The 115,343-nt window shown below is 28.4% G+C and carries 88 protein-coding genes, 1 pseudogene and 3 riboswitches (2 of these 92 running past the window's edge); of the genes and pseudogenes, 78 read left to right on the top strand and 11 right to left on the bottom strand.

Going from position 1 to position 115,343, the window contains the following annotated elements:
- From ACTG47_RS15495 to ACTG47_RS15455, 9 genes and pseudogenes are all read left to right on the top strand, one after another.
- Positions 1-909, top strand: partial view of a tetratricopeptide repeat-containing diguanylate cyclase gene (locus ACTG47_RS15495; RefSeq protein ID WP_479925206.1) — the 3' portion only. Its footprint begins 666 nt before the window's first position; the window shows 909 of its 1,575 coding nt (coding positions 667-1,575); its start codon lies off the left edge, out of view; it ends in the stop codon at positions 907-909.
- 14 nt (positions 910-923) lie between these two features.
- Positions 924-2,192, top strand: coding sequence for an EAL domain-containing protein (locus ACTG47_RS15490; protein ID WP_479925205.1), 1,269 nt, complete (start codon positions 924-926; stop codon positions 2,190-2,192).
- Between the two features lie 49 nt (positions 2,193-2,241).
- Positions 2,242-3,888: a peptide ABC transporter substrate-binding protein gene (locus ACTG47_RS15485; protein ID WP_479925204.1), complete on the top strand. Its 1,647-nt coding sequence runs from the start codon at positions 2,242-2,244 to the stop codon at positions 3,886-3,888.
- A gap of 23 nt (positions 3,889-3,911) precedes the next feature.
- Positions 3,912-4,199, top strand: a pseudogene (locus ACTG47_RS15480) (ABC transporter permease); the annotation flags it as partial.
- 30 nt (positions 4,200-4,229) lie between these two features.
- On the top strand, positions 4,230-4,868 hold the full coding sequence (locus tag ACTG47_RS15475; RefSeq protein WP_479927091.1) for an ABC transporter permease: 639 nt from the start codon (positions 4,230-4,232) through the stop codon (positions 4,866-4,868).
- Entirely contained in the window at positions 4,852-5,847 is a 996-nt protein-coding gene (locus tag ACTG47_RS15470; RefSeq protein WP_479925203.1) for an ABC transporter permease, read from the top strand. The genes ACTG47_RS15475 and ACTG47_RS15470 overlap by 17 nt, the downstream gene beginning before the upstream one ends.
- A complete protein-coding gene (locus tag ACTG47_RS15465; protein ID WP_479925202.1) occupies positions 5,825-6,829 on the top strand; it encodes an ABC transporter ATP-binding protein in 1,005 nt (334 codons plus the stop codon). The genes ACTG47_RS15470 and ACTG47_RS15465 overlap by 23 nt, the downstream gene beginning before the upstream one ends.
- Positions 6,810-7,772: an ABC transporter ATP-binding protein gene (locus tag ACTG47_RS15460; RefSeq protein WP_479925201.1), complete on the top strand. Its 963-nt coding sequence runs from the start codon at positions 6,810-6,812 to the stop codon at positions 7,770-7,772. The genes ACTG47_RS15465 and ACTG47_RS15460 overlap by 20 nt, the downstream gene beginning before the upstream one ends.
- A 180-nt stretch (positions 7,773-7,952) precedes the next feature.
- Entirely contained in the window at positions 7,953-10,727 is a 2,775-nt protein-coding gene (locus tag ACTG47_RS15455) for a calcium-translocating P-type ATPase, PMCA-type (protein WP_479925200.1), read from the top strand.
- Positions 10,728-10,838: 111 nt separating this feature from the next.
- Here ACTG47_RS15455 and ACTG47_RS15450 read toward each other — a convergent pair whose 3' ends face one another.
- Positions 10,839-11,378, bottom strand: a complete 540-nt coding sequence (locus tag ACTG47_RS15450; RefSeq protein WP_479925199.1) for a prolyl-tRNA synthetase associated domain-containing protein — start codon at positions 11,376-11,378, stop codon at positions 10,839-10,841.
- Between the two features lie 126 nt (positions 11,379-11,504).
- Here ACTG47_RS15450 and ACTG47_RS15445 point away from each other — a divergent pair, with 126 nt between their 5' ends.
- From ACTG47_RS15445 to ACTG47_RS15420, 6 genes are all read left to right on the top strand, one after another.
- Positions 11,505-12,371, top strand: coding sequence for a LysR family transcriptional regulator (locus tag ACTG47_RS15445; protein WP_479925198.1), 867 nt, complete (start codon positions 11,505-11,507; stop codon positions 12,369-12,371).
- A 363-nt stretch (positions 12,372-12,734) separates the two neighbouring features.
- Complete coding sequence (locus tag ACTG47_RS15440; RefSeq protein ID WP_479925197.1) at positions 12,735-13,817, top strand: polysaccharide deacetylase family protein; 1,083 nt, start codon at positions 12,735-12,737, stop codon at positions 13,815-13,817.
- A gap of 76 nt (positions 13,818-13,893) precedes the next feature.
- A complete protein-coding gene (locus ACTG47_RS15435) occupies positions 13,894-15,513 on the top strand; it encodes an alpha/beta hydrolase family protein (RefSeq protein WP_479925196.1) in 1,620 nt (539 codons plus the stop codon).
- Between the two features lie 208 nt (positions 15,514-15,721).
- Complete coding sequence (locus ACTG47_RS15430) at positions 15,722-16,900, top strand: cation diffusion facilitator family transporter (RefSeq protein ID WP_479925195.1); 1,179 nt, start codon at positions 15,722-15,724, stop codon at positions 16,898-16,900.
- A 125-nt stretch (positions 16,901-17,025) separates the two neighbouring features.
- A riboswitch (cyclic di-GMP riboswitch) is annotated at positions 17,026-17,111 on the top strand.
- Positions 17,112-17,222: 111 nt separating this feature from the next.
- Positions 17,223-20,153, top strand: a complete 2,931-nt coding sequence (locus ACTG47_RS15425; RefSeq protein ID WP_479925194.1) for an SrtB-anchored collagen-binding adhesin — start codon at positions 17,223-17,225, stop codon at positions 20,151-20,153.
- A gap of 184 nt (positions 20,154-20,337) precedes the next feature.
- A riboswitch (cyclic di-GMP riboswitch) is annotated at positions 20,338-20,423 on the top strand.
- A 99-nt stretch (positions 20,424-20,522) separates the two neighbouring features.
- Positions 20,523-21,185, top strand: coding sequence for an anthrax toxin lethal factor-related metalloendopeptidase (locus ACTG47_RS15420; protein WP_169465035.1), 663 nt, complete (start codon positions 20,523-20,525; stop codon positions 21,183-21,185).
- 118 nt (positions 21,186-21,303) lie between these two features.
- Here the strand turns inward: ACTG47_RS15420 and ACTG47_RS15415 are convergent, their stop codons facing one another.
- Positions 21,304-22,266, bottom strand: coding sequence for a DMT family transporter (locus ACTG47_RS15415; protein ID WP_479925193.1), 963 nt, complete (start codon positions 22,264-22,266; stop codon positions 21,304-21,306).
- A 165-nt stretch (positions 22,267-22,431) separates the two neighbouring features.
- The gene (locus ACTG47_RS15410; RefSeq protein WP_479925192.1) at positions 22,432-23,622 is read right to left on the bottom strand and encodes a pyridoxal phosphate-dependent aminotransferase; all 1,191 of its coding nucleotides are present in this window, start codon (positions 23,620-23,622) and stop codon (positions 22,432-22,434) included.
- A gap of 298 nt (positions 23,623-23,920) precedes the next feature.
- Here ACTG47_RS15410 and bilQ point away from each other — a divergent pair, with 298 nt between their 5' ends.
- The 4 genes from bilQ to ACTG47_RS15390 all read left to right on the top strand — a co-directional run bounded on the left by bilQ (position 23,921) and on the right by ACTG47_RS15390 (position 27,238).
- The gene (gene bilQ, locus ACTG47_RS15405) at positions 23,921-24,367 is read left to right on the top strand and encodes a bilirubin utilization transcriptional regulator BilQ (protein ID WP_479925191.1); all 447 of its coding nucleotides are present in this window, start codon (positions 23,921-23,923) and stop codon (positions 24,365-24,367) included.
- A 1-nt stretch (position 24,368) separates the two neighbouring features.
- A complete protein-coding gene (gene bilR / locus ACTG47_RS15400; protein ID WP_479925190.1) occupies positions 24,369-25,463 on the top strand; it encodes a bilirubin reductase in 1,095 nt (364 codons plus the stop codon).
- Between the two features lie 89 nt (positions 25,464-25,552).
- Positions 25,553-26,083 carry a flavodoxin family protein BilS gene (bilS, locus tag ACTG47_RS15395; protein ID WP_479925189.1) on the top strand — a complete coding sequence of 177 codons (531 nt, stop codon included), beginning with the start codon at positions 25,553-25,555 and terminating at the stop codon, positions 26,081-26,083.
- 315 nt (positions 26,084-26,398) lie between these two features.
- A complete protein-coding gene (locus ACTG47_RS15390) occupies positions 26,399-27,238 on the top strand; it encodes a MerR family transcriptional regulator (RefSeq protein WP_479925188.1) in 840 nt (279 codons plus the stop codon).
- A gap of 249 nt (positions 27,239-27,487) precedes the next feature.
- Here the strand turns inward: ACTG47_RS15390 and ACTG47_RS15385 are convergent, their stop codons facing one another.
- Positions 27,488-28,849, bottom strand: coding sequence for a hypothetical protein (locus tag ACTG47_RS15385; protein ID WP_479925187.1), 1,362 nt, complete (start codon positions 28,847-28,849; stop codon positions 27,488-27,490).
- 263 nt (positions 28,850-29,112) lie between these two features.
- Here ACTG47_RS15385 and ACTG47_RS15380 point away from each other — a divergent pair, with 263 nt between their 5' ends.
- From ACTG47_RS15380 to ACTG47_RS15370, 3 genes are read left to right on the top strand one after another with little or no spacing between them, the layout of a single operon-like run.
- Complete coding sequence (locus tag ACTG47_RS15380) at positions 29,113-30,285, top strand: M20 family metallopeptidase (RefSeq protein ID WP_479925186.1); 1,173 nt, start codon at positions 29,113-29,115, stop codon at positions 30,283-30,285.
- A 13-nt stretch (positions 30,286-30,298) separates the two neighbouring features.
- Positions 30,299-30,946, top strand: coding sequence for a nucleoside recognition domain-containing protein (locus tag ACTG47_RS15375; RefSeq protein WP_479925185.1), 648 nt, complete (start codon positions 30,299-30,301; stop codon positions 30,944-30,946).
- A gap of 1 nt (position 30,947) precedes the next feature.
- Positions 30,948-31,457: a nucleoside recognition domain-containing protein gene (locus tag ACTG47_RS15370; RefSeq protein WP_479925184.1), complete on the top strand. Its 510-nt coding sequence runs from the start codon at positions 30,948-30,950 to the stop codon at positions 31,455-31,457.
- A 234-nt stretch (positions 31,458-31,691) separates the two neighbouring features.
- Here the strand turns inward: ACTG47_RS15370 and ACTG47_RS15365 are convergent, their stop codons facing one another.
- Entirely contained in the window at positions 31,692-32,804 is a 1,113-nt protein-coding gene (locus ACTG47_RS15365) for an alanine racemase (RefSeq protein ID WP_479925183.1), read from the bottom strand.
- Positions 32,805-33,119: 315 nt separating this feature from the next.
- Here ACTG47_RS15365 and ACTG47_RS15360 point away from each other — a divergent pair, with 315 nt between their 5' ends.
- The 3 genes from ACTG47_RS15360 to ACTG47_RS15350 all read left to right on the top strand — a co-directional run bounded on the left by ACTG47_RS15360 (position 33,120) and on the right by ACTG47_RS15350 (position 37,421).
- Complete coding sequence (locus ACTG47_RS15360; RefSeq protein WP_479925182.1) at positions 33,120-33,653, top strand: dihydrofolate reductase family protein; 534 nt, start codon at positions 33,120-33,122, stop codon at positions 33,651-33,653.
- 250 nt (positions 33,654-33,903) lie between these two features.
- Complete coding sequence (locus tag ACTG47_RS15355) at positions 33,904-35,631, top strand: ABC transporter ATP-binding protein (protein WP_169465012.1); 1,728 nt, start codon at positions 33,904-33,906, stop codon at positions 35,629-35,631.
- Positions 35,631-37,421, top strand: a complete 1,791-nt coding sequence (locus tag ACTG47_RS15350) for an ABC transporter ATP-binding protein (protein ID WP_479925181.1) — start codon at positions 35,631-35,633, stop codon at positions 37,419-37,421. The genes ACTG47_RS15355 and ACTG47_RS15350 overlap by 1 nt, the downstream gene beginning before the upstream one ends.
- Positions 37,422-37,568: 147 nt before the next feature.
- On the opposite strand, the gene ACTG47_RS15345 is transcribed toward ACTG47_RS15350, so the two are convergent.
- The 3 genes from ACTG47_RS15345 to ACTG47_RS15335 form a co-directional block, all read right to left on the bottom strand.
- Entirely contained in the window at positions 37,569-37,877 is a 309-nt protein-coding gene (locus ACTG47_RS15345) for a hypothetical protein (RefSeq protein WP_021385744.1), read from the bottom strand.
- Positions 37,878-38,138: 261 nt separating this feature from the next.
- The gene (locus ACTG47_RS15340) at positions 38,139-38,687 is read right to left on the bottom strand and encodes a hypothetical protein (protein ID WP_169465008.1); all 549 of its coding nucleotides are present in this window, start codon (positions 38,685-38,687) and stop codon (positions 38,139-38,141) included.
- A gap of 94 nt (positions 38,688-38,781) precedes the next feature.
- Positions 38,782-39,453: a GntR family transcriptional regulator gene (locus tag ACTG47_RS15335; protein ID WP_479925180.1), complete on the bottom strand. Its 672-nt coding sequence runs from the start codon at positions 39,451-39,453 to the stop codon at positions 38,782-38,784.
- A gap of 391 nt (positions 39,454-39,844) precedes the next feature.
- On the opposite strand from ACTG47_RS15335, the gene garR reads away from it, so the two are divergent.
- From garR to ACTG47_RS15320, 3 genes are all read left to right on the top strand, one after another.
- Positions 39,845-40,735: a 2-hydroxy-3-oxopropionate reductase gene (gene garR, locus ACTG47_RS15330; protein WP_169465004.1), complete on the top strand. Its 891-nt coding sequence runs from the start codon at positions 39,845-39,847 to the stop codon at positions 40,733-40,735.
- A 77-nt stretch (positions 40,736-40,812) separates the two neighbouring features.
- On the top strand, positions 40,813-42,195 hold the full coding sequence (locus ACTG47_RS15325) for a GntP family permease (RefSeq protein WP_479925179.1): 1,383 nt from the start codon (positions 40,813-40,815) through the stop codon (positions 42,193-42,195).
- Positions 42,196-42,266: 71 nt separating this feature from the next.
- On the top strand, positions 42,267-43,703 hold the full coding sequence (locus ACTG47_RS15320) for a four-carbon acid sugar kinase family protein (RefSeq protein WP_479925178.1): 1,437 nt from the start codon (positions 42,267-42,269) through the stop codon (positions 43,701-43,703).
- Positions 43,704-43,799: 96 nt separating this feature from the next.
- On the opposite strand, the gene ACTG47_RS15315 is transcribed toward ACTG47_RS15320, so the two are convergent.
- Both ACTG47_RS15315 and ACTG47_RS15310 read right to left on the bottom strand, forming a co-directional pair.
- Positions 43,800-44,654, bottom strand: coding sequence for a putative ABC transporter permease (locus ACTG47_RS15315; RefSeq protein WP_479925177.1), 855 nt, complete (start codon positions 44,652-44,654; stop codon positions 43,800-43,802).
- Between the two features lie 271 nt (positions 44,655-44,925).
- Positions 44,926-45,249 (bottom strand): DUF1540 domain-containing protein, encoded by a 324-nt coding sequence (locus ACTG47_RS15310; protein ID WP_169464996.1) that lies wholly within the window; start codon positions 45,247-45,249, stop codon positions 44,926-44,928.
- 202 nt (positions 45,250-45,451) lie between these two features.
- Between ACTG47_RS15310 and ACTG47_RS15305 the strand changes: the two genes are divergently transcribed.
- The 34 genes from ACTG47_RS15305 to ACTG47_RS15140 all read left to right on the top strand — a co-directional run bounded on the left by ACTG47_RS15305 (position 45,452) and on the right by ACTG47_RS15140 (position 94,121).
- Positions 45,452-46,081, top strand: a complete 630-nt coding sequence (locus ACTG47_RS15305; protein ID WP_169464994.1) for a hypothetical protein — start codon at positions 45,452-45,454, stop codon at positions 46,079-46,081.
- Positions 46,082-46,333: 252 nt separating this feature from the next.
- Complete coding sequence (gene ruvC, locus ACTG47_RS15300; protein WP_021385741.1) at positions 46,334-46,843, top strand: crossover junction endodeoxyribonuclease RuvC; 510 nt, start codon at positions 46,334-46,336, stop codon at positions 46,841-46,843.
- Positions 46,836-47,438, top strand: coding sequence for a Holliday junction branch migration protein RuvA (gene ruvA, locus ACTG47_RS15295; RefSeq protein ID WP_479925176.1), 603 nt, complete (start codon positions 46,836-46,838; stop codon positions 47,436-47,438). The genes ruvC and ruvA overlap by 8 nt, the downstream gene beginning before the upstream one ends.
- Before the next feature lie 89 nt (positions 47,439-47,527).
- Entirely contained in the window at positions 47,528-48,547 is a 1,020-nt protein-coding gene (gene ruvB / locus ACTG47_RS15290; protein WP_169464992.1) for a Holliday junction branch migration DNA helicase RuvB, read from the top strand.
- A gap of 317 nt (positions 48,548-48,864) precedes the next feature.
- A complete protein-coding gene (gene queA / locus ACTG47_RS15285; RefSeq protein ID WP_479925175.1) occupies positions 48,865-49,890 on the top strand; it encodes a tRNA preQ1(34) S-adenosylmethionine ribosyltransferase-isomerase QueA in 1,026 nt (341 codons plus the stop codon).
- An 11-nt stretch (positions 49,891-49,901) separates the two neighbouring features.
- Positions 49,902-50,387: a phosphate-starvation-inducible PsiE family protein gene (locus ACTG47_RS15280; RefSeq protein ID WP_479925174.1), complete on the top strand. Its 486-nt coding sequence runs from the start codon at positions 49,902-49,904 to the stop codon at positions 50,385-50,387.
- Between the two features lie 78 nt (positions 50,388-50,465).
- The gene (gene tgt, locus ACTG47_RS15275; RefSeq protein ID WP_479925173.1) at positions 50,466-51,587 is read left to right on the top strand and encodes a tRNA guanosine(34) transglycosylase Tgt; all 1,122 of its coding nucleotides are present in this window, start codon (positions 50,466-50,468) and stop codon (positions 51,585-51,587) included.
- Between the two features lie 132 nt (positions 51,588-51,719).
- Positions 51,720-52,013 carry a preprotein translocase subunit YajC gene (gene yajC / locus ACTG47_RS15270; RefSeq protein WP_169464986.1) on the top strand — a complete coding sequence of 98 codons (294 nt, stop codon included), beginning with the start codon at positions 51,720-51,722 and terminating at the stop codon, positions 52,011-52,013.
- A 58-nt stretch (positions 52,014-52,071) separates the two neighbouring features.
- Complete coding sequence (locus ACTG47_RS15265; protein ID WP_054271374.1) at positions 52,072-52,434, top strand: TIGR04086 family membrane protein; 363 nt, start codon at positions 52,072-52,074, stop codon at positions 52,432-52,434.
- 65 nt (positions 52,435-52,499) lie between these two features.
- Positions 52,500-52,643, top strand: a complete 144-nt coding sequence (gene scfA / locus ACTG47_RS15260) for a six-cysteine ranthipeptide SCIFF (protein WP_009891067.1) — start codon at positions 52,500-52,502, stop codon at positions 52,641-52,643.
- 354 nt (positions 52,644-52,997) lie between these two features.
- Entirely contained in the window at positions 52,998-54,893 is a 1,896-nt protein-coding gene (locus ACTG47_RS15255; protein ID WP_479925172.1) for a cell wall-binding repeat-containing protein, read from the top strand.
- A gap of 483 nt (positions 54,894-55,376) precedes the next feature.
- A complete protein-coding gene (locus tag ACTG47_RS15250) occupies positions 55,377-56,780 on the top strand; it encodes a cell wall-binding repeat-containing protein (RefSeq protein ID WP_169464982.1) in 1,404 nt (467 codons plus the stop codon).
- A 221-nt stretch (positions 56,781-57,001) separates the two neighbouring features.
- Positions 57,002-57,087: riboswitch (cyclic di-GMP riboswitch) on the top strand.
- Positions 57,088-57,208: 121 nt separating this feature from the next.
- Entirely contained in the window at positions 57,209-63,136 is a 5,928-nt protein-coding gene (locus ACTG47_RS15245; RefSeq protein WP_479925171.1) for a M60 family metallopeptidase, read from the top strand.
- A gap of 211 nt (positions 63,137-63,347) precedes the next feature.
- A complete protein-coding gene (locus ACTG47_RS15240; protein WP_479925170.1) occupies positions 63,348-65,231 on the top strand; it encodes a cell wall-binding repeat-containing protein in 1,884 nt (627 codons plus the stop codon).
- 368 nt (positions 65,232-65,599) lie between these two features.
- A complete protein-coding gene (locus tag ACTG47_RS15235; RefSeq protein ID WP_479925169.1) occupies positions 65,600-67,201 on the top strand; it encodes a cell wall-binding repeat-containing protein in 1,602 nt (533 codons plus the stop codon).
- A 217-nt stretch (positions 67,202-67,418) separates the two neighbouring features.
- On the top strand, positions 67,419-69,017 hold the full coding sequence (locus ACTG47_RS15230) for a cell wall-binding repeat-containing protein (protein ID WP_479925168.1): 1,599 nt from the start codon (positions 67,419-67,421) through the stop codon (positions 69,015-69,017).
- A gap of 235 nt (positions 69,018-69,252) precedes the next feature.
- Complete coding sequence (gene slpA, locus ACTG47_RS15225) at positions 69,253-71,100, top strand: S-layer protein SlpA (protein ID WP_479925167.1); 1,848 nt, start codon at positions 69,253-69,255, stop codon at positions 71,098-71,100.
- A 247-nt stretch (positions 71,101-71,347) separates the two neighbouring features.
- Positions 71,348-73,690 carry a preprotein translocase subunit SecA gene (gene secA, locus ACTG47_RS15220; protein ID WP_479925166.1) on the top strand — a complete coding sequence of 781 codons (2,343 nt, stop codon included), beginning with the start codon at positions 71,348-71,350 and terminating at the stop codon, positions 73,688-73,690.
- Between the two features lie 610 nt (positions 73,691-74,300).
- A complete protein-coding gene (locus tag ACTG47_RS15215; protein ID WP_243193972.1) occupies positions 74,301-76,166 on the top strand; it encodes a cell wall-binding repeat-containing protein in 1,866 nt (621 codons plus the stop codon).
- Positions 76,167-76,487: 321 nt separating this feature from the next.
- A complete protein-coding gene (locus ACTG47_RS15210) occupies positions 76,488-76,946 on the top strand; it encodes a hypothetical protein (protein ID WP_243193971.1) in 459 nt (152 codons plus the stop codon).
- A 12-nt stretch (positions 76,947-76,958) separates the two neighbouring features.
- Positions 76,959-78,566 carry an O-antigen ligase family protein gene (locus ACTG47_RS15205; RefSeq protein ID WP_243193970.1) on the top strand — a complete coding sequence of 536 codons (1,608 nt, stop codon included), beginning with the start codon at positions 76,959-76,961 and terminating at the stop codon, positions 78,564-78,566.
- 163 nt (positions 78,567-78,729) lie between these two features.
- The gene (locus ACTG47_RS15200) at positions 78,730-79,653 is read left to right on the top strand and encodes a glycosyltransferase family 2 protein (RefSeq protein ID WP_243193969.1); all 924 of its coding nucleotides are present in this window, start codon (positions 78,730-78,732) and stop codon (positions 79,651-79,653) included.
- Positions 79,654-79,755: 102 nt separating this feature from the next.
- On the top strand, positions 79,756-80,925 hold the full coding sequence (locus ACTG47_RS15195) for a CDP-glycerol glycerophosphotransferase family protein (protein WP_479925165.1): 1,170 nt from the start codon (positions 79,756-79,758) through the stop codon (positions 80,923-80,925).
- A 21-nt stretch (positions 80,926-80,946) separates the two neighbouring features.
- Positions 80,947-81,732: an ABC transporter permease gene (locus ACTG47_RS15190; RefSeq protein WP_243193967.1), complete on the top strand. Its 786-nt coding sequence runs from the start codon at positions 80,947-80,949 to the stop codon at positions 81,730-81,732.
- A gap of 10 nt (positions 81,733-81,742) precedes the next feature.
- The gene (locus ACTG47_RS15185; RefSeq protein WP_243193966.1) at positions 81,743-82,483 is read left to right on the top strand and encodes an ABC transporter ATP-binding protein; all 741 of its coding nucleotides are present in this window, start codon (positions 81,743-81,745) and stop codon (positions 82,481-82,483) included.
- Between the two features lie 10 nt (positions 82,484-82,493).
- On the top strand, positions 82,494-83,507 hold the full coding sequence (locus ACTG47_RS15180; protein ID WP_243193965.1) for a glycosyltransferase family 2 protein: 1,014 nt from the start codon (positions 82,494-82,496) through the stop codon (positions 83,505-83,507).
- A 40-nt stretch (positions 83,508-83,547) separates the two neighbouring features.
- The gene (locus ACTG47_RS15175) at positions 83,548-84,390 is read left to right on the top strand and encodes a glycosyltransferase family 2 protein (protein ID WP_243193964.1); all 843 of its coding nucleotides are present in this window, start codon (positions 83,548-83,550) and stop codon (positions 84,388-84,390) included.
- An 85-nt stretch (positions 84,391-84,475) separates the two neighbouring features.
- The gene (locus ACTG47_RS15170; RefSeq protein WP_243193963.1) at positions 84,476-85,618 is read left to right on the top strand and encodes a CDP-glycerol glycerophosphotransferase family protein; all 1,143 of its coding nucleotides are present in this window, start codon (positions 84,476-84,478) and stop codon (positions 85,616-85,618) included.
- 16 nt (positions 85,619-85,634) lie between these two features.
- Positions 85,635-86,360 carry an IspD/TarI family cytidylyltransferase gene (locus tag ACTG47_RS15165; RefSeq protein WP_243193962.1) on the top strand — a complete coding sequence of 242 codons (726 nt, stop codon included), beginning with the start codon at positions 85,635-85,637 and terminating at the stop codon, positions 86,358-86,360.
- A complete protein-coding gene (locus ACTG47_RS15160; RefSeq protein WP_479925164.1) occupies positions 86,350-87,369 on the top strand; it encodes a zinc-binding dehydrogenase in 1,020 nt (339 codons plus the stop codon). Before ACTG47_RS15165 ends, ACTG47_RS15160 begins: the two co-directional genes overlap by 11 nt.
- Positions 87,370-87,511: 142 nt before the next feature.
- Positions 87,512-90,631: an HAD-IA family hydrolase gene (locus ACTG47_RS15155; protein ID WP_479925163.1), complete on the top strand. Its 3,120-nt coding sequence runs from the start codon at positions 87,512-87,514 to the stop codon at positions 90,629-90,631.
- Between the two features lie 65 nt (positions 90,632-90,696).
- On the top strand, positions 90,697-91,656 hold the full coding sequence (locus tag ACTG47_RS15150) for a glycosyltransferase family 2 protein (RefSeq protein ID WP_479925162.1): 960 nt from the start codon (positions 90,697-90,699) through the stop codon (positions 91,654-91,656).
- Between the two features lie 170 nt (positions 91,657-91,826).
- Positions 91,827-93,221: an undecaprenyl-phosphate glucose phosphotransferase gene (locus tag ACTG47_RS15145; RefSeq protein ID WP_479925161.1), complete on the top strand. Its 1,395-nt coding sequence runs from the start codon at positions 91,827-91,829 to the stop codon at positions 93,219-93,221.
- Between the two features lie 192 nt (positions 93,222-93,413).
- Positions 93,414-94,121: a PIG-L family deacetylase gene (locus ACTG47_RS15140; protein WP_243193958.1), complete on the top strand. Its 708-nt coding sequence runs from the start codon at positions 93,414-93,416 to the stop codon at positions 94,119-94,121.
- Positions 94,122-94,183: 62 nt separating this feature from the next.
- Here the strand turns inward: ACTG47_RS15140 and ACTG47_RS15135 are convergent, their stop codons facing one another.
- Complete coding sequence (locus ACTG47_RS15135) at positions 94,184-94,585, bottom strand: GtrA family protein (RefSeq protein ID WP_243193957.1); 402 nt, start codon at positions 94,583-94,585, stop codon at positions 94,184-94,186.
- A 227-nt stretch (positions 94,586-94,812) separates the two neighbouring features.
- Here ACTG47_RS15135 and ACTG47_RS15130 point away from each other — a divergent pair, with 227 nt between their 5' ends.
- From ACTG47_RS15130 to ACTG47_RS15055, 16 genes are all read left to right on the top strand, one after another.
- On the top strand, positions 94,813-97,224 hold the full coding sequence (locus ACTG47_RS15130) for a cell wall-binding cysteine protease Cwp84 (RefSeq protein WP_243193956.1): 2,412 nt from the start codon (positions 94,813-94,815) through the stop codon (positions 97,222-97,224).
- A gap of 208 nt (positions 97,225-97,432) precedes the next feature.
- Positions 97,433-99,010 (top strand): cell wall-binding repeat-containing protein, encoded by a 1,578-nt coding sequence (locus ACTG47_RS15125; RefSeq protein WP_479925160.1) that lies wholly within the window; start codon positions 97,433-97,435, stop codon positions 99,008-99,010.
- A 109-nt stretch (positions 99,011-99,119) separates the two neighbouring features.
- Positions 99,120-100,271, top strand: coding sequence for an acyltransferase family protein (locus ACTG47_RS15120; protein ID WP_479925159.1), 1,152 nt, complete (start codon positions 99,120-99,122; stop codon positions 100,269-100,271).
- A 249-nt stretch (positions 100,272-100,520) separates the two neighbouring features.
- Positions 100,521-102,545 (top strand): N-acetylmuramoyl-L-alanine amidase, encoded by a 2,025-nt coding sequence (locus ACTG47_RS15115; protein WP_479925158.1) that lies wholly within the window; start codon positions 100,521-100,523, stop codon positions 102,543-102,545.
- Between the two features lie 219 nt (positions 102,546-102,764).
- Positions 102,765-103,451, top strand: a complete 687-nt coding sequence (locus tag ACTG47_RS15110; RefSeq protein ID WP_021385677.1) for a sugar transferase — start codon at positions 102,765-102,767, stop codon at positions 103,449-103,451.
- 96 nt (positions 103,452-103,547) lie between these two features.
- The gene (locus tag ACTG47_RS15105; RefSeq protein WP_169464954.1) at positions 103,548-104,603 is read left to right on the top strand and encodes a cell wall-binding repeat-containing protein; all 1,056 of its coding nucleotides are present in this window, start codon (positions 103,548-103,550) and stop codon (positions 104,601-104,603) included.
- Between the two features lie 113 nt (positions 104,604-104,716).
- On the top strand, positions 104,717-106,273 hold the full coding sequence (gene murJ, locus ACTG47_RS15100; protein WP_479925157.1) for a murein biosynthesis integral membrane protein MurJ: 1,557 nt from the start codon (positions 104,717-104,719) through the stop codon (positions 106,271-106,273).
- Between the two features lie 45 nt (positions 106,274-106,318).
- Positions 106,319-108,025 (top strand): phospho-sugar mutase, encoded by a 1,707-nt coding sequence (locus ACTG47_RS15095; protein ID WP_479925156.1) that lies wholly within the window; start codon positions 106,319-106,321, stop codon positions 108,023-108,025.
- Between the two features lie 21 nt (positions 108,026-108,046).
- Positions 108,047-109,120 (top strand): mannose-1-phosphate guanylyltransferase, encoded by a 1,074-nt coding sequence (locus ACTG47_RS15090; RefSeq protein WP_479925155.1) that lies wholly within the window; start codon positions 108,047-108,049, stop codon positions 109,118-109,120.
- A gap of 11 nt (positions 109,121-109,131) precedes the next feature.
- The gene (locus ACTG47_RS15085) at positions 109,132-109,854 is read left to right on the top strand and encodes a glycosyltransferase (RefSeq protein WP_054271355.1); all 723 of its coding nucleotides are present in this window, start codon (positions 109,132-109,134) and stop codon (positions 109,852-109,854) included.
- A gap of 15 nt (positions 109,855-109,869) precedes the next feature.
- Positions 109,870-111,027: a polysaccharide polymerase gene (locus ACTG47_RS15080; RefSeq protein WP_479925154.1), complete on the top strand. Its 1,158-nt coding sequence runs from the start codon at positions 109,870-109,872 to the stop codon at positions 111,025-111,027.
- Positions 111,028-111,029: 2 nt separating this feature from the next.
- Entirely contained in the window at positions 111,030-111,869 is an 840-nt protein-coding gene (locus ACTG47_RS15075) for a glycosyltransferase family 2 protein (protein WP_479925153.1), read from the top strand.
- A 14-nt stretch (positions 111,870-111,883) separates the two neighbouring features.
- Positions 111,884-113,059: a CDP-glycerol glycerophosphotransferase family protein gene (locus tag ACTG47_RS15070; RefSeq protein WP_479925152.1), complete on the top strand. Its 1,176-nt coding sequence runs from the start codon at positions 111,884-111,886 to the stop codon at positions 113,057-113,059.
- A gap of 28 nt (positions 113,060-113,087) precedes the next feature.
- Positions 113,088-113,837 carry a glycosyltransferase family 2 protein gene (locus tag ACTG47_RS15065; RefSeq protein WP_054271351.1) on the top strand — a complete coding sequence of 250 codons (750 nt, stop codon included), beginning with the start codon at positions 113,088-113,090 and terminating at the stop codon, positions 113,835-113,837.
- A 21-nt stretch (positions 113,838-113,858) separates the two neighbouring features.
- Complete coding sequence (locus tag ACTG47_RS15060) at positions 113,859-114,767, top strand: glycosyltransferase family A protein (RefSeq protein ID WP_479925151.1); 909 nt, start codon at positions 113,859-113,861, stop codon at positions 114,765-114,767.
- A 47-nt stretch (positions 114,768-114,814) separates the two neighbouring features.
- Positions 114,815-115,343 carry the 5' portion of a glycosyltransferase family 2 protein gene (locus tag ACTG47_RS15055; protein ID WP_054271349.1) on the top strand. Its footprint extends 224 nt past the window's final position, so only the first 529 of its 753 coding nucleotides appear in the window; it begins with the start codon at positions 114,815-114,817; the stop codon falls past the right edge of the window.

The raw sequence follows: 115,343 nt of genomic DNA, 5'->3' as shown, positions 1-115,343 counted from the left end.
TTAGAAAATAAGGAGATAGAAGCAGTACATAAAATAGATGATTTGATGAAAAGGTTGATAGAAAGTAAAGAGGATGCGTTTTTGCTGAAATCTATTTATCTGAATTTGATGGAATTTTTACTTTTATTAAAAAAGGAAAAAAATGCAGTATGGTGTTTAAAACAACTAGATATACTGTATAAAAATACAGACCAGAATATAATGATAAAGATTCAAGAATTACATGTTCAATATGCAATTTTATTTGGACATGCAACTGATGAACTTTATGAAACTTTTTATGAGACTATATTAAAAAGAGAAATGGCAAGCAAAATATTGATGCGTGAAAGCTTTAAAAGTCTTATTTCTCTATATGAAACAGAAAAAGAACAGAATCTTATGTTGGAAAAGCAAGCCAGTTTACAAACAGTAGCAGATATAGATGAACTTACAAAAATCTATAATCGAAGATACAGCAGTAAACTGATTAGTAAATTAATTCAAGATGAGGATACTTTATCCATTGGATACGTGATGGTTGATATCGATTTCTTCAAAGAATATAATGACTACTATGGTCATTCAAAAGGTGATGAGGTAATAAAAGAAGTTGCTACTTTATTAAAAAAAAATTTGCCAGATAATGCTTTTGCTACACGATATGGAGGAGATGAGTTCACATGCATACTTGTCGATAGAAGTGATGATGAAATTATTACATTTGTTAATTCAGTTCAAAAAGAGTTGAAAGATAAAAATATTGTACATTTAAAAAGTAAAAATTCTAAACAACTTACTTTGTCTTTTGGAATATATAATGAGATGCATGTGCATGGCTGTGATGAGTTAACTCTTATTAAAAAGTCTGATTTAGCTTTATATCAATCCAAAAATAAGGGAAGAAATGTATATACAATTTATAAATAAAGGAGCCAATCGTGATGGAAATGGGAAATAATATCACCTCAAAATATGATACTTCATATATTTTGGAAAAATATTGTGATATAAAAAATAGCAAAGAAAAATATGTTTTAATACAGTTAAACATTAAAAATTTTCGCTATTTTAATACAAAGTATGGAAGTAAAGCAGGAGATGAAATCCTGACATTGGTCTTTCAAAAAATAATGATGTTTTTAGAAGAAAAAGAATATGCTGGATACTTATATGCAGATAACTTTGCTCTTTTGTTAAAGTGTGATGACTCTAATTATCTTATATATGAACGATTGATACCATTAATAGACATATTGTATCGCATAGATGATGAGCGAATTTATAGAAACCTTTTTATGTCTATGGGTATTTATGTGATTATTAATCAAAAAGTCGCATTTTATGATGCATTAAATTATGCGAACCTGTGTAGGAAAGAAAGTGAAACTTTATTTAATAGAAGTTCTTGTATAGAACTGTATGATGATTCTTTTTATAAGAGTTATATGAATCGTATGAAACTGGAAATAGAGACAGCTGATGCATATAAAGATTATGAATTTGTTACATATCTACAACCCAAAGTTAGCCTAATAAGTGGAGAAGTTATAGGTGCAGAGGCACTACTTCGTTGGTTTGATAAGGATGGAAATAGTATTCCATTATATAAATTTCTTCCTATTTTAAACCAAAATGGCTATATTGTATTAATTGATATAGATACTTTTGAACAGATGTGTCAGTATCTGGACACAAGAATAAAAAACAATAAAAAGGTTGTACCAATCAGTTTTAATATTTCAAAGTCACACTTTTATGATCCAAAGATTGTTCAAGACTATATTGATGTGTTTGAAAAATACAATATTCCAAAGCATTATATTGAAATTGAATTTATGGAATCAATTTCTTTAAATGATACTGAACGTCTGAAAAAAATAGTATCAGATTTTAAGGAATATGGGTTTACATGCTCACTAGATGATTTTGGTGATGGATATTCTTCCTTTAATGTATTACTTAATGCCCGTTTTGATATTATCAAGATGGACCGTCAGTTTTTTTTAAACAACTTAAATGGTAATAGTAGTTTAGTAATAAAGACCATTATAGATTTAATTCATTCTTTAAATATGAAAGTGATTGCTGAAGGTGTAGAGTATAAAGAGCACATAGAGTGTTTGAAAGAATATGGGTGTGATATGGTTCAAGGCTATTACTACTATAAACCTATGTCAATTGATTCGTTTAATACGATATTGGATTCATAGGGTGACTTTAAGGAATTATAAAAATTAATTATTTGTGAGGGGGAGAAATATGAGATTTAAAAAGATTATAACTCTATTAGTAGTAGCTATGCTTGCACTTAATTTGGTTGCATGTGCTACATCTAAGTCAGGAGATACCACACAAGGTTCAGTATTTCAGGGTACTCAAGAAAAGGACATGGTAACATTAAATATTACGTCAGAGCCTTCAGAATTGAATCCAATGACGATGATTGATACTATTTCTCAAAGTATTCTATATCATTGTATGTCTGGGTTTACAAAGTTGAATGAGAAGGATGAACCAGTAGCTGATTTAGCAGAAAGTTGGGATATAAATGATACTGACACAACTTACACAATGCACTTGAAAAAAGATGCAAAATGGTCAAATGGAGACTTAGTAACTGCAAACGATTTTTACTATTCTTGGGTTACGCAGATGAAACCTTCTACTGGAAGCATATTTGCTGCATATCTATATAAGAATATTAAAAATGGAGAAGCATTCTATAAAGGAGAAGTTGACGAATCTCAGCTTGGCTTAAAGGTATTAGACGATTACACATTAGAAATCCAATGGTCTCATCCAATGACTAATGGTTTGTTTTATTTGTCACAGCCATACTTCTTGCCGATAAATCAGAAGGCTTATGAGGAAATTGGTGATAAACAGTATGCTAAGGATGCTAATAAAATGGTGACAAATGGAGCATATAAAATAACAGAATGGGTTCATGATGACCATATTACGATGGAGAAATCTGAGGAATATTATAATGCATCAAAAATTAATATTCCTAAAGTGAAGCTGGTTATGATAGGAGATGCAAATACTAGTTTGAATGCATTTACTGCTGGAGAAATTGACCTTTGTAACTTATATAATGAGCAAATTAAACTTGTGAAAGAAAAAAGTAAAGATGCTGTTCAATCATATATAGATGGAGGGTCTTGGTATTTAAGCTTTAATACACAAGATAAGTATCTTTCTAATATAAACTTGAGAAAAGCGCTTGCTTATTCTATTGATGTGCAGAGTCTGCTTGATAATGTAATTAATGATGGTTCTATAGCAGCCGATGGTTTTGTACCAGATGTTATAAAAGGTATTGATGGTAAAAGTTATGCAGAAAAACGTGGTAGCCTATTTAAGCATGACAAAGGTAAAGCAAAGGAATATCTCGATAAGGCATTACAAGAACTTGGCATAGACAAAAAAGATATTAAACTTGTATTTTGGGCATCAGATACAACATATAATCAGAATCAGGCTGCCTATCTGCAACAACAATGGAAGGAAAATCTTGGACTGGATGTAGAACTTAAATTTACAGCAGTGAAAGCTTTGTCTGAAGCAATGACAAATGGTGATTATAGTTTTGCAATGGATGGTTGGGGACCTTCTGAAAATGATGCAATTACATTTTTGGAGAACTATACAACAGAAAATATGAATAATCATGTAAAGTATTCCAATCCAAAGTATGATAAGTTGATTGAGGATTCTATTAATGAGAGTGACCCTAAAAAACGTCAAGAGATACTTATACAGGCAGAAAAAATTCTAATAGATGATATGGTTATAGGGCCAATGTATTTTACATGTACTACTTATGCTATTTCTGATAAATTGGTTGGTTTAGTACGTACACCATTTCAGTTCTTTAACATTTTAAATGCACATATTAAATAAAAAACAGGACAGGAGTAGAGAATATGTCTTTACAAATGAGATATATCGGTAAGCGACTTCTTTATGCAGTACTTACTGTTTGGGTTTTGATTTCTATTACATTTTTACTGATGCAGATGCTTCCAGGAGACCCTTTCTCTGGTGTCAAGGTACTTAATCCTGATGTAAAGGCTGCTTTAGACACAAAGTATGGTCTGGATAAGCCTGTATTGGAGCAGTATGGAATATATGTGAACAACTTGATACATGGAGACCTTGGTTCCTCAATTGTCTCTGGTCGCCAAGTAACAGATATCATAGCCCAGGCATTCCCTGTTTCTCTAGAACTGGGAATACGGGCGTTGATTTTTACAATTATTTTAGGTGTTTTGTCAGGGATAGCAGCAGCTTTGAAGCATAGGACAAAGTGGGATACATTGACGATGATTTTGGTACTTCTTGGAGTATCTGTTCCATCATTTATTATGGGAGCATTGTTACAATATTTTTTTGGAATCATGTTATTTCAATTTACTGGTATTCATTTTTTTGCAATTATAGGATGGGGAAGTGAAAATAGTAAGATTTTACCTGCATTCGCGCTTGCTTTTGGCTCTATGGCAAGTCTCGGAAGGTTAATGCGCTCTAGTATGCTTGATGTACTTAGTCAAGATTATATTCGTACAGCAAAGGTGAAAGGAATTAAGAAAAAAGACATTATCCTTCATCATTGTCTACGTAATGCATTAATGCCAGTAATAACAGTTCTTGGTCCTATGACAGCAGTACTGTTGACTGGGACGTTTGCTGTGGAATATGTATTTTCTATACCAGGTCTTGGAAAATACTTTGTAAATTCAGTACAGGCCAATGACTATCCAGTAATTATAGGAACAACATTGTTCTTTGGTGTGTTTCTTGTGTTATGTAACTTAATTGTAGATATTTTGAACAGTTATATAGACCCCCGTGTAAGATTAGGAGGTGAGGAAAATAGATAGTAGTAAAAAAATACTTGTTAATGAAGACTTTGCTTTTGTTGATGGTGGTAATTCAGAGGTGGATAATAATAAGCTAGTATGCCCATCGATGAGTTTTGCGAGAGAGACTATATCCATATTGTATCATAATAAAATTGCAGTAGTATCGTTTATAATGATGCTTATTCTGATTATAGGTTCAGTGTGTATCCCAATATCTTGTAATTTTGATTTTGCATCTCAGAATGTGGCATATGCAAATAAACCCTTTCTTAGCAAAGACCCAAGTAGTGGCATTACTCATATATTTGGTACAGATAATCTTGGGCGTGATGTTTTTGTACGTATTTGGTATGGGACACGAGTATCACTCCTAGTAGCAGGAGTGGTTGTTATTATAGATGGTATAGTAGGAGTAGTATATGGTAGTATTTCTGGATATATAGGTGGAATGGTTGATAATGTAATGATGCGTGTATTGGAAATTATTGGTGGCATTCCATATCTTGTTGTTGTTCTTTTACTTATGGCAGTTCTTCCACAGGGAATTGGAACACTGATTATAGCTTATACTCTTGTGGGATGGACTAGCATGGCACGATTGGTGAGGGTTCAGGTAGTTTCTCTCATGGAGAAAGAATTTATAATTGCTGCAAAAATTACTGGAGCAAGTATGGGACGAATTATTTTCTGCCATCTAATTCCGAATATGTTAGGTATAATAATTGTACATATGACATTGAGTGTTCCAGAAATTATATTTACAGAAGCATTCTTATCAATGTTGGGAATGGGGGTTCCACCACCATATCCGTCACTTGGAATCATGGCAAATGAAGGTATTGCTGTTTTTCAAACTTATCCAATAAGGTTTGCAGTGCCAGGACTATTCATTTGCATGATAATGCTTTCTTTCAATCTCTTAGGAGACCAACTTCAAGATGCTCTAAATCCTAGATTAAGGAGATTTGCTGATTATGGAAGATATTCTAAGAATTAAGAATTTAAATGTATCTTTTGATATATATGATGGAACAGTAAATGCAGTTCGAGGTGTTTCACTCACTATGAACAGTGGGGAGATTCTTGCATTAGTGGGTGAAAGTGGTTGTGGTAAAAGTGTAATGGCACAGTCAATTTTGAAGTTGAATCCTTCACCACCAGCTAAAATTATGGGTGACGAATTGAAACTTATGGATTTTGATATTTTGAATGCATCAGAAAAAGAGATGGAGCAAATAAGAGGTAATTTAGCTAGTATGGTTTTTCAAGACCCTTTAACTTGTTTGAATCCCACAATGAAAGTAGGTAAACAGATTACAGAATCACTATATCGAAAAGAAAAAATGTCATTATCTGATTGTAAGCAAGAGGCAGTTAGATTACTTGAAATGGTACAAATACCAAATGCTGTGCTACAAGCAGAACAGTACCCTCATCAATTTTCAGGAGGGATGCGACAACGTGTAATGATTGCTATGGCTTTGGCATGTAATCCTAAATTACTTATTGCAGATGAACCTACAACAGCCCTCGATGTTACTACACAACTGAAAATCTTGAAACTTATTGCAAAAATTAGAAAAGATATGGGTACAACTGTCCTGTTGATTACTCATGATTTTGGTGTTGTGGCAAATTTAGCAGACCGTGTAGCAGTGATGTATGCTGGAAAAATTGTGGAAGAAAGTAATGTAAAAGAACTTTTCAATAGAGCAGTACATCCATATACACAGGCATTATCAAGAACACTTCCTACCTCAGGTGACATAGGTAAACGGATATCTATATTGGGAAGTCCACCAAATTTATCTAATTTGCCAGTAGGTTGTTCTTTTTCGAAGAGATGTCCATATTGTATGCAGATTTGTTTAAGAGAAGACCCACCTTTGTTTGAGGTGTCAAATAGTCATAGTGCTTCTTGTTGGCGCCTACATGAAAGTTTTCCAAAGGAGGAATTGAATGATGGAAAAATTACTTGAATTAAATGATGTATCCAAAAGCTTCTCTTTAGGAAGAAAACATAAGAATATTGCTGTTAATCATGTGGACTTAACTATTTATAAAGGTGAGACTTTAGGTCTTGTTGGAGAATCTGGTTGTGGAAAATCAACTCTTGCAAGAGTAATTATGGGTGTATATCCATCAAGTGAAGGTGAAATATTATTTCAAGGTAAAAAGCTAGAACTACATAGACAGAGTGCAAGAAAGGCATTTGCACAACATACACAAATGATATTTCAGGACCCATACATGTCTTTAGACCCATATATGACAGTAGAATCTATTATTGTGGAGAATTTGAAAGTCCATAATATGTTGGATAAAGATGCAAGGACACAAAAAGTATATGAATTGCTAGAAATGACTGGTCTCTCACGAGAACATGCAGGACGTTTTCCACATGAATTTTCAGGAGGACAAAGGCAAAGGATTAATATTGCACGTGCACTTGTAGTTCAGCCAAACTTCATTATATGTGATGAGCCAGTGTCAGCACTTGATAATTCTATTCAAAGTCAGATTATAAATCTTTTATATAAATTAAAGATGGAACTTGGTCTTACTTATCTATTCATTTCACATGACTTGAGCATGGTACGTTATATTTCTGATAGGATTGCTGTAATGTATGCTGGTAGAATCGTGGAAATTGGAAATGCTGAGGAGGTTTACAAGACACCTTTACATCCATATACACAGATGCTTTTGTGTGCAGTTTTGACTCCAAATCCTAAGGATGGAAATATACTGGAGGAAGAAATAGATGTACAAGACGAAAGTGAAAATATTTTAAATTGTGAAAAAGGATGTCCTTTCGTGAAGCGTTGTAAAGTTTCAACAGAACGTTGTGTAAAAGAAATGCCTAAATTATTTGAATACAAGCAGAATCATTTAGTTGCTTGTTATATGACAAGTGAATGACTTAGTTATTATAAAAAAGTAATAAAAAATAACATATACAAATTCAAAATAGGAGTTGAACTTAAAATTTGATTTGAAAAAATCAATTTTGAGACAACTCCTTATTTTTTTTCAAAAGTAATATACAAGCTATCATGAGCATATAATTCTCTATAGATAATTAACAAGGGGGATAAAGTTATGAGGTATTATAATAAACCTACCAAAGAAGTATTAAAATACTTAAAAACAAATCCAGAAGTTGGACTTGATGATAATGAGGTAGAAGAGAGAAAGCTTAGATATGGATTAAATGAATTTACCATAAAAGAAGGTCGAACATTTTGGGACGAGTTGGGGGAAAGTTTGACAGAACCTATGATATTAATTCTTATAGGGGCAGCAGTAATAAGCTCATTTGTGGGAGAATTACATGATGCATTAGGTATTTTAGGAGCTATTTTTATTGGTATTTCTATAGGTATAATAACTGAAGGAAAATCTAAAAAAGCTGCTCATGCTCTATCAAAATTAACCGAGAATATAGAAGTAAAAACACTTAGAGATGGAAATATAGTTAAAATATCAAAAAATGACTTAGTACCAGGAGATATTGTATATATAGAAACAGGAGATATGATACCAGCTGATGGAAGGCTTATACAATCTATAAATTTGAAGCTTAGAGAAGATATGCTAACAGGAGAATCTGATGATGTAGCTAAAAATGCTGATGCTATATTGGATATGGAGGTAGTTTATTCTAAAACAGAAATAATCGAACAGGATACAATACCTGCAAAACAAATTAACATGGTATTTGGGGGAACTCTAGTAGCATATGGTAGGGGAATAATGGTTGTTACTCACATTGGTGATAAAACAGAGATGGGTAAGATAGCACAGAACTTATCAAATGATGACCAGCAAACTCCACTTCAAATTAAATTAGGTAAGTTAGGAGCTAAAATAGCAGGAATATCAGGTGTAATAGCCACTTTATTGTGTATGTTTATGATTATACAAATGCAGAGAAAAGGACTATTGATTTTGGATACAAGCAGTATCTTGTCTTTTTTACAATCATTAGAACCTGCTAAGAATGCATATATGGTTTGTATTGCTTTAATAGTTGCCACTGTTCCAGAAGGTCTGCCAACTATGATAAATATTACCTTAGCCATAACGATGCAAAAGATGGCAAAGATAAATGCTTTAGTAACAAAGAAAGAGGCTTGTGAAACTATAGGTTCTGTTTCTGTAATATGTTCTGATAAGACAGGTACTTTAACACAAAATAAGATGATGGTAGAAGTAGCATATGTTGATGGTAAGTATATAAGTAGTGGAGAATATCAAAGTAATAGTTATTTTGAACAAAACTGTATAGTGAATTCAACTGCCGATATAGAAAAGGAAGAAAATTCATTTAAGTATATTGGAAGTGCAACAGAGTGTGCATTACTTTTATATCATAATGATAAAAACTATAATGAAATGAGAAAACAAACTTATTTAATATCACAAATACCTTTTAGTTCAGAAGAAAAGAAAATGTCAACATTAATTCGTCAAGAGGACTCAGATGTACTGCTTTCAAAAGGTGCACCAGAAGTATTATTAAAGAAATGTTCTTATGTGCAACAAGGAAAAAGTATTGTTCCAATAACACCAAAAATAGAAAAAGGTATTTTGGATGAAATTAAAAAGTTACAAATTAAATCTATGAGAACCTTAGGATTTGCTTATAAAAAGATGACTAAATCTAGAACAGAAGTTGCAATAACTTCAGAAGGAGAATTAAATTTAATAGGAAATCCAAGAGGTTATGAGAAGGAAGAAAATTTAGTATTTAGTGGATTTGTAGGAATAGTAGACCCATTGAGAGAAGGGGTTAAAGAGTCTATTGATAAGGCATTTAATGCAGGTGTAGATGTAAAAATGCTTACAGGTGATAATATTAATACAGCAACTGCTATTGGAGATGAATTAGGATTATTGAGTGATGGGAAAAAGGCAGTTGAAGCAACTTATATAGATGTACTGACTGATGAAGAGTTAAGAGAAGAAATAAAAGGAATATCTATTGTAGCAAGAAGTAAACCAGATACAAAGATGAGAATAGTTTCTGCACTTCAAAAAAGCGGTGAGGTTGTAGCTGTAACAGGTGATGGTATAAATGATGCTCCAGCTCTCAGTCAAGCAGATGTTGGTATTGCTATGGGAATCTCAGGTACAGAAGTATCTAAAAACGCAGCAGATATAATATTGACTGATGATAGTTTTAGTACCATAGTCGAGGGAATAAAATGGGGAAGAGGTATTTATGAAAACTTCCAAAGATTTATACAGTTCCAGCTTACTGTAAATATAGTAGCATTTATAATTGCTATAATATCTCAACTTACTGGTAAAGATATGCCATTTACTACCATACAATTATTATGGGTAAATATAATAATGGATGGTCCTCCAGCTCTTGCATTGGGATTGGAACCTGTTAGAGATTATGTATTGAAAAGAAAACCAATAAATAGACATTCTGGAATAATAGCTAGGTCTATGTCTATAAACATTATTATAAATGCTATCCTTATAATTACAATTGTATTTACACAATCAGCTTTTAATATATTGGGAGCCACACCAGATGAGCAAGGTACTGTTATATTTTCTTTATTTGCATTCAGTGCCCTTTTTAATGCATTGAATTGCCGAGAGTTTGGTTTTAACAGTACAATACCTAATTTCTTTAAGAATAAGTTGGCATTACAAATAATAGTTGTTACAGGTATAATCCAGATAATATTTACACAAGTATTCCAGAGCTTCTTTAACTCTGTTTCTTTAGATTTTAATATGTGGATAAAGATAATACTATTTGCATCGACCATTTTATTGTCAAACGAATTTGTAAAACTAATCCTTAGAACTCTAAAAAATAGTAGAACTAGAGTTATTAGTAGTAAAAGTTAATTTTATGAGACCGCAAAGTAACATATATAATATTACTTTGCGGTTTTGTATTTTACACAGGTATCTCTGACTTATTTTAGAATTATATAGATTGTTTCTCTAATACATAATTTAAAATTCGATTATAGATGGGTTATGATTTACAAAAGGTAAAAAATTGTGAATGACTTGTTTTGTTTTAATTTTCATGTAACTGGTAGTAGTGCCATCACTACATCCATACCATTCTTCATTGACAACATCCTTATCAAAAACAACTTGTACAGTATTGTCATTGTCAAGTATAGTGCTAAAAATAGTCGCTGCACCGATTTTAGTTCCTAACATCTTCTCCATTAATTCAGCAGGGGCAAAAGAAACTCTAGATACTTCTAATGCATTACTAAAATTAGTCGATTTAAAGGGTTTATCACCTGGCATAATAAATAGATAGAAAGCTGTTTTTTGTCTATTACAAAGAAATAGAGTTTTTACCATCTTCATATCTAATTTTTTGTCAATTTGAACACAATCTTCCATTGTAATTGCTTCATCTGTATCAACTCGTTCAAATTCAATATCCAAATTTTGTAATATTCTGTATACCTCTTTTTGTAGTGGAGTATCAAATTTAATAGGTGCTTCTGTATAAATATCACTTACAAAAAACATGATTTATTTCATTCCTTTCCGTTTAAAATCCTATGGGCATAGTGTATCATAAGGTTATAAATTATAAAAGCGAATGTTTATCATATAAAAGATGATAAAATCAGATAGATATGAGGTGTATATAACATGGATATGAATATTCAAAAATATAGGGCATTTGTTAAAGCTGTTGAATATGGAAGTTTTACAAAGGCAGCAGATATATTAAAGTATTCTCAATCTGGTATTAGTCGTATGATTAATGATTTAGAAAAAGAATGGGGGGTATCACTATTAGAACGTGGGCGTTCTGGGGTAAGATTAACTTCTGATGGTATGAAATTATTACCATTTGCTAAAAGTGTATGTAATGAATATTATAAACTACAAATGCAAGTAGAGGAATTGAATGGATTGAAGTCAGGAATTATACGAATAGGAACATTTTCAAGTGTGGCAACTCACTGGCTTCCGAATATTATTAGAGAGTTTCAAAAGGACTATCCAAATATTGATTATGAATTATTACTTGGTGACTATACAGAAATAGAGAATTGGGTTTTAGATGGTAGAGTTGATTGTGGTTTTTTGAGACTTCCTACACTTCCAGAGTTTGAGACTATTTTTTTAGAACAAGATAAATTACTTGTAGTTTTACCTGAAAATCATCCCCTTGTAGAGTATGAATACTTTCCAATTGATGCACTTTGTAATTATCCTTTTATGCTATTAGAAAAAGGTGCCAAAACAGAAATCTCTGAAATATTTGAACGTCATAATATTTCTCCTAAAGTTCATTTTACGACATGGGATGATTATGCAATTATGTCTATGGTGGAAAGTGGTTTGGGTATTAGTATATTGCCACAACTTATTTTACAACGTATTCCTTATCGTATTGTGGCAAAGGAATTGGAAGTACCAGCTTATCGAAATATTGGTATGGCGTTAAGAGATAAAAAGAGTACCTCACTTGCAGTTAAGCGATTTATAGATTATATAAAGTATAAATAAATATAAACTTATAATTTATCAAAATAAAATACAAAAATAATCAATTGAAAAACTGTTTTATATATAAAATATTTATAAAAAGATACATCTTTAGAGTTTCAAATTAAAATATATTATAAATAAAAAAATCATATTATAAATAATACTTGGGGAAAATTATACTATCATAATAAATAGAGCATACAAAACTTGATATAAATGTATTAAATTGATTATAAATACAAATTTAGATTAAAGTTACTTTTGATATAGTGTATAGTGATAAACAAATTAAACATAATAAATAAAAAGAATGTAAATAAGAGGCTTTTATTCTAATATAATAGGTCTGATTATTTATAAGCATGTTGAAGGAGAAATATTATGAAAAATTTGTTTATAATATTATCGATATTTATAATTATGTCCATCAGCAATTTTTCGTATGCTTTTTGTGATACAAATTTAGAATATGAAAAAAATAATGAGAAAATAAGTAACTATTATAAAGGTAAGATTGAACATGTATTTGTACACCCATTAATCGTATATCCAGAAATGGCGTTTGATGGTGATTATGAATCTAAAACATTTTCCAAATGGTTTGTTACTACAAAAGAATTTAAAAAAATAATAGATAACTTATATCAAAGAAACTTTATACTTGTGTCATATAAAGATGTATATGAGGAAAAGGAAATTGATGGTAAAAAGCTAACAGTAAGAAAAAAACTATTGTTACCAGAAGGAAAAAAACCAATTATTATATCTATAGATGATATAAATTATAATCAATATATGTTAGGGAATGGAATAACAGAAAAAATTGTTCTAGATAAACATAACAGGTTGGCTGGATATGTTAAAAAGCCAGATGGCAAATACATTATTAGTACAGAAACAGAGATGGTTCCTTTAATTGAAGATTTTGTAAAACTACATCCTGACTTTTCTCATAATAATGCAAAAGGAGTTTTAGCAGTAACTGGATTTGAAGGTATTTTAGGTTATAGAATTCAAAGAGATTATCCAAATAGAAATGATGAATTAAAAGAATGCAAGAAAGTAGTCTATAAGCTAAAAGAAAATGGATGGGAATTTGCTAGTCATAGCTATGGGCATCCAAATCTCAAAAAAATTTCTCTAAAAAAGCTTAAAGATGATACTGTTAAATGGCAAAGGGAAGTTGAATCAGTTGTTGGAAAAACAAAAATATATATACCTCCATATGGTGAATTTCCTGATGAGTCATCTGAAGGCTTAGAATATCTTCAGTCAAAAGGATTTACGATTTTTGCAGGTGTAGGTCCAATATCATACGAAAAAATTTATAAGGATAAAAATTTAATTATTACTGATAGAAGAAATATAGATGGTATTACTTTATTAAATAAAAAAGATAAATTTTTAGATTTATATAATGCAGATAATATTATAGATTATAATGCTAGAAAGATTAATAAATAAGTATGAAGGTATAAAGAAGATTTACTAGAAATCTAATAAATAGTATTTAAATAGATATATAGAAAGGAATAAATTTATGAAATCAAAAAAATGGATTAGTATGATTTTATCTATATCAATAATAAGTGTTCTTTTTGCAGGTTGTACAAATAAATCTAATTCCAATGTAACTTCAAATGAAAAAATAGGATATGAGATAAAATCAACAAAAAATAGTGATAATAACATTGAATCTAATAAATTTAGTTTGGGAACATCAGAAATGGTTGTAAGAGGAAAGACGATACCTTTTAAGATAGAAGGTATAATATCAGCTCCTAAAGATATAAAAGAAAAAGCACCTATAGTATTAATCTTTCATGGGCAACATGGAGATGGAGAAAATGATTTTGAAGATGGATTTAAGTATCTTACTGAGGATTTAGCGAAAAATGGTATTATAGGAGTGTCTATTGATACTTCAGTAAACTATACTTTTCAGTATGGAGAACCTGTAGAAAACGAGAGAATAACATATTTAACTCAAGCTTATATAAAAGCTTTTCAAGATGCGTATGATGGCAATAAAAATGGATTTGGAATATATCTTAAAGACAAAGTTGATTTAGATAATATTGGTCTTATAGGTCATTCTGTAGCTGGTTCTGGAGTATTAAAAATAGCACAAGACCAAATACAAAAAGGATTTAAAGGGATAAAAGGAATTATATCACTTACACCAGCCTATAATAGTCCAATAGAGAAATTTCCAGATGTACCAACAGCAATAATAGTATCAGAGTATGATGGAGATGTTATCCATAGTGGAGATGATGTTTTTTATAATATATCCTTGGATAAAAACAGAAAAAGTCCTTTGGGATTAACTTATTTAGTAGGTGGGAATCACAATGCATATAACGCAGTTCTAGGAGAAAAAGAGTTCTCTCCACCACGAGATACAGATGGAACCTATCCTGAAAAATTAGGGAAAGAAGAACATAGAGATTTCTTTTCTAATTATGCAGTTGACTATATGAAATCTATTTTTGATTTTGATAATAGTGAATCACCTATTTTTAGTAAAAAGGGGTTGCCATATAAGATGTATGGGTATCAAACATTAAATAAAGTTAAATATAATGGTTCTGTAGAATTATTCAATAAAAAATTATTTAAAGATATAGACTCAAGTAATGTTGATACAAAAGAGTTAGTTGACTCAGAACGATTAGATAAAGATACTGCAAAACTTTTTAATAATATAAGTTCAAGTGAAAATTTAGATTTATTGGAAGTTGATTGGAAGTCTAAAGATGGAAAAATAGAATTACCTTTAAATAACAAGAATTTAGAAGATTACTCATCATTAAAATTTAGATGGGCGTTAAATTCTCCTAGTGAATTAAATAGTAAAGATAAAATAGTTTCATTTAAACTTAGCTTAATCGATTCTAAAGGAAAAGAAAGTAGTGTAACTTTGGATAATGATAAAGTGTCTGCTATGAAGTATTTTGAAGGGAAAGCTATAAGAGACGAATATTTAGAAGGTAAATTTATGGAGTTTTGGTCAAGATATACTCCAATAAGCGATACAATAATACCTATTGATAAGTTTAAAAACATAGATTTATCTAATATAAAGGGTGTTAAAATTGAATTTGAAAATCCAGAAACAGGTTCAATTATGATAAATAAAATAGTTGGTATAAAATAATAATATAAGTCCTAGATAAGATTATAAAATATCTAGGACTAGTTTTATTAGAATTCGATAATTTAAACTAAAAATACATCCATTTTATAATAAATGTATAAAAATAAAATCAATAATATCTTATTGATATATACGAATTATGTTATCATAAATAAAGGTATATATTCTAAAATTTGTCAATAAAATAGAGGACAAGGAGGTAAGTTTCATGTTTTCAAAAATCCTAGTCAAAACATTTATCAAAGATAGTGAAAACGTTCAAAATAAAGATGTTAGAAATAAGTATGGTTATGTAGCTGGTATAGTAGGTATATTATCTAATTTAATTTTATTTGTAGTAAAGGTATCTATAGGTGTGCTCACATCAAGTATAGCTATAATGGCTGATGCATTTAATAATCTTTCTGATATGGCATCTTCAGCAATAACTATGATAGGCTTCAAATTAGCAAGTAAACCAGCTGATAAAGAGCATCCTTTTGGACATGGGAGAATAGAATATTTATCAGCATTAATCGTAGCATTTATGGTGATGTTGGTAGGACTTCAATTTATAAAGTCATCTGTGGAAAGGATAGTAAATCCAGTTCCTATAAAGTTTGAAGTAATACCACTTATACTTTTGATTGCATCTATAATGATTAAAATTTGGCTAAGTAAATTTAATAAATTTATGGGAAATAAAATTAACTCCTCAGCATTAAAAGCAGTTTCACTTGATGCTTTAGGAGATGTATTTACATCAAGTTGTGTAGTTATATCATTTGTCATAGCCAAATTTACTAATTTACCTATAGATGGTTATGTTGGTATTGTAGTATCACTAGTAATACTTTATGCAGGATTTTCTCTTGTAAAAGATACTATAAATCCTCTTCTAGGAGAAGCTCCAGATGAAGAAATGGTAAAATCTATCATAGAATCATTATTATCTTATGAACATATTATAGGAACACATGACTTAATAATTCATAACTATGGAGTTGGGAGATGTATAGCATCTATACATGCAGAAATTCCATCAAATATAGACATAATGGAAATTCATGAAATTATAGATACTGCTGAGAGAGAAATATCTGAAAAATTAGATATGTATTTAGTAATTCATATGGACCCTATATGTCTTGAAGATGAAGAAGTTATGTCAGCAAAGCAAGAACTTGAAGAAATACTTAAGAAAAATAGTCTTGTAAAATCTATGCATGATTTCAGAATAGTTGGAAAGGGAAGTAAGAAAAATTTAGTGTTTGATATAGTAGTTAATCCTTCTGAATTCTCTAAAAATATGTCAGATGAAGATTTAAAAGAAGATATAACTAAATTAGTTAAGGATATGAATCCTGAATATAATTGTGTAATTGTGGTAGATAAAGATTTTATCTAATGATTAATTGAAATTATTATAAGGAAAAAAATGTAAAATATATAGACAAGAGGATATTGGCATTATATAATATAAATATATAATTGTATTTAGTATGGATATAACAATTTTAATTGTTTTTTATAAAATATTATAGAGATGTTGATGTATGTTCTATTATTGGGCACCTTATGGACATACTGAGTCAGTGGTGCAACCGGCTATGGATATAAATTTATTTATTTTCATGGCCTTTTTTATATGGTTTTTGCTGAAAGTTACTTTAAATGAGATATCAATGGAAGTTTATAAACTATAGATAGTATAGAGGGGAGAAATCTATATGAGGAAGGGAAATAAAAAGGCATTATTAATAAGTTTAATTATGATTTTAAGTATGGTAGTATCTACAATCTATCCAACTGTATCTTATGCTTCGGAATTAGGATATAACAGTCAGATTCAAAATAACTCAACTAGTTCATCAAGTGGAGAAGAGAAGCCATCAGATAACAAAAAACCAGAGCAGACTCCAGAAGGAGAGAAGCCATCAGACAATAAAAAACCAGAGCAGACTCCAGAGGGAGAAAAACCATCAGACAATAAAAAACCAGAACAGACTCCAGAGGGAGAAAAACCATCAGACAATAAAAAGCCAGAGCAGACTCCAGAAGAGGAAAAGCCATCAGACAATAAAAAACCAGAACAGACTCCAGAGGGGGAAAAACCATCAGATAATAAAAAGCCAGAGCAGACTCCAGAAGAGGAAAAGCCATTAGACAATAAAAATACAGAGCAAACTCCAAAAGAAGAGAAGCCATTAGAAGATGAAAATTTATTGAAAACTTTAGAAGAAGAACTTAATGAAGAGAATAAAGATTATGGATTTATTATAAAAGTTAATAACAGTACAATAGAAACTGAATCAATGAAAAAAATATCATTTAATTTGACTTATACTCCAACATCAAAGGGAATACAAGCAGGTGATTCAATAACTTTCAATGTGCCAGATGTATTTAATAAAGTTAATTTAGATTATACAAGTGAATGCTTCGATAAAACAGAAAGTAATGGAGAATATACACTTACATTTAGAGAACTGCCTAATGATCAAAGTATAATGCAAGGAAAAATAGGTCTAGAAGCATATGTTAAAAAGGTTGATGAAGAGACAAATACAAAAATTCATATTGAAACTACTGGAAAAATAGAAAGTGGAAGTGGAGATGTGGATGTAGAAATAAAGCCTGGAGATAAAGGTGAAGAAGAAGAGTCTAAAGGAACACTTAAGAAGCTTGTTGAAGGCAGAAAATCAACTACAGTATTTATGCCAGTTAAAAACAAAGACATAAATTATAGTATACAAGTAAATGAAAAACAGGAAGAATTGAAAGATATTACTTTGTATGATGAGCTTCCTGAAGGGTTGACATTGGTAAATAATTCTGTAAGTGTAGTAACAAGTGATGGAAAAGAAGTAAGTGATTTTAATATTGAACAAAGTGCAAATTCTATATCAGTTAATTTTGGAAATATAGATAAAGCATATACTGTTAAATACAAAGCTAGAATTAGTGACGAAAATGCAAAACATGGCAATAAGTATAAAAATGTAGCTAGGATAGAATCTGATGGTAAGAAGGTACAAGAAGATGATGCTACTGTAAGTATCTTTGATAGAGGTAGTGATTATCTTTTGACTAAAGGGCATTCAGGAGCAACAAATATTACTCAAGTTGGTCAAGTAATAAACTATCAGATTTCAGTAAATGATGATAAGTCACCAATAAGTAATGTTGTTATAACAGACAATATACCAGAAGGTATGAGATTAACTACAACAGGAGAGGCTGGACATGATTTTAGAGTTGTAGAAATTCCAATGAATGGTAACTGGACTCCTTGGAGTAAAGAAAAAATTGCAAACAACATTTCGTATAAAGTAGAAGAAAAAAGAAATGAAAGTGGTCAAGTAGATAAAGTTATAACTGGATTTACAATTAATCTTAGTAAAGAAGAAGTAGAATCAAAATTTTATATAGCTTATACATTAAAGGTTATTAGTATTGAAGATAGTTATACAAATAGAGCTATTCTTGATGCAAATAACAGTCAAGTTGATAAAAGCGATGAGATAAGTTTTAAGAAAAACTCTGGATTAATAAGTGCAAAAAAAGAAGTTGATAAGAAAGTCTTAAATAATAATGACAGTCAGATTGTTAAATACAAAATAAATATGTCAACTTATGGAGTTTATGATGCAGGGCAAGTAAATCTTTTGGATGAAGTAAATCCAGCTCTAAAAATATCTAATATAAAATATTCTGATAATCTTGAACTTAAAAAAGAAGCTGGAGATGGAAAAAATACTATAAGATTAGTAAATAAATATGAATATAAGCAGATAAAAGAAGGTGAACCTGTGCAAAGTTGGGTTACATTCGATGCTGATTTCACAGATGTAAAAGTTGGAGAGACTATACAAAATGTAGCTCAGATTAATGGCTCAAGTCCTCCTGGAGTAGAAACTACTAAGCAAGGTTATGCTTTTGAAGCTAAAAAAGTAGATTCTTTAGATAAAAATGCACTTTCAGGTGCTAAATTTAATTTAGAAGATGTATCTGGAAATGTAGTAGTTAAGGATTTAGTTAGTGATGAAGATGGTATAATTCAATCTAGTGTAAAAAGACCAGGAACATATTATTTAGTGGAAATGATGGCTCCAAGTGGATATGAAAAACTAAAGGATAAAATCAAAGTTAATATTGATAATAAAGATATTGGTAGAATTGTGGATATAGGGAATATAGAAAATATAAAACAAGAAAATCCACCAGTGAATCCGCCAGTACCACCAAATCCAGATAAACCAGTAGTAAATCCACCAGTACCACCAAACACAGATAAACCAAGTACAGATAAACCGAGAAAACCATCAAAACCATCTGATGCAGATGAAATAGTAGTAAATCCGCCAGTACCACCATCAGATGATGTGGTGAATCCTCCAATACCAGAGGTAGTAAATCCACCAGTACCACCATCAGATGATGTAATAGAAAAGCCTGTTAAACCAATTGTTCCAATACCAGAAGTAGTAAAACCATCAGTATCAGAAGAAAAGAATGATAAAGTGAAAAATGACACTGTAGTAAATCCACCAGTACCACCAAAGACAGGAGACAATACTACATTTACTGGAGAAATACTATTAGGTTTAGGAGCGATTATAGGGCTTATTATCTTAAGAAGAAACAAGAATACAAATTAGACCCTAACATTATAAAAATATAAGTAATATTAAAAAATATCTTCTAAAACAATATTTAATAGTGAAAATATTGTTAGAAGATATTTTTTTTTGAAGGATTATGTAAAAAAATAATAATTTTTTAGAAAAAAAATCCAAAAATCTATAGACAATTAGAAAGATATAAGCTATAATATAAATATAAAATTAAATGAGGCAAAACTAGGGAAACCTAGTCACGCAAAGCTATAGGGGCTAAAGTTTAGTAAACTACGCCAGCCAGTTGCCGAAAAGAGTAAAAATTTCTTTTTGTATATACAAAGATACTCTTGGGTATCTTTTTTATTTTGAAATTTATTACTCCCGGCCTAACTCAAAGGAGGGAATAATATGAAACCAAGTAAAAAATTATTAATAGCCATAATATCAATATTCTTAATAAGTTCAGTTCCAGTAAGTGCACATGCAGATAGTTCAACTGCACAAAAAAATAAAGAAACACTTAGTCAAATAGTGGTTCTTCCAACTGGAAATTACAATAAAAATGAAGCTAATGCTATGGTAAGTAGATTAGCAAATATAGATGGAAAATATTTAAGTGCTTTAAAACAAGATAATTTAAAAATAAAATTATTAAGTGGAAAATTAACAGATGAAAAAGAATATGCTTATTTAAAAGGTGTAGTTCCTAAGGGTTGGGAAGGCACTGGAAAAACTTGGGATGATGTTCCTGGTTTAGGTGGAAGTTCAGTAGCTCTTAGAATTGGATTTAGTAACAAAGGTAAAGGTCATGATGCAATAAACTTAGAATTACATGAAACAGCACATGCAGTAGACCATATCGCATTAAATGATATTTCTAAATCAGCACAGTTTAAACAAATATTTGCTAAAGAAGGGCGTTCTTTAGGTAATGTAAATTACTTAGGTGTATATCCAGAAGAATTCTTCGCAGAAGCATTTGCATATTATTATTTAAATCAAGATACAAATAGTAAATTAAAAGCAGCTTGTCCACAAACTTATAGTTTTTTACAAAACTTAGCTAAATAGAGAATTTTAAAAATTTAAAATAAATATAAATTAAGAGATGCTATTATGATAGCATCTCTTTTATGTTTCGTTTAAGGCTAATAAATTTGCCTTATGTATTATGATAGATTATAAGTTACTACTCCTTATACAAGGCTTCAACGTGCTTATTATGTGCTTGAGTAATTATCGTAGGGATAATAGAAATTATTGAACCAATTACTATCAATAAAATTCCTATAACCATGTTAATAGGGATAATTTCTTTAAGTATTAATAATGCAAGTATTGGAGATATTACTGGTTTAAAGAAGAATACTAGAGATGTAAGACTAGTAGATGTAGCTTCCATCGCCATAAAGTAAAGCGCATAACCAACACCTGTGACAAATACAAATACATAAATCATAATAGGCATATTGTGTAAAGTATAGCCACTAAAAATAGGTACGTTTGCAAATACATGAAGTTTATTTTTATTTAATATATCTGCTATAAAATTAATTTTAGTAAGTAAAACTAATATTAACATTTCTAAACTTCCAAATATAAAACTAAAGCAAGTTACAACTATTCCACCAAATTTTAAAGTCTTTCTTTTACCAAATACAGTATACATAGAAAAAATGATAGCAGAAGATAATGTCAAGAATATTCCGCTAAGAGTTAATTTTGTATGCAATGGATTTATGATAACTATAATTCCAAGTACTTCTAAAATAAGTGAAATTACATTGTGCCTATAAATTTTTTCCTTTAAAATTAAGTAAGCTAGAAGCATTACAAATACTGGATTACAACTAAACAAAACAGCAACTACAGATGCTTTTGTGTTTAGAACAGCCAGTTGGTACAATGACATACTTACTACTACACACATAAAACCTAGAAATGCAAAGTATTTTAAGTCTGATTTTGTAATAGAAAGATTAAGGGATTTTAATCTTTTTATGGCAAAAGGTAGTAGGATTAAACCACCAACAAAAAATCTTGATAGAGTTATTTGTAAGGGATTAAAGTCATTAGTAACAGTTTTTAAACTAATTTCCATTGAGCTAAAAAATAAGGTGGTTAGTATTATATAAACATAACCTTTTTTCAATTCAAACACCTCCTTGTAATTTATATTAGTACTATAGATTACAATATTCAAGTATATTGGTATAATATGGTATATAAATATAGTACATAAAATTATAAACTACCTTAGTATAGAATGTTTAAATTCTATACTAAGGTAGTTAATTATTTGAATTACAGTATTCAATTATTTTAAATTATAAAGTTTAGCTAATTTTTCAAATGCTGGTAGAGAGCTTTTAACTTTGTCATAAGACACACAATACGATATTCTAAAGTGGCCTGGACAACCAAAAGAAGAACCTGGTACTAATAATAAATTAAACTGTTTTGCATCATTGCAGAATTTTTTATCGTCTTCAATTGGAGCTTTTGGGAATAAATAGAATGTACCACTAGGTTTAACACAAGAAAATCCCATATCTACTAAGCTATTATATAAAAGGTCAAAATTCTTTTTATAGATGTTTACATCAACTTCAGCATCTAAACTTCTTGAAATAACTCTTTGGAAAAGAGAAGGAGCATTTACAAATCCAAGTATTCTGTTTGCAACATTTAATGAAGATATAACATCATCAAAATCATCCATTTGTCCATTAGCAACAATATATCCTATACGTTCACCAGGTAGAGATAATGATTTACTATAAGAGTATCCTATAAATGAATTTTTATAATATTTTAGAACACAAGGCACTTTAGCACTGTCATAAATTATTTCTCTATATGGCTCATCAGAAATTAGATATATATTTGTATTTAATTCTTTTTGCTTTGAGTCTAATAGTTCTCCAAGGTTTTTTAATAATTCTTCAGAATAGATAACACCAGTAGGATTATTTGGAGTGTTTATTATTAAAGCTCTTGTTTTTGAATTAATGGCATTTTTTAGAGCATTTAAATCTGGTTCGAAAGTTTCTATATTTGTAGGAACTTCTACTAACTTTCCATCATAGTTTTCTGTATAGTTTTTATACTCACCAAAATATGGGGCAAAAGCAATAACCTCATCATCAGGATTTAAAAGAGTTTTTAAAATAATATTTAGACCACCAGCAGCACCACAAGTCATAATTAAATTTTCTCTTGTAAGGTTCAATCCATCTTTTTTATTTATATGTTCAGCAATAGCATCTCTTACATCTTCATATCCTGAATTATTCATGTATCCATGAACTAGATTTGGAGATTCTTCATTTAAAATATCATTTATAACTGCTTTAATAGTCTCTGGAGGTTCAACACTTGGATTTCCTATACTAAAATCAAAAACATTTTCTTCTCCATAAATATCAGAAAGTTTTTTTCCTTCTTCAAACATAGCTCTTATAACGGAGCTGTTTGCAACTAAAGTTTGCATTTTATTAGATATCATATGTAACACTCCCTTTTATAGATTTATATTGCCTATGTATATATTATCATATTTTTACAGAATTTAGACAATTTTCGAAAAATTATTTGTTTGAAAATATAAACTTTTATATAAAATATATTTATGTGTAGTGAGTATTAAAAATTCCAGTTTCAACCTAATCATAATTATTTGGCAGAATAAATTTTTAACAAATTAATAAAAGTTATGTTAATAAAGTAAAATGTTATTGACTATATTAATTGTTTAATATAATATAGTTGATATAGTCAAATATATTATAGAGGGGAAATTTAAGATGGATTTTAAAAATTTACAGTATGAAAGTTTGTCGTATGTTATCTGTAATTTACAAAAAAATTTTAAACTTTATTGCGAAAAATGCTTAAAGCCATACAAACTTACGAATGGTTTGTATTTCTATTTAATTTATATCAATAAAAATAGAAACTGCTCTTTGAATGATGTTTCAACAGAATTTGAAGTAGATAAAGCACATACAACAAGAACTATATCTAGATTAGAGCAAGATGGATACATAGAAAAAATTCAAAATCCCAATGACAGTAGAGCTTTTCAGCTTAGAGTAACAGATAAGGGTGAGGAAGTATTAGGAGATATAAAAAATATATTTTCAAAATGGGATAATAATATAAGAAAAGAGTTCTCGGATGAAGAGTATAAAGAATTAGTTAAGAAATTACATGTAGTAAAAGATATAAAGACAACAGTGGAGGAAGAATAGGATGTATTGCAATTTGTTAAAGCCAATTAAAATTGGCAATTTAGAATTGAAAAATAGAGTATCATTTGCACCTACAAGTATGAGTCTCAAGTTTGAAGAAAAAATTAAAAAACTTTGTGATATTGCCAAATCAGGTGTGGCTTTGATTACTTTAGGAGATGTATCTGTTAGACCTAGTTTTCATAAGATGGCTTTGAGTTTATCTGATGAAGAAGGGGTAATAAAGTATAAGAAAATTGTAGATGAAATACACAATTCTGGTGCAAAGGTATCAGCACAGATATTTTGTTCAGATTATGATATTAATTTGATTAAAGATACTATGAAGGCAGGGGTTACTTCACATGATGATATTAAAAAAATCATGAGTAATGGAGTAAAAGATTACATAACAAATATGTCAAAAGAAGAAATTAAGGATATTATAGATTTATTTAAAGTAGCAGCATTGAATGCAAAAAAAGCGGGATTTGATATGATTCAGATTCATGGAGATAGGCTGATAGGCAGTTTTTCTTCAAGTATATTTAATAATAGAAATGATGAATACGGTGGAACATGTGATAATAGAAGTAGATTTGCAAGTGAAATAATAAGAAGCATTCGAAATGAGATTAAGGATATTCCAATAGATTATAAACTTGTGATAAGACAAGAAAACCCTCATTACGGTAATGCAGGAGTTTTACTTTCAGAGGTTGGGTATTTTGTAAAAAAATTTGAATTATTAGGTGTAAATAGTTTTCATGTAACACTTGCAAATCATTCAAAATTAGAAGATACGATACCAACTAAGAATCATCCTTATTTTAAAGATGAAGGATGTTTTTTATATTTAGCTGATGAAGTGAAAAAACATACAAATCTTCCAGTATGTGGAGTTGGAAAATTGTCTAGTCCAGATTTTATAGAAAATATTATCTCAGATAATAGAGTAGATATGGTTTCTATGTCAAGACAATTATTAGCAGATAGTAATTGGTTACAAAAAGTAAAAGATGGAAGAGTAGAGGATATTAAAAGGTGCTGTTATTGTAATAAAAAATGTGCAGATGCATTACAAACACGTTCTCAGTTTGGATGTATATTAGATTAGACTATATTTATATCAATTAAAAAATATGTTAATATTAATATATTTTTGGTAAGCTTAGATAAGTATCTAAATAAATAGGAGGGTATATCATGAAAAGTTTAATTTTATATTCAAGTTTGACTGGAAATACTAAAAAAATTGCTTATTCTATATATGATGCAATCCAAGGAGAAAAAGACATTAAAAATATAGGTGAATTAGTTGATGATAGTATTAACTATGAAAATTATGATATAGTATTCCTAGGATATTGGGTGGATAAGGGAATTTGTGATAAAAATTCAAAACAAGTACTTGAAAATATTCACAACAAAAAGATAGCCCTATTTGGAACAATGGGAGCTAGTACAAAAGGAAGTTATGGTGCCAATATTATAAAAAAGATAGAATCAATCGTTTCAAAAGACAATGAAAACTTAGGTTCATTTATATGTCAAGGGAAGATAGCAGAAGAGCTGAAAGTAAAATATGAAGAGATGCTAAAGCTTCATCCCGAGAATGAGCATATTCGTGAACAGTTAAATAATCATGAAGAGTCTCAAAGTCATCCAGATGAGCAGGAGATATGTGAAGCTGTTATATTTGCAAAAGATGTTATGAGTAAGGTTAGTACAATATAGTAGATAAATATTAAGTAGGATATATAGAATCAGTAATCAAATAAAAAAGCATGGCAAATGATTTGCTATGCTTTTTTTATGAAATCAAAGAAATAGTAAAAATACTTGACTGTAAACCTTGTTTATAGTGTACTTTATAGAAAATAACCTAGTTTTAGATATTAGTTTTAGATATAGAACAAGAGATTATTGTATAAAAAATTATAGCAGATAAAGAGCTTGATTTTAAGATATCATAAATCATTATAAAGAATGAAGGTATGTAAAACTAGAGCATAGTTATAGTTTAGTAGAATGAGAAGGTGGTGTTTAAAAATGACAATTAAAGAAGTTGAAGAAAAAACAGGATTAGCTCGTTCTAATATTCGTTTTTATGAGAAAGAGTTTCTAATTAAACCAACTCGTAATGAAAATAATGGGTATAGGGAATATTCAGATGAAAATGTGGAGGATATCAAAAAAATAGCATATTTACGTACATTAGGAATTTCTATTGAGGATATTCGTAATATTATATTACAGAAAGTGTCATTATATGAAGTTCTTGAAAATCAAGAGCAAGTTCTTAAAACTCAAATATCCGATTTAGAAAATGCTAAAAGTATATGTGAAACAATGTTAGAATCTGATGAATTAACTTATTTAAATTTGAAAGTAGAAGAGTATGTAATTAAGTTACCAGAATACTGGAATAAAAACAAAACTATTTTTAAATTGGATTCTGTAAGTTTCTTATATATGTGGGGAGGAAAATTTACTTGGGGATTTATTACTCTTGCTTGTTTGTTGATTGCAATAATAATATTTCCAAAGTTACCATCACAGATTCCTGTGCAATGGAATAATGGTGTAGCTAACTATGTAGACAAAAAATTTATTTATGCATATCCTGTTATTTGTGTTATGTTTAGATTTATTTTACGTCCATTTATATGGAGATGGTTACAGATACATACTTTCTATATTGATATTATTGCAGATTATTTAACGAATTTTTTGTGTTTTGTAGCTTTGTCTATAGAAGTATTTTCTATATTTTTTATTTGCAATATTGTCAAGCATGTTACAGTAATCATCTTTATAGATGTACTTGTATTTATTGTTTTACTGATAATAGGATGGTATAAACTGTTTAAAAAAGATAATCAATTTTAAAAAATTAGTAGAAAGTGATGATATAAAAAATAGCCACTATAAATTATAGATTATAGTGGCTACTATATTTTATTATTTATATATGAAAACATTTTGCAAATTAATAAATTCTATAGTTTTATATATTGATGAAATATTCATGTAATTTGGAGTAATAAGTAAAATTTTCTAACAAGATTTGAAAATTTTACTTATTTAAAGTCAGAAAAAATATATTATTTTTTATCAAAGAAGTTAAAAATTAGGTATTTACATCTTATTTAAAAAAGACAAGAAGTCAATTTTATATATTTTTTTTGGTCTTCCTCTTTGATTATCAAGCTTTGTATTTACAATGGTTGCAATTCCTGCTTTATATAAGATACTCAATATTCTATTTGCACTTCTAAGAGTTATATTCATATAGTCTGATAGTATTTCTGCTGAGACATTATTTGAATTTCTGTCATTAATCATGCACATAATTTTAGATACATTAGTATTAGATAGAGGTATAAAAGAAGCAACTTTATTAGCTAATGAGCTTTCTTCAATATCATGATAGTTCTTGTTTGAATATAAAGGCCCTATAGTATTGTTAGTATCATTTACTATAAAAGTACAGTTTCCACCTAAAGAAGCTGATTTACCATTAGCTTGACGAGCATTCTGTTCTGCATGAATATTTGTATTTCCAATACCCCAACCAATATTTAAGCTATACTTAATTTCTTTTAAGTCTTCTGAAATAAAAAAGTCTGTATAATTATTGGTCATATTATTTAACATATCTTTAGTAGTATGTATCTCTATTTTCATATCATTTTTTTTGACTTGAACTCCATAAAAACCATTTTTTGATAGCGAATCTAAGATGGTATTATATATTTGGTTTTGTATCTCATCATTTTTAAATATCAAATCTTCATTTATATATTCTGAGCTATTTACTGTAACTATACAAGTTGCAGATTTATTTTTGTCTAAGTTTTGTAATGTTATTTCATTCACTAGAGATTTAAATGTATTTAAGATTGATTCAGTAGATGGAACCATATATATACAATTGTACCCAAGCTCATTAAGTTCGCAACTAATGATGTAATTTCGCGTAAAAGAAAGATTAATCTTATTATTTTTCAATAAATCTAAGTGTATTTCCAATAATTTATCATTTAATTTCTTAAAGTCATATACAGGTTGAGGAATATTAAAATCTTTAATTGTATATGGACATTTATTAGAATCTATTAACGAATAAATATCGTAATAATTATTGTCTTCTCTTAAAAAATCCATAAATGATTTTGTGAAATCAATATCTTTTTGATTATTTAATAATTTAAATAAGTATTTATAAAAATCCCTTTCATCAAGTTTTAAAAAGTTCAATGGTACTTTTATGTCCTTTATGTTTATTACAAGTTCGCTATATGGAACTATACCACTACATACAAATCCATCAAAATTATCTACTTGCTCATTGTATATAGTAGGTAAATTACTAAAAGGATTTTCTCCTTTAAGCTCAATAAATGTAATTTCACAAATATTTTTTAGTTCATTAAGAGCTTGTTTGTACTTGTCTGACATAAAATAAGATGTTGTTAAAAATCCAATTTTATATTTCATAAAACCTCCTTTAAAATTTCGAGAGTATTACAATTAATCAATTTATATCCTCATTTTATAATAGTAGATAAAACGCGTCAATTTATTTTACAAAATGAAAATTGAAAGAAAAATCAGAAAATACAAAAAATATAGAAAAAAAATGTTGACTGATAAAAATAATTGTGATATTTTGTATTTAAGGACTAGTCTTTTAAAATTTCCTAAAATAAGCTTAGTTTTAGGAAAGGAATATATTTTATTAAAAAATGAAGGAGATTATTATGAATACATATTTAAATGAGATTTCTGAGTTTGTTGATGAGAGTAGAGAAGAAATAGTTTCATTATGGAAAGAGATTGTTAATATAGAAAGCTATACACATTGTAAAGAAAGTGTAAATAAGTTAGCAGATAGATTAAAGCTTGAATTTGAAAAAGAAGGCTTAGATTGTGAACTAGTAGATGTTGGAGATAATGGTAGCACACTTATAGGAACACTTGGTTCTAATATAGATAAAAAGCCAATAATTTTTTCAGGACATATGGATACTGTATTTGAAATAGGTACATTTGGTGAAAATCCTTTTAAAATAATAGAGGGAAAAGCATATGGACCAGGTGTTTTAGATATGAAGGGTGGAATAGTAATTGCTTTATATGTTATCAAAGCTTTAAATAAAATAGGATACAAAGAAAGACCAATAAAAATAGTATTTTCTGGGGATGAAGAGATAGGACATAAGGATTCAACTGGTGGAGAAGTCATATTAAAAGAAGCAAAAGGAGGCCTTTGCGCTTTTAATATGGAAACTGGCTTAGTAGACAATAGCTTGTGTGTGGGTAGAAAAGGAAGAATAGGATGTAATGTACATGTAAAAGGTGTAGAGACACATGCAGGTAATGACTTTGAAGGTGGAAGAAATGCTATAGAAGAAATGGCTAATAAGATATTACGCATACAGAAATTGACCAACCTTGAGGTTGGAACTACAGCAAGTGTAAGTGTAATTAAGGGAGGAAGAGTATCAAATTCTATTCCAGAGGATTGTAATATAGAAGTAGACCTTAGATTTGAAAAAGTAGAAGAAATGGAGAATGTTAAGGAAAGAATTAGAGAAATATGTAAAGAAACTTATATAGAGGGAACTTCTACAGAAGTTGACTTTATAAGTGAAATGATGGCATTTGAGACTACAGAAGATGTTATGAGATTTCATAAATTCGTAAATACAGTATCGAAAGAAAATGGGTTTGGAGAGTTAAATGCTAAGAGACTTGGAGGCAGTTCAGATGCCAGTTATTTGACGATTGCAAACGTTCCCGCAATGTGTTCTTTTGGTGTAAGAGGAGAATGGAATCATACATCAAGAGAATATGCGTTAGTAAATTCGATGTTTGAAAGAGTGAAATTAATTTCTACAATTATTTTAAATTTAGATAAATTTGAGGTATAAAGGGGGATTTTATATGGATAATACAACTGGAGATAATAAGGTAACATGGAAAGGGTATTTGTCTTTATTTATATTGATAGTATTATTTTCAGGAATTTTTAAGGATAGTCATGGATTTCTTAAAGCACTAGACTTTGCAAACCTTACAGGTTCATTTGGTACTATATCAGATGGAGTAGATTTTATGGGTAAAGGAGGAACTGGAGCAAAAGATGGATTCTTATTTTCACTAACTTTGATACCAACTGTCTGTTTTGCTGTAGGTCTTATAGATGTAGTTGAGTCTATGGGAGGAATGAAAGCAGCATCAAAAATATTCAATCCATTGCTTAGACCTATACTTGGCATACCTGGTATAGCAGGTATAGCATTTGTATCTTCATTTACTAGTTCAGATGTTGCTTCAATAATGACAAAAGAATTATATGAAAGTGGAGAAATAACTGATGATGAAAGAACTATATTTGTAGCATATCAATATGCTGGTTCAGCTGTTATATTAAACACAATAAATACTCAAGCTCCACTTTTACCAATAGCATTATTGGCATTAGGTCCAATAATCCTTATAGAGATATTCTGTAAGATACTTGGTGCAAATCTAGTTAGATTAATTATAAGTATAAAAAATAAAAAGACTAAGATGAAGGAGGCTGTGTAATATGAGTCAACAAACTAATGGAAATGCAATTGCAAATAGTAAACCTAAGAAAACTGCTGTTGAAACATTTATGGGAGGAGCAAAAAAAGGTTTCTACATAGGTGTTGAACAAATATTACCAGCTATGATAATGGGTTATGTAATAGTACAGTTTTTACAATTAACTGGACTAGTTGATATTTTAGGAAGTGTTTTTGGACCAGTAATGGGTATTTTTGGACTACCTGGAGAATCAGTTGTAGTTTTGATAGCAGCATTCTTTGCTAAGGCAGCAGGAGCAGCAACAGCAGCAAACTTATTTGCACAAGGTTTAATTACTGCACCACAAGCAACTATATTAATTATGCCATGTATGTTAATGGGTACTCTAGTTGGTCACTATGCAAGAATAGTACTTGTAGCGAATGCTAGTACGAAGTATAGAATGTTATTGTTGGCAGTTCCTATATTTGATGCAGTAGTAGGAATGTTGATAGTAAGGGTTTTACTTACTGTTATGGGATTAATGTAGACAAAATGAAATTATAACTTAAGTATAAAGTATGTATAGGAATCAGTATATACAAGAATTGAAACATTAATAATTAGTGTACAGTAATTAATATATTAATTAAAAAAGAAGTTTACTAAAATACATTTTTAGTAAACTTCTTTTAAATTCATAATTTTTAGAGTTTATAATTTTAAAAAAATTTTAATACTGATACTATATTAAATATATTTTGAAATTAATATAAATATGTTTTTAAAGTAGAATTTGTTGTGAATTTCCTCGTATATCAACTTTGATAACTTTCTCTATTGTGTCTCCTCTAAAACCTAATAAATTACTTGTCAAGTTTGCAGTTGAGCAAGAATGATTAGGGATAATTCTTATTCTATCACCAATTTTTATATTAGTTTCACCATTTACTTTAATTTTTCCAACCTCTTCTGAAAGTGAATCAATAGTAAGTTCTGGATGTCCACAAACTCTACCATATCCAATAATACTACTATTTCCATGTGCACCTTTATCAAGTCCAAGGCATTTGCTTCCACAGTCAACTAAATAATATCCATTGCTATTTTTTGAGATTACAGTACACATAACAGTAAGAGCACACATATCTTCAGTAGCACAACCTAGAGCTATTTGTATAGCATCATAGTATACATAGTTTCCAGGTCTTATAGCATTTATAGTTTTGGAAGCAGCTTCAGTTTCAACTGTTGGAGTACTACCAGAAGCTACAATTTCTATATTAAAACCACTATCAGTCAAAGCTTTGTATGCTTTATTCATAGAGGAATCTTCTTGAATACATACATCTGGAACTTCTTTTGGAGAACTACAACCATAGACTTGACCTGGATGTGAACTTATACCAATGATTTTTACATTTTCTAGTTTTGAGATTGCAGTAGCAAGTTCAACCACTTTTTCTGGTTCAATTCCAAAACGATGTAAGCCACAATCTACAATAATAAGTAATTTACATTCAACTTTAGCTTTAGAAAAAGCTTCACTGTAAGCTTTAGCACACTCTAAATTATCTGTAGCACATATTAAATTTATTTTTGATGCCATAGATAAGATTCTATTTATATTTGCATCTCCCATGTAAGGGTAAGCCAACATAATATCTTCAAAGCCAGATTTCATTAAAGCTTCAGCTTCATCAAGTGTTCCAACGAGAAATCCAGTAGCTCCTGCATCTTTTTGAAGTTTTGCAATGTAAGTACTTTTATGTGTCTTAAGCATAGGCCAAAGTTGCTTATTATTTTTTGAACAAATTTGTTGAACTGTATCAATATTCTTTTCTAACTGGTCTAAATCTAGCAAAAAACTTGGAGTAGCAATTTCTGAAATTTTCATGTCATTTACCACCTTTCAACAAAAGTAAAATTAATTATAAGTATTAAAGCCATTATATTAAAATAATAGCTTTACAATATTAATATCTTATAATTATATTATAGAACCAGTATTAAGTGAGAGCAATGTTTATTTAGATTAATTGGAATTTTCAATAAATTATTGTGTTTTTAAATTATTTATATAATGATTTTTAAAATTAAAACAAATTTTATTTAAATTTGTTTTAGAAAATATTAATAGGGTATCATAGAATGAGTAAAAAAGTGATATTTACATAGAATAATCACACTATAAATATTGGAGGTAGCAAATATGAGAAAAGTGGTACTTTACATTGCAATGAGTTTAGATGGATATATAGCTGAGGAAAATGGTAGTGTAGGTTTTTTAGATGAGATACATCCAGATTTTCAACAGGAGGAAGATTATAATACTTTCTACAATACAATTGATACTATTATTATGGGAAACTCAACATATACACAAGTTGCAAATGAACTTAGTCCTAATGAATGGTATTATAAAGGAAAAGAGTGCTATGTATATTCAAATACAGTTAATGGAACAACTGAAAATGTAAAGTATACAAATTTAGAACCTCAAAAATTAATTGAACAACTTGAGAAAGAGAACGATAAAAAAGACATTTGGATAGTTGGGGGAAGTGACATAGTAAAATTATTTATGAAAGATAATCTAATTGATGATTATTATATCTATATATTGCCAATAATATTGGGTAAAGGGATTCCATTGTTTAAATCTGGTATAAATAAGACTAATTTAAACTTTAAGAAAGCTAGCAATATTGGAGAGCTTGTAAAATTAGAATACAGTAAAAAGTAAAAATAAAGTACATGCCAATTTGTTATAACGTTATGAAATAAAGCATTTAAAAGACTTTTGGCTATATGAATTGACATTACTTGTCAAATATGTTAACATATAAGCGACTTGTCGGAGGGTGTATTAAAAAGAATATGCTGGAGAAGAGAGTGCGTTAACTCTTTTCTCCTTTTTTTATAAAATCAAGTATTTATAAATTTGGTATTATTATGTAATTACACTATCTCAAAAACTAAGAAAGGAGAAAAATATGAAATTAATTTTAAGTTATTTAAAGAATTATAAGTTGTTAATAGTATTAAATATACTGGCTATATTTAGTTTTGCATTAGTTGAATTGGGCATTCCAACAATAATAGCTAAAATAATTGATAATGGTATTGCAAATCAAAATATAGCTTACATAAAACAAATGGGAATAGTGATTGTTATTATTTCTATTATAGGAGTTGTAGGTAGTATATTGTTGGGTTACTGTTCTGCAAAAGTATCAACAAGTGTAACTAGAGATATAAGAAATGATATATTTGAAAAATCTCAAGAATTTTCACATACTGAATATAATAAGTTTGGAATTTCTTCAATGATTACAAGAACAACAAACGATGCATTTCAAATTCAACAATTTGTGAATATACTACTAAGAACTGCTTTATTAACACCAGTTATGTTTATTATAAGTATAATAATGACAATTAGAACAAGTGTAGAGCTTTCAATGGTATTAGCTATATCAGTACCTTTTATAATTATTGGGGTAGCAATAATAGCAAAAGTATCTCAGGCAATATCTTTGAAACAACAAAAAGGACTAGATAAATTAAACCTTATATCAAGAGAAAATTTAACAGGAATAAGAGTAATTAGAGCTTTTGGAAATGATGATTATGAAACAGAAAGATTTGAAAAAACAAATACATATTATGCTAATGTTTCTAAAAAATTATTCAAGCTTATGTCAATTACTCAACCAGCATTCTTTTTACTATTAAATATAGCTGTTTTGGCTGTATTTTGGATTTCAAGTGAGAAGATAAATATCGGAGAAATTCAAGTTGGACAGTTGGTTGCATTTTTGGAATATCTTTTTCATGCCATGTTTTCAATCATGCTTTTCTCAATGGTATTTATTATGTATCCAAGAGCAGAAGTGTCTGCAAATAGAATAAAGGAACTTTTAAATGAGGAACCATTGATAAAAAATCCTGAAAATGGAATTAAAGAGACTGAAAATAAGGGTATTATAGAATTTGATGATGTAACTTTTACTTACCCAGATGGAGAGGCTTCTGTGCTTAAGGATGTTTCATTTACTGCAAAAACAGGTGAAACAGTTGCATTTATAGGAAGTACTGGTAGTGGAAAAAGTACTCTTATTAACTTGATACCAAGATTTTATGATGTAACAGAAGGTAGTATTAAGATAAATGGAGTAGATATAAGAGAATATGACTTGAAAGCTTTAAGAAAAAAGATAGGATTTATACCTCAAAAATCACTGCTTTTTACTGGTAGTATAGCAAACAACATTAGATTTGGTAAACATAAGGCAGGAGAATCAGAATTAGAACATTCAGCCAAAATTGCACAAGCATATGAATTTATATCAAAAAAACCTAGAAAATTTGATGAATTAATCAGTGAAGGTGGGGCAAATGTATCAGGAGGTCAAAAACAAAGACTTTCTATTGCAAGAGCTATTATAAGAAGACCTGAAATATATATTTTTGATGATAGTTTCTCTGCACTTGATTTTAAAACTGATGCAATACTTCGTTCCAAGTTAAAGAAAGAAACAAAAGATGCAATTGTATTGATTGTTGCACAGAGAATTAGTTCTATTATTGATGCTGATAAGATTATAGTACTCAATGAAGGGCAAGTTGTTGGGATGGGAACTCATAAGGAATTATTGAAAAATTGTGAAATATACTATGAAATTGCAACATCTCAGTTGAAAAAGGAGGAATTGGAATAATGAAAAAGTCTAAAGGTTTTAAGCAAACAATTGGTAGACTTCTTCCATTTGTAAAACGATATAAATTTTCCTTTATTATAGCTATTATATGTATAATTTCAGCAGCCACTATGAATGCAATTGCTCCTAAAACAGAGGGATTAATAATAACACAATTAACTAAAGACGTAATTCGTATAGCAAAAGGAATACCAGGAGCATCTGTAAATTTTAATTATGTAATAAAAATATTGGTGCTTTTAGCATGTATATATGTTGCCAATGCAATTTTTACTTATGTTTCAAGTTTTTTACTTACAAATGCTATCCAAAATACGATGAGGGATTTAAGAAATGAAGTAGAAAATAAGATAAGAAGATTGCCAATTAGTTATTTTGATAGTAATAGTTTTGGAGATGTATTAAGTCGTATATCAAACGACGTAGATACAATATCAAACGCCCTACAACAGAGTTTTATGCAAATTGTAAATTCAATCTTAGTAATAATCTTAGCACTTTCAATGATGTTTACGATTAACACATATATGGCTCTTATAGCTCTTTTTATAATTCCAATTAGTTATTTTGTATCTAAGTTTATAGTAAAAAAATCACAAAATAGGTTTTCATTACAACAAAATGCTCTTGGGAAACTAAACGGAAAAGTACAAGAAATGTATACTGGGTTTAATGAGATAAAATTATATGGAAAAGAAGAAGACTCTATAAAAGATTTTAAAAAGGTAAATCAGGAACTTTGTGAAAATGGATTTAAGGCACAATTTATATCAAGTATGATGAATCCAATGGTTTCACTAGTAACTTATTTTGGAATTGCAGCAGTAGCAGTTGTTGGTTCTATATATGCAGTAAGTGGAGGAATAACAGTCGGAAATTTACAGGCATTTGTACGTTACATATGGCAAATAAATCAGCCACTTTCACAAATGACGCAGTTATCGACTGTAATACAATCTTCTTTTGCAGCAATAGAGCGTGTATTTGAAATATTGGATGAAGAAGAGGAAATACCTGATGTTGAAAATTCAGTTAAGATAGAAAATGTAAAAGGTAATGTTACATTTGAGCATGTTAATTTTGGTTATGGAGAAGATGCAACCTTAATAGAAGATTTAAATGCAGAAATAAAAAGTGGACAAATGGTAGCTATTGTTGGACCTACTGGAGCAGGTAAAACAACATTAATAAACTTATTGATGAGGTTTTATGATGTTAAGAAGGGTGCTATTAAAATTGATGGAGTGGATATAAGGGATATGAAACGTAAAGACTTACGTTCAATGTTTGGTATGGTACTTCAAGATACATGGCTATTTAATGGAACCATTTTTGAAAATATAGAATATGGTAGATTTGGAGCTACTAAAGAAGAAATTATGCAGGCAGCAAAAGTAGCAAATGTGCATCATTTTATAACTACACTCCCAGATGGATATAATATGTTCTTAAATGAAGAAGCATCTAATATATCTTTGGGAGAAAAACAGCTTTTAACTATAGCTAGAGCTTTTATATCAGACCCTTCGATATTGATACTTGATGAAGCTACTAGCTCTGTTGATACTAGACTGGAACTTATGCTTCAAAAAGCAATGAGAAATCTTATGAATGGTAGAACTAGTTTTGTTATAGCACATAGACTTTCTACAATTCGTAATGCTGACTTGATTTTAGTTATGAATAATGGAAGTATTATAGAGCAGGGGAACCATGAAGAACTTATGGAAAAAGGTGGATTTTATGAAAAGCTTTATAATAGTCAATTTGCAGATACAGAATCTGAATAGATGGCATAAAACTTTTTATAAAAATTTGTAATATATTTAAATATTAATCATATAATTAAAAAGAGTATCAGTAAGTTATTTTTGTGAATTTACTGATACTCTTTGGTTTTAAGACTAAAAGGTACTTATAATTCACAACTAGTCTTGCTACATCTGATAACCAGAATTACAGTACTTTTCTTTTTTACCTTTTTGTTCTCTGACATACAATAATTCACTTAACTTATCAATGTAATAACAATCATCACTTATGCGAATTAAACTAGTCAGATAATAACCATCTTTACTTCTAGGAATCTTTTTATTTATTGCTAAATCAATAGCTGTCTTTGCTGCTTCAAAATGCTTTAAATGTGTGTGACCTTCTTCAAAACTCTTTCTAGTATTATAAACTACATAACCTTTTTTAACTTGAAAAACTATAAATTCTTTCTTTTCATATATTTTATTAAACATTCAATCAGCCCTTCTCAAGATAGTTTTATAGCATAACATTAGAAGCTCCTAAAAAATTTTACAAAGAACATAAATATTTTATAAATTATAAACTTAAAACTATAATTTATAAAGATAATTTTCTTATTACTTATATGGTAATACATATAGATTAAAATTAAATTATCTTTAAGTTAAAGCAAAGTAAAATAAAAGACTAGTTATAATATTTATATGAAAAAGTACAAAATATAGTATAAGAATATAGAAAATTTAATTTATTTATTTACAATTTTTATTTCCATATGTGTACTTACCTTCAGATACCTTATCATCATGAAAGTATATTCTTTCACAGCTTTTATCTCCCCATAGAATATTTTTTGTTATTTTATGGGATGTATCTCCTGTAAATACTTCAGCAACAGTAGTATCTGTAACATCACAATAAAGAGATGCAAATCTTTTGAACCAAGGATTGTCCTCAAATCTTGAAAGCCAGGAAGCTCCATAAGGGCAATGCAACTCTTCAAATTCAGGAACCCAGCCTAAGAATGGGACATCAGTTGTGCTAATAATATTGTCTGCAGTTAGTTCATCTCCATTTTCATGAGCTCTTTCTCTCATGGCAATAGCTCTTTCTTCGGACCTTTCAAACAAAACTTTCTTTAATATTTCGATAGTTTTATCTTCTCCAAACTCTTCAAATAACACTTTGGAAAAATAAAAATATAAATCACCAAAATGCTTACAGGCCATACGAACTTCTTCAATAGCATAATCTTTGTCGATTGTTTCATTAGTTACAACATCTTTGTTCAAAAAAATCACTCCTTAAAATAATATTAGTTACACTATAATTATAGATTATTTTTTATAACTGGGAAATTAATTTAAGATAAATATAATTTTACCAAAGATAATATTAAAATATTTTATTATTGCAAAAATCTTCTAAATTAATGTATTTAGGAGTTTCCATATGAACAAGTGTCGTTCTATAAACATCCTCAATACATCCATTAGCTATATTATTAAAAATATCTGTATGTTCTTTTAATGTTGTTTCAAGTCTTCCTTCATGTGACAATGAGTCAAGAGCTAGTTTTTTTATTCTGTACATATAACTGTTAAACATCTTATCAAACTCAGTATTTTGAGCATATGAGACTATTGTTGTGTGAAATAATGTATCGTATTCAGCAAAGAAGTTTAAGTTCTTGTCACCTAATAAAATCTCTTTTTGCTTATCTAAAAGAGATTTTAATTTGCTTATAGTTTCAATTGCTCTAGCTTCTTTGTATTGACTTGTAATTAAAAAAGTGCAAAACCCCTCTATTGCAGAGCGTATTTGGAATATCTCTACAATTTCATTTGCTGTGATTTGATGAATTCTAAAACCTTTACTTGGAATTATATCTATAAATCCATCTTGGCTAAGTCTTTGAAGAGCATCTCTTATTGGCGTTCTGGAGATACCTATTTCACTAGCAAGTTTTGTCTCAGAATATATTTCATTTTCTATTATTTCTCCAGATAATATCAATTCTTTTAAGTAGTCATATGCTTGTTCTTGTAATCTTTTGAATGTAGCCATATCTAATACCCCCTAAACAATATAAAAATACAAAAACTTATATAATTTTAAGGATACAACATAGTAAAAATAAGGTCAATCTTTTGAAATCTAAATTACATAGAAGATGATAAAATATGAAAAATTATCAGATAGTGATATCTGATTAACATTAGAGCTAGATTAATTAAAATATACAAATAACATAAAAAGTAGAGTGTAGTATTTTGAATTAATAGTATGTATTAAATATCATATAGAATAACTAAATATAATAAAAATGTATAAAAAATACAATTTATTGTTAAAATAAATACTTTTACATTTTATATTGACCGGTATACTGGTGTGTAGTATACTCTAAATCATAAAAAATCGTTTTCAAAAATGTGAAGATATGGAGGAAGATAAAATGAAATTAGGATTTATTGGATTAGGAATAATGGGAAAACCAATGGCAAAAAATTTATTGAAAGATGGATGTAATCTTTTTGTGTATGACATTAATAAATCTGCTGTGGATGAACTTATATCATGTGGAGCAAAGTATGCAAGTATTTTAGAAATGGGTAAAGAATGTGAGATAGTGTTTACTATTCTTCCAAATGGAGCTATTGTACAAGATGTATTATTTGGAGCAGATGGTTTGACAAAGAGTTTAAAAGAAGGAAGTATAATAGTGGATATGAGTTCAGTTACTCCTACAGAATCTGTTTTGTGTGCAAATAAATTAAAAGAAATGAACTTGGAATTTATAGATTCTCCAGTAAGTGGAGGAGAGCCAAAAGCGATTGATGGTACACTTGCTTTTATGGCTGGTGGTAAGGAAGAAATCTATAAAAAAGTAGAGCCATTTTTCAATATAATGGGAAGTTCATCTATTTTGATTGGAGATAATGGAAGTGGAAGTGTTACAAAACTTACAAATCAAGTAATAGTTAATCTAACAATAGCAGCAGTATCTGAAGCATTTGTACTTGCAGCAAAAGCAGGAGCAGACCCAGAAAAAGTCTATAAGGCAATAAGAGGAGGTCTAGCTGGTAGTACAATATTAGATGCGAAGATACCAATGATTATGAATCGTGACTTTAAACCAGGTGGTAAAATATCTATTAATCTAAAAGATATTAAGAATGTAATGCAGACAGCACACAACTTAGATGTACCACTACCTATGACAAGTCAACTATTAGAAATCATGCAGACATTAAAAGTACATGGGCATTTAGAAGATGACCATGGTGGAATAGCACAGTATTTTGAAAAATTGGCAGGTGTTGAAATAAAGAAACATAACAATTAATTTTAAATACATTGATATGATAGTAAAGGAAATAAGATTAATAAATAATAAAGTAGAATGATAAAGGGGTAAAAATTATGATTACAGGATATGGACTTTTGATAGCATTTGCTATATCTATAGGAATTTTACTTGTATCGATTATTAAGTTTAAAGTAAATCCATTTTTGGCATTACTTATAACATCGATAATTACAGGCTTTATGGTTAGAATGCCTATAAATGAAATTTCAACTACAATATCGACTGGTTTTGGAAATACATTAGGAAGTATAGGTATTGTAATTGGTCTTGGAATAATATTTGGAAATATTCTTTCAGAATCAAGAGCTACAGAATCTATTGCAAAAGGTTTGTTAGCTAAAACAGGAGAAAAAAATAGTGCATTAGCTGTAACTACAGCAGGATTTTTAATTTCAATTCCAGTTTTTATGGATGCAGCTTTCGTTATAATGATGCCTATAATTAAGTATGTTTCAAGGGTAACTAAGAAATCTCTAATGGTATTTGTATGTGCATTAGGAGTTGGTACTATAGTAGGGCATGCACTTGTAATACCAACACCAGGACCTTTGGCAGTTGCAGCAAATGTAAATGCTAATGTGGGTAGTTTTATACTTTATTCTATAATTGTTGCTTTTCCAGCTGCTCTTGTAGGTGGATGGCTTTATGGAAAACGTTTTGAAAAATATCCGTCTTATGCAATTGATGAGAATGATAGAGAAAAAAATTTAGAACAAGGAGAAGATAGCATTAAGCTTGAAAATGATAACTCTTCTGAAGTGCCAGGTTTTGGGGTCTCTATGTTCTCTTTATTATTTCCTATAATTCTTATACTTGTATCAAATGTATTTAGTATGTTTGTGGAAAAAGGTTCTAAAATTAGTGGAATACTTGCATTTATAGGAGATAAAAATATAGCAATACTTCTTGGAATATTAGTAGCAATAGTGTTTTTAAAGAAATACATAATTAAACCTATGGGAGATGTTGTTATCGAAGCTGCTGATTCAGCAGGTCTAATCCTATTAATAACAGGCTCAGGGGGAGCATTTGGTAGTGTTATAAATGCAAGTGGTATAGGTAATTTTTTAGTGGATACTATGTCTGGTCTTAGTATATCAGTTATAGTACTTGGATTCTTATTAAGTGCTCTACTTAGGATTTCTCAAGGTTCTGCTACTGTAGCGCTAGTAACGACATCATCAATTTTAGGGCCTACTATTTTGGCAACTGGTATGTCACCAGTTTTAGTAGGACTTGCTATATGCGCTGGAGGCGTTGGTTTTTCTCTTCCAAACGATTCTGGGTTCTGGGTACTTTCAAGATTTAGTGGACTATCAGTTAAAGATACTTTAAATTCTTGGACAATTGGAGGAACTATTGCTGGTGTTGTAGCATTTATAATGGTTCTATTACTTAGTGTTATAAATGGAATTATCCCACTTCCAGGATTATAGATAATAAACTATTGAGTTATATTATATAGGTTATATTCAGATTATATAAATTACATAAAGGGGCGTTTTAAATGAGAGAAGTAAAACCAATTAGCATAGATATACTTAATACTTTTAAAGAAGTAGATGAGGATAAATTAAATGAACTTCTTGCAACTGAACTTAAAAATTTAGATAGAAAGATAATCGTATTAGATGATGACCCAACAGGTGTACAGACTGTTCATGATATTTCTGTTTATACTGATTGGGACAAAAATAGTATAGAGCAAGGTTTTAATGAAGAAAATAGTATGTTTTTTATACTTACTAATTCAAGAGGGTTTACTGTTAATCAAACAACAGAAGTACATAGAGAAATATCAAAAAATATTGTGGATGTATCGAATAAAACTAATAAGGATTTTATAATTATAAGTCGTAGTGATTCTACAATGAGAGGACACTATCCTCTTGAAACCGATTTGTTAAAAAGTGAAGTAGAGAAATTATCAGGAAAGACATTTGATGGTGAAATAATAATGCCATTTTTTAAAGAAGGTGGAAGATTCACTATAGATAATATACATTATGTTAAAGAAGAAGAAATGCTTATACCAGCAGGAATGACTGAATTTGCAAAAGACAAGTCTTTTGGTTATAAATCTTCTGATATAGGTGAGTGGTGTGAAGAAAAGACAAATGGAAAGTACAAGTCTAATGATATGATATACATTTCTTCTGAAGAGCTTAGAGGATTAAAGATTGAAGCTATAACAGAAAAACTTAAAATGGTTAAAGATTTCAATAAAGTCATTGTAAATGCAACTGACTATGTAGACGTAAAGGTATTTGCAATTGCGTTTATACGTGCAGTAAATAGTGGGAAAGAGTTTATGTTTAGAAGTGCTGCTGCTATAACAAAGGTCCTTGGAGGAGTGAGTGATAAGGCATTACTTACTAAAGATGAGTTGGTTTCAAAAGATAATACCAATGGAGGAATTATACTTGTTGGTTCGCATGTAAATAAGACTACTCAACAATTAGAAGAACTTAGAAATTGTAAATATCCAATAGAATTTATAGAGTTTAATCAACATTTAGTTCTACAGGAAAATGGTCTAAAAAATGAAGTAAAAAGAGTTATACAAGTTGTAGAAGAGAAAATAAGTAATGGAAAAACTGTTGCTGTTTATACTAGACGAGAGCGTTTTGATTTAGATACAAATGATAGAGATAAACAACTTATGATTTCTGTAGAGATATCAGATGCTGTTACTAGTATAATTGGTATGCTTAATGTAAGACCTAATTTCATTATAGCTAAAGGTGGGATTACATCTAGTGATGTTGGTACTAAAGCACTTAAAGTAAAAAAAGCTACAGTAATGGGACAAATCAAACCTGGCATACCAGTATGGATGACAGGTAAAGAAAGTAAATTCCCTAATATGCCATATATAATTTTCCCTGGTAATGTTGGAGAGGTTAGTACACTTAAAGAGTCTGTTGAGATATTGATGGGTTAGAATATCAATGGATTAGAGTATTTTATAAAAAATACTCTAATCCTTACTCTTATGTATTAATATTTTTATTATTGAATTTATACGATGTTTATTAAACTATTTATCTTTTTTTATTGATTTAATCTCTTCTTTAATTTTATTCAAAATATCTTTATGTTTATTAGAGCTCATATTAGGGAATGCTTTGATAATACGTCTATGAAGTAATTTGTGGTTAGACAATAAATTATTAAGTTTATTTTTAAGCTCATCAATACGGTTTTTAGCATAACGATAGTTTTCTTTCTCCTTAAGTATTTCAAATCTATCTTCTAAAGTCTCAAGTCTATTTTCAATCAAAGACTCAAGTTTATTTTCAATAGTTTCCTGTGTAATAAGTTTGTAGTATTCTTTTTTATCTTTTAATTCTTTAATTATAAGATTGATTTGTTTTAATTTACCATTTAATTGTAAGATTGTATGTACTGTAATTACTAAATCTAAAACAAAATAAACTTCTATAGATATAGCCAGTATAAATAATATATTTTTAGGTATAGAGTTAATGAAATCAACTACAATAGGATGTACTATAAGCATTACAATTAATGATAATACACCAAACATAAGTGAGTTTTCTAGACAAACTCTTCCATGAATATTAAATTTATGCTTAGAATAATCCCACCAGGACATATTAAATATTTTTTCTAATGCAAAGCTTGTAAGATATTCCATTATACTAGTTATAATTATACTAAATAAAAACAACAAGGGGATATTATGTACGAAAGGAGTTAATGTAGCAACTATCGCTAATGCTCCAAATCCGTATATAGGACAAAATGGTCCATTTAAAAAACCTCTATTTACAAATTGCTTCTGTAAAATTGAACAATATGTAGTCTCACAACACCATCCTATAAAACTATAAATTACAAAATAAAGAAATTGAATGTAAAATATACTCATAAGCACCTCATTTCTAGTTAATATAACACTATATACTCGATATTTTATTTTTATGACTAATTTATTTAAAATTCAATTTACATATTGATTATACCAATTTATAGAAAATTATCAAATTTAATTGCAGTTATAATATAATATATGATTATAATAATGAGATTTTATTCGAAATAAATAAGGGTGTCAAGTATAATCAAACTAATAGTTGTAGATACTCTACACTATGTTAGTTTAATCATATTTGACACCCTTATATTTATTTATATTGTGATTATTTACATTTGAAGCTAGAACAACATGTCTCAATATAAAGATTTACTCTATCAGTTTCAGGAGCCACCAATATATTATCAAGTGTGCATAAGCTACCATCTTTATTGTATTCACAATTTTTTACACTACATACTAATTCTTCACAATTTCTATTATTAACATTGCTTGATAGATTGCTATAAATAGACTCATCTAAAAATGAACTACAACAAGTATGTCTATCATTGTGAGCTTTCTCACCATTTATAAAAATTTTATCTGCATAACATATATGGCTATTATTATGAGAGCAGTTAGTTACATTACAATTTATTCTTTCCAAAGTTATTACCTCCTAAACGATTATTTATTATAAATTATGTCCATATAATTACAAGAATATAACCTTTAAGAGAAAACTCTCTTTTATAAAATATCTATTCTTAGAGGAATTTGAAATTTAAATATATTTTCTTCTAAAATTTACCTAAATTGTATAAAAACTTACAGCTTGGAGAAAATAATATAAAAAGGAGGCGTAATCAATGTTTGAAAAGAAGAAAAAAGAATTATTTCCTTGGAAAATATCTGCCTTAATACTAGTAGGAGTATTTGTATTAAGTAGTGGAGTTTATATAGGGACAAGATTAAAACATAATGGAGTTCAAACTGGTGAAGTTGTAAGTACTAGTGCGAATATGAATGAAAAGTCAAAAGAAGCTTTTGGATTAAATAAAAATTGTGAAGTTTGGCTTCAAAGTGAAGGCGAAAATGAAACTAATTATAAGAGAACACTTACAATGGCTGGTATAGTTCCAGAATCATTATTAGATAAGACAAAATCAGAAATAGTATCATATTTTAAAAAAGAATATCCAAGCAAAGAAATAAAGAGTATGGATAAAAATGAAATAGTACTAGTAGAATCTAAATATAGTGATACTAAAGATGTACAAGCAATGAATGCCACTATAAAAGGTAAATATACAATTGAAAATGATAATGGAAATATAGCATTATATAAATATGATAGTAGTGGAAATAAAACATTAGTAGAAAAAACAAAAATAAGAGTAGATTCACTTCCTAAGACAGTTCAAGATGAAATCAAAAAAGGTGTAGTTATGGATACTGAAGAAGATGCTTATTCAAGATTAGAAGACTTTGCAAGTTAATACTAAGCAAGTTAATATTAAAATTGTAGTCACATTTAATTCCTATAAAATACAATAATTTATTTGTACTAAATATAAAAGTTATACTGAAGTAAAATCTTGCTTTGGTATAACTTTTTTACTTTATTTTATATTTTACATATACCATTTTATGATTTGTTAATATTATTTATGGTATAATAATTTAGAACATAAGTTTTTATGAGAAATACATTTTGGTATTTCTTTTATTTTTAGGGGGAATTTAAAAAAATGATAATATTGGGGATTGACCCAGGTATAGCTATAGTTGGATATGGTATAGTTGAATACAAAAATAGCAAGTTTAAAGTAATAGATTATGGAGCAGTGACAACACCTGCACACATGAATATATCAAGAAGATTGGAACTTGTATATAAAGGAATTGATACAATAGTAAAGAATTACAATATAGATGAAGTTGGAATGGAAGAATTATTCTTCAACAAAAATGTAAAAACAGCTATAACAGTTGCACAGGCTAGAGGTGTTACTATGCTTGCATGTGCTCATAATGGAAAGCCTGTATATGAATACACTCCACTTCAAGTAAAACAAGGTGTAGTTGGATATGGAAGAGCAGATAAGGCACAAGTTCAGCAGATGGTAACTTCATTTTTGAGTTTAAAAAAGGTTCCAAAACCAGATGATGTTGCAGATGCTTTAGCTGTGGCTATTTGCCATGCTCATTCAAATAAGCTTGAAAAAACTCTAAAGAATATAGGTGGTAAGTATGTATAGTTATATAAAAGGTACAATAGAAGAGATTTATATAGATAATATAGTTATTGAAAATAATGGTATAGGATATAAGGTAAATGTATCATCCAACACAATCATGAATTTACAAGTGGGAGAGGCTACAAAAATATATACTAAACTAATTGTGAGAGAAGATGATATGAGCCTTTGTGGTTTTGTAAGTAGGGAGGAACTTAAGATGTTTGAGTTACTTACATCTGTATCTAAGATAGGGCCTAAAGTGGCACTTTCAATACTATCATTTGCATCACCAGCACAGTTAGGAGCGTATATTTTAAGTGAAGATATTGGAAAACTATCCAAAGCTCCTGGTGTTGGAAAAAAGACAGCAGAAAGAATTGTCTTAGAACTTAAAGACAAGGTAGATAAAAATAACATAGAATTTGAACCAACATTATTATCACAAAAACCTACCTTAATATCTCAAGATGAGTCTGTGGATGCACTTGTAGCCTTAGGTTATACATTATCAGAGTCAAAAGATGCAGTTCAAAAGTGTAAAAAGGATGGTATGGATACAGAAACCATTATAAAGAAAGCACTTACATATATAATGAGTAAATCTTTGAAATAGCATTTAGATTTTAAAATAATATTTAAAGTATGAATGTATATTCCAAAATATCAAAGTAGATTTCCAAAAGTATGAGAGGAGGGGCATAAATGCAAGGTTTTGAAGATGAAAATAGAATAATAACTTCTACAATGAAGACAGAAGATATAGATATAGAAAACAGTCTAAGACCAAAAACTCTAGAAGATTATTTAGGTCAAGAAAAATCAAAAGAGCAACTTAGCATATTTATAGAGGCAGCTAAATCAAGAAATGAGCAATTAGACCATGTGCTTTTATATGGACCACCAGGTCTTGGAAAAACTACACTAGCTAGTATAATAGCTAATGAGTTGGGGGTAAATTTAAGGATTACATCAGGTCCTGCAATAGAAAGAGCTGGGGATTTAGCAGCTATACTTACAAACTTAAATGAAAATGATGTTTTATTTATAGATGAGATACACAGAATCAACAGAAGTGTTGAAGAAGTTTTGTATCCAGCGATGGAAGACTTTTGTTTAGATATAATAATAGGAAAAGGGCCATCTGCAAGGAGTATAAGGCTTGACCTTCCTAAATTCACGCTTATTGGGGCTACAACAAGAGCTGGTATGCTTACAAATCCACTGAGAGATAGATTTGGTGTTATTTGTAAATTGGATTACTATACAGTTGATGAACTTTCAAAAATAGTCCTTAGGTCATCAAATATTTTAGATGCAGAAATACAATCTAATGGTGCTTTAGAGCTTGCAAAACGTTCAAGAGGGACTCCAAGAATAGCAAATAGATTATTAAAAAGAGTTAGAGATTTTGCACAAGTTAGAGCTGATGGAAAAATAACTGATAAGGTAGCAAAAGATGCACTAGAACTTTTGGGTGTTGATAATTTGGGGCTTGACTTTGTAGATGAGAAGCTTCTTATGACTATAATAGAAAAGTTTAGAGGAGGACCAGTAGGTCTTGATACATTAGCAGCTTCTATTGGTGAAGATAGAAATACGATAGAAGATGTATATGAGCCATATTTGCTTCAATTGGGCTTTATAAATAGAGGACCTAGAGGGAGAGTAGCTATGCCATTAGCATATGAACACTTAAAAATTCCATATCCTAATGAAAAATAAAAGTAGATTATATAAATACTTATAAAATAGAATAGTCATTAAATTGAAATATTTCTAAAATGGCTAAAAATTCAAACATATCCACAAAATGGTAATTACACCTGTAGATACTGTGGATAAATACGATGAAAATTGTGTGTACTGCATCTATATATTGTGGATAAGACGTGTATATCGTGGAAAAATATCTATATATTGTGGATATAATGTATGCTAAAAAGAGTAATTTCTTGATAGATTATGGTAATATTGTGGAAAATAAGTTGTTTTTTTGATATTATTGTAGCTAGAGAAATTTTAAGAGAGGAAGTTTAACATTGAAAACAAGTGATTTTAAATTTGACTTACCACAGGAACTTATAGCTCAAGTTCCTATAGAAGATAGAGCTAGTTCAAGATTGATGGTACTGGATAAAGAGACAGGAGATATTGAGCATAAAGTCTTTAGAGATGTAATAGAATATTTAAATCCAGGGGATTGTTTAGTCTTAAATAATACTAGAGTTATACCAGCTAGATTGATAGGTGAGAAGCTTGAAACTGGAGGAAAAATTGAGTTTCTATTATTAAAAAGAACTGAGGAAGATACTTGGCAAGCTCTAGTAAAACCAGGGAAAAGAGCAAAAGTAGGTACTAAGTTTTCTTTTGGAAATGGAAAGTTAATTGGAGAAGTTGTGGATTTATCAGATGAAGGCTCAAGAATTATAAAGTTCCATTATGATGGGATTTTTGAAGAAATCTTGGATGAACTTGGAAACATGCCACTACCTCCATATATCACTGCTAGATTGGATGAAAAAGAGAGATATCAAACTGTTTATTCAAAACATAATGGTTCAGCAGCAGCACCTACAGCAGGATTACACTTTACAGAAGAACTATTAAACAAAATAAAAGAAAAAGGTGTGGATATAGCCTTTGTAACTTTACATGTTGGTTTAGGTACTTTTAGACCAGTAAAAGTAGATGATGTTTTAAATCATAAGATGCATTCAGAATATTATATGGTTAGTCAGGAAGCAGCTGACAAAATAAATAGAGCAAAAGAAAATGGAAATAATATAATATGTGTTGGAACTACTAGCTGCAGAACTATAGAGTCAGCCTGTAATGAAGATGGAAAGATGGAAGAAACTAGTGGATGGACAGAGATATTTATATATCCAGGTTATAAGTTTAAAGTTCTAGATAAGCTTATTACTAATTTTCATTTGCCAGAATCTACATTAATAATGCTAGTAAGTGCTATTTGTGGAAAAGATAATGTTTTAAATGCATATAATGAGGCAGTAAAAGAAAGATATAGATTCTTCAGTTTTGGAGATGCTATGATTATAAAGTAGGGAGGTAATTGATGCATAGTTTACAAAAACAAAAAAAGAATAACCCTATATTAAAGATTGCTTTTATATTTGAACGTGTGTTAGCAGTGGTGGTTCTAATAGCTGTATTTCTAGGGACTATAGATGTGTTAAGACTTATGTGGGGAGCATATATAGTTGACTTTCAAAATCCAGTACAATATAGTCAGCTTAACGACTTCTTAGCACAAATATTACTTCTAGTGATAGGTGTTGAACTTGTAGTAATGCTATCACTTCATATACCAGGAGCATTTATTGAGGCGCTACTTTATGCTATAGCTAGAAAAATGTTGTTACTTCCTAAAAATGAAGGAATGATAGATGTTTTAATAGGTGTTATAGCTATTGCAGGACTTTTTGCCATAAAAAAGTTTTTAGTAACAAAAGACAAGAGTGCTCTTAATATAACGAGTATACATGATGAAGAAGCAATTAAAGAACAACAGGATAAAGACGATAAAGATAAATCTATTTAGAAAATGTACTAGATAAATAGATTATTATAAGGATATATTAAAAAATAATGAGAAATAAATATTACTAAGGAGAACTTTATGTACGCAGTAAGATACGAATTGATAAAAACTTGCAAACAGAGTGGTGCAAGGTTAGGAAGATTACACACTCCACATGGGATAATAGAAACGCCAATATTTATGCCAGTTGGAACTCAAGCAACTGTCAAATCTATGACACCAGAAGAACTAAAAGAGATTGGCTCACAAATAATACTTAGCAACACATACCATTTATATATGAGACCAGGTCATGAGCTTATAAAAAGAGCAGGTGGACTTCATAAGTTTATGAACTGGGATAAGCCAATACTTACAGATAGTGGGGGGTTCCAAGTGTTTAGCTTAGGGCCTTTAAGAAAGATAAAAGAAGAAGGTGTAGAATTTAGGTCACATTTAGATGGCTCAAAACATTTTCTAACTCCAGAAAAAGCTATGGAAATACAAAATGCGTTGGGGTCAGATATAATGATGGCCTTTGATGAGTGTGCGCCATACCCAGCAGATAGAGAATATGTAAAAAATTCGTTAGAAAGAACAACAAGATGGTTAAAAAGATGTAAAGATGCCCATAATAATACAAACAAGCAAGCTTTATTTGGTATAATACAAGGTGGAATGTATAAAGATTTAAGAGAACAATCAGCAAAAGAGATAACTAGTATTGATTTACCAGGATATGCTGTTGGTGGACTTAGTGTTGGAGAGCCAAAGCCACTTATGTATGATGTACTAGAACATACAACTCCATTTATGCCAAAAGACAAACCAAGATATTTGATGGGAGTTGGTAGCCCAGATGATTTAGTGGAAGGTGTTATAAGGGGTATAGATATGTTTGATTGTGTTTTACCTACTCGTATAGCTAGGAATGGGACTGCAATGACTAGTCAAGGTAAAGTAGTAGTTAGAAATGCAACTTATGCTGAAGATTTTACTCCACTTGACCCTGAATGTGATTGTTACGCTTGTAAAAACTATTCAAGAGCTTATATAAGACATCTTATAAAAGCAAATGAAATATTAGGTGCTAGATTGATAACTACTCATAACCTTCATTTTTTACTAAATTTAATGAAGCAAATAAGACAAGCGATAATGGAAGATAGATTATTGGATTTTAGAAATGAATTTTTTGCAAAATATGGCTATGAAATATAGAGTTTGGACTATTAATTATAATCATTTTAATATATAATATTCAATAGTACTCAAAACTAGAAAAGTAAATTCTTACATAGATATTTACTATATTTTACAAAAGAGTATAATTTATGAAGGAGTGAAAAATTAATGCCACAGCAACAAATAATGATGAGTGTAGGTCTATGGGTAGTAGTAATAGCAATCTTTTATTTCCTAATGATTAGACCTCAAAAGAAAAAAGACAAGCAATTAAAAGATATGAGAGGTAGCCTAAGTGTAGGAGACAAAGTTGTTACAATAGGTGGAATAGTAGCTAGTGTAGCTAAAGTTGAAGATGATGTTGTAATACTAGAGTTAGGACCAAATAGAACTAAAGTTCCATTTGAAAAATGGGCTATAGGTACAGTTAAATCTAAAAAAGAAGAAATAGAAGAAGAGTAAATTAGTAATTTAAAAGCCTTTTCTCGAATATATATTAATTTGAGAGGAGGTTTTTTTTATGGGAAAATCTAATTATATTTTTAAAGGTCTAGGGTATGCGTATATAATAACTTTGGCTGTTTTATTAGTGTATAACTTATTTTTGACATTTACAGATATTGGTGGGGATAATATAACCATGGTTTCATCATTTATAACTACCATTTCTGCAGCTATAGGTGGTTTTTATACTTCAAAACACATGAAAGAAAAAGGTCTTATATATGGACTTTTAGTTGGACTTTTGTACATAGTATGTATTTTTTTAACTGTGTTTTTAGCACAAGAAAAGTTTGTGTTTGAAGTAGGAATGATTTATAAGTTACTGTTAATATCAGCAGCAGGAGGCATTGGAGGCGTACTGGGTGTCAACTTTAAATAGAGTTTATATTAGAGTAGTTTTATGATATAATCAATAGGAAACAATTAGAAATGGAGGCGTTGAAAATGGAAAATAAACATGTAAAAACTTTATCTCAAGCTACTTTAAAGCAAAGTGCTGCAAAAGGTGGATGTGGAGAGTGTCAAACTTCTTGTCAATCAGCTTGTAAAACTTCTTGTACAGTTGCAAATCAAGAGTGTGAAAGATAGAAAATTATTGACTTAGTTATTTTTAAGAGGGTACTTTAAAATGATTCTATTATCATTATGAGGTATCCTCTTTTGTTTTACAATGCTTCTTGTGATAAATAGTAGCATTAAACTTTGTAAAATAGTATTAAATTAGTGTGTATATTTAATTTAAATGTAAAGGATTAATTAGCAAAAATTAGTATGATAGTGTGTTCAAAATGTAAATTTTTATACGTATATTTTTAAACTTTGCATTAGTAAATTATGTAAACACATAAAATATATTGAAAAATAATATTATATATAATATTATTTATATGTGGGAAATACGAATATAAAAAAATTAAAAAACAATATTCGGAGGACATAAATATGTTGAGCAACAAAAAGAGAAGTATGGCAATAGTAATGGCAGGAGCCACAGTTATGAGTGCAGCAGCACCAATATTCGCAGATAACACTGTGTCAGAAAATGTTGATAAAAGTTACACAGTAAGTGCAAAAGATTCTACTAAACTAATTGAAGAAGTTAGAAAAGCATTAGAAATTAAGTTTGAAGAGACAAAAGCAGGAGCAAATGTAAATGATAGAGTTTACGATATAAAAGTAGACAATGTAAATTTAACTAATGCAACTCAATTACAAAACAAAATAAACACATTAGCAGAAGGCCAAAGTTTAAAAGTTACTATACAAGACAAAGGTCATCAAACTTTAGGTGGAAAAGTAGTTGATTATAAAATCGAAAACTACAAAACAGCTCAAGAAATAGTAGATGCAGTTAATGCTTTCAATACAACATTAGCAGAAGATTCTGAGAGCAAATTAACAGCAACAATAAAATCTACAAGCTCAGTTGAAGTAAAAAGAGCAAAAGATTCAAAAAATGTTATTACTATAAATGTAGGAGACCAACATTTAGATTTCTCAAAACAAATAATATCAGAAGAAAGTACTTTTGAAGGCTATGAAAAGAAATATAGTGATATAGAATCAAAAGAATTACATACAATAACAGTTAAAAATGCAGATTTACAAGATGTATCAGCAGAAGATTTATTTGATGGAGTTAGATTAACTACATCAGGAAGACAAATAGTTAATAAAGTTAAAAATGGATATTCTTTAACATTTGAAAATGTAGCTATACTTACTCAAGAGCAAGAAGATAGTGATGATAAAGATAAGCCAGAAAAATCAAGCTTTGATATGGTTTTAAGTAAGACAAATGAAAAACCAGAAACGATAAGCATATCAAGTAAAAACCATAAGTTAGTAAGAGACTTACACAAAGTATTAACTGATGTTAAAGATGGAAAAGAATTAAAAGTAGAAGTTTTATCTGGAGATTCAAGATTTACAACAGCAGTAGAGGTTAGCAAAGAGAGATTCAATGATGGAGCAGCAGAATCAATAGTCTTAGTTGGAGAAGATGCTATAGTTGATGGATTGGCATCAGCACCACTTGCATCTCAAAAAAATGCACCAATACTATTATCAAAGAAAGATTCATTACCATCAGAAATAGAAGCAGAGATATTAAGAGTACTTGGAAGCAACTTATCTTCTAAGAAAATATATATAGTAGGTGGAGAATCTAAAATATCAAAAGAAACTGAAGAAAAACTTGCTAAGTTAGGTGTAAGTAAAGTTGAAAGAGTTTCTGGAGAAGATAGATTTGAGACTTCTTTAGAAATAGCAAAACAATTAAAAGATACATTTAAAACTGCTTTCGTAGTAGGTGGAAATGGAGAAGCAGATGCTATGAGTATATCTGCTAGAGCTGCTCAATTTGGTGCTCCAATAATAGTTACAGGTAACGAATTGGATACTAAAGCTGAGAAGTTATTAAATGGAAAAGAATTAGAAATAGTTGGCGGAGAGAACTCTGTATCAAAAGATGTTGAAAACAAATTAGTTGAGATAGATTTAAATAATAAAGTTGAAAGATTAGCAGGAGAAAACAGAAAAGACACTAATGCTAAAGTAATCAACAAGTATTATGCAGGAGCAACTAAAGCATATGTTGCAAAAGATGGTTATGTAGGTGGAAATGGACAATTAGTTGATGCACTTACAGCAGCACCACTTGCAGCTAGTGCAAAAGCACCAATAATATTAACTACAGAAGAACTTTCTAAGTCACAAGAAGAAGTAGTTGAATTAAGACTTAAGAATACTACTAAGTTAGTACAAATAGGTGAAGGAATAGCTAAAAATGCTATTGAGAAAATAGCAGAGAAAATAAACTTATTTACTAGAAACTAATAGTATATAAAATTTAAATTTGTAAGTTTATTTAGATAATGTTTAGCTAAGTAAGATATAATATAGATAATAAATAAGTATAAACAATTAAAATAGAAACAATGAAAAGATGGTATCTTAAAATAAGTTAAGATGCCATCTTTTTATTGTTTTTTGATTATTATATCTTGTAGTCACTGTATCTTAAAATATCGATTTTAAAAACTTTATATAGAAGACAGTTTATAGAAAATACATGCTTATTAAACTGTATTATTTTGAGTGTATAACTTAATAAAACTTTCGAGACTATTACTTAATTAAAGAAAATAAGTTATAATGTTTTGAATTTATGAATAATAAAAACTTTAACTATATTGTTTGAGTTAAATGGATAACTATGGTATCATATATAAAATATGGTAACAAAATTGTAACTTTTTATTAAGTCTAAGTAAAATCAATATAACAAAATTATAAAAATTAATATTGGGGGTAAAAAATATGAAGAATAGTAGAAAGATATTTGCTATAGGACTTACACTATTTTTAGTAATGGTAAATACTCCTAGAGTAAATGCGCTCACATCAGTTGAACAAATAAAAGGAACTGACAGATATGAGACCGCAGCAAAAATAGCAGACAAACAAAACTATAATACAGCAATACTAATCAATTCGGATAATAGCCTGGCAGATGGCTTGAGTGCAAGTGGTTTAGCAGGAGCATTAAACGCGCCTATTTTAATGACAAAACAAAATCAAATCCCAAATACTACAATGGAAAGATTAAATAAAGCAAAGAATGTATATATAATAGGTTCAGAATCGACTATAAGTAAAGGTATAGAAAATCAATTGATATCTAAAAATAAGGTTGTAGAGAGAATATTTGGTGAAAATAGATTTGATACGAGTGTGAAGATAGCTGAGAAAATCAAAGAAATTAAACCAATCGATAAGGTAATTATAGCTAATGGAATCACAGGAGAAGCAGATGCAATAAGTGCATCGCCAGTAGCAGCAAGAGATGGAGTACCTATAATACTTACAGATGGAAGCAGTGTAGGATTTGATACAACAGGATTAAAGAGTTATGCACTTGGTTCTAGCGAGATAATAAGTGATGAACTGGTTAAGAGTACAAATTCTGTTAGATTGGGTGGAACAGATAGATTTGACACAAATAAAAGAGTTATACAAGAATTTTATAAAGACAGTAAAGAATTTTATTTAAGTAAAGGTATGCAACTAACTGATGCATTGGTAGCTTCTACAATAGCAAAAAATGCACCTGTGGTTTTAGTTGAAAATGGTAGCAATAAGAGTATTTTAAGTGGTGCAGATAAATTGACTGTACTAGGAGGAATAAATCAAAATGTAATCAAGCAATGTATAAATCAAGCCTCACCAAATCAACAAGGATTGTACTATAATCCAAATGATAAGGTATTTAAGGATAGGATAAAGGGAAAAATATATGCTCTTACAAAACAATACAGAAAAGAAAATGGTGTAAGAGAGTTATCTGTAGCAAGTAGATTAGAAGGTCTAGCAAATGACTGGTCTAATTTAATGGCAAATAAAAAGACTTTATCTCATACTATAAATGGTAAAAATTCGTATTCTACTTTTTTGAAATACTTAGATTGGAGTGAGATTAAGTCTGGGTACATTTCTGTTCAAGGGGAAAATATAATTAAGTATAAAATCCCAGACAAACCTGTATATACAAATAGGGATGCAGATGATATAGGAAACTTTATTTTTAATGAGTGGAAGACCAATCCTGAGGAAGGTACAAATATGTTACATAAAGGATATGAGATAATGGGATTTGGGTTAACTATGACAGGTGATAAGACGATATATGCAACACATGAGTTTTATGGAAGATATAAAGAATAAGTATTTATCGAGAGTTAGATATTTTGATAATGATAGTATATATAAGTGATGGAAATATGTAATAAGATAATAATTAGAAAATAACATCTAAGTAATGTATTTATAATGATAAAGAATATTTATATTAACATAATAATATAAATATTCTTTTTTTGTATTTTAATATAAAAAATTTGTACTAAAAAGTTTAAATATAGTATAAAATGGGTATAAAAGCATTGAAAATTAAATGGCAAAATTAGGGAAATCTAATGACGCAAAACTATAGGGATTAAAGCTTACAAAGCCATATCAGCCAGTTGCTAAAAAGAGCAAGTTCTTTTTATTTATAATAAAGATTCTCTTTGAGTGTCTTTTTTTATTGTCTGAAACTATAGCATTTAAATTCATGGAAAATTAAAGATTTATTGAGGGAGGATTGTTATTTCATGAAAAAGGCAATATCTTGTGTACTAGCAGTATCTATGTGTAGTGCACCATTGAATGTTTTTGCAGAGCCTATATTAGAGGGGAAACTAAGGTCAGTTGAAAAATCAGTTACAGAAAAGCTAAAGGGAAATTTAGAAGTGGATTTAAATTTTTCACTTCCAATCAAAAATAATGAATCAGAAAGTATAACTGATATACAACTACAATTAAAAGATAGTAGTAACAATAGTGGGATAATAAAACTTGGAGGTAAAAATTCAGGAAGTATAAATATAGGAACAGATTCTATAGGCTATACTATCAAAAAATTATCTGCCAATAGAAGTGAAGTAAAAGATAAAGATGAAAATATATCATATTATAATATTATGTTCAGTAATTTACCTGTTGGAAAATACAAGGTAGAAGTCTCTGGAAGTGGATTTAAGAGTAAAGAAGTTAAAGATATTGATATATCAAGTTATTCTCAAAGGGTTTTATTAAGTAATAGAGCAAGTGTAGATAATAAAAATAAACCTTTAAACTATGAACTATTCTTAATGGGAGATGTAAATGGAGACGGAAAAGTAGATAAAAATGATTATAATGAAGTTTTAGAAAATATAGATTCAAATAAAAAAGAATATGATTTAAATAGAGATGGAAAGGTAGATATTGCTGACCTAGACTATGTACATAAAAATCTAGGGCAAAATGAAAATGCAAATAGTCTGGAAAGTATAGTACCTACCAATCCTATAGTAGATACAAGTAAAGTAACATTAGAAGAAAATAGTGATACAAATATTCAGGGTACTGTAGAAGATTTGTTTAGTGGAGAAAGTAGTGGAGTTACAATATCTCCAGCAAATAAAGGGGATAAAATATCAGAAGAAAAACCGGCAGTGATGGATATAGCGTTATCAGAAGCACTTGATATGGAAGTTATAAATATTAAAGCTCCTGAAGGGAGTGCTCCAGCAAAAGGAATAGTTGAGGTTACAGATAAAGATGGTAATGTTCAAGAGATTCCTTATGAAAATAAAGAGTATGTAAAAACTTTAAAAGAAGAACAGCAAGAAGAAGTAAATAATAAAGAAGAAAATACAGAGCAATCTGATAATAACTCAGATAATACTCAAGAAGAAAAAAATGATAAAGAAGAATCAAATTCTAATACAAATGAGCAAGAAAACAATAATAAGGAAAGTAATGATAAAGAAAGCTCATCAACTGATAAATCTGATTTAGACAAAGATACACCAAAAGAAGATAATAATATTAGTAAAGATGACAACTCTACGACATCTACATATAGTAGGTCAGCTTTAGAAACATATGCAGATGTTCAAAATAGCGATATAGTGATAAATCTTGGTAAACAAGTAGCAGTGAAAAAGATAACTATAAAAATAACAGCTACAACTGCTAATGATAGAAATCTTGCAGAAATATCTAAAGTTGAGTTTTTAAATAATGTTTATAAAGAAATACCAAAGCCAGATATGAATATACCTAAAATTAATAAAATAGCGACTAGTACTGCTGTTGGAAATGAAAAGGTATCTTTTTATTGGAACAATGAAGTGAATGTATCTGCATATGAACTTATATTAGATACAATTGATAGCAAAGGAAAAGTATTATCAACTAAAAAATTACAAACTAGCAAAAATTCTATAGAGGTTAGAGATATAGATGCGTATGGTCTATATAGAGTTAGTATACAGTCATTAAATGGTGATTGGTCTAGTGGATATAAAGATGCAACATCAGAGAATTTAGATGGAGTACCAGAAAATGTAGACTCAAACTATAAGCCAATACAATTTAGCCCAGATAGTATATTAGAATTTCAAGTTGTTCCAGATACAAAACCAGAGCCACCAGAAGGCATAAGTATTAAAGGAAGATTTAAAGCTCTTGATGTAAGTTGGAAAAATCATAAACAAGCTAAAGATTTTGACTTATATTACAGAGAAAAAGGTTCTAATGGTTCTTGGATAAAATACAACGATAAACTTATTCGTGGAACAAGTTCAAAAATAGAAGGGCTTAAGGATAATACAACATATGAAGTTAGAATGACAGCTACTAACCACTTGGGAACTAGTGGAATGTCTAAAATATATCTAGGTACAACTGAAAGTGTAGATGCACCAACAACACCTAACTATAGACTGATTAACACTCCTAAGTCTGATGCTGGATTTGGAATACCAACTAATCATATAGTAGATGTAACTTATCCAGCTGGACATGATAAAAGTGAATATAGTGATAAAAATCCATTTGATAAATTTAATATAGTAGATGGAGATTTTACAACACATTGGACTTTTCCAGAATATAATGCTGCTGAGGGAACAAATAGAGGTCCAATCATAACTTTTGATAAAGCATATACTATGGATACTTTTATGGCTACACCTAGATTTGATGTTTCTGATAAGACAATAAATGACTTTGAGATACGCTATTGGGATGAAAATGGTCAATTACATAATTTAGGCGATGTACCTTTTGAAACAAAGACAGACCCTGTAAATAATAATAAATACGTGATGGTTAGATTAAAAGAACCAATAAATGCGACTAAGATACAAGTTAGTGTTTGTTCTTCTTATTCATATAAATCTAATATATCAGAGCTTAAATTCTATGAGTATGACAGTATAGAAAAAGAGGTAAGAGACTTATTTACAGACGATTTACAAGTTGAATTAAAAAAAGGTATAACTCAAGAAAAAATAACAGAACTAAAAGATAGACTTAATACTCCAGATACAGCAAGTGGAGAATATCATCCATATAAGACGGTTATAGAAAGAGAATTAAAATTAGCTCAAGACTTATATAATGATAGAGCAACACTTACTGATGTGACTACTGTTAATCAAGATATAAATGTATCAGGAAAATATAAAGATAAGAGTGGAAACTATACTGTTAAGTCGAATAACTTAGGTATGGGAAATGACTGGCAGGCATTGGGAGTAGCTGCTAGAGCTGGAGATGAAATTACGATATATGTTGGAAGTAAAAGTGGTAAGACTCCTAAGTTAATATATACACAATACTATGGAGAGTCTGGAGCATATAAGAGTGGAGAAATAAACCTTAACACTGGTAAAAATGTAATTCAGTTGAGTAAGCTTCACAGCTTAGATGCAGAACGTGGAGGAAGCTTATATATAAGATACCCTTATGATACTCCAAGTGGTGGAGATATAAAAGTGCGTGTAGCAGGAGCTACTAAGATACCACACCTTAACTTAAATGGAATGATAAATGACAATAGCCCTGAGGGAGTTTCTAAGTCTAAAGAAAAAATAAAAACTTATATAGAAGAATTAGCTAAATATAAGGATGATATAAAAGGAGAACCATACTATCCAGGAACGAATATTGGTAATTCATATGGATATTCAGAAACAACAGGTGTACTAAACACTACTGATATTGAAAGTGACAAAGTGACATTAAATGTTCCAGCAACAGCTGTATATCAAGGAATATCAAAAGGAAATTCTGATTTAAACACACAAGTAGATAGACTATATAATAGCATGCTTGCATGGGAACAAATTATGGATTTAATATACTCTGAAAGAGGAGTATTTAAGACACAAGATTTAGATGGTAATGGAACTATAGACGATAATGAGTTTAATATAACTAAAAATGATATGGCTCCAAAGTCTCGTATGAACATAAAATATCAAAGAATGTTTATTGGAGCATTTATGTATGCTTCTGGTCTACATGTAGGAGTGGAATACGGTTCAGTGCCAGGGCTTATGAATGGAGTACCTTTCCAAATAGATGCTAATGGAAAAGCTAGTGGAGGAAGTTTATTTGGATGGGGAATAGGTCATGAGATAGGGCATGTTACAGATATAGGTAAGATGACATATAGTGAGACTAGTAACAATGTACTTGCACTACTTGCTCAGACATTTGATGATGAGACACATTCAAGACTTGAAGGTTCTACAATGGATAAGATATATGAACATGTTACTTCAAATAGTTTGGGAATACCAAGTAACGTATTTGAAAGACTTGGAATGTTATGGCAATTACATTTAGCATATGATGATGATTTCACTGGTTCAATGTTAAAGAATAATTCAGATGCTGATTTAGGTAATGATTCATTCTATGCTAAAATTTCTAGAAAATACAGAGCACTTTCAAGTGATGACCCAATAAATAACTTGCCAAAAGACCAAATGCTAGTTGCTATGGCATCAAGTGTTGTTGAAAAAGATTTAAGAGATTACTTTAAGGCATGGGGAGTAGAGATTACACCAGAGCTAAACAGTATAATGGATGGTAAGAAGTTCGAAAAAGAGACTAGAAAGATACAGTATGTAAATGATGGGGCTAGAAGAAAGATTTTAAACGAAAACATATCTAACATGGCAGAAGATACTAAGGTAAATGCTAGTTTTGCTGATGGAGTGCAAAGTGGCTCTTTAGTTAAATCTAATAAGATAGCTATAGATTTAGATGTTGATAAAGATAAAGATAAGATATTGGGATATGAAATAATAAGAAGTGATGGAAACTATTTAGATGGAGAAAATGGAACTCAAGTAAAATATAGAACAGTAGGTTTTGTGGATGCAAAAGGAAATAGTAAAGCTCAATTTATTGACAATATATCTCCTCTTAATAACAGAGCATTTACATATAAAGTAGTTGCATATGACTATCACTTAAATCCAACAGACGAGTTTGAAGTTGGTACTGTAAAATTATCAGATGAAGGAAAAATTAATAAGTCAGCATGGTCATTTATAACAAACACTATTTCTGATGGTGACATTAGAACTGAAAATGACTCACATGGACCACTACAAAATCCTGAAATTGATAATATAAAGGATAATGATGCAAGCACTACTTATAAAGGAAAGAGAATTAGTAAAGCTGAATGGAACAAAGACCCACAAAAAGACCCAGATATAAATGTAGAAGAAAATCCATATATAATAGTAGATATGAAAGAGACATTACCTATAGTTGGATTAAAGTATACAAAACCAAAGACAGAAGCTAGAAAGTTCTCACTAAAAGGACTATTTAACCTTAGAAAGGATACTAGCACAACATACAGTCCATTGACTACTTACAAGATACAAGTAAGTAATGATAAAAAAACTTGGGAAGATGTGAGTCAAGGAACTTTTGAATATGGACAAGACTTAGTTGGTGGAGGAAAAGACCAAGATAATGAAGCTAGAGTTACATTTAATAAAGATGGTAATCTTTGGACTTATCAGGCTAGATATGTAAAATTAATATCTAACAATAAGTCTAATATAGAAGTTGCAGAGCTTGATGTAATAGGACCTCCAGGTGATAATATAGAGATTGGAACAGTGAATAGTGTAGACCAAACTCGTACTAATGGAATTGGAAAGTTAGCAGAGGATTATATCTATCAAAGTGATGACCCTAATACAAGTGAAGATGAAACAGCCAAGATTCCAGCAGGTTCAATAGTAATTACAGGGGAATATAGTGGAAATCCAGCATTTAATTTACCATTACTTATAGATAAAAACAATAAAACTATCTCTGGAGAAGCTCTTTTATTTGCAGATGTGCCAAAAAATGGACAATTAGGTGAGATAAGCAAAGGCACATGGGTTTATTATATGCCAAAAGAAGATTTTGACTCTTTAAGTGATAAGATTAAGGCAGAACTTTATAGATACAATGACCTTCAAGGAGATACTCCAGTAGGTCAAAGATTTGTAAGTGATACAATGTATGTACCTGTGGGAGCTAAAACTTATGATGAGTTAAAGACGATAAGTCTTACTGATAGTAATAGTAAAGCTAGAAAGGCTACAAGAAGTACTATTGATGTAAGTGATAAGAAGGTAATTACTGTAAATAATAAAGTAAAGAGCAATATTGTCAGAGACAAATAGTATGTGAAAATCTGAAAAGACTAAGATAGCAGTATGATATGTGGCATTTTATGTGAGTAGTGGCTAAAAAAGTTTTAAAAAAGCAATTTGTCAAAAATAAAGTATATATAATGTAGCTATAAATTTAGGGTAATTTATAAATTAAATATAAGAAGCTAGATGGATAAAGGATTTTATTCATCTAGCTGATGATAGATAAGGACGGGTGTTAATGAGTAAAGGAAAATCTTTTATAAGAACTGTTGCAGTGTCGAGTATGGCAGTAGCTATAACTGGAAGTGCGACATGTGCATATGCTGCTCCAGTGTTGCAAGGAACAAAGACATATGAAAAGGTGAATACTATAGATATTTCTGTGGAATCAGTAGAGAATATAGTGTATTCGTTTCAAGCTAGTATAAAGGTGCAAGGTGAGGTTGAAGTAATAGATAATGAACTAGGTCAAAAGATTAAGTGGTCTGATAATATATCAAAACAGATAAAAAGTGGAAATGCTAATGCAACTTGTAGAGCAGATTATAATAAAGGAAATAATACAACTACATTAGATATATATGTTACATCAAGTGAAGATTTACTAGATGGAGATATATTAAGTATAGGAAGGATTTCTGTAAAGAAATCTGGTAGTAACTCAAATGCTGAGTATAAAGTATTAGGAAATGGGACAGATGCTAAACCAGCTTTAAAAATTGTTACATATAATAATAAGTCTGTAGACTTTGAAAGTATAAGTTCTAGTGAAGGCCTAGTATTTACTCTTGTTAATGAAAATGAAGTAAAACCAATTGGTGGAAGTGGTACTAGCAAAACTGACCCTGAAAAATATAAGGTTGAAAAGAGTGAAGCACTAGAATACTTATTAAATAATATTAGAATAAACTACTCTGTTGTTAGTAAAGAAACAGAGGAAAGTGGTTCAAATATAGTATTGAAGCTTGGATTATCACAAAAATCAAGTAAAGGAAGAAAGGCTACAATAAGTAAGTATGTTGAAGTTACCCTTCCAAAAAGTTTAGAGTATGTAGTTGATAATGAGCTAGCTAAACCAGATGAGTTACCACCAGATAATTCAGATGACAATAATAATGGTGGAAATAATAATTCAGGTGGCTCATCTGGAGGTGGTAGTTCTAGTGGAGGAAGTTCAAGTGATTCAACTTCTAATGTTACAGTAAAAAAATTAAAAGGTGCAGATAGATTTGAAACTGCTGTTAAAATATCTCAAAGTGGTTGGACAAAATCAGATACAGTTGTGATAGTAAATGGAGAAGACAGAAGTATGGTGGATGGTCTTACTGCTACACCACTTGCTAGTGTAAAAAACTCACCAATTCTTTTATCTTCAAATGATAAGCTTCCTCAAAAAACTATAGAAGAGTTAAAAAGATTAAATCCATCAAAAGTAATTGTAATAGGTGGAAATAATTCTATGCCAAATGCAGTAGTTGAAGCAATTAAGTCTGTAAATTCAAAGATATCAGTACAAAGAATAGGTGGAGATACAAGATATCAAACTTCTATTAATATAGCAAAAGAAATTGATAAGACAAATAATGTAAGCAAGTTGTATATAGGGTCAGGAAATGGAGAAGCTGATTCATTATCAATAGCATCATTAGCTGGAAAGGAAAAAACTCCAATAGTACTCACACAAAAAGATGGTGTAGACAATGAAGCTCAACAATTTATCAAATCTAATAAAGTATCGAATGTATACTTTGTTGGTGGAGTAGAAAAGATATCTAACAAGGCTATTGAGCAAGTTGGAAAAATAACGAATAAAGATGTATCAAAAAATAGAATAGCAGATCAAAATAGACAAGAGACAAATGCTAAGGTAATAGATAAATTCTATTCTCAATCTAAACTCGATGGGGTTGTAGTTGCTAATCAAGATAAGCTTATAGATGCTTTAGCAGTTGGACCATTAGCAGCTAAAAATAATTCGCCAGTTGTACTTGCTACAAATACGTTAGATAAATCACAAGAAATTTCATTGAAAAATAAAAATTCATCTAAGTTATTTGAGATAGGTGGAGGAATAGCTTCATCTGTAGTAGATAAGATTAAGAGTTTAATTGAATCAAAATAAATATCAAAGTAAATATAAATAAGTAAGTTTAAAATAAGAATGTATTTAGATATAAATCATATGTCTAAGTACATTCTTATTTTTATTTATATTACCTTAATAATATTATAGTGAGATATGTATCATAATTTAAGTAGAATTAAATTCAACTTATAAAATAGTGTAGATTATATTTATTAATGAAAAATATTTTATAAATATTAAAAATATAACTAGAGATAGTTTTTAAATTTTTAATTAAATAAAATATTAATATATAGACGGGATATATTTACATAAGATATACTTTATAATATACAAAAAATAACAAAATAATAAAATAAAGTAAAAACAATATAAATATAAAACATAAAAATCATCAGGGGGATATGAAAATGAATAAAAAAATATTATCATTAGGTCTAGCAGTATCATTAATCTTGGTAAACTTCAAAAGTGTAAATGCATCATCAGTAGTAGAAAAAATATATGGTAAAGATAGATATGAAACAGCAGCAAAGATAGCTGATAAACAAACTTATGAAACAGCCATTTTAGTAAATACAGAAAAATCGCTTGCAGATGGATTAAGTGCAAGTGGATTGTCGGGTGCAACAAAAGCACCAATATTATTTACACAAAAAAATAAGATACCAACAGAGACAAATAGATGTCTAAAAAATATCAAAAAAGCATACATAATAGGTACAGAAGATACTATAAGTAAATCAGTAGAAAAAGAACTAGATTCTAAACATATAGAAGTAAAAAGAATTGGTGGAGAAGATAGACTAAAAACAAGTTATCTAATAGCTAAAGAAATAGCAACTATAAAAAAAGTGGACAAAGTACTATTAACTAATGCCTATAGTGGAGAAGCAGATGCAATGAGTGTATCATCAGTAGCTACTAGAGATGGAGCTCCAATTATACTTACAGATGGAAAGAGTGTGCCTTTTGATGTCAAAAATGTTCAGTCTTATTGTATAGGGTCAGAGGAGATAATGAGCAGTTCTTTAGTAAAAAACACAAATTCAGTTAGAATAGAAGGAACTGACAGATTTGAAACTAACAAAGAAGTAATAGACTACTTTTATAAAAATGTAGATGGATTCTATATATCAGATGGATATCAGTTAGTAGATGCTATAGCAGCTGCACCCCTGACTAAAGAATATCCAGTAGTATTAGTAAATGATGGTAGTAATAAATCTGTGTTGGAAGGAGCAAATCATATAACTTCTGTAGGAGAATTGAGTGACAAGGTGATAGAACAATGTATAAGCGCTTCAAAGTCAAATGGACAATCTCCAACAATTACAATAGGGACAACAGAGCTATATAAAGGTGAAAAGTTTGACAGTGGTAAGTTAAACATAGTTGCTAAAGATAATACTGGGAAGGTATTGCCAATAAAAATTGATGGGTTTATAGATACAAATAGAGTAGGTATATATATACTGACATTAAAAGCTACAGATGAGTGGGGTAAAAGTACAGAAAAAAGAGTTCAGATAGAAGTTTTAGATGATAAATCTTATGATTACAATAGCCCAGAATTCAAAAAAATGGTATCTACTGAAATGTACAACTTAATCAATTCTTATAGGAAAGAAAAAGGTAAAGAACCTTTGGCAGTGTCTAGTAAGCTAGAGGGGATGGCAAATGCATGGTCTAAGTATATGATGAATAAAAAAGTTTTTGCACATTATATAGATGGTAAAAATGCTCCACAAGTATTTTCTGAATTTGGAATGAGAAGTGAAGAGAATATAGCATATATTTATATCAACTCTAAGGATACTCAGACAACTCAAGATGCTAAGAATGTAGCAAAGACTATCTTTGAAGTGTGGAAGAAGTCTCCTGAGTACAATGCAAATATGCTTAGTAATGAGTTTTACAGTACTGGGTTTGGAATTTATGTATTGTCTGATGGTCAAGTACATGCTACTCAAGAATTTTTAAATGGCAGTGAGGGTAGCTTGTAAAAAATACCATAAATCTTGTTTTTTTGTTAATTTACTGATATTATAAAATGAAAATCACATCTAAAGTACTTTTTGTAATCTGTTTTGTTATTGTTTTATAGATTATGGTATTTTAGGTGTTTTTTATTTTAGAAATTTATAAATTTTGAGGGAATAACTACTGAGGATGTAATTTATAATGAGTTGAATTATATAAAAAATTAGTAGGAGGAGTTCGATGAAGGTAAATAAGAGAATATTATCGATAGGATTGGCAGTAACATTAATGATGGCAGGTGTACAAAATATTAATGCATTTTCAGGCATAGAAAAGATACAAGGTAAGGATAGATATGAGACTTCTGCATTAATAGCTGACAAACAAATATATGATACAGTTATATTAGTAAATACTGATAATTCTATAGTGGATGGATTAAGTGCAAGTGGATTATCAGGAGTGGCTAAAGCGCCTATAATGTTGGTACAAAAAGATAAGATACCAACAGATGTTGAAAAGAGATTAAAGGATGTTAAGAATGCTTATGTTATAGGAACAGAAGATACTATAGGTAAATCTGTAGAAACTCAACTTAAGAGTAAGGGGATTGATGTTAAGAGAATTGGTGGAGAAGATAGGATAAAGACTAGTTATCTTATAGCGAAGGAGATGTCTACTATTAAACCAGTAAATAATGGAGATAAGGTATTTTTTGTAAATGGATATACAGGTGAAGCTGATGCAATGAGTGTTTCTTCTGTAGCTGCCAGAGATGGAGTGCCTGTTATACTTACAGATGGAAAGAGTATACCTTTTAATGTTAGTGGTGTTCAATGTTATTCTCTTGGTTCAGAGGAGATAATGAGTAATGAACTTGTGAGTAAGACTAATTCTGTTAGGATTGCTGGAAAGGATAGATTTGAGACTAATAAGAAGGTTATACAACGATTTTATAAGGGAACAAAGAAGTTTTATGTTTCTCAAGGGTATAAGTTAGTTGATGCTGTGGCTGGCGCTCCATTAGCTAAGGACAAGCCTATAGTGCTTGTTAATGATGGAAGTGATAAGAGTGTACTTAGAGGTGCGGATGAAGTTACTTCTTTAGGTGGGATTGATAAGAAGGTTGTTGATCAATGTATTAGTTCTGCATCTGATAAAAATACACTGCCTACAATAACTGCTAATAATGTTGAGATTTCTGTAGGAGATAAGTTTGATAATAGTATGTTGAATATAGTTGCTACTGATTATTATGGAAATGATTTAAAGGCTAGTATTGATGGAAATGTGGACACTAGTAAGGTAGGAACTTATGTTTTAAAAATAAGTGCTTATGATAATTTTGGTCAAAAGTGTGAGATTAGTGTAAATGTCAAAGTAATTGTAAATACAAATACAAACGAACCAAATAGTTATGAGTTTAAGTCAATGGTTTCTAATGAAATATACAATCTGATTAATTCTTATAGAAAAGAAAAGGGCAAAAAAACTTTAAAAGAATTGGAATCTTTGACTGGAATGGCAAATGCATGGTCTAAGTATATGTATGAAAATGAAATATTTGCTCATGAGATTAATGGAAAAAATGCAGCTGAGGTATTTTCTGGTTTTGGAATGAGAAGTGGTGAAAATATTGCATATTTACCTATGAACACTAAATCTATATATGGAGATAAAGAGGCAAAAGAGATAGCAAAGTCTATTTTTGATTTGTGGAAAAAGTCTTCAAAATATAATGAAAATTTATTAAAGAGTGAATTTTATAGTTTTGGATTTGGTATGCACGTATCATCAAGTGGAGAAGTAAATGCTACAATGGAATTCTTAAATAGCTGACTTTAAAAATAAAAAACAAATTAAAAAATATTTTTGAGTTTAAAAGAAAGAAAAATGTAAAAAAAGAAATAAAAATGTTGGAAAAAACTTCTTACAATTTTGCATAAATTATTGAAAATTTATTTTATATAGTCTATCATAGAGATGTGAGAAATATTTGGATTAATATGAACATGAAATTTTAATGTACATAATAAGAGATGTAATTTAATATAATGTTGGGAGGAATTTTTAAATGAAGAAAAGAAATTTAGCAATGGCTATGGCAGCTGTTACTGTAGTAGGATCTGCTGCTCCAGTTTTTGCAGCTATGTCAGATGTAATTGAGTTAGAGAGAGGTGCAAACTATACTGTATCAAATACTAAAGCAAGTGATTTAGTAAAAGATCTTATAGCAGCACAAGATATAACAAGTGGTGCAAATTTAGCTAAAAAAGTAACTGATGTAGATGTTAAATTCTATGATGCTAATAAGCAAGTAGATAATGGTAGTGGAACTAAAGTTGATGCACCTGTATATTCAGCTCAATCTGAATTAAAAAAAGATAATGAAGATTATGTTAAGACAACATTAAAAAATCTTAAATCAGGTGAATATGGAGAAATAAAAGTAAAGTTTGCAGATGATGCATCAAAGGAAACTGTTATTAGAGTTGTAGCAGCTTCTGAAAAATCAGTTATTGTATCAAGTGACGCTAAAGATACAGCAAAGGATATAGCACAAAAATATGTATTTAATAAAAAAGATTTACAAGCAGCATTAGATATAATAAATGAAGCTAATGGAAAAACATTTGATAAAACAGATAGTTATTATCAAGTAGTTCTTTATCCAGATGGTAAAAGATTACAAGGATTTTCAACTTATGGTTCAACAACTTATAACAAAAATGAAACAACTGAGAATGGAAAGCCTGCTAGTGGAAATACTCCTGTAATATTAACATTAAAATCTAGTAGTAAAAGTAATCTGAAAACTGCAGTAGAGGAATTACAAAAATTAAATGCAAGCTATTCAAATACTACAAACTTAGCTGGTGATGATAGAATAGAGACTGCTATAGAAATCAGTAAAGAGTATTATAATAATTATGGTGATAAAAGAGATGTTCAATCTGATGTAGATAATATAGTACTAGTTGGAGCAAATGCACTAGTGGATGGTTTAGTAGCAGCACCTTTAGCTGCAGAAAAAGATGCTCCATTATTATTGACTTCAAAAGATAAATTAGATTCATCAGTTAAATCTGAAATAAAAAGAGTTTTAGATTTAAAAACTTCAACAGCAGTAACTGGTAAAAAAGTTTACATAGCTGGTGGTGTAAATAGTGTTTCTAAAGATGTAGTAACAGAATTAGAATCAATGGGATTAAAAGTTGAAAGATTCTCTGGTGATGATAGATATGCAACTTCTTTAGCTATTGCAGATGAAATTGGTTTAGATAATGATAAAGCATATGTGGTTGGAGGAACAGGTTTAGCAGATGCGATGAGTATAGCTTCAGTTGCTTCAACTAAAATGGATTCTAATGGTGTTGTAAATAGTGCTAATGGTCATGCAACTCCAATAGTAGTTGTAGATGGAAAAGCTAAGAAATTATCTGATGAAGCTGATAGCTTCTTAGGTAGTGCAAATGTTGACATAATAGGTGGATTTGCAAGTGTATCTGAAGATATGGAAGAATCTATATCAGATGCAACTGGTAAGAGTGTAACAAGAGTTAAAGGTGATGATAGACAAGATACTAACTCTGAAGTTATAAAAGAATACTATGGAACAAGTAGTGAAATAGCTAAAGCTTCTAAAACAGAAAATACTTTATCAGAAAATGGAATAGTAAATTTCTTTGTTGCTAAAGATGGTTCTACTAAAGAAGATCAATTAGTTGATGCACTAGCTGCAGGAGCAGTTGCTGGATATAAACTTGCTCCAGTTATATTAGCTACTGACTCTTTATCTTCTGATCAATCTGTTGCAATAAGTAAGGTTGTAAGTGATAAAGGTACTAAAGATTTAACACAAGTTGGTAAAGGTATAGCTACTTCAGTTGTAAATAAAATAAAAGATTTATTAGATATGTAATAAATCATATAGATTAAATGAAAAGACTCCTTTATAGGAGTCTTTTTAGGTAGTTTATGCTATTAATGAATAAAACAAAAAGGAGACTATTAATAGTCTCCTTTTCTTGTGAGAAATACTTAAATATAAAAGATATAATTATTTATTTAAGTAAGCCTATTATACTATACTTAAAAAAAAATGTCTACTTATCTATAATTTTAATGTATAATAGTATTTGAAAAGTAAATAAGGAGGAAAATTATAAATGACAGTTTTAGATAGAATTGTAGATAAATCAGATGAATTAGAAATTAAAGTACTTAATTATATAGTTGATGATATAGATACTTTAGAACTAAAAATGGAATCTTTAAGTGATAAAGAATTAAAAAATATGACAAATGTATTTAAAGAAAGATTGAAACAAGGAGAGTCATTAGATGATATATTACAAGAAGTTTTTGCAGTAGTTCGAGAAGTTTCAAAAAGAGTACTTGGAATGCGTCAATATAGAGTTCAATTAATCGGTGGGATAGTACTGCATCAAGGTAAAATAGCAGAAATGAGAACTGGTGAAGGTAAGACACTAGTTGGAGTTGCGCCTATATATTTAAATGCTCTTTTAGGAAAAGGAGTACATGTAGTAACTGTCAATGAATATCTAGCACAAAGAGATAAAGAAACTATGCAGCCAGTTTATGAATTTTTAGGGATGAGTGTAGGTGTTATTACAGCTGATTTATCACCTGAAGATAGAAAAAAACAGTATAATTGTGATATAACTTATGGTACAAATAATGAATTTGGATTTGATTATCTAAGAGATAATATGGTAACTAGAAAATCTGAAAAAGTTCAAAGAGAGTTATATTATTCTATAGTAGATGAAGTAGACTCAATTTTGATAGATGAAGCAAGAACTCCACTTATAATTGCTGGTAGTGGAAAAGAAGATACTAAGTTATATGAACTTGCAAATGCTTTTATTAAAATTTTAAAAGAAGAAGATTATGAGATAGATAAGAAAGAAAACACTATATGTCTTACACACACAGGTCTAAGTAAAGCAGAGACTTTTTTTGGTATAGAAAATATAACTCATATAGATAATATAGAGATTTATCATCATACAAATCAAGCATTAAGAGCACATAAATTAATGGAGAGAGATGTCGAATATGTTGTCCAAGACGAAGAAATACAAATAGTAGACGAATTTACTGGTAGGATATTAGATGGAAGAAGGTATACAGATGGTCTTCACCAAGCTATAGAAGCAAAAGAAGGGGTAAAAATTAAAGATGAGTCTAAAACATTAGCAACAGTTACTTTTCAAAATTTCTTTAGACTATACGAAAAACTTTCAGGAATGACTGGTACTGCAAAAACAGAAGAAAGCGAATTTGAATCAATTTATAAATTGAATGTTGTTCAGATACCAACAAATAAACCTGTTATAAGAGCTGATTTACAAGATAAAGTATTTAGAACAGAAGATGCAAAATATAATGCTGTTGTAGAGGAAATAATAAAGATAAATAAAACTAAGCAACCAGTATTAGTAGGTACTGTTTCAATAGAAAAATCAGAAATGCTTTCAAGTATGCTAAAAAAACGAGGAATAAAGCATGAAGTTCTAAATGCCAAACAACATGATAAAGAAGCTGAAATTATATCAAGAGCTGGAAAGTTAGGTTCTGTTACTATTGCAACTAACATGGCAGGGAGAGGAACTGATATAGCACTAGGTGCAGGAGATAAAATTGAAGAAGAAAAAGTAAGAGATATTGGTGGATTATATGTTATAGGAACTGAAAGACATGAATCAAGAAGAATTGATAACCAACTTAGAGGTCGTTCTGGACGTCAAGGAGATCCAGGAACATCTAGATTTTTTGTTAGTTTAGAAGATGAAATGATAAAGTTATATGGTGGAAAAGGAATTGAAAAGATTTTAAAAAGAATGAATGCTAAAGATGAAGATGCAATTGAGAGTAAATCATTATCTAAAGCTATAGAGAGAGCTCAAAGAGGAATAGAAGGTAAGAATTTTGAGCAAAGAAAAAATGTACTTAAATATGATGATACTATTAATGAACAAAGAAAAGTTATATATGAAGAAAGAAATAGAGTTTTAAATGATTTAAATATATCTGAAGATATACAAAAAATGGTTAGAGAGATAATAGAAGACACCGCTAAGAAATATTTATCTAATCAAAGGGATTACTATAGTTACTTTAAATCTTTATATAATGATTTTATGCCTCCAAATACATTGTTGATTCCAGGTGTAGATAAAAAAAGTGTGGATGAAGTTGTACAACACACATATGAAATATCCAAAAGAGTTTATGATATTAAAAAAATGGTAGTTGGCATAGAAAAAATAGAAGAATTAGAAAAGAGAGTTTTATTACAAGTAGTTGATACTTATTGGATGGACCATATAGATGCTATGGATCAATTAAGACAATATATAGGTCTGAAGTCATATGCGCAAAAAGATCCATTTAAGGAGTATGCTTTAGAAGGCTATGATATGTTTGAAGAACTAAATAGAAAAATAAGAACAACAACAGTACAGTATTTGTACAAGTTTGATTAATTAAAAATACAATTCAAAATAGTTTTTATAACTATTTTGAATTGTGTAAAGTAACAATGTATGATTTAATTGTTTAACTTAGAAAAAAGAAGCTATATTTAAAATAGTTATTATTTTAAAATATAGCTTCTTTTTGTGTGAGAAATACGGAAAAAAGAGATGATTGAAATTTCTTTCTTCCTTTTAATATTATACTATAAAGAGTATTAAAAGTCTATTAGTTATAAGTGGTAAAATAAAAAAAAATTACAAAATTGTTACTTTTATGTATACATAAATCAATTCCAGTATTTTACATGGAAAAAAATGATTAATTTTTGTATAATGAAATAAATATTCTAATAGATTCAGAGTTATCATATACATTGAAATAATATTATATTTATATTATAATTTATAGATAATAAGTAATTTTAAAAGTTTAAATAGAAATATAGATAATTCATTATCTTAATAAAGTTTATCTATGCAGTATCAGAGGTTTTAATACTATGTATGAGGATTTTAGAATATTGAAATTTTTATAATTACAATTTGTCTTAGTACTTAAGTTATTTAGGATATAATAGTGTTAAATGAAATATATTAGAAAATGAAGGGAGTACAAATTATGAATATACCAAAAAAAATTATATCATTATTGACAATAACAATAATGTTAAGTAGCTTATCTTTAGATACAGTAAATGCTTCAACAAAAGAATCTTTAGTTGGTAGTGGAAGATGGGAAACAGCTATACAAATAAGCAAAAATGGTTGGGAAAGTTCAAAAGAAGCAGTATTAGTCAATGATAGCTCAATAGCAGATGCATTATCAGCAACCCCTTTTGCAAAAGCTAAAAATGCTCCAATTTTATTAACACAAAGTAATAGTATAGATACAAGAACTAAAGCTGAATTAAAAAGGTTAAATGTATCAAAGGTTTATTTGATAGGAGGAAATATTACACTGAGTTCAAATTTGGAAAATGAATTGAAAAGTATAAATATAGACTCAGAGAGGATATCTGGAGATAGTAGATATTCTACTTCTTTAGAACTAGCTAAAAAAATAGATAGTATGAGTAATATTTCTAAAATTGTTGTTGTAAATGGGCAAAAAGGTCTGGCTGATGCTGTAAGTGTTGGAGCAGCAGCAGCACAAGGAAATATGCCTATAATACTTTCAGATACTACTAATGGAATTAGTACTTCAAAAGATTTTATAAGTAAAAATAATATAACTACGTCTTATGTAGTTGGTGGTAATAATTCTGTATCTGAAGATGTTAAAAATTCACTTCCTAATGCTAAAAGAATTTCTGGAGAAAATAGAAACCAAACTAATGCAAAAGTTATAGAAGAATTTTATAAAGGTACAAACTTAAAGAATTTATATATAACTAAAGATGGTATGAAAAAACAAGGTGATTTAATTGATTCTTTAGCTGTTGGTGTGTTAGCGGCTAAAAATAGTTCTCCTGTTCTTTTGGCAGGTAATAAATTGGACTCTGTCCAAAAAGATATACTAGATACCAAAGTTTTTGATAAGATTACACAAGTTGGTGGAAACGGAAATGAAGATGTATTTAAGTCAGTACATGAAATTCAAGAAGAAACTAAATATACAGTTGAAACAATTTCTGAACTTGATACAGCTATAAAGAAATCAGATGCTAATGATATCATAAGATTCAAAAATGATGATAAAATAACAGGATCGATTGATATAAGTACAAAAAAAGCTATAACAATTGAATTCAATGGGCTATATAGTGGAAAAGTAAATATCAATATGCCAAATGGAGATATACATAATTATGGAGATATGACAGGTCAGATGGATATTAAAGATATAAAAGCTAACACTTTGGTAAATGAAGGGTCAATTAATGAGATAACTATATATGACCAAAATGGTTGTAAAATAGAAAATGAAAAAGATGCTGATATTTGGAAAATAACATTACTGGATACATCTAAGAATACCTATATAAATAATAGTGGAACTATAACTAAAATAGTTAGTGATGCATCAAATACAACTATAAAAAATTCAGGAAAGATTGATTTAATAAGTGGAACTAAGTCTCCAGCAGTAAGTGGTAATCAAGCTACTGATGAAAATATAAAAGATAATGATGACAAAGAAGCAGGAGGAATCTCTGTATATGTAGATCCATGTTCTCCTCCAAAAGAGGGAAAAGTAATGCTAAAAATACCAAAAGAACCTAGAAATTCTAGTTATAAGATATACTACAGAATAGTGAGATATAGACCATCTGCAATGAGTATAGGAACTACGATATCAAAAAGTAGTTGGACTCAAGTAGCAACTACAGATTCATTTATGATTAGTGCGCCAGATGGATATTATGTAGAAGCTGTAGAAATCTATGATTCTGACAGAAAGGTAAGTAAATGGGGAAGATCAGGGAGTATAGATGATGGATATAACAATACAACTTCATCAGCAACATTAAAAAGTTATAAATAAAATAAATAATACATGATGTGAAACTATATGATGATCTATGTATATTTATTAGGATATAAAAATTTGTATGAGATAAATCAAAATAAATAATATAAAAAATAGGTTATATAAACTTATTACAATAGATTAATTATTGTAAGGTAGCTATATAACTTATTTTTGTGGAAAAGTATAGTGCTAAGTTCAAAATAAATATACTATTTTTAATATTAAATTTTTAAAATTATTGCTCAATAAAGTTTTAATAATTTGAAAAGTAGTGTATACTCATTTTATGGAGAATCTTAGTGAAATGAGAATAAATGAGGAGGAAATGGTAAGTTGAATATAACTAATAAATGTGTTTTAGGAATATCTGTTTTAGCAATTTTGGTTTTTGGATTTTCTGCGTTTCAAGGAAGTGCTCAAATTGCTGAGAGAAAAAAGGATTATAATATATATCTTGAAGCCAATTCTGACAAGGAAGATGTAAAAGCTTCTTTAGATGATATTTCTAAATTAGAGAAAAAATATGGAGAAAGTGATGCATTAAGTGTATCTAAGATTAATTTGTATGAAAAGATGGATGATTACAAAAGTTTACAATATGAAATTGAAAAAATTTATAATAGATATCCTCAAACAAGGAATACTGTTTCATTAGTACTTTTATATTCTGAAACTGCTTTGAAAAATGGTAACAAAGAATTGTCAAAAAAAATGATTGATGAAGCAATTAGACTAGGAGCACAAGAGAATTATAAAGAAAGAGTAGATAAAGTATTATCACAATTAAATTAAAAGGAGAAGTATATGTTAGATAAGTATTATAACAGAGGAAAAATCGAACAAATAGATAAGATTATTTTATTTATATTATTATTTATGATGTGTGTTATACCTATAATAACTCATGAATACACTTCTACAAACTATAGTCCAATTTTTACATTAACATTGTATTCTTCAGGAGAAAGAGTGGAGATTTTTAATTTTTATAAAACAATGATGTTATATTTAGGAACAGTAGTAGTTTCTGGACTTTTCATGTATAAAATATTAATTCTTAAAGAAGAGTTAATACAAAGGAAAATAAATATAATATTATTTATATTGGCAATAGGAGTAATATTATCAGCTATTTTTTCTGACTATAAAGATATAGCATTGTTTGGAAATCCTGACAGATTTGAGGGTGCTTTAGCTTGGTTTTGCTATATAGTTATATTTTTTGTCCTATATAACATTAAAATTAATATAAAGGATTTTAAATTATTCTATTTTGGATTGTTTCCATTTTTAATCATAAATTTATTTTTAGGATTAGCTCAATTTTTCGGCATTAATATTTTAGAATTTAAAATTTTACCATTTCTTATTGGTGGAGGTAATTTATCTGGAACTTTTTGGACGACTTTATATCATTTTAATCTTATGAGTGGAATAGCAGCTGTTATTTTTAGTGCTAGTTTGGTGTATATGTTATTTGAAAAAGATATTAAGAAAAAAATAATCCCATTGCTTGGGTCAATTATGTCATTTACAATAGTTCTAGTATCAAATTCTATAAGTGGATTTTTGACATCTATATTATTATGTCCAATTATATTAGTTTTAGCATGGAGATTTGTGGATAAAAAAGAATTAAGTATATGGTCAATTATTATAGTTGTAATTAATTTTATTATATATACTATATTAAACAAATATAATCCTAATGTATATCAAGAAACATTCTCTGTATTTGGTAAATTAAATCAAGTATCAGTACTAATATTACCTATGTTGATGGTAGCATTTATATTATTGATTGTTGTAATGAAGTTTATAAATAAAAAGAAATTTTTTAACTTTGTAATGATATGTTCAGTTGTTATAGTGTCAATTGGATTATTATTTTTCTCATATAGATTAAATAAAGAAAACAGCATTTTAGAGAATAATCCAAGTGCAAACATTGTTAAGGTGGAAGATTCTAAAGTATTTCAAGTGATAAATGGAATGAGTACAGACCGTTTAAATATTTGGAGTAAGGTAATGCATTTTATAAATGAAAACCCTATACTTGGGAATGGATTTGACACTTTCCCATATAAATTTATTAGTATTGACAAGAATGGTGCTTTAAGTACATATGGAGAGGTCATAGATAAACCACATAGCTGGTATATGAGTGTTGCATATGGGAGTGGTATAGTTGGTATAGTTGGCTTAATAGGAATAATATTATACTTAATAAAGAAATCTTTTTATAGTTGTGTAGATAAGAATAATGATAAGTTTTTATACATATTCTTTATTGGTTTTTTAGCATATGTTATGCAAGGATTTTTTAATGATAGTTTGGCAGGTACTTCTATAATATGTTGGGTATTCGCAGGTTTAACTGCTAATAAAATATTTGAAAGAAAATCAGAGTAGATTTTAAGATAATATATTAATTATATAAATTTATATCTTTTATTTTTTAAAAATAAAAAATGCTAGTACTTAGTGTTTAGACATAAAACAATAGTCATAATCTAAGTTTTTATCATATGTACAATGAAGGATATAGATTAACATAATGAAAGGAGTTAGGAGTTTGAATATAAGTGTAATAATACCTACTAAAAATGCAGAAAAGTATATTAATTTTCTTATAAAGAAACTATTAAAACAAACTATAAAACCGTGTGAAATAATAGTAATAGATACTGAATCTACAGATAAGACTAAAAAAATTTGTATGAAGTATGATATGGTAAAATTTGTTCAGATAAAACAAAATGAATTTAATCATGGTAAAACTAGGAATGAAGCTGCTAAATTGGCGAATGGTGATGTTCTGGTTTTCATGACACAAGATGCCTATCCTAAGAATGATAACTTTATAGAGGAATTGATAAAGCCTTTGGGAAAGGGTGGAATTGTATGTACATATGGAAGACAACTAGCAAGGAATGATTCAAATATTTTAGAATCATTTTATAGAAGTTTTAATTATGGAAATTATGATATAATAAAGTCTAAAGAAGATATTTATAAGTTTGGTGTAAAGACTTTTTTCTTTAGTAATGTTTGTTCTTCTTTTATTAAAAATGATTTTTTTGAAGTCAATGGATTTCCTAATGATACAATAATGAATGAGGATATGATAATAGCTTGTAAATTTATATATGGTGGTAAAAAAACTTGTTACGCATCTAATGCTATGGTTATACATTCTCATAAATATACATATTTACAACAGTTTAAGAGAAATTTTGATATTGGAGTTGCATTTATAGATAACTATAATTATTTGGGTGAAGTAAAATCAGAGTCAGAAGGAATTATGTTTGTTAAAGAGGCAATTAAGTTTTTAATAAAAAATAATAAATACTACTTAATTCCAACTTTGATTATAGAGAGTGGATTTAGATTTATTGGATATAAACTTGGAAAGAATTATAAAAAAATACCAATAAAGATTATTAAGATGTTGAGTATGAATTCATTTTATTTTGAAAATAAAAAATTGTATTAGAGCTAGTAAGAAAAGTTTCTTATTAATATTTCAAATATAAATAATGAAATAGAAGTTGTTTAAATTTAGAAGGATGGTGTAATTATAAAATTGAAATATATTATGAGTTTTGTAGATTTATTTATATCATCAGTATGTATGTTTTTTTATTTTCCTTTTTTTCCAAAGAACATATGGATTATTTCTGAAAGAGGAGACCAAGCTCAAGATAATGGTATTTCCTTTTTTAAATATTTAAATTCTATTGATGATGATATATCTTCATACTATTTGCTTGAAAAAGGAAATGAAAATATCAAAAGAGTAGGAAAAATTGGGAAGGTAATCTTAAAGGGAAGTTTAAAACATAAGATGTTTTTTCTTATGAGTAATGTTATAGCAAGTACAGAAAAAAATATTATAGAACCTTGGGGAAGTAATATTTTTTATAAATATTTTTCATCATTATATCCCCAAAAAATTAAAGTATTTTTACAGCACGGAGTAACTGATAAAGATGTAAGTCATGTTTATGGTAGGAAAATATCAAATTTTGATTTGGTTGTAACTGTATCAAAAAGAGAAAAAAAATTCATGGTAGAGCAATTTGGATATAATGAATTAAATGTTATATGTACAGGTTTCTCAAGATATGATTATTTGAATTTAAAATCAAAAAATAATATTATAACATATATACCTACATGGAGAAGATACCTAGTTGAATTATCAGATAAAAGCATAAGTAATACAATAGAAAATAAAGATAATTTTTTAAAATCCAAATATTATTTAGAAATAATGGATATTATTAATGATAGTGCATTAATTTCGTTTTTAGAAGAAGAAAATCTGGAATTTTTATTTATAACCCATTATGCTTTTGATATTTTCAGTGAATTATTTTCGTCAAAGTCTGATAAAATAAAAATTTTTAAATCCGGAGAAATAGAAATAAAATCTTTACTAGAAATTTCAAAGATATTTATAACTGATTATTCTAGCATACATTTTGATTCAGCTTATATAGGATGTAATAATATTTACTATCAGTTTGATGCAGAAGAATTTTTTGATGAACATGCAGGTAAGTCATATTTTTCATACGAAATAGACGGATTTGGAGATTTAGTGAATAATAAATTTGATTTAATAAAAGTCTTAGAGGAGATAGCATCTAATAATTATGTAAGAAAAAAAATGTATTGTGAGAGAGTGAATAAGTTTTTTGAATTTAAAGACAAAAATAATTCAAAAAGAATTTATGATGAAATTAAGTCTTTTTTAAAATAAAATTAAACTTGAGGTAGTGAAATGAAAAAAATAAAAAATTATGCCAGAACATTTAATGAATACAGAGCATTGTTGCATGAATTTATAAAAAGAGATATAAAATTAAAATACAGAAACTCTATATTAGGAATATTATGGAGTATGTTAAATCCGCTATTAACAATGATAGTATTAACTTTTATATTTTCTCAAATATTTAAGAGCTCTATTCCTAATTTTCCTGTATATTGTTTGTCTGGTAGATTAATATATGATTTTTTTTCGCAGTCAACGAATCAATGTCTAAGATCAATAACAAGCAAGAGTTCATTAATAAAAAAGATATATATTCCTAAATATTTATATCCATTATCAAAGGTTATGTCAACTTTTATAATATTCATTATATCAATGATACCATTATTTATAGTTATGGCTATTACAAAAGTGAATTTTAAGGTAATAAATTTATTTATGATATATCCATTGATTATGCTATTTTTTATTTCTTTAGGAATAGGATTAGTATTATCTACAATAAATGTATTTTTTAGAGATATGGAGCATATATATTCAGTTATTTTACTTGTAATAATGTATATGTCAGCTATATTTTATTCAATTGATATTATCGATCCACGTTTTGCATTTATTATGAAACTAAATCCTATTTATCCTGTTATATATGTTTTTAGAGATTGTATCTTATATGGTCAAATTACATCAATAAAAAATATAATTTTGAGCGGTATATATGCTATTTTTTATATAGTAATAGGTATAACTGTATTTTACAAAAATCAAGATAAATTTATATTAAATATTTAGGAGTGTTTATATGAACAATGTTATTGTAGAGATGAATAATATTTCAATGCAATTTAAAAAAGGAAGAGAAAAAATTGATTCATTTAAGACGTTTGTAATAAAAAAAATAAAAGGTGAGTTAGAATATGATAATTTTATTGCATTGAAAAATATAAATTTAAGTATATCAAGAGGAGACGTAATAGGATTTGTTGGGTTGAATGGTTCAGGAAAAAGTACATTACTTAAAATTGTAGCTGGAGTACAAAAACCTACAGAAGGAACTATAAAAGTAAATGGTAAAGTGTCACCATTATTAGAATTAGGTGCAGGTTTTGATAATGATTTAACTGGGCGTGAAAATATATATTTAAATGGATTGATATTAGGTTATGATAGAGAGTTTATTAATAAAAATATTGATAGAATAATAGCATTTGCTGAAATTGAAAACTTTATAGATACACCTATTAAAAATTATTCTTCTGGAATGAAGGCAAGATTAGGCTTTTCTATAGCAACTATAAAGAATCCTGATATATTAATTGTTGATGAAGTGTTATCTGTAGGAGATGGAAGGTTTAGAGCAAAAAGTGAAAAAAGAATGTTAGAGCTAATTGATTCAGAGGCAACAGTATTATTTGTGTCTCATTCTATTTCTCAGGTTAGACGGTTATGTAATAGAGTAATTTGGTTGAATAATGGAGAGATAAAAATGTCTGGAGCTACTAATGAAGTATGTGATTTGTATGAAAAATATTTGAAGATGTAAAGGAATTAAAATGAATTATAAATATAAATTTTCTATAATAATAGCTATTTATAATACAGAACAATACTTAGAAGAAGCTATTAATAGTGTTATAGGGCAGAATATTGGATTTGAAAATGTACAACTTATATTAGTTAATGATGGAAGTTCAGATAATAGTGATTTTTTATGTTCAAAGTATGATAAATTATATGAAAATGTTGTTTATCTAAATTTAGAACATAAAGGGGTTAGTAATGCTAGAAATGAAGGATTGAAGTATTCTAATAGTAAATATGTTAATTTCTTAGATTCTGATGATAAATTTGAAAAAAATGTTTTAGATAGTGTATACACATTTTTTGAAGAAAATTATGAGAAAATTGATTTTGTATCAATTCCACTATACTTTTTTGACTACGAAAGTGGTGAACATATATTGAATTCTAAGTTTATAAAAAATGGAATTATAGACATAGAAAAAGAATATCAAGCAATTCAATTATCATCTTCAAGTTCTTTTTTTAAATCTGATGTATTAAAAAAAAATTATTTTGATAAAAAATTAGAATATGCAGAAGATGCAAGTTTATTATCAAAGTTAGTTCTAAAAAAATATAAGTATGGAATAGTCAGTGATGTTAAATATTTTTATAGAAAAAGAAAAGATTTTAGTTCTGCTATTCAAAATAGTGGGAGACGTAAAAGTTGGTACATAGATTATATTAATAATTTTTCTTTGGGTTTATTAACATATTCTAAAAAAGAATGTAATTATATACCTAAATATATCCAATATATTGTTATGTATGATTTAGTATGGAGAATTAATGAATTTAAAAATATAGATAACATTTTGAGTAAGTCAGAGAAGCAATCTTTTTTTGAAATATTTAATTTAGTTTTATCACAGATAGAAGATAAGATAATATTTGAACAAACCTATTTAAAGTATCATAGGAAAATATTGTTATATATCTTAAAAAGGATAGATTCGACATTTATAAAAAAATATATAATTATGATTATTTCTTGGCATAAATAAGAATGTATTTATAAATTTTAATAAACAGAGGTAATAACATATGAATAATGATATTAGTATAATACTGAGAACTAAAGATAGATATATTATGTTATCTAGAGCATTAAATGATATTATATGTCAAACCTATAAAAATTGGGTGATAATACTGGTAAATGATGGTGGAGATTTAAACAAGATAAATAAAATTATTGAACAGAAAAAGGAAAAAATAAAAGGAAGAATAAAAATAGTAAATATTAAAGAAAATAAAGGACTTAATGTAGCTATAAATGTAGGAGCAAGAAATGTAAAAACTGATTTTGTTGTAGTTCATGATGATGATGATACATGGAAAGAGACTTTTTTAGAAGAAAGTATTTCAGCACTAAATAAGTATAATTGTATGGGAATTGTATGTCACACTAATAAAGTGTATGAAGATGTAAAAAATAATACTATAAAAATAAAAAGGACGAAATCATTTAATCAACATTTGCAAGGTGTTATATCAATTAATGAAATGTTACAATACAATCAATTTCCACCAATATCATTTTTATATAGAACCTGTGTTTATGAAGAAATTGGGTATTATGATGAGTCTTTACTAGTTCTTGAAGATTGGGAATTTTACATAAGATTTATATTAAAGTTTGATATATATGTACTTGAAAAAACATTGGCTAACTATCATATAAGGATAAATAAGTATAGTAAGGTATTTGGTAATACTATTACAACTAATAAAAAAGAACATATTAAATATGCAAACATTATAAAAAATAGAATGATTAGAGAATATATAAAAAATAATGCGAAAGAAGGTTTATTTGTAGGAATTTATAGTGGTCAAGAATATAATAGTGTTAAATTATTTATAAAGAAAGTTTTGAAACTATAAATAGAATTCTAGTAATAAAAGAAAATACTTTTACTTTATATATGAGAGGAAGTGAAATTAAATTTTTTCTATAAGTAATAATATATTGGGATTAAAAAAATATTTAAATATAAAATTAGATAATCTATGTATTAGGATTGGATTTATTATAGGAAAAATAATTCCAATAAAAGAAAAAAATATTATATTAGCAACTAATAGAAGTGAGTTTCTAAATGGAAATTTAAAAATTTTGAATGATGCTTTATGTCAAGATAAAAAATTGAAAATAATTACATATTTAAAGAATAATAATCTAAATAAAATTGATTTAGTAAAAATGTATTATAATTTTGCAACAGCAAAGTATATTTTTATAGATGATTATTACTATAGAATTTATGGCATGAAATTTAAAAAGAAAACTGAGGTTATTCAATTATGGCATGCGTGCGGTGCTTTTAAAAGATTTGGATTTAGTGCGATAAATTTGAGGGATTCTAATACAATTGAATTTGAAAAAAAAGCTCATATAAACTATACAAAAGTTATAACCAGTTCAAAAGAAGTAAATAAGTATTACTCGGAGGCTTTTGGAATAAGTGAGGAAAAAATATTTGCACTAGGAGTTCCAAAATCAGACCTTATTTTAAACTCAGAATATATAAATAATATAAAGAAATTTTTATTAAAAGAATACTCTATATTAAAAGGCAAGAAAATAGTTACTTATGCACCAACATTTAGAGGAGATATTAACAAAAGAAAGAAGTTTGATTTAAAACTAAACTTTGAGAAAATTTTGGAATCTATTGGATGTGAATATATAATTATTTTAAAATTACATCCAAGTGTGGATATTAGCAATTTAGAAATACCTAAAAAGTATAGTAATAATATTTTGGATTTGTCAATATATAAAGAAATTAACGATATATTAATAATTACTGATATATTAATTACGGATTATTCATCTGTGATATTTGATTATTCTTTGTTAGAGAGGCCAATGATTTTTTTTTCATATGATTTGGAAACATATTTAGATGAACGAAATTTTTATTATGACTATAAGAAATTAGTACCTGGACCTATAGCTTACACAACTGATGATGTCGTATATTATATATTATACCATCAGTTTGATTTAGATTATGTAAGAAATTTTAAAAAAAAGTTTTTTGATGATTTTGATGGAAAAGCAACAAAAAGAATTATTGATACCATAATTAATGAAAAAAATTTATAATAAGAAGGGGAAAAATATGATATATGGAGAAATCTTAGCTGGAGGCAAAGGTAATCGTATGGGAAATACTGAAATGCCAAAACAGTTTTTAAAATTAGGAGATAAACCTATAATAATACACACACTGGAAAAGTTTGTTTTATGTAGAAAAATTGATAAAATAATTATTGTAGTTCCAAAACAGTGGAAGCAACATACTATAGATATAATAAAAAAATATATAGACATGAAAACTGAAAATAGAATATACATATGTGAAGGTGGTGTAAATCGTAATGAGTCCATAATGAATGGTATTAGATATATAAATAATCATTGGGGAATAAATGATGATGATATAGTAGTAACTCATGATTCCATAAGACCATTTATTACAAATAGAATAATTGAAGATAATATTAAAATGTGTTTAAAGTATCACGCTACAGATACTGTTATACCAGCATTTGATACTATTGTTGAGTCTGAAAATAATGATACAATAACTAATATACCTGTAAGAAATTTTATGTATCAAGGTCAAACACCGCAAAGTTTTAATATAAAAAAATTAATGGGTTTTTATGACTCAATAAGTGAAGAAGAAAAAGAAGTTTTAACAGATGCAGCTAAAATTTTCGTTATAAATGGAGAGAAAGTAAGGTTAGTTTTGGGAGAAGTATTCAATATAAAAATAACAACTCAATTTGATTTAAAGTTAGCTAATGCATTAGTAAAGGAAGGTTCAAGCAATGATAAATAGTGTATATAGATTAATATCACCAAAACAAATTGTAGTATTTTTAGAGGATATAAAGTTAAAAGAGAATGAATTAATAGTAAGGCCAACTAAATTATCAATATGTGCAGCTGATCAAAGATATTATACTGGTATGAGGGGGAAAGAGGCTTTAGAAAAAAAATTACCAATGGCATTAATACATGAGGCTGTAGGAGAAATAGTATTTGATCCAAAAAATGAATTTAAAGTTGGCGAAAAAGTAGCAATGATTCCAAATACACCTATGGTGAAAGATAATGTGATCTGTGAAAACTATATTAAAGATAGTAAATTCAGATCTAGTGGCTATGATGGTTTTATGCAAGAATATGTCTTCATGAGAAGAGATAGGGTAATCTTGTATAATAATATAGATGAAGATATTGCTTCCTTTATAGAACTAGTAAGTGTGTCAATGCATTCTATTGAACGATTTGAAAAAAATTCAAATATAAATAAAGATATAATAGGTGTTTGGGGAGATGGAAGTGTTGGATTTATAACCTCGTTGATCTTAAAAATAAAATATCCTAAATCAAAAATAGTGGTTTTTGGAAAACATGAAGAGAAATTAGGTTTTTTCTCATTTGTTGATGAAGTATATTTAATTGAGATGATTCCAAAACATTTAAATATTGATCATGCCTTTGAAGCTGTTGGAGGGCTTGGAAGTGGAAAAGCAATTAATCAAATAATAAAATTTCTGAATCCAGAAGGGACTATAAATATACTAGGTGTATCAGAAATTCCAATCGAAATAAACACTCGAATGATACTTGAAAAGGGAATAAGTCTTATAGGTAGTAGTAGAAGTGGGAGAAAGGATTTTGAATCAACAATTAGTTTTTTAGAGAAAAATATAAGCATGCAAAATCAACTTCGAAAGCTTATATCAAATATTATAATTGCTAAATCTATTGGAGATATTAATAATGCTTTTGAGTATGATTTATCAACTTCTTTTAAAACAATTATCGATTGGAAAATTTAATTCTTTTAAATAAGATATTATTAAAATATACATAAAAGTAATAATTCTTTTAAAATCATAAAAATATATTTATAGTGAAGTAGTTTTGAAATTTTATGGTATGTTTAGAAAGTGTTATTAATTATAAAATTATTATCAACTAATGGAAGGTGAGGTAAAAATGAGTAATTCTGGTAAAAATAAGAGAGATAATAATATATGGATGTTTAACTCTGGAAATAAGTTTGATGGAAATCCTAAATGGTTATTTATTTACATTAATAATCATAGGAAAGATATTACTACATATTGGATTTGTAATTCTAAAGAGACAGTTAAATTAATTAAAAAATTAGGTTACAATACCCTTGAATATAACTCTAAAAAAAGTAAAGAACTTCAAAATAAAACAGGTGTATTTGTAGTGAATCAAGTAAAAGAATATATACCACCAAATTTAATTGGAGCAAAAATTTTAAATTTATGGCATGGGGTTGGATGTAAATCTATTGAAAGAAAATTAAATTCAGGAATACTAAATGAAAAAGTAGCTAAAAAATACATAAAATATAATGAAATATTTATGAATGATCAATTGTTTTTGGTTACTTCTCCATTAATGGAAAAGCATTTTAAAGAACAGTGTGGCATTGATGATAATCATATTATAAGAGGAGGATATCCTTGTTGTATATATAAAGAAAACATAAAAACATTTAGTCATGATATATTAAAGCAAAAAGGTTTAGATTCAAATACTAAAATTGCCATATATTGTCCAACATTCAGGGAAAATTCTACATTAGATTTCTTTGGTAAGGCAATACCAGATATAGAAGCTTTGATAAGACAGTTAGAAAAACTAGATATTTTATTAATCTTTAAAATGCACCCATTAATGGAAAAAGACTATAAGTACAATGCTTTGAAGAATATTTATTCAAAGTGTAAAAATATATTGTTTTGGGATAATAAAAATGATATTTATGAAATCTTTGATATTATAGATTTAGCAATAGTTGATTATTCTTCAATTTTTTATGATCTTTTTGCTTCAAAAATCCCACATTTTATAAGATACATATTTGATTATGAGGATAAGAATAATGTTCGTGATTTAGTTTTTGATTATAAGGAAATGACCTTTGGTAAAGTATGTAATAACTTTGACGAACTTTTAAATTCTTTGTCTAATTATCAAGAAGATAATTCTGAAAAAAAAGAAATAATTTATGATTTATTTTGGTCATATTCAAATAATACGTCATTAGAGGATATTATTAACCAAACTTTAGATTTTAAACAAGATTTGACAAGAGAATTACCTGTATTATACAGTTTTGATATTTTTGATACTTTAATTGAAAGAAATACTCTAGTTCCAGAGGGAACTTTTTATTATGTTCAAGATAAAATACAAGATTCTTTAGTAGAATTACCTAAATACATTAAGAAAAATTTTGTTAAGATACGTAGGACAGCAGAAGCAAATGTTAGAGAATATTACAAAAAAACTGTAAATATACGTGATGATAATAGATTAGAAGTTACCTTTGAAGAAATATATAAACATATAGAAAAAGTATATAATTTGTCCAAATTACAAAGTGATTTTCTAAAACAATGTGAGCTTGATTGTGAATACGAAAACTGTGAGCCTAAAGATGATATGATAGAAATTGTTAAATCACTGTTAAATAAAAAGGAAAAAGTAATTTTAATTAGTGATATGTATTTACCAAAAGAAATTATAACAAAGATTTTATTTAAAGCTAATCCAATATTGAGTAAATTACCATTATACTTATCTAGTGAATATGGAGTACGGAAAATTAATAAAAAATTGTTTTTGAAAGTTTATGAAGAATTAGATTACAATTATAAGCAATGGATTCATTATGGTGATAATAGGATAGCTGATGGGAAAAGACCATCTCAATTAGGAATTAAATCAGTAATACATCCTATATCAAAATTTAATACTTATGAAAGAGAGTTGGTAGATGAAATTCAGACATATGACTCATATCTTGTATCTGCAATGATGTCTAGATTTAGGCAAAGGTCTGAGGAAGAATCATCATATTATTCATATGCATATGTTTCTCTTTATTTAATACCTTATGTAAGTTGGGTAATAAAAGATGCTCTAAAACGCAATATTGATTGTTTATATTTTATATCAAGAGATGGACATCATTTAAAAAAAATTGCAGATGCTATTATAGATATAAAACAATTATCATTAAAAACAAAGTACATTTATGGATCAAGAAAAGCATGGAGAATTCCTTCTTTTATTGACAAAATTGATGATGAGTTTTTTGGTAATTTCGGAAATTTCTCTGGAGTTTCAGATTTTAAAAGTCTTATTAATGCTTTAAATATGAATAGTGAAAACTTCCAAAAAATTTTTCCAGAGTTAGAATTTTTGAAAGATAAGGAAAATATTGATAAAAAAACATTAATTTCTGCAATTACATGTATTAAATGTTCTGATAAATATAAAGAATATTTACTTATAAAGGCTAACTCTCAGAGAGAAGTAGTTGACAAATATCTAAATCAAGAGATTAATTTTGAAGAAAAATTTGCATTTGTTGAATATTGGGCAAGAGGATATACACAAGATTGTTTAAAAAGACTGTTACAAAATATTTTTGGAAATGATATTGAAGTGCCATTTTATTATGTTAGAAGCATATATCAGACAAAAGATAACTCTATTAGATATAATTATACAACTAATACAGCATCTTTGATATTTATTGAAGCAATATTTGCTAATCTTCCATATAAAAGTGTTTGTGAATACAAGATAAATAATGATAGAGTAGATCCTGTAATTGTAAGTAATAATAATAATAACATTCTTAATAAAGATTTAGAAGATTATTTGGTTAAATTTTGTTATGATTTTTATAACTTAGATTTAAAAGATGAGGATTTGATAGAAAGACAGTTATTTGATTTTTCATTAGAATACTATAATAAAAATCAAAATGATAAGTATATAGTAAATAGTCTTGCTCCATTAAAATACACAGAAACTTTACATGGCAATGAAGGAGAATTTGCACCAGCAATTACATGGAAAGTTATTTTAAAAAGAATATTTGGAGAAAATTTTAAACCTAATACTAATTCTATTGAAATGTCAATAGAACGTTCTTCAAAACCTTTGATATATATTTATAAACTTAAGAAAAAATTAAATGGTGATAAATTAAAAAAAACAAAAAAATTTTACAAGAAAATAAAAAATAAAATAAAAGCAAAATAAATTTATTTATTAGATTATTTTTCTAATTTAGTAAATAAATTAAGTTCTATATATGGAGAATAATTATGATAGATATAGTAATACCAAATTACAATGCATCTTGCTATTTAAAGAATTGTATAGATTCGGTTTTGTCTCAAACATATAATGACTTTAGGATTATAGTAATAGACAATAATTCTGAAGATGATTCATATGAGTGGCTCAAAGAACATAAAAATATATTATATAAAAAACTAGATAAAAATTATGGATTTAGTGTAGCTGTAAATGAAGGAATAAAATTATCAAACTCAGAATATGTTATTCTTCTAAATAATGATACAGAAGTAAAAAAAGACTGGATAGAGAATTTAATAAAAACTATAGAGTCAAATGAAAATATTTTTTCGGCATCTTCAAAAATGATAAGATACTATGAACGAGAAATTATAGATGATGCAGGTGATGAATATAATCTAATTGGATGGACTTTAAAGCGTGGAGATGGCAAAAGTATAAAAAAATTTAATAAGAATAAAATTGTATTTAGTTCATGTGCAGGAGCAGCTATATACCGAAGAAGTATACTTGATGAAATTGGATATTTTGATGAAAAATTTTTCGCATATATGGAGGATATAGATATTTCCTATAGAGCTAGAATTTATGGATATACAAATATATATTGTTCAGATGCTATAGTTTATCATATTGGAAGTGGTACTACTGGTAGTAGATATAATGATTTTAAGGTGAGGCTATCAGTTAGAAATAATGTATATTTAATCTATAAAAATATGCCATTTTTACAGATATTAATAAATATTCCATTTCTCTTAACTGGTTTTTTAATAAAATACATATTTTTTATAACTAAAGGATATGGGAATAGTTATAAAAAAGGATTTAAAGAAGGAATAAAATCTTTAGATAAGATGGTAAAGATAAAGTTTTGTTGGAGTAATTTATATAATTATATAAAAATAGAGTTTTTAATGATAATTAATATATTTAAATACTTTATAAACCAGATTATTAAGTAAATAATATTATATAATAATATTTAGTATTTAAGATTTAAAACTAAAATCATTATCAATGGTTTAATAATTTACTAGAAAATGAGGGATATCAAACTAAAATTGGTAAATATTATTTTTTAGAAATCTTTTACAAGATTATTTATTAAAAATTTTAGAAAAAGGTGTTTTCCATGATAAAAGAGAATCAAAAGATATTAAATAAGATACAAATATTAATTGATATGTTTATTATTGTATTATCCTTTACTCTAGCGTATTATACAAAATTTTATTTATTAAAAGGTACAAACTCAATAGGTGTAAAAGGATATATTATGACAACTATTTGTTCTATGTTAATGTACTTTATATTATATAATTTATTAGATTTGTATAGTACAAAACGAACAAGTAGATTATATAAAGAAATAAAAGAAATTATAAAATCTAACATAATAGGAGCATTAGTTTTGGTATTAATTTTATTTATAATAAAATTAATAAATTATTCAAGAGTAGTTCTTATATTATTTCTAATGTACAATATTTTGTTAACAAGTTTGAGTAGAGTTTTAATAAGAAACATATTGAGAAGATACAGGGTTAAAGGCTTTAATAAAAAGCATTGCTTAGTAGTAGGAGCTACAGAAATAGCAAGTAAACTAATAGAAAAGATAGAGATAAATAGGCAATGGGGATATAATGTATTAGGTTGTCTAGATGAAGAACTTGACAAAAAAGATAAATTTGAAGGAATTTCGATTTTAGGTAAATTTGATGATATAGAGAAGGTATTGCAAGAGAGATATGTGGATATAGTATTTATAACAGTTAGTTCAAAAGATTTTTATAAATTAGAGGAAATAATAAAACAATGCGAAAAAGCTGGGGTAAAAACAAATATAATTCCATATTATTATGATTATTTGCCAGCAAAACCATATATGGATGATTTGGATGGAATTACAATAATAGATATAAGACGTGTACCTCTAGATAATTGTGTTAACAATATATGTAAAAGAATATTTGATATAATATTTTCTATATTTGCAATAGTAATTGCATCTCCAATAATGTTGTTATCAATAATTATAATAAAGATGACATCTCAAGGTCCAGTTATATATAAACAAGTTAGGGTAGGTTTAAATAGGAAAGACTTTAACATGTATAAATTTAGATCAATGAAAGTACAAAGTAAAGAGGAAGAAAAAACAAAGTGGACAACAAAAAATGATCAAAGGAAAACAAAATGGGGTTCTATAATGAGAAAAACAAGTATAGATGAGTTACCTCAACTCTTTAATGTTTTAAGGGGAGATATGTCAATTGTAGGTCCAAGACCAGAAAGACCATTTTTTGTGAATAGATTCAAAGATGAAATACCTAAATATATGATTAAACATCAAGTAAGACCTGGGATAACAGGATGGGCACAAGTAAATGGATACAGAGGCGATACATCAATAGAAAAACGAATAGAATATGATTTGTACTATATAGAAAATTGGACATTCTTTTTTGATATAAAAATAATATTTTTAACATTGATTAAAGGTTTCATAAATGAAAATGGATATTAATTTAACATAATTTAATAGGATAGAAATTTTAAGTAATGATAAAGATACATGAATTATAAAAATAAAAAAAAATAAAATGAATAAAACTTAAAATAATTATACAGAGTAAACAAATAAAGGAAATTAATTTATAATCATAATAGTAATAGTCTTATGAAAATATAATATTTCTTAAAAAAGGAGGATATAAGATTGGTAGAAGCAACTTTATTTTTTTCACCACATCAAGATGATGAAACTTTAAGCATGGGAAATGCAATAATTGAACATGTTGAAAAAAGTGACACACATGTAATACTGTGTACAGATGGTAGTAAATCCATAATAAGAAAGGTATTAGATGATGGAGGAACATGCTCATATCATATAAAAGACATACATAAATATTCTCTGCCAGAAGAAGAATTCTCAAAATACAGAGATGAAGAGTTTAAAGATAGTTGTAAGGAAATGGGAGTTAAAGAAAGTAATATACACATAGAAGAAAATAGAGCTCATGATGGAGAATTGAGTAAAGAAAAAGCAAAAGAGATAATATTGAAATATTTGGATAAATATCCAAATGCAAGAGTAAAAACAGTTACTCCATATAAAGCTAGTGGAATACATGAAGACCATAGGGCTTTAGGTGAAGCTGCATTAGAGTTATATGAAGAAGGAAAAATAAATGATTTAAGATTTTATGTAGAACCATATGATTATAATGATTTCACGAAAGTTAATCCAAATGTAGAAGTATGGAAAGTTTTAAATAGCCAGGAAAATAAACTATTGAATGCTATGAATGCTTATAAAAAATGGAATCCAGAAAATGGACAGTATGCTATAGGATATCATTCTGTAAAATCACACTTTGATGAATTAAAAGAAAATAAGATTCAATACGTACATACACCTTAAAATTTAATATATTTATATTATTTAAATATTTGGCTAAGCCTACTTAAATAGTAGGCTATTTTTTATTTAAGATTCTTAAAAATTATCATCTTACTAAATAGATAATTTAAAATTATAACAAATATATTAGTAAATATTTTTACAATGATATCATTTACAAAAAGTAAGTCAATCATTATATACATAGTAAGCATTTCTACAATACCTGAAAGTAGCCTAAAACTAACAAAAGACAGAAACTCCTTAAATAAAAATCTTAGTTTGATTATTTTACTTTCAAATACAAAAAACTTGTTAGTAACATAGGCAAATAGAACAGCAAGTATCCAAGCAAAAGCATTCGCAGTTATAAAATTAAATGAAATAACTCTAGTAAAAAATAAATATGAAATTATATTTACAATAGTAGTAAATGCTCCAAAAAATAAATATAATATTGTTTCCTTATGCTTTTTTAAAATCAAATGGAATCCTCCTAAACTGATTAAATGTAATTATTCTTAAATATAACTAACATATTTTAGTATAACATATTCATTAATAAATCAATATATTTTAAAGTATTATAAAAATAATATGATAAAATACTACAATTAATATGCACTTATAATCCATATTTTATCAAAATAAAATATGACCTAAATTTAGAAATCTGATATAATAAAAATTAAATACATACAAGGGGGTAAATATGAGAAAGTACAAATCAAAAAAATTGTCAAAGCTACTGGCATTGTTGACAGTTTGCTTTTTAATAGTGTCAACAGTACCTGTATCAGCAGAAAACAATAAAACACTAGATGGAGTAGAAACTGCAGAATACTCTGAAGTGTATCTTCAATATCTAGAAGATGTCAAAAACGGAGACACAGCAAAATATAATGGAGTAATACCAGTTCCGCATGAAATGGAAGGTACAATACTTCAAAATAAGGGAAGAAGCACTCTTCCATCATCATACAAAGCGAGTGCATCGTACAATCCAATAAATTTAGGATTGACTACACCAGCAAAAAATCAAGGAAATCTTAATACATGCTGGGCATTTTCTAGTATGTCAACTTTAGAATCATACTTAAAGTTAAAAGGTTATGGAACTTATGACCTTTCAGAAGAACACTTTAGATGGTGGTCAACTGGTGGAACATATGGATGGAATTTAGATGATATGTCAGGTAGCTCAAATGTAACAGCTATAGGATATTTGACTGCATGGGCAGGACCTAAATTAGAAAAAGATATACCATATAATCTTAAATCTGAAGAACAAGGTGCAACTAGACCTTCAAATATGGATACTGCACCAACTCAATTTAATGTAACAGATGTTATTCGTCTTGGTAAAGATAAAGAAACTGTAAAAAATGCTATAATGCAATATGGTTCTGTTACATCAGGATATGCACATTATTCAACATATTTTAATAAAGATGAAACAGCATATAATTGTACAAATAAGAGAGCACCTTTAAATCATGCTGTAGCTATAGTAGGGTGGGATGATAATTATTCAAAAGATAACTTTGCTTCTGATGTTAAACCAGAATCAAATGGAGCCTGGCTAGTAAAAAGTAGCTGGGGAGAATTCAACTCTATGAAAGGATTCTTCTGGATTTCTTATGAAGACAAAACTATTTTAACAGATACAGATAACTATGCAATGAAATCAGTATCAAAACCAGACAGTGATAAAAAAATGTACCAACTTGAATATGCTGGTCTTAGCAAGATAATGTCAAATAAAATAACTGCAGCAAATGTATTTGATTTCAGCAGAGATTATGAAAAACTTGACTCAGTTATGTTTGAAACAGACTCTGTAGGAGCAAAATACGAAGTATATTATGCACCAGTAGTAAATGGAGTTCCTCAAAATAACTCAATGACAAAACTTGCAAATGGAACAGTATCATACTCTGGATACATAAATGTACCTACTAACTCTTATAACCTTCCAAAAGGTAAAGGTGCAATAGTAGTAGTTATAGATAACACAGCAAATCCTAATAGAGAAAAATCAACTTTAGCATATGAAACTAACATAGATGGATACTATCTATATGAAGCTAAAGCAAACTTAGGTGAAAGTTACATACTTCAAAACAATAAATTTGAAGATATAAATACATACAGTGAATTTTCTCCTTGCAACTTTGTTATAAAAGCTATAACAAAAACATCTTCTGGACAGGCTACTTCAGGAGAATCTTTAACTGGAGCAGACAGATATGAAACAGCAGTTAAAGTTAGTCAAAAAGGGTGGACTTCTTCACAAAATGCAGTATTAGTAAATGGAAATGCAATAGTAGATGCTTTAACAGCTACACCATTTACAGCAGCAATTGATTCTCCAATCCTTTTAACAGGAAAAGATAACTTAGACTCAAAAACTAAATCAGAATTACAAAGATTAGGAACTAAAAAGGTTTATCTAATAGGTGGAGAGAATTCTTTAAGTAAGAATGTACAAACTCAACTTAGCAATATGGGTATATCAGTAGAAAGAATTTCAGGTAGTGATAGATACAAGACTAGTATATCTTTAGCTGAAAAACTAAACAGTATAAAATCTGTTTCACAAGTTGCAGTGGCAAATGGTGTCAATGGACTTGCAGATGCAATAAGTGTTGGTGCAGCAGCAGCTGATAACAATATGCCAATAATACTTACTAATGAAAAGAGTGAGCTACAAGGTGCTGATGAGTTTTTAAATTCACCAAAAATAACTAAATCTTATATAATTGGTGGTACAGCTACTTTATCATCAAACTTAGAAAGTAAGCTTTCAAATCCAACAAGACTTGCAGGAAATAATAGAAATGAAACTAATGCTAAGATAATAGACAAATTCTATACTAATTCAGATTTAAAATATGCTTTTGTTGTTAAAGATGGTTCAAAAAGTCAAGGTGACTTAATAGATGGACTAGCAGTAGGAGCATTAGGTGCTAAAACTGATTCACCAGTAGTTCTAGTTGGAAATAAATTAGATGAAAGTCAAAATAATGTTCTTAAATCTAAAAAAATAGAAACTCCTATTAGAGTTGGTGGAAATGGAAATGAAAGTGCTTTTAATGAATTAAATAGTCTTTTAGGAAAATAGTAAATAGAAAAATAGCAAAACTATATATTTTATTATTAAAAAATATTTAATAGAACTTTATAAATATGAAACATTAGAAAGCCTTGACCTAAATATGGTCAAGGCTTTTATTTATGAAAATGTAATAAATTTAAACTGTAAAATAGTGTAAAGATATTTTATAATATAAATATAGTAAGATTTTAAACAAAATAAGGGGGTAATAATAATGAAAGCACCAAAAACTATTTTAACAACATTGACAATAGCGCTTACTTTAAGTAGCATTTCTATAACTTCATCATATGCACTTACAGAGGAAAAAATAATAGGTAATGGAAGATATGAAACTGCTGTAAAGATAAGTCAAAAGGCATATAATTCTAGCACTAATGTAGTACTGGTTAATGATAAGTCATTAGTAGATGCTCTTTCAGCTACACCATTTGCAAAAGTTAAAGGAGCACCAATACTTTTAACAGAAAATAATAAATTGGATGATAGAACTAAAGCAGAGATAAAACGTCTAGGAGCTAAAGACATTTATTTGATAGGTGGTACTGTTGTTTTAAGTAAAGATATAGAAAATCAATTGAAAAGTGAAGGATTCAATGTAGAAAGAATTAGTGGTAATGATAGATATGAAACTTCATTGATTTTGGCTAATAAATTGAAAGACATAAAAGATGTTAAAGAAGTGGCTGTAGTAAATGGAGAAAAAGGTCTAAGTGATGCTGTTAGTGTTGGAGCACCATCTGCTCAAAACAACATGCCTATAATATTATCTAGTTCCAAAGATGGAGTAGAACCATTTGAAAAATTTATAAAAGATGAAAAAGTTATAAAGGCATATGTAATAGGAGGTACAAATTCTGTCTCAAGAGCAGTAGAAAAGAGTCTTCCTAATGCAGAAAGATTGAGTGGAAAAGATAGAAATGAAACTAATGCCAAAGTAGTAGAAAAATTTTATACTGATACAAGTTTAAGTAATCTATATGTTACTAAGGATGGAAGTAAAAATGAAAATCAGCTTATAGATTCATTAGCAGTTGGAGTATTAGCAGCCAGAAATGAGTCACCAGTTGTTTTAGTTGGAGATAAACTAAACACAAAGCAGAGAGATGTACTTAGTACGAAAAAATTAAGTACTGTAACACAAGTTGGTGGAAATGGAAATGAAGAAGCTTTTGATGAGATTAAGAGTATACAAGATAAGACTGTTTTTGAGGCAAAAACTGTTGAAGAATTAACTGATATGATAAATATTGCAAGTCCTAATGATATTATAAATTTTAATCCAAAAGAGGACACTGTAAATGAGGCTTTTAGAATGGTAACAAATAAGCCAATAACTATTAACATAAAAGGCGATTGCTCAAAAACTATTACAGTAGATATGCCTAATGGTGAAGTAAATAACTATGCTACTTTAGTAAATGTTATAGTTAGAAATATTGGAGAAGGTGGATTTAACAATCATGATACAATAACTATATTGTCAGTTCGTGACAAAAATGGTAGAGTTATAGAAAATACTAGAAATTCAGATATAGAAACAATGATGATATTGGCATCTGCTAATGATACAAAATTAATTAATGATGGTTATATAGGAAAGCTTATAGATAACTCATCTAATAGTGACATCACTAATCATGGAACTATAGATAAAAAAGTAAATCAGGTTGAGGATTTAGAAGCTAAGGTTGATTCAATAGAAAAAACTATAGATTCTATAAGCCAGAAAATTAATAAGATACAAGATATATTAGATAAACTTGGATTTCTAAAGAAATTTCTTAATTAAAAAGATGTATATTTAAGAAAGCTATATTTTAGACCTATATCTGAAGATATATAGTTAGATAAATTCATAGATAAAGCTAAAGATACAGTTAAATCTTGGGGGAGGTAATATGGAAAGTGGATTTGAAGGTAAATTAGATACAAAAATTATGAAAAACAGAGTTAAATCAATAGATATAATAAGAGGGCTATCAATAGCCCTCATGATAGTTTGTAATAATCCTGGAACTTGGATGAGAATGTATCCTCAACTAAGACATGCTATATGGCATGGTGTAACACTTGCAGATTTTGCATTTCCTTTTTTTGTTATATCTTTAGGGGTTACAATTCCAATATCAATAAATAGTAAACTAAAAAACAATAAGTCTACATTAAGTATAATACTTAGTATATTTAAGAGAAGTATTTTACTTATATTATTTGGATTTTTCTTAAATTACCTAGGAAATCAAGACTTAAGTACTGTGAGAATACTTGGAGTACTTCAACGTATGGGACTAGTTTATTTTGTAACTAGTTTAGTATACTTACTACTAAAAAAATTAAACGTAGGAAGTACTATGACAATAATTATATTCTTATGTATATCTGCATTTATAATAATAGGTTATTATGTAGTTGCAAAACCATATGGATTCGAGTTAGAAGGTTCTCTTGCACAATTGGTGGATTTCCATTTTTTTAAAGGTCATTTATACAAACCAGAGTTTGAACCAGATGGATTCCTAACTAGTATAGTAGCAATTTCTTCAGGTATGTTGGGTTGTACTATGGGATGTGTACTTTTAAAAGAAAATATAGGAGAATACAAAAAATTCTTTAAAATATTAGTTATGAGTATTATTTTACTAATATGTGCTTTTATCTTTAATCAATATTTTCCATTTAATAAAAGATTATGGTCTAGCTCATTTGTACTGTTAATGGCTGGAAGTTATGGTATATTACTGGCAATATTTTATTTTATATGCGATATCAAAAATAAGAGTAAAATATTCACACCAATAATAGCACTTGGTAGTAGCCCTATTTTTACATATATGTGTCTTGAGATATTAAGCCATGTTTTTTGGAATCTTCCAAAACTTACAGATAAAGTCGATTATCCAACTACTTTGGTAGAGTGGGTTACATATGAACTTATAACACCTTGGGCAGGTACAACTTGGGATTCTCTAGTATTTTCTTTATTGTATGTCTTATTCTGGGTTATAGTAATGTCCATTATGTATAAGAAAAAAATATTTATAAAAATTTAGTGTGATGTTTTTTTAGACAAGAACTCCTTTGTTTTTGTTTAAATATACAGAAAGTATCGGATATAATACAAGTTTCCTCTAGATAAAATTTAAAAATCGTGCCATAAAAGATTACAAAAAGATTACAATTTGTAATCTTTTGTGCTATAATGAAAAAAGATTTACATAATATTGAATTTATGTAATATAAAACAAGTTCAAGACGAATTTAAAAAAGATTTAAAGGTTTAAAAATCTAGGGGGGATATAATGAAAAAGAGTACAAAATTATTAGCAACAGGAATGTTGTCTATAGCAATGGTGGCACCAAACGTGGCTTTAGCAGCGGAAAATACTACTGCAAATACAGAATCTAATTCAGATATTAATATAAATTTACAAAGAAAAAGTGTAGTGTTAGGAAGTAAATCGAATGCAAGTGTGAAATTTAAAGAAAAATTAAATGCTGATTCGATAACATTAAATTTTATGTGTTATGATATGCCACTTGAAGCTACTTTAAATTACAATGAAAAGACAGATACATATGAAGGTGTAATAAATTATAATAAAGACCCAGAATACTTAAATGTATGGGAACTTCAAAGCATAAAAGTAAATGGTAAAGATGAACAAAAAGTTTTAAACAAAGAAGACTTAGAGTCTATGGGATTAAATCTTAAAGATTATGATGTTACACAAGAGTTTATAATAAATGACGCAAATTCAACAAAAGCAGTAAATGAATATATGAGAAAAACTTCTGCACCAGTAAAAAAACTTGCAGGAGCCACTAGATTTGAAACTGCTGTTGAGATAAGTAAACAAGGTTGGAAAGATGGAGCTAAGAAGGTTGTAATAGTTAATGGAGAATTGGCAGCAGATGGGATAACAGCTACTCCACTTGCTTCTACTTATGATGCCCCAATATTACTTGCAAATAAAGATGATATACCAGAAAGTACAAAGGCAGAATTAAAACGTCTAAATCCAAGTGATGTAATAATCATTGGTGATGATGGTTCAGTTTCACAAAAGGCAGTATCTCAAATCAAATCTGCTGTAGATGTGAATGTAACTCGTATTGGTGGTGTTGATAGACACGAAACATCTTTACTTATAGCAAAAGAAATAGATAAGTATCACGATGTTAATAAAATATACATAGCAAATGGTTATGCTGGTGAATATGATGCTCTTAACATTTCACCAAAAGCAGGTGAAGACCAACAACCTATAATATTATCTAATAAAGATTCTGTACCTCAAGGTACATATGATTGGTTATCTTCACAAGGATTAGAGGAAGCTTATTACATCGGTGGTAGTCAAAGTTTGTCATCAAAACTTATAGACCAAATATCTAAAATAGCAAAAAATGGAGCTTCAAAAAATAGAGTTTCTGGTGCAGATAGACATGAAACAAATGCAAATGTAATTAAGACTTTCTATCCAGACCAAGAGTTAAGTGCAATGTTAGTTGCAAAATCTGACATAATAGTTGACTCAATAACAGCAGGACCTTTAGCTGCTAAATTAAAAGCTCCAATACTTATAACTCCAAAAACTTATGTTTCTGCATATCACACTACAAATTTATCAGAAAAAACAGCAGGAACAGTATATCAAATTGGTGATGGAATGAAAGATAGTGTTATAAGCTCTATAGCATCTAGTTTATCAAAACATAATTCACCTACAGAACCAGAAAATCCAGGAGATGCTGCAGGAAAAACTGTAGTGATAGACCCAGGTCATGGGGGTTCTGATTCAGGAGCAACAAGTGGATTAAATGGTGGTTCACAAGAAAAGAAATATACTCTTAATACAGCATTAGCAACTACTGAATATTTACGTTCAAAAGGTGTAAATGTTATTATGACTAGAGATACAGATAAAACAATGGCTTTAGGAGAAAGAACAGCATTATCAAATACTATAAAACCAGATTTATTTACAAGTATACATTACAATGCATCTAATGGAGCAGGTAATGGTGTAGAAATCTATTATAAAGTAAAAGATAAGAATGGTGGAAAAACTAAGACTGCTGCATCAAATATATTAAAAAGAATATTAGAAAAATTTGACATGAAAAACAGAGGAATAAAAACAAAGACACTTGCAAATGGAAATGATTACCTATATGTTTTAAGAACTAATAATTATCCAGCAATACTTGTCGAATGTGCATTTATAGACAATAAGAGTGATATGGATAAGTTAAATACTGCTGAAAAAGTAAAAACAATGGGAACTCAAATTGGAATAGGAATTGAAGAATCTGTAAAATAAAACAAAAAATATTAAAGCAAAATATATCATCTCCTGTTATAATGTAAAATATAGCAAGGGATGATATATTTTTGTAAAGAATCAAATTGTTTACAATGACGTTTATTGTATTGATAATCTGCTCATTATTGAGTATAATATAGAAATAAGTCAAAAATAAGATAGAAATAAGTTGAAATTAAGAATTAAAAAAATTTTTATTCCAATATGGAGGTAACTATGTCTGGATATACTAATGATGAATGTGAAATACCTAAAGTTAAAAGCTATCCAGGGGCAGATAAAGAAATTGCAAGCGAGATTGACTATAGCATAGTAAAAGGAACAGTTTTATTTGACTTGTACCAAAGAATTATGGACTTAGTTTTATCTATAATAGGACTTGTGATAGGTTTACCTTTAATAGCAATATTTGGAATTCTTATTAAAATAGAGGACAAAGGACCAATAACTTATAAGCAAGAAAGACTAGGAAAATGCGGGAGAAGATTCTATATATATAAATTAAGATCTATGAGAACAGACGCAGAAAAATTTGGCGCACAATGGGCTGAAAAAGATGATCCTAGAATAACTAAGGTTGGAAAGTTTATTAGGAAAACTAGAATTGATGAGATTCCACAGCTGTTTAATATATTAAAGGGGGACATGGGCTTAATAGGCCCTAGACCAGAGAGACCAAACTTTACTGTTCAATTTAATGAGGAAATACCTGGATTTATCAACAGGCTTGCTATAAAACCTGGACTTACGGGTTGGGCACAAGTAAATGGTGGATACGAAATCACTCCTGAAGAAAAACTTAAAGAAGATATTTACTATATAAAAAATAGGAGTATATTACTTGACTTTAAGATACTCTTTAAAACTGTTAAAGTAGTATTGACAGGAGATGGAGCTAGATAATTTTAAAATATTAGATTACTAATCAATGAAAAAGCTCTTTAAAAAAGGGCTTTTTTATTGTCAAAAAATACAAAAAAAGAAAAGGAATGAGAACTTATGATTAAAAAAATTTCTACTATATTATCGTTAGTTTTATTAATCTCTATTTCTAGTACGATAGGAGTATTTGCAGATGCAAATCCTAAGGAAGAGTTAATAGAAGGAAGTATACCAGAGATTTCTACAGAGTTAAATAAAAGAGTATTTAAGAGTTCTAAGGAAGTAATTCTTGTAAATGAAGATTCAATTGTAGATAGTATAAGTGCAACACCTTTAGCCTATGTAAAAAATGCCCCAATAGTTGTAACTAAGAGTAAAAATCTTGGAAGAGTAACAAGAAATTATCTAAAAGAACTAGGTACAGAGAAAGTTACAATAATAGGTGGTTTGAAGGCAGTATCTAAAGACGCCGAGCGTACTATAGAAAGAATGGGAATGAAAGTTGAAAGAATAAGGGGAAAAGACAGATATGATACATCCTTAAAGATAGCTAGAGAAATGTATAGAACTGTAGGATTTGATAAAGCATTTTTACTTAGCTCAACTGTAGGATTAGAGAATGCCATATCTGTATATTCTTATGCCGCTAAAAATGGAATGCCAATAATATGGGCTAAAGATGAAGGTTTTGAAGAACAAATTGATTTCCTAAAAGGTAAAGACCTTGAAACAATATATGCACTAGGTGATTCAAAAGAGTTTATTGCAGAAGTTGATTCTAGCTTAAAGAATATAGAAGGTATAAAGCAAATAAATAAGTCAAGTACGAATATAGATTTAATAAAGAAGTTTTATAATGAAAAAGATATAAAGAAAATATATACTGCTAGTTTGGACTTTGGTAGTAGGTCTGATGTAAATGAATATATTTCTTTGGGAGTAGTATCAGCTAAAGAAAATATGCCAATACTGATTTGTAGTGATAACTTAAGTAGTACACAAGATAAATTCTTGAAAAGTAATAATATAAATGAGGTAGTTGAAGTTGGATATGCAGTAGGGGATTATAGTCTATTAAAGAGTATATTTAATCTAACATCCTTATCTTGTATAATATTAATACTATTATTGTTATTGATTACATTTAGGGCACTTAGATATGATTCAATATAGTCTTTAATTTATAAGGAAGCTTTTGATAGGTTAGATTTATTTAATCAGTATAATGTTTATAAGCAGTTTTAAAAGTTCTACTTTTAGAGTTTAAATAGATAAGGAGAAAGAAAATGTCAAAAACAGCTAAAGCAGCATTGTGGATTATGGCAGCCACTATGTTTTCAAAAGTATTAGGTTTCCTTAGAGAACTTGTACTTGCAAATTACTATGGAACAGGTATGTATGCAGACGTATTTGTATTAACATTAAATATACCTGGTTTAATCATAGCAGTCATAGGTTCTGCAATTGCTACAACTTATATACCTATGTACTTTGAGACAAAGAAAAGACTTGGAGATGAAGGTGCTTTAAAATTTACTAATAATGTTTTAAATATATGCTATATAATGGCTATAATAATAGCTATTCTTGGGCTTTTATTTACAGAGGAATTTGTTACTGTATTTGCAGCTGGGTTTAGAAATGATCCTGCTAAGTTCCAAGCAGCAATACTATTTACTAAAATAATGATTTCAGGCGTTTTGTTCCTGAGTGGAAGTAAAATATTTAGTTCATTTTTACAGGTAAATGACAGTTTTGTAATTCCTGGTCTTATAGGAATTCCATATAACATTATAATAATAGCAGCAATAGCACTAAGTGCAGGTAAAAATATATGGATACTACCAGCAGGAGCACTGTTTGCTATGGCGAGTCAACTATTATTTCAGTTGCCCTTTGCATTTAAGAAGTCCTATAAGTATAAGCCGTATATAAATTTAAAAGATGAGTCTATAAAAGAATTAGTTAGTCTGGTATTACCTATGTTAATAGGAGTAGCTGTTGGACAGTTAAATATATTTGTTGACAGGTTATTGGCAACGACTTTAGGAGATGGGAAGTTGTCAGCTCTTAACTATGCAAATAGACTAAATGAGTTTGTTATGGCATTATTTGTTACATCTATAATAACAGTTATATATCCTAAGCTAGCAAAAATGTCAGGCAAAGATAATAAAGAAGGATTTATAAGTACTATTGTAAAATCATCAAACTGTATCATATTGGTGGTGCTTCCTATATCTATTGGAGCTATTATATTAGCAGAACCTTTAGTTAGAATCTTATTCCAAAGGGGTAAATTCGACGCATTATCAACAGACCTTACATCTATAGCACTTAGATTGTATTCACTAGGGCTATTAGCCTGTGGAGTAAGAGATGTTTTATATAGGGCATTTTACTCTCTTGCAGATACAAAGACGCCAATGATAAATGGAAGTATAGCTTTAATAATAAATATAGTTCTTAACTTAATATTGATAAGACCACTGGGTCATGCAGGTATTGCTATATCAACTAGTACTTCAAATATAATTACAGTTATATTATTGTTTATATCTCTTAAAAAGAAGAATGGATATTTTGGAGGAGATAAAATTATAAAGACTGGTCTAAAAAGTTTGGTAGCATCAGGTGTAATGGCAGTAGTAACTTTATTGATATATAATAATCTATATGCATTTATAGGTGCAGGGACAATTAAAGAAATTATATCAGTTGGAGTAGGGGTATTAGGTGGAGCTTCTGTATATACGATATTGATAGTTTTATTTAAAGTAGAAGAGATGGATTTAGCTTTTGAATTTTTAAGAAAAGGAAAACAAAAACTACTTAAAAGATAGACACTTATATTAGAAAATTAAAATAAAGTCAGAAAGGATGAAAATATGGATTATAAGAATAATTATGAAATGTGGTTGAATTCTCCTTATTTTGATGAACAAACGAAAAATGAGCTATTAAGCATAAAAGATGATGAAAAAGAAATACAAGATAGATTCTACAAAAATTTAGAGTTTGGAACAGGTGGTTTAAGAGGTATAATAGGAGCGGGAACTAATAGAATCAATATTTATACTGTTAGACGAGCTACACTTGGAGTTTTAAATTATATCATAAAGACTCAAGGAGAAGAAGGAAAACAAAAGGGAGTAGTTATAGCACATGATAGTAGATATATGTCGAGGGAGTTTTGTATAGAAGTAGCAAAGACTCTAAGTGCTTATGGTGTAAAGGCTTATATTTTTGAAGAATTAAAGCCTACACCACAACTTTCTTTTGCTGTTAGATACTTAAAGTGTGCTATGGGAGTAGTAATAACAGCAAGTCACAATCCTAAAGAGTACAATGGATATAAGGTATATGACTCAGATGGGGGTCAAATCTGTATAGATATGGCAAATGATATAATAACAGAAGTTAATAAGATTGATGATTACAGTATTATTAAAAGTCTAGATTTTGAAGAAGCTTTATCTAAAAATTTAATAACTATATTAGATAATGAAGTAGATGATGAGTTTATAAAGGCTGTTAGGAAACAAGTGCTAAGACAAAATATAATAAATGAATATGGTAAAAAATTAAAAATAATATATACACCTATTCACGGGACTGGTAATAAGCCAGTAAGAAGAGTCTTAAATGAATGTGGATTTGAAAATGTGATGGTGGTTAAAGAACAAGAATTGCCAGATTCTAATTTTTCAACAGTTAAGTATCCTAATCCTGAGGAAAAGTCAGTATTTAATATAGCTATTGAAATGGCAAAGAGTAATGCTACTGATTTGATAATAGGAACAGACCCCGATTGTGATAGAGTAGGGGTTGTTGTAAAAGATTCAAGTGGTGAATATATAGTCCTAAATGGAAACCAAGTTGGCTCACTTTTAGTTAGGTATATAATAGAGAGTTTAGTTGAAGAAAATAAACTTCCTAAAAACAATCCTACAATAATAAAAACTATAGTTACATCAGAATTAGGTGCAAAAATAGCGAGAGATTATAATGTAGATTGTTTAAATACTTTAACAGGATTCAAATTTATAGGAGAAAAAATAAAAGAATTTGAAGAAAGTAATAATAGAAGTTTTATAATGGGATATGAGGAAAGCTATGGTTACCTAATTGGAACTCATGCTAGAGATAAAGATGGTGTTGTATCTTCACTTATGATATGTGAAATGGCAGCATATTATTCTTCAAAAGGTATGAACTTGTATGAAGCTTTGATAGATACATATAATAAATTTGGATATTATAAGGAAGAATTAAAGTCAGTGACTTTAAAAGGTATAGATGGAATAAAAAAAATAAAAGAGATGATGCTTTACTTTAGAAGTGTTAAAATAGATAATGTGGCTGATGTAAAAGTAGATAAGATTTTGGATTATAAAGATGGAGTTGATGATTTACCTAAATCAGATGTACTTAAATTTTTACTTGAAGATGGTTCTTGGATAGCTATAAGACCTTCAGGTACAGAACCTAAAATTAAATTTTACTTTGGAGCAAACTCAGACAACCAAGAAGATGTAGAATTAAAATTGAAAAATTTAATATCTTATATATTAAATGTAGTGGATTCTATATAAAAAGCTAAGGGGAGATAAACAATGAAAGTATACAATGTCATAATGGCTGGAGGAGGCGGAACTCGTTTCTGGCCACTTAGTAGACAAGAAGTACCTAAACAGCTTATAAATTTAAGTGGAGAAGATGCTTTAATAAATGAAACTATAAACAGAATAGATTCTCTAGCAAAAAAAGACGATTTATTTATAGTAACTAATGAGAAGCAATTAGAAGCTCTAAAGGATACAGTAAAAGATAAATGTTTAGATAGTAATATATTGCCAGAACCATGTGCTAGAAATACAGCGGCAGCTATAGGCTTTGCAGCTTTTAACATAATGAAAAAATATGGTGATGGTGTTATGTGTGTATATCCAGCTGACCATTATATAAAAGATGAAAAAGAATTTAAATCTATATTAGAAAAGGCTATCTATATAGCAGAAAATAATGATAAACTAGTAACTATTGGGATAACTCCTACATTCCCATCAACAGGATATGGATACATAAATTTTAATAGAGAAAACACAATAGAAAATGTTGCATATGAAGTAGTGGAGTTTGTAGAAAAGCCAAACTATGAAAATGCTAAAGGATATGTAAACTCTAAAAAATATGTATGGAATAGTGGAATGTTCGTATGGAAGGTATCTAAAATATTAGAAGATTTTAAGAGATACTTACCTAAAGTATATGAGAAATTAGAGGAAATCAGTAATTACTTAGGTACAGAAGAAGAAATAGAAAAAATAAAAGAAATATATCCAACAATACAATCAATTTCCATAGATTATGGTATTATGGAAAGAAGTAATGATGTTATAGTAGTTCCTGGTGATTTTGGATGGAATGATGTTGGTTCTTGGGATTCTCTAGGTGCAATATATCCAACTGATGATGAAGGTAACATCAAAAGAGGTGAAAATATTACTATAGACACTAAAAACTCAATTATATATTCAGATGACAAATTAATATCAACAATAGGTATTAGTGATTTGATAGTAGTATCTACGAATGATGCAGTTATGGTTTGCAGAAAAGATAAAGCTCAAGATGTCAAAAAGATAGTAGAGCAATTAAAAGAAGAAGATAGACAAGAATATATGTAGGAGGTGTTCATTTGATTCCTAAAAAAATACATTATGTATGGTTTGGTGGTCCAAAAGGAAATATAGAAAATATATGTATAAATTCTTGGAAAGAAAAACTTCCAGAATATGAGATAGTAGAGTGGAATGAAAAAAACTTTGATATAGAGAAGGAAATAAAAGGAAATAAGTTTTTGGAAGAATGTTATAAAAGAAAGCTTTGGGCATTTATATCTGATTATACAAGAATAAAAGTACTCTATGAACAAGGTGGAGTTTATATGGATACAGATATGCAAATCTTAAAGGATATAACTCCTCTTTTAGAAAATAATAGGTTGATATGTGGATATGAAGATGATAGAGAATATATAAATGGTGCTATAATAGGTGTAGAAAAAGGACATCCTTTTTTAAAAGACTTATTGGAGTATTATGAAAAAGAAGTACTTACTTCTTCATTGTTTACAATACCAAAGATAATGACTCATCTTATGGAAAAAAATTATAAGAAGATTGACCCAAATAATTATGAAGAAGGCATTCGTGTCTATGATAAAGAATATTTTTATCCTTTTGGATTTAAAGAAGACTTTACACCAGAATGTATAACAGAAAACACTTTTGGTATACATTGGTGGGGAAAAAGTTGGGCTAAAAAGAGAAATTATTTCTTAGAAAGCAAACACTTAACAGGTGCAAATAAGATATGGAAGTGTTGTAAAATATTTGCAAGTAATACTTTACGAAACTAAAAGGGAGAAAGTAAAATGAAGACTTTAAACGATGATAGAAATATTATGATGAAAAAATATCTTTATATATTTGTTTTGTTTATCATAGTACTTAGAAAGTATATGATATCATTTATTGACCCAAATATAAATCTAGGGATGATTAAATCAGCGTTATTTTATTCTTCAATAGGAATACTAATGCTACTTTTTTTATTTGATAAGAGAAAAAGTATAACAGAAATGTTTCTAGTTGGAGCTTGTGTCTTACTTTATGTATTAAATAGAGAAGGAGCTATACTATTGATTGTCTTACTAGCTGTATCAGCTAAAAAAATAGATGATAAATATATAGTTAAAAGTTACTTAATAATATCTGCATGTTTTTTAATAGCAGCTATATTATTATTTAATTTATTTCCTTCATTAGTATTTAATCAAGAAGTCCACTATAGATATATAGAAAATATAGATATGCTTGTTACAAGAATGGATTTTGGGCTTGGTAATCCAAATAGTGTATTTTATCATATGGTTACTATATATGCAGCATATATATTCTTAAGATATAAAAACTATAATAAATGGGATAGAATAATTTTATTTGGTTCTGCATTTTTTGTTTATCAAACGACATATAGTAGAACTGGATTTTTTACTATATTAGCAGGATTAATATTTGTAGAAATAATAAGATTGATAAACATAAAAAAAATAAAAGGTCTACCAACACTTGTAAAGATATTGCCAATAATACTTACTTTATCCAGTGTAGCTATTGGTATGATGTTTTCTAAGAGCAGTATATTAAATAGATTATTAGCAAGTAGACCTAAGTATTGGCATGTATACTTAGCTGAAGCAGGAAATTTTATGAAACCTTTTGGAAATTCATATAGCGCAGCTATAAAAGCAACTAATCCATTAGACAGTTCTTATATATATATAATTAGTGTGTTAGGAGTAATTGCTTGTATATTATTTATGTATTTGATGTATAAAGGTATAGGAAGTTTTATAGAAAAAGATAAGAAAGAGTATTTAGTAGCTTTATTTATATTTTTACTATACTCTTTTGCAGAAAACTTACTATTAGAGGCTTCATTTAGTTTTGCAATAGTATTACTAATAAAAGAAGTAATATTAAATGATAAAAGAAATGTAGAACTGTGGAAAATGAAAAGTAGGAGGTAGTAATGTTAATATCATTAATAATGCCAACATTAAATAGATATGATGATATATACTTACTTATGGACAGCTTAGAAAGGCAAACTTACAAAAACTTTGAACTTATAGTAGTAGATCAAAATGATAATAACAAAGTTAAGGAAATAGTTGACAAATACATTGATAAGTTAGATATAAAGTATATAAAAAGCGATAAGCTGGGGTTAAGTTATAACAGAAATGTAGGAATAAATAACGCTAAAGGTCAAATTATAGGTTTCCCTGATGATGACTGTGTTTACGAAAATGATACGTTAGAAAAAGTTATAAATTTCTTTAATCAAAATAAAGGATATAAAATATACAGTTGCAAGACTATGGATGCAAATAAAGTTGATGCATTTAAAAAAATGGCGGACGGAACTTGTGATATTACAAGTTCCAACGTTTTAAATACTATAACATCTATAACTTTTTTTATTGATTTTGAAGATAAAGAATATACAAGATTTGATGAAAAATTAGGTGTTGGTGGAGAATTTGGTGCTGGTGAAGAGATAGATTATGTTTTAAATTTATTGAGTTTAGGCTTTAAAGGAAAATACTTTGGAGATGATATAATTTACCATCCTGCCAAAAAACATTCTAAATCTAAAGAAAAGTATCAAAAAGATTATAACTATGGAAGAGGTTTTGGAGCACTTTGTAAAAAAGAAATAGTCTATAGAAAGAATTATAAGTTTGTAAAGGTTATGGCATCAAAACTTGTAAGAAATATAGGTGGTCTTATATTGAGTTCCAACAGAGATTATCATAGTGCCACTATAAAAGGAAGAATTAATGGATTTAGACAGTATAAGTTATAATGAGGATGGTGTTTATGGACAAGGTTAAATTTTTAATAAATATGCTTTTGGCTTTTTTTATGTATCCATTTAGTAAGCATAAGTTTAATGGTAGAAATATCTGGCTTATAGGTGGACATTCAGGAGATATATACAATGATAATGCAAAGTTTTTTTATGAGTATATGTTGAAAGAACACAATGATGTAGAAACTTATTGGGTAGTAAATAAAGACAGTAAAGTATTTGATAAAATTCCAGGCAAAAAATTAATAAGAGGAAGTGTAGAAAACTATCTATATTATTACAATTCAAAAGCTATAGTATTTTCACATGCGCCATCAGCAGATATAGCACCATATAATTTTGCTGTACCTGTTCTTAATTATTTTCATAAAAAGACGGTAAAAGTGTTCTTAAATCATGGGACTATAAGTTTCAAAAAGAGAAAACCAATGAATAAAAAATTTAAAAATATTATAGATAACCTATATAAAAGCTATAATATAGTTACAGCAAGTTCTGAGTTTGAAAGAAATGTTATGGTAAATGATTGGGGAATGTTAGATGACTCAGTTTATATAATTGGAAATGCAAGATATGACAATTTACCAACAAATGAAGTTGCACAAACACGAGATATATTATATACTCCTACATGGAGAGATTGGATAAAATTTAGTTCAGGAAAATTTACAGACACAGATTATTTTAAAAATATAATGAATTTCTTGAATGATGGTAAGTTAAATAAAATACTAGATGAGAAAGATATAAATGTAAAAATTTATATGCATCATCTTATGCATGAGTTTATAGATGACATAAAAGAAAATATAACGGGAAAACGAATTGTGTTTTTAGACAAAGGAGTAACTCTAGCAAATGAAATTAGAAAATCAGCTGCAAATATAACTGATTATTCAAGTGTAGCTATAGACTTTTTATATATGAATAGACCTATATTGTTTTACCAATTTGATTTGGAGGAATATATGGAAAAAGTTGATTCATATATAGATTTGAAAGGCGAAATGTTTGGGTCTTTAGCTTATAATAATGATGAAGCTGTGAATAAACTTATTGATATTATTGAAAATAATTTTGAGGTTATGGATAACCAAAAAAATGAGAGAAATAAGTTTTTCAGATATAATGACAATAAGAACTGCAAGAGGATATATGATTGTGTAATAAGTAAAATTAAATAAATATTTTATAAATGATGAGGAAGGTAATATGAAGAAGAATTTAGTATCTATAATTACTCCCATGTATAATTCTGAAAAATTTATTGAAGCAACCATAAAATCAGTATTAAACCAAACTTATCAAGAATGGGAAATGTTAATTATTGATGATTGCTCAACAGATAATAGTCCTAATATAGTCAAATCTTATATGCAACAGGATAGCAGAATAAAATGTATAAAGACTGAGACTAATAAGGGTGTCTCTAATGCTAGAAATTTAGCACTAAGCAAGGCAACAGGACAATTTATAGCTTTTTTAGATAGTGATGACCAGTGGAATAGTAGTAAATTAGAAAAACAAGTAAACTTTATGTTAGAAAATGATTATGTAATATCATTTACTTCATATGAACTGATGGATGAAAATGACAAAAAATTAAACAAGGTAATAAAAGTACCACCTAATGTAGATTATAGAAGATTATTAAAAGGAAATATCTTAGGATGTCTTACTGTTGTAATAGATAAGTCTAAGCTAGATTTTGAAATAAAAATGAGTGGTGTAAGACATGAAGATTATGTTTTATGGTTATCTATATTGAAAAGAGGGCATATTGCCCACGGAATAAACGAAGTTTTAGCATTATATAGAAAGTCTAGTAATTCACTAAGTGGTAATAAAATAAAAGCTGCCATGTGGACTTGGAATATATATAGAAATATAGAAAAAATACCTCTATACAAAGCTGTATACTACTTTATTAATTATGGAATAAATGGAATCAAAAAAAGTTAGATAGAGAGGAAGATTTAATTAATGTATAAATATAAATTTACTGTATTTACTCCAACATATAATAGAGCTCATTTACTTGAAAATTTGTACAATGATTTAAAAGCTCAAACTTATGACTTCAATGATTTTGAATGGCTGATTGTTGATGATGGAAGTGAAGATGGTACTAAAGAATTAGTTGAAAAATTTATATCAGAAAATAAATTAAATATAAGATATATATACAAAGAAAATGGAGGAAAACATACTGCAATAAATCTAGGTGTAAAAAATGCAGATGGAGAGCTATTTTTCATTGTAGATAGTGATGATGGTTTAATTAAAGATTCTCTTGAAATTGCTAATAATGAATGGAATTCTGTAGAGAATAAAGAAGGATTTAGTGGAGTTGTTGGACTTTGTGTATACCCAAGTGGAGATTTAATAGGGACAGAAATGCCTGAAGATAAGAAAATATGTCACTTTGCAGACCTATATTTTAAGTACGGTGTTAAGGGAGATAAAAGTATAGTATTTGTAACTGATGAACTTATAAAATTTCCTTTTCCAGAAAGAAAAGAAGTGAGGTTTTTACCAGAAAGTGTAGTATGGAATGAAATGTCTAAATACTATAAAGTTAAATGTGTAAACAAGCCTATGATAATAAGAGATTATTTGGATGATGGTTTAACAAAAAATATCTTAAGTAAAAATTCGTTAAGAGGTAGAGCGTTAGAATTTTTATATTTGATAAATCAAAATACATATCCTTTAGGTAGATATCCATATATGTGGATAAAAAATTACATAAATTTAGCTAGATATTCATTGTTGTCCGATAGCCATTATTTTGGAGAAATCAATAAAATATCTGATAAATTGTTGTATTTAGTATTATTCCCATTAGGATATTACAAATATATTGGACAAAGAAAATTAGTATCTAAGTAAACTTGTTGGTATAGTACTGCTAGTTGCTATATAAGGAGAGTAAAAATATGAATGAGCCTTTAGTATCGATAATTACTCCTGTATATAATTCAGAAGAGTTTTTATCAGAGACAATAAAGTCAATCCAAAATCAAACTTATAAAAATTGGCAGCTTTTATTAGTGGATGATTGTTCTAAGGACAATTCAAGTGAAATTATAAAAAGTTTTCAAAAAGAAGATGCTAGAATAAAATATATAAAGCTTGAAAAAAATTCTGGAGCTGCAGTATCTAGGAATGTAGGAATTAAAAATGCGGAAGGTCGATTTATTGCATTTATAGATAGTGATGATTTATGGGATAGTAAAAAGTTAGAAATTCAGATAGGATATATGTTAAAAGAAAATATCGGATTTTCTTTTACATCTTATAGATATATGAGAGAAGATGGAACGAAAACGAGTAAAGTTGCAAGAGCTCCTAAAAAGATTGATTATGAAGGGTTACTTAGAAATACTATAATAGGGTGCTCTACTGTAGTCATTGATAAGAATATCGTAGGCGAATTTAATATGCCTTTGGTAAGAAGAGGACAAG

This window comes from Clostridioides sp. LIBA-6622 (assembly GCF_056716095.1).
This window is presented reverse-complemented; position numbering and strand designations above follow the sequence as displayed.

Coding starts and splice junctions, on each gene's coding strand:
- ACTG47_RS15255 (WP_479925172.1), top strand. CDS start 52,998: ATGTTGAGCAACAAAAAGAGAAGTATGGCAATAGTAATGGCAGGAGCC.
- ACTG47_RS15125 (WP_479925160.1), top strand. CDS start 97,433: ATGAAAGCACCAAAAACTATTTTAACAACATTGACAATAGCGCTTACT.
- bilR (WP_479925190.1), top strand. CDS start 24,369: ATGTATTGCAATTTGTTAAAGCCAATTAAAATTGGCAATTTAGAATTG.
- ACTG47_RS15360 (WP_479925182.1), top strand. CDS start 33,120: ATGAGAAAAGTGGTACTTTACATTGCAATGAGTTTAGATGGATATATA.
- ACTG47_RS15320 (WP_479925178.1), top strand. CDS start 42,267: ATGAGAGAAGTAAAACCAATTAGCATAGATATACTTAATACTTTTAAA.
- ACTG47_RS15080 (WP_479925154.1), top strand. CDS start 109,870: ATGAAGACTTTAAACGATGATAGAAATATTATGATGAAAAAATATCTT.
- yajC (WP_169464986.1), top strand. CDS start 51,720: ATGCCACAGCAACAAATAATGATGAGTGTAGGTCTATGGGTAGTAGTA.
- ACTG47_RS15105 (WP_169464954.1), top strand. CDS start 103,548: ATGATTAAAAAAATTTCTACTATATTATCGTTAGTTTTATTAATCTCT.
- ACTG47_RS15425 (WP_479925194.1), top strand. CDS start 17,223: ATGAGGAAGGGAAATAAAAAGGCATTATTAATAAGTTTAATTATGATT.
- ACTG47_RS15110 (WP_021385677.1), top strand. CDS start 102,765: ATGTCTGGATATACTAATGATGAATGTGAAATACCTAAAGTTAAAAGC.
- ACTG47_RS15160 (WP_479925164.1), top strand. CDS start 86,350: ATGATAAATAGTGTATATAGATTAATATCACCAAAACAAATTGTAGTA.
- ACTG47_RS15410 (WP_479925192.1), bottom strand. CDS start 23,622: ATGATATCTAATAAAATGCAAACTTTAGTTGCAAACAGCTCCGTTATA.
- ruvB (WP_169464992.1), top strand. CDS start 47,528: ATGCAAGGTTTTGAAGATGAAAATAGAATAATAACTTCTACAATGAAG.
- bilS (WP_479925189.1), top strand. CDS start 25,553: ATGAAAAGTTTAATTTTATATTCAAGTTTGACTGGAAATACTAAAAAA.
- ACTG47_RS15485 (WP_479925204.1), top strand. CDS start 2,242: ATGAGATTTAAAAAGATTATAACTCTATTAGTAGTAGCTATGCTTGCA.
- ruvC (WP_021385741.1), top strand. CDS start 46,334: ATGATAATATTGGGGATTGACCCAGGTATAGCTATAGTTGGATATGGT.
- garR (WP_169465004.1), top strand. CDS start 39,845: ATGAAATTAGGATTTATTGGATTAGGAATAATGGGAAAACCAATGGCA.
- ACTG47_RS15305 (WP_169464994.1), top strand. CDS start 45,452: ATGTTTGAAAAGAAGAAAAAAGAATTATTTCCTTGGAAAATATCTGCC.
- ACTG47_RS15440 (WP_479925197.1), top strand. CDS start 12,735: ATGAAAAATTTGTTTATAATATTATCGATATTTATAATTATGTCCATC.
- ACTG47_RS15230 (WP_479925168.1), top strand. CDS start 67,419: ATGAAGGTAAATAAGAGAATATTATCGATAGGATTGGCAGTAACATTA.
- ACTG47_RS15150 (WP_479925162.1), top strand. CDS start 90,697: ATGATAGATATAGTAATACCAAATTACAATGCATCTTGCTATTTAAAG.
- ACTG47_RS15120 (WP_479925159.1), top strand. CDS start 99,120: ATGGAAAGTGGATTTGAAGGTAAATTAGATACAAAAATTATGAAAAAC.
- ACTG47_RS15450 (WP_479925199.1), bottom strand. CDS start 11,378: ATGTTTTTTGTAAGTGATATTTATACAGAAGCACCTATTAAATTTGAT.
- ACTG47_RS15490 (WP_479925205.1), top strand. CDS start 924: ATGGAAATGGGAAATAATATCACCTCAAAATATGATACTTCATATATT.
- ruvA (WP_479925176.1), top strand. CDS start 46,836: ATGTATAGTTATATAAAAGGTACAATAGAAGAGATTTATATAGATAAT.
- ACTG47_RS15190 (WP_243193967.1), top strand. CDS start 80,947: ATGAAAAAAATAAAAAATTATGCCAGAACATTTAATGAATACAGAGCA.
- tgt (WP_479925173.1), top strand. CDS start 50,466: ATGTACGCAGTAAGATACGAATTGATAAAAACTTGCAAACAGAGTGGT.
- ACTG47_RS15325 (WP_479925179.1), top strand. CDS start 40,813: ATGATTACAGGATATGGACTTTTGATAGCATTTGCTATATCTATAGGA.
- ACTG47_RS15265 (WP_054271374.1), top strand. CDS start 52,072: ATGGGAAAATCTAATTATATTTTTAAAGGTCTAGGGTATGCGTATATA.
- ACTG47_RS15165 (WP_243193962.1), top strand. CDS start 85,635: ATGATATATGGAGAAATCTTAGCTGGAGGCAAAGGTAATCGTATGGGA.
- ACTG47_RS15380 (WP_479925186.1), top strand. CDS start 29,113: ATGAATACATATTTAAATGAGATTTCTGAGTTTGTTGATGAGAGTAGA.
- secA (WP_479925166.1), top strand. CDS start 71,348: ATGACAGTTTTAGATAGAATTGTAGATAAATCAGATGAATTAGAAATT.
- ACTG47_RS15115 (WP_479925158.1), top strand. CDS start 100,521: ATGAAAAAGAGTACAAAATTATTAGCAACAGGAATGTTGTCTATAGCA.
- ACTG47_RS15280 (WP_479925174.1), top strand. CDS start 49,902: ATGCATAGTTTACAAAAACAAAAAAAGAATAACCCTATATTAAAGATT.
- ACTG47_RS15060 (WP_479925151.1), top strand. CDS start 113,859: ATGTATAAATATAAATTTACTGTATTTACTCCAACATATAATAGAGCT.
- ACTG47_RS15250 (WP_169464982.1), top strand. CDS start 55,377: ATGAAGAATAGTAGAAAGATATTTGCTATAGGACTTACACTATTTTTA.
- ACTG47_RS15065 (WP_054271351.1), top strand. CDS start 113,088: ATGAAGAAGAATTTAGTATCTATAATTACTCCCATGTATAATTCTGAA.
- ACTG47_RS15175 (WP_243193964.1), top strand. CDS start 83,548: ATGAATAATGATATTAGTATAATACTGAGAACTAAAGATAGATATATT.
- scfA (WP_009891067.1), top strand. CDS start 52,500: ATGGAAAATAAACATGTAAAAACTTTATCTCAAGCTACTTTAAAGCAA.
- slpA (WP_479925167.1), top strand. CDS start 69,253: ATGAAGAAAAGAAATTTAGCAATGGCTATGGCAGCTGTTACTGTAGTA.
- ACTG47_RS15180 (WP_243193965.1), top strand. CDS start 82,494: ATGAATTATAAATATAAATTTTCTATAATAATAGCTATTTATAATACA.
- ACTG47_RS15245 (WP_479925171.1), top strand. CDS start 57,209: ATGAAAAAGGCAATATCTTGTGTACTAGCAGTATCTATGTGTAGTGCA.
- ACTG47_RS15130 (WP_243193956.1), top strand. CDS start 94,813: ATGAGAAAGTACAAATCAAAAAAATTGTCAAAGCTACTGGCATTGTTG.
- ACTG47_RS15345 (WP_021385744.1), bottom strand. CDS start 37,877: ATGTTTAATAAAATATATGAAAAGAAAGAATTTATAGTTTTTCAAGTT.
- ACTG47_RS15355 (WP_169465012.1), top strand. CDS start 33,904: ATGAAATTAATTTTAAGTTATTTAAAGAATTATAAGTTGTTAATAGTA.
- ACTG47_RS15090 (WP_479925155.1), top strand. CDS start 108,047: ATGAAAGTATACAATGTCATAATGGCTGGAGGAGGCGGAACTCGTTTC.
- ACTG47_RS15095 (WP_479925156.1), top strand. CDS start 106,319: ATGGATTATAAGAATAATTATGAAATGTGGTTGAATTCTCCTTATTTT.
- ACTG47_RS15185 (WP_243193966.1), top strand. CDS start 81,743: ATGAACAATGTTATTGTAGAGATGAATAATATTTCAATGCAATTTAAA.
- murJ (WP_479925157.1), top strand. CDS start 104,717: ATGTCAAAAACAGCTAAAGCAGCATTGTGGATTATGGCAGCCACTATG.
- ACTG47_RS15435 (WP_479925196.1), top strand. CDS start 13,894: ATGAAATCAAAAAAATGGATTAGTATGATTTTATCTATATCAATAATA.
- ACTG47_RS15235 (WP_479925169.1), top strand. CDS start 65,600: ATGAAAATGAATAAAAAAATATTATCATTAGGTCTAGCAGTATCATTA.
- ACTG47_RS15370 (WP_479925184.1), top strand. CDS start 30,948: ATGAGTCAACAAACTAATGGAAATGCAATTGCAAATAGTAAACCTAAG.
- ACTG47_RS15460 (WP_479925201.1), top strand. CDS start 6,810: ATGATGGAAAAATTACTTGAATTAAATGATGTATCCAAAAGCTTCTCT.
- ACTG47_RS15240 (WP_479925170.1), top strand. CDS start 63,348: ATGAGTAAAGGAAAATCTTTTATAAGAACTGTTGCAGTGTCGAGTATG.
- ACTG47_RS15385 (WP_479925187.1), bottom strand. CDS start 28,849: ATGAAATATAAAATTGGATTTTTAACAACATCTTATTTTATGTCAGAC.
- ACTG47_RS15455 (WP_479925200.1), top strand. CDS start 7,953: ATGAGGTATTATAATAAACCTACCAAAGAAGTATTAAAATACTTAAAA.
- ACTG47_RS15145 (WP_479925161.1), top strand. CDS start 91,827: ATGATAAAAGAGAATCAAAAGATATTAAATAAGATACAAATATTAATT.
- ACTG47_RS15155 (WP_479925163.1), top strand. CDS start 87,512: ATGGAAGGTGAGGTAAAAATGAGTAATTCTGGTAAAAATAAGAGAGAT.
- ACTG47_RS15350 (WP_479925181.1), top strand. CDS start 35,631: ATGAAAAAGTCTAAAGGTTTTAAGCAAACAATTGGTAGACTTCTTCCA.
- ACTG47_RS15365 (WP_479925183.1), bottom strand. CDS start 32,804: ATGAAAATTTCAGAAATTGCTACTCCAAGTTTTTTGCTAGATTTAGAC.
- ACTG47_RS15335 (WP_479925180.1), bottom strand. CDS start 39,453: ATGGCTACATTCAAAAGATTACAAGAACAAGCATATGACTACTTAAAA.
- ACTG47_RS15215 (WP_243193972.1), top strand. CDS start 74,301: ATGAATATACCAAAAAAAATTATATCATTATTGACAATAACAATAATG.
- bilQ (WP_479925191.1), top strand. CDS start 23,921: ATGGATTTTAAAAATTTACAGTATGAAAGTTTGTCGTATGTTATCTGT.
- ACTG47_RS15205 (WP_243193970.1), top strand. CDS start 76,959: ATGTTAGATAAGTATTATAACAGAGGAAAAATCGAACAAATAGATAAG.
- ACTG47_RS15430 (WP_479925195.1), top strand. CDS start 15,722: ATGTTTTCAAAAATCCTAGTCAAAACATTTATCAAAGATAGTGAAAAC.
- ACTG47_RS15420 (WP_169465035.1), top strand. CDS start 20,523: ATGAAACCAAGTAAAAAATTATTAATAGCCATAATATCAATATTCTTA.
- ACTG47_RS15390 (WP_479925188.1), top strand. CDS start 26,399: ATGACAATTAAAGAAGTTGAAGAAAAAACAGGATTAGCTCGTTCTAAT.
- ACTG47_RS15075 (WP_479925153.1), top strand. CDS start 111,030: ATGTTAATATCATTAATAATGCCAACATTAAATAGATATGATGATATA.
- ACTG47_RS15070 (WP_479925152.1), top strand. CDS start 111,884: ATGGACAAGGTTAAATTTTTAATAAATATGCTTTTGGCTTTTTTTATG.
- ACTG47_RS15375 (WP_479925185.1), top strand. CDS start 30,299: ATGGATAATACAACTGGAGATAATAAGGTAACATGGAAAGGGTATTTG.
- ACTG47_RS15315 (WP_479925177.1), bottom strand. CDS start 44,654: ATGAGTATATTTTACATTCAATTTCTTTATTTTGTAATTTATAGTTTT.
- ACTG47_RS15445 (WP_479925198.1), top strand. CDS start 11,505: ATGGATATGAATATTCAAAAATATAGGGCATTTGTTAAAGCTGTTGAA.
- ACTG47_RS15465 (WP_479925202.1), top strand. CDS start 5,825: ATGGAAGATATTCTAAGAATTAAGAATTTAAATGTATCTTTTGATATA.
- ACTG47_RS15195 (WP_479925165.1), top strand. CDS start 79,756: ATGAGTTTTGTAGATTTATTTATATCATCAGTATGTATGTTTTTTTAT.